Annotated in this window: 109 protein-coding genes, 2 pseudogenes and 1 riboswitch (2 of these 112 running past the window's edge); of the genes and pseudogenes, 63 read left to right on the top strand and 48 right to left on the bottom strand. The window is 71.5% G+C overall.

From position 1 onward, the window contains the following. Positions 1-505: the end of a bifunctional ADP-dependent NAD(P)H-hydrate dehydratase/NAD(P)H-hydrate epimerase gene (locus PVE36_RS11870; RefSeq protein ID WP_277452604.1), read on the top strand. Its footprint begins 962 nt before the window's first position; the window shows 505 of its 1,467 coding nt (coding positions 963-1,467); its start codon lies off the left edge, out of view; the stop codon is at positions 503-505. A gap of 5 nt (positions 506-510) precedes the next feature. Here PVE36_RS11870 and PVE36_RS11865 read toward each other — a convergent pair whose 3' ends face one another. The 4 genes from PVE36_RS11865 to mgrA are packed head-to-tail and all read right to left on the bottom strand — an operon-like array spanning position 511 to position 3,368. Continuing rightward, positions 511-1,071 carry an ACT domain-containing protein gene (locus tag PVE36_RS11865; RefSeq protein ID WP_277452603.1) on the bottom strand — a complete coding sequence of 187 codons (561 nt, stop codon included), beginning with the start codon at positions 1,069-1,071 and terminating at the stop codon, positions 511-513. A 24-nt stretch (positions 1,072-1,095) separates the two neighbouring features. Then, positions 1,096-1,644 (bottom strand): OmpA family protein, encoded by a 549-nt coding sequence (locus PVE36_RS11860; RefSeq protein WP_277452602.1) that lies wholly within the window; start codon positions 1,642-1,644, stop codon positions 1,096-1,098. Continuing rightward, positions 1,641-2,264 (bottom strand): hypothetical protein, encoded by a 624-nt coding sequence (locus PVE36_RS11855; RefSeq protein WP_277452601.1) that lies wholly within the window; start codon positions 2,262-2,264, stop codon positions 1,641-1,643. Before PVE36_RS11855 ends, PVE36_RS11860 begins: the two co-directional genes overlap by 4 nt. 60 nt (positions 2,265-2,324) lie before the next feature. Further along, a complete protein-coding gene (gene mgrA, locus PVE36_RS11850; RefSeq protein ID WP_277452600.1) occupies positions 2,325-3,368 on the bottom strand; it encodes an L-glyceraldehyde 3-phosphate reductase in 1,044 nt (347 codons plus the stop codon). A gap of 48 nt (positions 3,369-3,416) precedes the next feature. Between mgrA and alr the strand changes: the two genes are divergently transcribed. The 9 genes from alr to PVE36_RS11805 all read left to right on the top strand — a co-directional run bounded on the left by alr (position 3,417) and on the right by PVE36_RS11805 (position 11,836). Next, entirely contained in the window at positions 3,417-4,625 is a 1,209-nt protein-coding gene (gene alr / locus PVE36_RS11845; RefSeq protein ID WP_277452598.1) for an alanine racemase, read from the top strand. Continuing rightward, positions 4,625-5,794 (top strand): alpha/beta hydrolase, encoded by a 1,170-nt coding sequence (locus tag PVE36_RS11840; RefSeq protein WP_277452597.1) that lies wholly within the window; start codon positions 4,625-4,627, stop codon positions 5,792-5,794. Before alr ends, PVE36_RS11840 begins: the two co-directional genes overlap by 1 nt. Continuing rightward, positions 5,791-6,276, top strand: coding sequence for a tRNA (adenosine(37)-N6)-threonylcarbamoyltransferase complex ATPase subunit type 1 TsaE (gene tsaE / locus PVE36_RS11835; protein WP_277452596.1), 486 nt, complete (start codon positions 5,791-5,793; stop codon positions 6,274-6,276). The genes PVE36_RS11840 and tsaE overlap by 4 nt, the downstream gene beginning before the upstream one ends. Further along, complete coding sequence (tsaB, locus tag PVE36_RS11830; protein WP_277452595.1) at positions 6,273-6,995, top strand: tRNA (adenosine(37)-N6)-threonylcarbamoyltransferase complex dimerization subunit type 1 TsaB; 723 nt, start codon at positions 6,273-6,275, stop codon at positions 6,993-6,995. The genes tsaE and tsaB overlap by 4 nt, the downstream gene beginning before the upstream one ends. Then, positions 6,992-7,459 (top strand): ribosomal protein S18-alanine N-acetyltransferase, encoded by a 468-nt coding sequence (gene rimI / locus PVE36_RS11825; RefSeq protein ID WP_277452593.1) that lies wholly within the window; start codon positions 6,992-6,994, stop codon positions 7,457-7,459. Before tsaB ends, rimI begins: the two co-directional genes overlap by 4 nt. A 9-nt stretch (positions 7,460-7,468) precedes the next feature. Further along, on the top strand, positions 7,469-8,554 hold the full coding sequence (tsaD, locus tag PVE36_RS11820; protein ID WP_277452592.1) for a tRNA (adenosine(37)-N6)-threonylcarbamoyltransferase complex transferase subunit TsaD: 1,086 nt from the start codon (positions 7,469-7,471) through the stop codon (positions 8,552-8,554). 138 nt (positions 8,555-8,692) lie between these two features. Further along, positions 8,693-9,952, top strand: coding sequence for a betaine/proline/choline family ABC transporter ATP-binding protein (locus tag PVE36_RS11815; protein ID WP_277452591.1), 1,260 nt, complete (start codon positions 8,693-8,695; stop codon positions 9,950-9,952). Next, complete coding sequence (locus PVE36_RS11810; RefSeq protein ID WP_277452589.1) at positions 9,952-10,842, top strand: proline/glycine betaine ABC transporter permease; 891 nt, start codon at positions 9,952-9,954, stop codon at positions 10,840-10,842. The genes PVE36_RS11815 and PVE36_RS11810 overlap by 1 nt, the downstream gene beginning before the upstream one ends. 70 nt (positions 10,843-10,912) lie before the next feature. Beyond that, positions 10,913-11,836, top strand: coding sequence for a glycine betaine ABC transporter substrate-binding protein (locus tag PVE36_RS11805; RefSeq protein ID WP_277452585.1), 924 nt, complete (start codon positions 10,913-10,915; stop codon positions 11,834-11,836). Positions 11,837-12,047: 211 nt separating this feature from the next. Here the strand turns inward: PVE36_RS11805 and PVE36_RS11800 are convergent, their stop codons facing one another. Continuing rightward, positions 12,048-13,271: a glycoside hydrolase family 3 N-terminal domain-containing protein gene (locus PVE36_RS11800; RefSeq protein ID WP_277452584.1), complete on the bottom strand. Its 1,224-nt coding sequence runs from the start codon at positions 13,269-13,271 to the stop codon at positions 12,048-12,050. 33 nt (positions 13,272-13,304) lie between these two features. Next, the gene (locus PVE36_RS11795; protein ID WP_277452582.1) at positions 13,305-14,546 is read right to left on the bottom strand and encodes a class I SAM-dependent methyltransferase; all 1,242 of its coding nucleotides are present in this window, start codon (positions 14,544-14,546) and stop codon (positions 13,305-13,307) included. A gap of 243 nt (positions 14,547-14,789) precedes the next feature. Between PVE36_RS11795 and groES the strand changes: the two genes are divergently transcribed. Both groES and groL read left to right on the top strand, forming a co-directional pair. Further along, a complete protein-coding gene (gene groES, locus PVE36_RS11790; protein ID WP_277236958.1) occupies positions 14,790-15,086 on the top strand; it encodes a co-chaperone GroES in 297 nt (98 codons plus the stop codon). Between the two features lie 125 nt (positions 15,087-15,211). Beyond that, entirely contained in the window at positions 15,212-16,819 is a 1,608-nt protein-coding gene (gene groL / locus PVE36_RS11785) for a chaperonin GroEL (RefSeq protein ID WP_277452574.1), read from the top strand. A gap of 139 nt (positions 16,820-16,958) precedes the next feature. Here the strand turns inward: groL and serA are convergent, their stop codons facing one another. Further along, positions 16,959-18,161, bottom strand: coding sequence for a phosphoglycerate dehydrogenase (gene serA / locus PVE36_RS11780; protein WP_277452572.1), 1,203 nt, complete (start codon positions 18,159-18,161; stop codon positions 16,959-16,961). A gap of 207 nt (positions 18,162-18,368) precedes the next feature. Between serA and PVE36_RS11775 the strand changes: the two genes are divergently transcribed. Then, positions 18,369-18,953: an amino acid racemase gene (locus tag PVE36_RS11775; protein WP_277452570.1), complete on the top strand. Its 585-nt coding sequence runs from the start codon at positions 18,369-18,371 to the stop codon at positions 18,951-18,953. A gap of 63 nt (positions 18,954-19,016) precedes the next feature. On the opposite strand, the gene PVE36_RS11770 is transcribed toward PVE36_RS11775, so the two are convergent. The 3 genes from PVE36_RS11770 to PVE36_RS11760 form a co-directional block, all read right to left on the bottom strand. Further along, positions 19,017-21,485, bottom strand: a complete 2,469-nt coding sequence (locus tag PVE36_RS11770; RefSeq protein WP_277452568.1) for an ExeM/NucH family extracellular endonuclease — start codon at positions 21,483-21,485, stop codon at positions 19,017-19,019. A gap of 171 nt (positions 21,486-21,656) precedes the next feature. Continuing rightward, entirely contained in the window at positions 21,657-21,902 is a 246-nt protein-coding gene (locus tag PVE36_RS11765; protein WP_277452565.1) for an RNA-binding S4 domain-containing protein, read from the bottom strand. Between the two features lie 120 nt (positions 21,903-22,022). Beyond that, positions 22,023-22,325 (bottom strand): WhiB family transcriptional regulator, encoded by a 303-nt coding sequence (locus PVE36_RS11760; RefSeq protein ID WP_277452563.1) that lies wholly within the window; start codon positions 22,323-22,325, stop codon positions 22,023-22,025. Between the two features lie 197 nt (positions 22,326-22,522). Here PVE36_RS11760 and guaB point away from each other — a divergent pair, with 197 nt between their 5' ends. Next, a complete protein-coding gene (gene guaB, locus PVE36_RS11755) occupies positions 22,523-24,061 on the top strand; it encodes an IMP dehydrogenase (protein ID WP_277452562.1) in 1,539 nt (512 codons plus the stop codon). Positions 24,062-24,103: 42 nt separating this feature from the next. On the opposite strand, the gene PVE36_RS11750 is transcribed toward guaB, so the two are convergent. Both PVE36_RS11750 and PVE36_RS11745 read right to left on the bottom strand, forming a co-directional pair. Continuing rightward, positions 24,104-25,129 carry a P1 family peptidase gene (locus PVE36_RS11750; RefSeq protein ID WP_277452559.1) on the bottom strand — a complete coding sequence of 342 codons (1,026 nt, stop codon included), beginning with the start codon at positions 25,127-25,129 and terminating at the stop codon, positions 24,104-24,106. A gap of 48 nt (positions 25,130-25,177) precedes the next feature. Next, entirely contained in the window at positions 25,178-26,254 is a 1,077-nt protein-coding gene (locus PVE36_RS11745) for a YihY/virulence factor BrkB family protein (RefSeq protein ID WP_277452556.1), read from the bottom strand. 101 nt (positions 26,255-26,355) lie between these two features. Between PVE36_RS11745 and PVE36_RS11740 the strand changes: the two genes are divergently transcribed. After that, entirely contained in the window at positions 26,356-27,378 is a 1,023-nt protein-coding gene (locus tag PVE36_RS11740) for a dipeptidase (RefSeq protein ID WP_277452554.1), read from the top strand. Here PVE36_RS11740 and PVE36_RS11735 read toward each other — a convergent pair whose 3' ends face one another. Then, positions 27,379-27,651, bottom strand: coding sequence for an antitoxin (locus PVE36_RS11735; protein WP_277452552.1), 273 nt, complete (start codon positions 27,649-27,651; stop codon positions 27,379-27,381). A gap of 111 nt (positions 27,652-27,762) precedes the next feature. Here PVE36_RS11735 and PVE36_RS11730 point away from each other — a divergent pair, with 111 nt between their 5' ends. The 9 genes from PVE36_RS11730 to PVE36_RS11690 all read left to right on the top strand — a co-directional run bounded on the left by PVE36_RS11730 (position 27,763) and on the right by PVE36_RS11690 (position 38,120). After that, positions 27,763-28,884, top strand: coding sequence for a GuaB3 family IMP dehydrogenase-related protein (locus PVE36_RS11730; RefSeq protein WP_277452550.1), 1,122 nt, complete (start codon positions 27,763-27,765; stop codon positions 28,882-28,884). Between the two features lie 132 nt (positions 28,885-29,016). Then, positions 29,017-30,609, top strand: a complete 1,593-nt coding sequence (locus PVE36_RS11725) for a succinic semialdehyde dehydrogenase (protein ID WP_277452549.1) — start codon at positions 29,017-29,019, stop codon at positions 30,607-30,609. Beyond that, on the top strand, positions 30,606-32,414 hold the full coding sequence (locus PVE36_RS11720; RefSeq protein WP_277452547.1) for a GMC family oxidoreductase: 1,809 nt from the start codon (positions 30,606-30,608) through the stop codon (positions 32,412-32,414). Before PVE36_RS11725 ends, PVE36_RS11720 begins: the two co-directional genes overlap by 4 nt. 66 nt (positions 32,415-32,480) lie before the next feature. Continuing rightward, a complete protein-coding gene (locus tag PVE36_RS11715) occupies positions 32,481-33,233 on the top strand; it encodes an SURF1 family protein (protein WP_277452545.1) in 753 nt (250 codons plus the stop codon). Continuing rightward, positions 33,230-33,571 carry a DUF3817 domain-containing protein gene (locus tag PVE36_RS11710; protein ID WP_277452542.1) on the top strand — a complete coding sequence of 114 codons (342 nt, stop codon included), beginning with the start codon at positions 33,230-33,232 and terminating at the stop codon, positions 33,569-33,571. The genes PVE36_RS11715 and PVE36_RS11710 overlap by 4 nt, the downstream gene beginning before the upstream one ends. 42 nt (positions 33,572-33,613) lie before the next feature. Next, positions 33,614-35,188, top strand: a complete 1,575-nt coding sequence (guaA, locus tag PVE36_RS11705) for a glutamine-hydrolyzing GMP synthase (RefSeq protein WP_277452541.1) — start codon at positions 33,614-33,616, stop codon at positions 35,186-35,188. 82 nt (positions 35,189-35,270) lie between these two features. Then, entirely contained in the window at positions 35,271-35,963 is a 693-nt protein-coding gene (locus tag PVE36_RS11700; protein WP_277452540.1) for a lysophospholipid acyltransferase family protein, read from the top strand. A gap of 4 nt (positions 35,964-35,967) precedes the next feature. After that, the gene (locus PVE36_RS11695) at positions 35,968-37,311 is read left to right on the top strand and encodes a Mur ligase family protein (RefSeq protein ID WP_277452535.1); all 1,344 of its coding nucleotides are present in this window, start codon (positions 35,968-35,970) and stop codon (positions 37,309-37,311) included. Further along, positions 37,308-38,120 carry a cobalamin biosynthesis protein CobB gene (locus tag PVE36_RS11690; RefSeq protein WP_277452534.1) on the top strand — a complete coding sequence of 271 codons (813 nt, stop codon included), beginning with the start codon at positions 37,308-37,310 and terminating at the stop codon, positions 38,118-38,120. Before PVE36_RS11695 ends, PVE36_RS11690 begins: the two co-directional genes overlap by 4 nt. A gap of 3 nt (positions 38,121-38,123) precedes the next feature. On the opposite strand, the gene PVE36_RS11685 is transcribed toward PVE36_RS11690, so the two are convergent. Together PVE36_RS11685 and PVE36_RS11680 are read right to left on the bottom strand one after the other, a co-directional pair. After that, complete coding sequence (locus PVE36_RS11685; RefSeq protein WP_277452533.1) at positions 38,124-39,173, bottom strand: lysylphosphatidylglycerol synthase transmembrane domain-containing protein; 1,050 nt, start codon at positions 39,171-39,173, stop codon at positions 38,124-38,126. After that, a pseudogene (locus PVE36_RS11680) lies at positions 39,170-39,939 on the bottom strand (PIG-L family deacetylase). Before PVE36_RS11680 ends, PVE36_RS11685 begins: the two are co-directional and overlap by 4 nt. Before the next feature lie 55 nt (positions 39,940-39,994). Here PVE36_RS11680 and PVE36_RS11675 point away from each other — a divergent pair. The 4 genes from PVE36_RS11675 (at position 39,995) to PVE36_RS11660 (ending at position 42,183) form a co-directional block, all read left to right on the top strand. Continuing rightward, positions 39,995-40,423, top strand: coding sequence for a glycosyltransferase family 4 protein (locus tag PVE36_RS11675; RefSeq protein WP_277452531.1), 429 nt, complete (start codon positions 39,995-39,997; stop codon positions 40,421-40,423). A 189-nt stretch (positions 40,424-40,612) separates the two neighbouring features. Then, positions 40,613-41,167: a glycosyltransferase gene (locus PVE36_RS11670; protein WP_277452530.1), complete on the top strand. Its 555-nt coding sequence runs from the start codon at positions 40,613-40,615 to the stop codon at positions 41,165-41,167. Then, a complete protein-coding gene (locus tag PVE36_RS11665; protein ID WP_277452529.1) occupies positions 41,164-41,805 on the top strand; it encodes an NUDIX domain-containing protein in 642 nt (213 codons plus the stop codon). The genes PVE36_RS11670 and PVE36_RS11665 overlap by 4 nt, the downstream gene beginning before the upstream one ends. Positions 41,806-41,847: 42 nt before the next feature. Continuing rightward, entirely contained in the window at positions 41,848-42,183 is a 336-nt protein-coding gene (locus PVE36_RS11660; protein ID WP_277452527.1) for a hypothetical protein, read from the top strand. A gap of 118 nt (positions 42,184-42,301) precedes the next feature. On the opposite strand, the gene PVE36_RS11655 is transcribed toward PVE36_RS11660, so the two are convergent. The 3 genes from PVE36_RS11655 to PVE36_RS11645 all read right to left on the bottom strand — a co-directional run bounded on the left by PVE36_RS11655 (position 42,302) and on the right by PVE36_RS11645 (position 45,172). Continuing rightward, the gene (locus tag PVE36_RS11655; RefSeq protein ID WP_277452525.1) at positions 42,302-43,186 is read right to left on the bottom strand and encodes a hypothetical protein; all 885 of its coding nucleotides are present in this window, start codon (positions 43,184-43,186) and stop codon (positions 42,302-42,304) included. Positions 43,187-43,328: 142 nt separating this feature from the next. Continuing rightward, complete coding sequence (locus tag PVE36_RS11650) at positions 43,329-44,318, bottom strand: quinone oxidoreductase (RefSeq protein WP_277452523.1); 990 nt, start codon at positions 44,316-44,318, stop codon at positions 43,329-43,331. A 23-nt stretch (positions 44,319-44,341) separates the two neighbouring features. Further along, positions 44,342-45,172 carry a uracil-DNA glycosylase gene (locus tag PVE36_RS11645; RefSeq protein WP_277452521.1) on the bottom strand — a complete coding sequence of 277 codons (831 nt, stop codon included), beginning with the start codon at positions 45,170-45,172 and terminating at the stop codon, positions 44,342-44,344. Between the two features lie 127 nt (positions 45,173-45,299). Here PVE36_RS11645 and PVE36_RS11640 point away from each other — a divergent pair, with 127 nt between their 5' ends. Further along, the gene (locus PVE36_RS11640; RefSeq protein WP_277452518.1) at positions 45,300-45,761 is read left to right on the top strand and encodes an SRPBCC domain-containing protein; all 462 of its coding nucleotides are present in this window, start codon (positions 45,300-45,302) and stop codon (positions 45,759-45,761) included. Positions 45,762-45,869: 108 nt separating this feature from the next. Beyond that, positions 45,870-46,196 carry a TfoX/Sxy family protein gene (locus PVE36_RS11635; protein ID WP_277452517.1) on the top strand — a complete coding sequence of 109 codons (327 nt, stop codon included), beginning with the start codon at positions 45,870-45,872 and terminating at the stop codon, positions 46,194-46,196. A gap of 2 nt (positions 46,197-46,198) precedes the next feature. Here PVE36_RS11635 and PVE36_RS11630 read toward each other — a convergent pair whose 3' ends face one another. Genes PVE36_RS11630 through PVE36_RS11620 form a run of 3 tightly spaced genes read right to left on the bottom strand, consistent with a single transcriptional unit; the run spans position 46,199 to position 48,249 of the window. Continuing rightward, complete coding sequence (locus PVE36_RS11630) at positions 46,199-46,675, bottom strand: YbaK/EbsC family protein (protein ID WP_277452515.1); 477 nt, start codon at positions 46,673-46,675, stop codon at positions 46,199-46,201. Between the two features lie 9 nt (positions 46,676-46,684). Continuing rightward, on the bottom strand, positions 46,685-47,635 hold the full coding sequence (gene ligD, locus PVE36_RS11625) for a non-homologous end-joining DNA ligase (RefSeq protein ID WP_277452513.1): 951 nt from the start codon (positions 47,633-47,635) through the stop codon (positions 46,685-46,687). Positions 47,636-47,655: 20 nt separating this feature from the next. Further along, complete coding sequence (locus tag PVE36_RS11620) at positions 47,656-48,249, bottom strand: GNAT family N-acetyltransferase (protein WP_277452512.1); 594 nt, start codon at positions 48,247-48,249, stop codon at positions 47,656-47,658. 66 nt (positions 48,250-48,315) lie between these two features. Here PVE36_RS11620 and PVE36_RS11615 point away from each other — a divergent pair, with 66 nt between their 5' ends. Both PVE36_RS11615 and pcrA read left to right on the top strand, forming a co-directional pair. Then, on the top strand, positions 48,316-48,930 hold the full coding sequence (locus PVE36_RS11615) for a class I SAM-dependent methyltransferase (protein WP_277452511.1): 615 nt from the start codon (positions 48,316-48,318) through the stop codon (positions 48,928-48,930). Between the two features lie 146 nt (positions 48,931-49,076). After that, positions 49,077-51,545, top strand: a complete 2,469-nt coding sequence (gene pcrA / locus PVE36_RS11610; RefSeq protein ID WP_277452509.1) for a DNA helicase PcrA — start codon at positions 49,077-49,079, stop codon at positions 51,543-51,545. 4 nt (positions 51,546-51,549) lie between these two features. Here the strand turns inward: pcrA and PVE36_RS11605 are convergent, their stop codons facing one another. After that, positions 51,550-52,389 carry a M23 family metallopeptidase gene (locus PVE36_RS11605; RefSeq protein WP_277452506.1) on the bottom strand — a complete coding sequence of 280 codons (840 nt, stop codon included), beginning with the start codon at positions 52,387-52,389 and terminating at the stop codon, positions 51,550-51,552. A gap of 124 nt (positions 52,390-52,513) precedes the next feature. Next, positions 52,514-53,440 (bottom strand): alpha/beta fold hydrolase, encoded by a 927-nt coding sequence (locus PVE36_RS11600; protein WP_277452505.1) that lies wholly within the window; start codon positions 53,438-53,440, stop codon positions 52,514-52,516. Between the two features lie 165 nt (positions 53,441-53,605). Here PVE36_RS11600 and sucC point away from each other — a divergent pair, with 165 nt between their 5' ends. The 6 genes from sucC to ribH all read left to right on the top strand — a co-directional run bounded on the left by sucC (position 53,606) and on the right by ribH (position 59,649). Next, entirely contained in the window at positions 53,606-54,787 is a 1,182-nt protein-coding gene (gene sucC, locus PVE36_RS11595; RefSeq protein WP_277452502.1) for an ADP-forming succinate--CoA ligase subunit beta, read from the top strand. A gap of 18 nt (positions 54,788-54,805) precedes the next feature. Beyond that, positions 54,806-55,696 (top strand): succinate--CoA ligase subunit alpha, encoded by an 891-nt coding sequence (sucD, locus tag PVE36_RS11590; RefSeq protein WP_277452499.1) that lies wholly within the window; start codon positions 54,806-54,808, stop codon positions 55,694-55,696. Positions 55,697-55,902: 206 nt separating this feature from the next. After that, positions 55,903-56,036: riboswitch (FMN riboswitch) on the top strand. Between the two features lie 133 nt (positions 56,037-56,169). Continuing rightward, positions 56,170-57,333, top strand: coding sequence for a bifunctional diaminohydroxyphosphoribosylaminopyrimidine deaminase/5-amino-6-(5-phosphoribosylamino)uracil reductase RibD (ribD, locus tag PVE36_RS11585; RefSeq protein ID WP_277452497.1), 1,164 nt, complete (start codon positions 56,170-56,172; stop codon positions 57,331-57,333). Then, positions 57,333-57,944, top strand: coding sequence for a riboflavin synthase (locus PVE36_RS11580; protein ID WP_277452496.1), 612 nt, complete (start codon positions 57,333-57,335; stop codon positions 57,942-57,944). Before ribD ends, PVE36_RS11580 begins: the two co-directional genes overlap by 1 nt. Then, on the top strand, positions 57,941-59,188 hold the full coding sequence (locus PVE36_RS11575; protein ID WP_277452495.1) for a bifunctional 3,4-dihydroxy-2-butanone-4-phosphate synthase/GTP cyclohydrolase II: 1,248 nt from the start codon (positions 57,941-57,943) through the stop codon (positions 59,186-59,188). The genes PVE36_RS11580 and PVE36_RS11575 overlap by 4 nt, the downstream gene beginning before the upstream one ends. Continuing rightward, entirely contained in the window at positions 59,185-59,649 is a 465-nt protein-coding gene (gene ribH, locus PVE36_RS11570) for a 6,7-dimethyl-8-ribityllumazine synthase (RefSeq protein ID WP_277452493.1), read from the top strand. The genes PVE36_RS11575 and ribH overlap by 4 nt, the downstream gene beginning before the upstream one ends. Before the next feature lie 158 nt (positions 59,650-59,807). Here ribH and PVE36_RS11565 read toward each other — a convergent pair whose 3' ends face one another. Further along, positions 59,808-61,310 (bottom strand): hypothetical protein, encoded by a 1,503-nt coding sequence (locus PVE36_RS11565; RefSeq protein ID WP_277452492.1) that lies wholly within the window; start codon positions 61,308-61,310, stop codon positions 59,808-59,810. Next, the gene (locus PVE36_RS11560) at positions 61,297-61,818 is read right to left on the bottom strand and encodes a SigE family RNA polymerase sigma factor (protein WP_277452491.1); all 522 of its coding nucleotides are present in this window, start codon (positions 61,816-61,818) and stop codon (positions 61,297-61,299) included. The genes PVE36_RS11565 and PVE36_RS11560 overlap by 14 nt, the downstream gene beginning before the upstream one ends. 114 nt (positions 61,819-61,932) lie before the next feature. Here PVE36_RS11560 and PVE36_RS11555 point away from each other — a divergent pair, with 114 nt between their 5' ends. From PVE36_RS11555 to PVE36_RS11530, 6 genes are all read left to right on the top strand, one after another. Continuing rightward, positions 61,933-62,874 carry a DUF6350 family protein gene (locus tag PVE36_RS11555; protein WP_277452490.1) on the top strand — a complete coding sequence of 314 codons (942 nt, stop codon included), beginning with the start codon at positions 61,933-61,935 and terminating at the stop codon, positions 62,872-62,874. Continuing rightward, a complete protein-coding gene (locus PVE36_RS11550; protein WP_277452488.1) occupies positions 62,808-63,092 on the top strand; it encodes a DUF6350 family protein in 285 nt (94 codons plus the stop codon). The genes PVE36_RS11555 and PVE36_RS11550 overlap by 67 nt, the downstream gene beginning before the upstream one ends. A 22-nt stretch (positions 63,093-63,114) precedes the next feature. Further along, positions 63,115-63,720: a phosphoribosylglycinamide formyltransferase gene (gene purN, locus PVE36_RS11545; RefSeq protein ID WP_277452486.1), complete on the top strand. Its 606-nt coding sequence runs from the start codon at positions 63,115-63,117 to the stop codon at positions 63,718-63,720. A 136-nt stretch (positions 63,721-63,856) separates the two neighbouring features. Then, positions 63,857-65,455 (top strand): bifunctional phosphoribosylaminoimidazolecarboxamide formyltransferase/IMP cyclohydrolase, encoded by a 1,599-nt coding sequence (purH, locus tag PVE36_RS11540; protein ID WP_277452484.1) that lies wholly within the window; start codon positions 63,857-63,859, stop codon positions 65,453-65,455. Positions 65,456-65,484: 29 nt separating this feature from the next. Continuing rightward, the gene (locus PVE36_RS11535; protein ID WP_277452483.1) at positions 65,485-66,342 is read left to right on the top strand and encodes a bifunctional methylenetetrahydrofolate dehydrogenase/methenyltetrahydrofolate cyclohydrolase; all 858 of its coding nucleotides are present in this window, start codon (positions 65,485-65,487) and stop codon (positions 66,340-66,342) included. Next, positions 66,342-66,674, top strand: a complete 333-nt coding sequence (locus tag PVE36_RS11530; RefSeq protein WP_277452482.1) for a DUF3017 domain-containing protein — start codon at positions 66,342-66,344, stop codon at positions 66,672-66,674. Before PVE36_RS11535 ends, PVE36_RS11530 begins: the two co-directional genes overlap by 1 nt. A 180-nt stretch (positions 66,675-66,854) precedes the next feature. Here the strand turns inward: PVE36_RS11530 and PVE36_RS11525 are convergent, their stop codons facing one another. The 6 genes from PVE36_RS11525 to PVE36_RS11500 form a co-directional block, all read right to left on the bottom strand. Next, positions 66,855-67,850: a malate dehydrogenase gene (locus PVE36_RS11525; protein ID WP_277452480.1), complete on the bottom strand. Its 996-nt coding sequence runs from the start codon at positions 67,848-67,850 to the stop codon at positions 66,855-66,857. An 88-nt stretch (positions 67,851-67,938) separates the two neighbouring features. Continuing rightward, entirely contained in the window at positions 67,939-68,676 is a 738-nt protein-coding gene (locus PVE36_RS11520) for an anti-sigma factor (protein WP_277452479.1), read from the bottom strand. Beyond that, positions 68,673-69,302: an ECF RNA polymerase sigma factor SigK gene (sigK, locus tag PVE36_RS11515; protein ID WP_346780582.1), complete on the bottom strand. Its 630-nt coding sequence runs from the start codon at positions 69,300-69,302 to the stop codon at positions 68,673-68,675. The genes PVE36_RS11520 and sigK overlap by 4 nt, the downstream gene beginning before the upstream one ends. Positions 69,303-69,451: 149 nt before the next feature. Next, positions 69,452-70,285, bottom strand: coding sequence for a molybdopterin-dependent oxidoreductase (locus tag PVE36_RS11510; protein WP_277452477.1), 834 nt, complete (start codon positions 70,283-70,285; stop codon positions 69,452-69,454). Further along, positions 70,252-70,971 carry a hypothetical protein gene (locus PVE36_RS11505; protein WP_277452475.1) on the bottom strand — a complete coding sequence of 240 codons (720 nt, stop codon included), beginning with the start codon at positions 70,969-70,971 and terminating at the stop codon, positions 70,252-70,254. Before PVE36_RS11505 ends, PVE36_RS11510 begins: the two co-directional genes overlap by 34 nt. Before the next feature lie 334 nt (positions 70,972-71,305). After that, positions 71,306-73,525: an NADP-dependent isocitrate dehydrogenase gene (locus tag PVE36_RS11500; protein ID WP_277452474.1), complete on the bottom strand. Its 2,220-nt coding sequence runs from the start codon at positions 73,523-73,525 to the stop codon at positions 71,306-71,308. Between the two features lie 159 nt (positions 73,526-73,684). Here PVE36_RS11500 and PVE36_RS11495 point away from each other — a divergent pair, with 159 nt between their 5' ends. The 3 genes from PVE36_RS11495 to PVE36_RS11485 all read left to right on the top strand — a co-directional run bounded on the left by PVE36_RS11495 (position 73,685) and on the right by PVE36_RS11485 (position 76,156). Continuing rightward, positions 73,685-73,930, top strand: coding sequence for a hypothetical protein (locus PVE36_RS11495; protein ID WP_277452473.1), 246 nt, complete (start codon positions 73,685-73,687; stop codon positions 73,928-73,930). Positions 73,931-73,991: 61 nt separating this feature from the next. Continuing rightward, entirely contained in the window at positions 73,992-75,494 is a 1,503-nt protein-coding gene (locus PVE36_RS11490; protein ID WP_277452472.1) for a sugar transferase, read from the top strand. Then, positions 75,494-76,156, top strand: a complete 663-nt coding sequence (locus tag PVE36_RS11485) for a hypothetical protein (RefSeq protein ID WP_277452471.1) — start codon at positions 75,494-75,496, stop codon at positions 76,154-76,156. The genes PVE36_RS11490 and PVE36_RS11485 overlap by 1 nt, the downstream gene beginning before the upstream one ends. Positions 76,157-76,172: 16 nt before the next feature. On the opposite strand, the gene PVE36_RS11480 is transcribed toward PVE36_RS11485, so the two are convergent. From PVE36_RS11480 to PVE36_RS11465, 4 genes are read right to left on the bottom strand one after another with little or no spacing between them, the layout of a single operon-like run. After that, a complete protein-coding gene (locus PVE36_RS11480) occupies positions 76,173-76,457 on the bottom strand; it encodes a PqqD family protein (protein ID WP_277452470.1) in 285 nt (94 codons plus the stop codon). Continuing rightward, positions 76,454-79,516, bottom strand: coding sequence for a glycosyltransferase (locus PVE36_RS11475; protein WP_277452469.1), 3,063 nt, complete (start codon positions 79,514-79,516; stop codon positions 76,454-76,456). Before PVE36_RS11475 ends, PVE36_RS11480 begins: the two co-directional genes overlap by 4 nt. Continuing rightward, positions 79,513-80,841 (bottom strand): O-antigen ligase family protein, encoded by a 1,329-nt coding sequence (locus PVE36_RS11470; protein ID WP_277452468.1) that lies wholly within the window; start codon positions 80,839-80,841, stop codon positions 79,513-79,515. Before PVE36_RS11470 ends, PVE36_RS11475 begins: the two co-directional genes overlap by 4 nt. Next, a complete protein-coding gene (locus PVE36_RS11465; protein ID WP_277452467.1) occupies positions 80,838-82,799 on the bottom strand; it encodes a glycosyltransferase in 1,962 nt (653 codons plus the stop codon). The genes PVE36_RS11470 and PVE36_RS11465 overlap by 4 nt, the downstream gene beginning before the upstream one ends. Positions 82,800-82,893: 94 nt before the next feature. Here PVE36_RS11465 and PVE36_RS11460 point away from each other — a divergent pair, with 94 nt between their 5' ends. Then, on the top strand, positions 82,894-84,300 hold the full coding sequence (locus PVE36_RS11460) for a polysaccharide biosynthesis tyrosine autokinase (RefSeq protein WP_277452466.1): 1,407 nt from the start codon (positions 82,894-82,896) through the stop codon (positions 84,298-84,300). 78 nt (positions 84,301-84,378) lie between these two features. On the opposite strand, the gene PVE36_RS11455 is transcribed toward PVE36_RS11460, so the two are convergent. Next, positions 84,379-84,873 (bottom strand): hypothetical protein, encoded by a 495-nt coding sequence (locus PVE36_RS11455; protein ID WP_277452464.1) that lies wholly within the window; start codon positions 84,871-84,873, stop codon positions 84,379-84,381. A gap of 155 nt (positions 84,874-85,028) precedes the next feature. On the opposite strand from PVE36_RS11455, the gene PVE36_RS11450 reads away from it, so the two are divergent. Both PVE36_RS11450 and PVE36_RS11445 read left to right on the top strand, forming a co-directional pair. Then, a complete protein-coding gene (locus PVE36_RS11450; RefSeq protein ID WP_277452463.1) occupies positions 85,029-85,652 on the top strand; it encodes a phosphatase PAP2 family protein in 624 nt (207 codons plus the stop codon). A gap of 63 nt (positions 85,653-85,715) precedes the next feature. Then, positions 85,716-86,690 (top strand): UDP-glucuronic acid decarboxylase family protein, encoded by a 975-nt coding sequence (locus PVE36_RS11445; RefSeq protein WP_277452462.1) that lies wholly within the window; start codon positions 85,716-85,718, stop codon positions 86,688-86,690. Between the two features lie 7 nt (positions 86,691-86,697). On the opposite strand, the gene PVE36_RS11440 is transcribed toward PVE36_RS11445, so the two are convergent. Genes PVE36_RS11440 through PVE36_RS11415 form a run of 6 tightly spaced genes read right to left on the bottom strand, consistent with a single transcriptional unit; the run spans position 86,698 to position 93,912 of the window. Further along, complete coding sequence (locus PVE36_RS11440) at positions 86,698-87,744, bottom strand: glycosyltransferase (RefSeq protein ID WP_277452461.1); 1,047 nt, start codon at positions 87,742-87,744, stop codon at positions 86,698-86,700. Then, positions 87,741-89,525, bottom strand: coding sequence for an ABC transporter ATP-binding protein (locus PVE36_RS11435; protein WP_277452460.1), 1,785 nt, complete (start codon positions 89,523-89,525; stop codon positions 87,741-87,743). The genes PVE36_RS11440 and PVE36_RS11435 overlap by 4 nt, the downstream gene beginning before the upstream one ends. Then, positions 89,518-90,531 carry a glycosyltransferase family 4 protein gene (locus PVE36_RS11430; protein WP_277452457.1) on the bottom strand — a complete coding sequence of 338 codons (1,014 nt, stop codon included), beginning with the start codon at positions 90,529-90,531 and terminating at the stop codon, positions 89,518-89,520. The genes PVE36_RS11435 and PVE36_RS11430 overlap by 8 nt, the downstream gene beginning before the upstream one ends. A 56-nt stretch (positions 90,532-90,587) precedes the next feature. Further along, positions 90,588-91,724, bottom strand: coding sequence for a glycosyltransferase family 4 protein (locus PVE36_RS11425; protein ID WP_277452456.1), 1,137 nt, complete (start codon positions 91,722-91,724; stop codon positions 90,588-90,590). After that, a complete protein-coding gene (locus PVE36_RS11420) occupies positions 91,721-92,800 on the bottom strand; it encodes a glycosyltransferase family 1 protein (RefSeq protein ID WP_277452455.1) in 1,080 nt (359 codons plus the stop codon). The genes PVE36_RS11425 and PVE36_RS11420 overlap by 4 nt, the downstream gene beginning before the upstream one ends. 26 nt (positions 92,801-92,826) lie before the next feature. Continuing rightward, entirely contained in the window at positions 92,827-93,912 is a 1,086-nt protein-coding gene (locus PVE36_RS11415) for an acyltransferase (RefSeq protein WP_277452454.1), read from the bottom strand. Positions 93,913-93,997: 85 nt separating this feature from the next. Here PVE36_RS11415 and PVE36_RS11410 point away from each other — a divergent pair, with 85 nt between their 5' ends. The 3 genes from PVE36_RS11410 to PVE36_RS11400 all read left to right on the top strand — a co-directional run bounded on the left by PVE36_RS11410 (position 93,998) and on the right by PVE36_RS11400 (position 97,930). Then, positions 93,998-96,271, top strand: a complete 2,274-nt coding sequence (locus tag PVE36_RS11410; RefSeq protein WP_277452452.1) for a glycosyltransferase — start codon at positions 93,998-94,000, stop codon at positions 96,269-96,271. A gap of 85 nt (positions 96,272-96,356) precedes the next feature. Beyond that, positions 96,357-97,394 (top strand): tryptophan--tRNA ligase, encoded by a 1,038-nt coding sequence (trpS, locus tag PVE36_RS11405; RefSeq protein ID WP_277452451.1) that lies wholly within the window; start codon positions 96,357-96,359, stop codon positions 97,392-97,394. A 17-nt stretch (positions 97,395-97,411) separates the two neighbouring features. After that, complete coding sequence (locus PVE36_RS11400) at positions 97,412-97,930, top strand: 2'-5' RNA ligase family protein (protein ID WP_277452450.1); 519 nt, start codon at positions 97,412-97,414, stop codon at positions 97,928-97,930. Here PVE36_RS11400 and PVE36_RS11395 read toward each other — a convergent pair. Both PVE36_RS11395 and PVE36_RS11390 read right to left on the bottom strand, forming a co-directional pair. Next, positions 97,899-98,390, bottom strand: a complete 492-nt coding sequence (locus PVE36_RS11395; RefSeq protein ID WP_277452447.1) for a MarR family transcriptional regulator — start codon at positions 98,388-98,390, stop codon at positions 97,899-97,901. The genes PVE36_RS11400 and PVE36_RS11395 overlap by 32 nt on opposite strands. A 63-nt stretch (positions 98,391-98,453) precedes the next feature. Further along, a complete protein-coding gene (locus PVE36_RS11390; RefSeq protein WP_277452446.1) occupies positions 98,454-99,611 on the bottom strand; it encodes a glycosyltransferase family 1 protein in 1,158 nt (385 codons plus the stop codon). Positions 99,612-99,725: 114 nt separating this feature from the next. Between PVE36_RS11390 and PVE36_RS11385 the strand changes: the two genes are divergently transcribed. From PVE36_RS11385 to PVE36_RS11340, 10 genes are all read left to right on the top strand, one after another. Then, positions 99,726-100,817, top strand: a complete 1,092-nt coding sequence (locus tag PVE36_RS11385; protein ID WP_277452445.1) for a mannose-1-phosphate guanylyltransferase — start codon at positions 99,726-99,728, stop codon at positions 100,815-100,817. A 21-nt stretch (positions 100,818-100,838) separates the two neighbouring features. Continuing rightward, the gene (locus tag PVE36_RS11380; RefSeq protein WP_277452444.1) at positions 100,839-102,038 is read left to right on the top strand and encodes an amidohydrolase; all 1,200 of its coding nucleotides are present in this window, start codon (positions 100,839-100,841) and stop codon (positions 102,036-102,038) included. Positions 102,039-102,197: 159 nt separating this feature from the next. Further along, positions 102,198-103,220: a BMP family ABC transporter substrate-binding protein gene (locus PVE36_RS11375; RefSeq protein WP_277452443.1), complete on the top strand. Its 1,023-nt coding sequence runs from the start codon at positions 102,198-102,200 to the stop codon at positions 103,218-103,220. A 116-nt stretch (positions 103,221-103,336) separates the two neighbouring features. Then, a complete protein-coding gene (locus PVE36_RS11370; RefSeq protein ID WP_277452442.1) occupies positions 103,337-104,890 on the top strand; it encodes an ABC transporter ATP-binding protein in 1,554 nt (517 codons plus the stop codon). Further along, positions 104,887-105,990: an ABC transporter permease gene (locus PVE36_RS11365; RefSeq protein ID WP_277452441.1), complete on the top strand. Its 1,104-nt coding sequence runs from the start codon at positions 104,887-104,889 to the stop codon at positions 105,988-105,990. Before PVE36_RS11370 ends, PVE36_RS11365 begins: the two co-directional genes overlap by 4 nt. Next, positions 105,987-107,252, top strand: coding sequence for an ABC transporter permease (locus PVE36_RS11360; protein ID WP_277452440.1), 1,266 nt, complete (start codon positions 105,987-105,989; stop codon positions 107,250-107,252). Before PVE36_RS11365 ends, PVE36_RS11360 begins: the two co-directional genes overlap by 4 nt. A gap of 1 nt (position 107,253) precedes the next feature. Next, positions 107,254-107,667, top strand: a complete 414-nt coding sequence (locus PVE36_RS11355) for a cytidine deaminase (protein ID WP_277452439.1) — start codon at positions 107,254-107,256, stop codon at positions 107,665-107,667. Further along, the gene (locus PVE36_RS11350; protein ID WP_277452437.1) at positions 107,664-108,974 is read left to right on the top strand and encodes a thymidine phosphorylase; all 1,311 of its coding nucleotides are present in this window, start codon (positions 107,664-107,666) and stop codon (positions 108,972-108,974) included. Before PVE36_RS11355 ends, PVE36_RS11350 begins: the two co-directional genes overlap by 4 nt. A gap of 6 nt (positions 108,975-108,980) precedes the next feature. Continuing rightward, positions 108,981-109,340 carry a cupin domain-containing protein gene (locus PVE36_RS11345; protein ID WP_277452436.1) on the top strand — a complete coding sequence of 120 codons (360 nt, stop codon included), beginning with the start codon at positions 108,981-108,983 and terminating at the stop codon, positions 109,338-109,340. Next, positions 109,337-110,485, top strand: coding sequence for an adenosine deaminase (locus PVE36_RS11340; protein WP_277452435.1), 1,149 nt, complete (start codon positions 109,337-109,339; stop codon positions 110,483-110,485). Before PVE36_RS11345 ends, PVE36_RS11340 begins: the two co-directional genes overlap by 4 nt. Before the next feature lie 144 nt (positions 110,486-110,629). Here PVE36_RS11340 and deoC read toward each other — a convergent pair whose 3' ends face one another. From deoC to PVE36_RS11320, 4 genes and pseudogenes are all read right to left on the bottom strand, one after another. Beyond that, a complete protein-coding gene (deoC, locus tag PVE36_RS11335) occupies positions 110,630-111,403 on the bottom strand; it encodes a deoxyribose-phosphate aldolase (RefSeq protein ID WP_277452434.1) in 774 nt (257 codons plus the stop codon). Between the two features lie 18 nt (positions 111,404-111,421). Next, positions 111,422-112,057 (bottom strand): YigZ family protein, encoded by a 636-nt coding sequence (locus tag PVE36_RS11330; RefSeq protein WP_277452433.1) that lies wholly within the window; start codon positions 112,055-112,057, stop codon positions 111,422-111,424. A gap of 9 nt (positions 112,058-112,066) precedes the next feature. Next, a complete protein-coding gene (locus tag PVE36_RS11325) occupies positions 112,067-112,684 on the bottom strand; it encodes an AAA family ATPase (protein WP_277452431.1) in 618 nt (205 codons plus the stop codon). A gap of 76 nt (positions 112,685-112,760) precedes the next feature. Next, positions 112,761-113,442, bottom strand: a pseudogene (locus PVE36_RS11320) (phospho-sugar mutase) (it continues 1,062 nt past the right edge of the window).

Raw genomic sequence — 113,442 nt, 5'->3', positions numbered from 1 at the left:
CGCGCGTGCGGCCCTCGCCTCCGACCTGCCGGTCGTCCTCGACGCGGGCGGCCTCGACCTCCTCGACGGGCCCCGCGGGGCGCCGACCCTCCTGACGCCGCACGCGGGGGAATGCGCCCGCGCGCTGACCCGACTGCGCGGCCGCACGACCGCCCTGACCCGGGCCGAGGTCGAGGCCGACCCGCTCGAGCACGCCAGGCTGCTCGCCCGGCTCACCGGCGCGACCGTCCTGCTCAAGGGTGCGGTCACCCACGTCGTCGACGCCGAGGGGCCGGTGCACGTGCACGACGACGCGCCCGCGTGGCTCGCCACGGCCGGGTCGGGGGACGTCCTCGCGGGGCTCGTGGGGACGCTGCTCGCCGCCGGCCTCGACCCGACGAGGGCCGCGTCACTCGGTGTGCTCGTGCACGGACGGGCCGCGGAGCACGCCAACCCCGGGGGCCCGGTGCGGGCGCTGGCCGTCGCGCACGCGATCGGGCCGACGGTCGCGGCCCTGCTGCGGTAGGCCGACTAGCCCAGCTCGGGGACCTCGCCCCAGGCCGGGTTGTCCTCCTCGCCGTCGTCGATCTGGATGTCCAGCCGCAGCTGCTCCGAGACCTCGTCCAGCGCGGTGCGCAGATCGGTGAGGTCGGCGTCCTCGGCCGCCCCCACGACCGCCGTCGCCTCGAAGAGCCGCTCGCCGCTCATCGGGGCATCGCTCGTGGAGGAGTGGAACTCCCGGATGCCCAGCCCCCGGTCGGCGAGCGCCCGGGTCACCTCGCGCACGATGCCGGGCTGGTCCTGGCCGATGGCGACCACGCGGACCGGGGCGTCACCCGGGTCCGCGGTCGCGGCGGTGGTCGCCGCCGTCACCTCGACGACGTCGACATCGCGCAGGTCGCGCACGGCGGCCGACAGGTCCTCGACCCGCTCGTCCTCGAGCTCGACCAGGACAGCCCCGGCGAAGGTGCCGCCCAGCCGGCCCATCTGGCTCTCCAGCCAGTTGCCGCCCTGCTCGGCGACGACGGCCGCGAGCTCGGTGACCAGTCCGGGGCGATCGGCGGCGATGAGGCTGACGACGACGGTGCGCATGCCTGTCAGGCTAGCGCCGTCGGGTCACCCGTACCTGATCTCGACGCGTCTGTTCTTGGCGCGGCCGCGGGGGTTGTCCTCCCCGCCCGTGCTGTTGGGCTCGACGGGATCGGCGCTGCCTCGTCCTCGTGCGGTGGTGTCCAGGTCGGGGCGGGCCCTGGTCACGGCCTCCTCCACGGCCCGGGCCCGCTCGGTCGACAGCCGTTGGTTGTAGTCCTCCTCGCCGACGTCATCGGTGTAGCCGGTGATCGTCACCGACGCGCCCTGCGGGATCTCCTCGACCACGTCACCGATGGCCCGCTGCGCACGGGAGCTGATCCTCGCCTCGTCGAAGGCGAAGAGGACGTCGCTGTTGAGGGCGATCGCCTCCGAGGAGACCTTCCGCTCGAGCGGGGTGATCTGCGACCGGATGTCGCTGGTGTTCGGCTGGAGGTCGTGCACCGAGGCCGCCAGCTGGGCGGGCGTGATCTCCGGCAGGTCGTCGACCCCGTCGCCGTGCGCCGGGACGGCGGCCAGGGGCAGGACGAGCAGGGCGGCGAGGGTCCCGGTGGTCGCCCGCGACCGCCGGCTCACTGGATGGTCACCCCGGTGAAGGCCGGGGCCCCGTCCGCCGGCTTGACCGTCACGGTCTCCACGTCCTGCGGGGGCGCTGCGAAGACGGCGTAGAGGTGGAGGGTCTGGCCGCCGCCGACCTTGGTGCCCAGTGGTCCGGTCCCGGTCGAGACGGAACCGGACTCGGAGTCGACGACGTCGTGGACCGTGAGGTTCGTCGTATCGATGATCTGGGGTGCCCATCGGGTGGTGGTCCACCCGTAGTAGCTCGTGGGCTCGCCCTTCTTCGGCGTGAAGCCGAGGTTGAGCACGAGCAGGTCGCCGTCGCGTCGCAACGAGAGCAGATCCAGGGTGATCTCGGTGGGCGCGTTGTTCGCGCCGCCGCCCGCCCCCGGCATCGTGACGCTGGCGATCGGCTCCGGTGGGTCGGTCGGGTCGACACCGGCCTGCTTGGCGGCCGCATCGAGCTCGGTACTCGTCTCGGAGTCGCCCGGCGAGGAGTCGGCCGGCGAGGCCTCGGCCGACGTGCTCGACGTCGACGACGCTGACTCCCCGCCCCCTTCGTCCTCGTTGCCGGCGCAGGCGGTGAGCATCGTGGCAACGGTGAGCGCGGCCAGCATCATGCGAGTGGTCTTCCCCATGCCCTGTGTCCTCCCGGTGGTGTCGGGAGAAGAGTAGCGAGGTGGGACCACTCCTCGCCCTCAGCCCTGCGCCGACTCCGCCCACCAGTTGATGCCGCCCTCGACGGCGTGCTCGTCGATCCGGGCCAGCTCCTCGTCGGTGAAGCCGGCCGAGTCCAGCGCGCCGAGGCTGTTCTCCAGCTGGGCGACGGTGCGTGCCCCGACCAGCACGGAGGTGATGCGCCGGTCGCGCAGCGCCCACGCCAGTGCCATCTGGGCGAGGGTCTGCCCGCGCTCGCCGGCGATGTCGTTGAGCGCGCGGATGTGCGCGAGGTTGTCCTCGGTCAGCTGTCCCGCGATACCGGTGCCCTCGCGACCGGCGCGGGAGTCCTCGGGGATCCCGCCGAGGTACTTGTCGGTCAGCAGCCCCTGGGCCAGGGGGGAGAAGGCGATCGCGCCCACGCCGAGATCCTCGATCGTGTCGAGCAGCTCGTCCTCGACCCAGCGGTTGAGCATCGAGTAGGAGGGCTGGTGGATCAGCAGCGGGGTGCCCATCTCGCGCAGGATCGCGTAGGCCTCCCGCGTGCGCTCCGGCCCGTAGGAGGAGATGCCCACGTAGAGCGCCTTGCCCTGACGCACCGCGGAGTCCAGCGCCCCCATCGTCTCCTCGAGCGGGGTGTCCGGGTCGAAACGGTGGCTGTAGAAGATGTCCACGTAGTCCAGACCCATCCGCTGCAGGGACTGGTCGAGCGAGGCGAGCAGGTACTTGCGTGATCCGCCGATCTGGCCGTACGGCCCCGGCCACATGTCCCAGCCGGCCTTGGTGGAGATGACCAGCTCGTCCCGGTACCGGCGCAGGTCCTCGGAGAGCACGGTGCCGAAGTTGCGCTCGGCGCTGCCGTAGGGAGGTCCGTAGTTGTTCGCCAGGTCGAAGTGGGTCACGCCCAGGTCGAAGGCCCGGCGCAGCACCGCCCGCTGGGTCGCCAGCGGCTCGTGGTCGCCGAAGTTGTGCCACAGGCCCAGCGAGATCGGCGGCAGCTGCAGCCCGGAGCGGCCGCAGCGCCGGTACTCGACGTCGTCGTAGCGGGCCGGGTCGGCCTGGTAGTCGTCCACGTGGTAGGTCATACCCCCATGGTGCACTGTCGCGGCAGGCATACACTCGTGCGGATACCCATGGACACCACAGCACCCCGCCCCGAGTCACCGACCACCGCCTCCTCCGCGACGCTGCCGCCCACGGCGTCGACGCACGGCCTGACCGCCTGGGCCGACATCGACCTCGGCGCCATCAGCGACAACGTCGCCCAGCTGGGTCGCCTCGCCGGTGACGCGGACGTCATGGCCGTGATCAAGGGCGACGCCTACGGCCACGGCCTCGTGCCCGTCGCCCACGCGGCGCTCGCCGGCGGCGCGACCTACCTCGCGATCGCCCAGCTGTCCGAGGCGATGGCTGCCCGGGCAGCAGGAGTGACCGCACCCGTGCTCACCTGGCTCTTCCCGCCCGGGGCCGACCTGGCCGCAGCGATCCGGGCCGACCTGACCCTCTCCGCGGGCGCACCCTGGGCGCTGGCCGAGATCGCCGCAGCCGCGCGCGGGCTGGGCACCACCGCCCGCGTCCACATCAAGGCCGACACCGGCCTGGGTCGCGGGGGCGCCTGGGCGGACGACCTCGCCTGGATGCTCGTCGAGGCCGCGCGCCTCGAGGCCGAGGGCGTCGTCGACGTCGAGGGGATCTTCTCCCACTTCGCGTACGCGGACGCGCCGGACCACCCCACCGTGCGGGCCCAGCAGGACACCTTCGTGGCGATCCTCGCCGACGCGGAGCGTGCCGGGCTGCGTCCGCGCATCCGCCACCTGGCCAACTCCGCGGCGACGCTGACCAACCCGTCCGCGCAGTTCGACATGGTGCGACCCGGGGTCTCGATCTACGGGCTCTCGCCGGTTCCCGACCTCGGCGGCCCGACCCACTTCGGGCTGCGCGAGGCGATGCGGGTGACCGCCCGCCTGATCAACGTCAAGACCGCAGGGGCCGGGCAGGGCATCTCCTACGGCCACCAGTACACGACGAAGGGGGAGACCCGGCTGGGTCTCGTCCCGCTCGGCTACGCGGACGGCATCCCGCGCCACGCGGGCAACGTGGGGCCGGTGCAGGCCGACGGGCGGCAGTTCACGGTGGCCGGCCGGGTCTGCATGGACCAGTTCGTCCTCGACCTCGGGCCGGGCAGCACCGCTGCCGCGGGGGACGAGGTGGTCGTCTTCGGCCGGGAGGCCGACGGTGAGCCGACGGCCCAGGACTGGGCCGCCGCCATCGACACGATCAACTACGAGATCGTCACCCGCCTCGGGGCCCGCGTCCCGCGCCGATACCTGGGAGGACGCTGATGGCCGGCACCGCGAAGGACCCGGGCGGCACGGACCCGACGACGAGGCGTGCCGGCCACGCCGCCGCCACCGGCGTCGGGCTCGCCGCCGCGCTCGTGGGAGGGGCCGCGATCGCCGGGGCCGGTCTCGCGGGTCGCACGGCGGCGCGCCGCTCGCGAGCGAACGCCGTCACCGCCCCCGACAAGGTGCACGTCTTCCCCTTCGAGGCCGACAAGATCCTCGCGGTGCCCGCCAGCGACGGTGTCGTGCTGCACGTCGAGGTCGACGAGCCGGAGGGGTGGGCCGACAGCGGCCGTCCGACCGTCGTCCTCGTGCACGGCTTCGTGCTCAATCTCAGCTCCTGGATCCACCAGCGCCGCGAGCTCGTCGACGCCGGGTACCGCGTGGTCAGCTACGACCAGCGCAACCACGGCCGCTCCGAGCACGGCGACCTCGCCTCCTGCGTCATCGACCAGCTCGGCCGGGACCTGCGGGCCGTCATCGACGCGACGAGCCCGGAGGGGGACCTCGTCCTCGTCGGCCACTCCATGGGTGGCATGACGATCATGAGCTTCGCCGGGCGGTACCCGCAGCTCACCCGCGACCGGGTCGTCGGCGCGGCGCTCATCGCGACGAGTGCCGGTGGGGACAGCCTCGTCCAGCTCGGCCTCGGGCAGCGCTTCGACCGCATCATCGCTGCGATCGGTCCGGGCGTCCTGGCCAACCTCTCCAACCGCGACGGCCTGTGGGGCGGCGCCCGGGCAGCCGGTCGCGGCATCGAGTCCTGGGCGGTGCAGAAGTACGCCTTCGGTACCGAGATGCCCAGAGACCTGCTGCGGCAGGTCGCGACGATGGTCTTCGGCACCCGGCTGGACGCCATCGGCGCCTTCCTGCCCGAGCTGGACACCCTCGACATCCGCGACGCGCTGCCGGCCCTGGTGGAGACACCCGTGCTCATCGTCGCCGGGTCCCGCGACGTCCTGACCCCGCCGGCGCACAGTGACCGGCTCGCGGAGGCGCTGCCGGCCGCGGAGCTCGTCGTCGTCCCCGGGGTCGGCCACGTCCTCCAGCTGGAGCGACCCGGGGCCGTCACCGATGCGATCTTCGGCCTGCTCGAGCGGCCCCACGGCGAGGACGCCGCGCGGGACGCGAAGCGGGCGAAGGGAGCCGTCCGGGAGGACACGGCATGACGCTGGTGCTGCCCGACGCCGACGCGACCGTCGACGTCGGCCGCCGACTCGCCGGTCTGCTGCGCGCGGGCGACCTCGTGGTGCTCACCGGGGGCCTCGGCGCCGGCAAGACCACCCTCACCCGGGGCCTGGGGGAGGGCCTGGGCGTGCGCGGGCCGGTCACCTCACCGACCTTCGTCATCGCCCGGATCCACCCCTCGCTCGGCGAGGGGCCCGAGCTGGTCCACGCGGACGCCTACCGACTCGGCGGCATCGCGGAGCTGGACGACCTCGACCTCGACGCGGACCTCGATGACGCCGTGACGGTCGTCGAGTGGGGTGCGGGCCTGGCGGAGGGACTGGCCGAGGACCGCCTCGAGATCACCCTCGTCGCCGACCCCGCGACCGAGGAGCGCACCATGGGCGTGCACGCCGTCGGCCCCCGGTGGGACGGCGTCGCGATCGAGGCGCTGCTGGCGCCCGGCGAAGGGAGCAGGCGATGAGGATCCTCGCGATGGACACGGCCACCTCGGCCATCACCGTGGCGGTGCACGACGGCGGGCAGGTCCTCGCCTCCCGGAGCACGGTCGATGCGCGCCGGCACACCGAGCTCCTCGCGCCGCTGCTCATCGGGGTCATGAGGGCCGCCGGTACCGCCGCCGAGGAGGTCACCCACGTGGCCGTCGGAACCGGCCCCGGCCCCTTCACCGGACTTCGCGTCGGCCTCGTCACCGCGCGGACCTTCGCCCACGCCAGGGGGATCAGCGTGCACGGTGTGTGCTCACTCGACGCCCTGGCGGGTGCGGCAGCGACCGGCGGCCACGAGGGCGAGCTGCTCGTCGCCACGGACGCCCGTCGCAAGGAGGTCTACTGGGCCCGCTACCGCTGCACCGACGGCGCCATCGAGCGGCTGGGCGACCCCGCCGTGGACAAGCCCGCCGACCTGCCGGACGCCGTCCGCGCCCTGCCGACCGCCGGCCGCGGCCCCCTTCTCTACCCGGAGCTGCTGCCGCACGGCACCGGCCTCCTCGACGTCGACGCCGGTGCCCTGGCCACGCTCGCGGCACAGCGCATCACGGCGGGCGAGGCCATGCCGGTCGAGCCGCTCTACCTGCGCCGTCCCGACGCGATGGTCCCGTCCGCGCCGAAGCCGGCCACCGCCCCGCGCCAGCAGCAGCAGCGACGCCGTCCCGACCGGCGGGCCGAGCAGGCCCAGCAGTGAGCGCCGCGGCAGCCCCGGGGACGACGACCGTGCGCGAGGTGCGCTGGCAGGACCTCGAGCAGCTCGCGGACCTGGAGACCGAGCTCTTCGGCGCCGAGGCCTGGAGCCTCGCCTCGTGGTGGGGCGAGCTCGCCGGGCGTCCCCGCCGCGAGTACCTCCTCGCGGAGGACGAAGGGGGCGTGGCCGGCTACGCCGGCCTCGACCACGGCGGGGAGGTCAGCGACGTCATGACCATCGCCGTCCTGCCCCGGGCCCGCCGCACCGGCCTCGGTCGTCGCCTCCTCGAGGAGCTCGTCGACCGCTCCGTCCGCGCCGGCGCCCAGCGGCTCCTGCTCGAGGTCCGCGAGGACAACACGGCCGCCCGGGCGCTGTACGCGGCCCGCGGCTTCGAGCTGCTGCAGACCAGAGCCCGGTACTACCCGGGTGGGGTGGACGCCCTCGTCCTCGCCCTCGACCTGACCTAGGGAAATGCCATGAGTGACGCCGTGACCGAGCAGCCCCTCGTCCTGGGCATCGAGACCTCGTGCGACGAGACCGGTGTCGGCATCGTCCGCGGCACCGAGCTGCTCGTCGACGCCATCGCCTCGAGCGTCGACGAGCACGCGCGATTCGGCGGGGTCGTGCCGGAGGTCGCCTCCCGTGCACACCTCGAGGCCATGGTCCCGATGATCGAGAAGGCCTGCCGCGAGTCGGGCGTGGCGCTCGCGGACCTCGACGGCGTCGCCGTGACCGCCGGTCCGGGTCTGGCCGGGGCGCTCATGGTCGGGGTCGCCTCCGCCAAGGCGCTGTCGGTCGCCCTGGGCATCCCGCTCTACGGGGTCAACCACCTCGCCAGCCACGTGGCCGTGGACATCGTCGAGCACGGCCCGCTGCCGGAGCCGACGATGGCCATGCTCGTCAGCGGCGGGCACTCCTCCCTCCTACTCGTCCCGGACGTCACCCACGACATCCGCAGTCTCGGCGCGACGATCGACGACGCGGCGGGGGAGGCCTTCGACAAGGTCGCCAGGGTGCTCGGGCTGCCCTTCCCGGGCGGCCCGCACATCGACCGCGCCGCGAGCGACGGGCAGATCACCATCGACTTCCCACGGGGGCTCTCCAGCCGCAGGGACATGGAGCGTCACCGCTTCGACTTCTCCTTCTCCGGGCTGAAGACCGCCGTGACCCGTTGGGTGGAGGCCGAGCGGGCAGCCGGGCGTGACGTGCCCGTCGGCGACGTCGCGGCGTCCTTCCAGGAGGCGGTCACCGACGTGCTGACCCGCAAGGCCGTGCTCGCCTGCCGCGAGCACGACGTGGCCGCCCTGCAGATCGGCGGCGGCGTCGCCGCCAACAGCAGGTTGCGCGAGATGGCGCGGCAACGGTGCGAGGAGGCGGGGGTCGCACTGCGCGTCCCACGCCGTAGCCTGTGCACCGACAACGGCGCCATGGTCGCCAGCCTCGGGGCCCAGCTGATGCTCAAGGGCCGCCCGGCGAGCGACCCGTCGTTGCCCGCGGACAGCTCGCTACCCGTCACCGACGTGCGCACCGGTCTGCCCGTGGAGGTCGACCACGACCACTGACGTCGCGTTCCATTCGTGTCACGAAGGGCGCGTCGATGTGGTTCCGGTCGCGCAAGGATGATTCCGTAAGGAATGAGTCATCCCGCGGTCAGGGAACGCCAACCCTGCCCGGGATGAAGACGAGCACTGAGGAGACGTGTGGCTGCGATCACCGCAAGCAATCTGTACAAGGTCTTCGGGCGGCGCCCCGAGAGAGGGGTCCAGGCCCTCCAGCAGGGCGCCGACCGCGACGAGTTGCGCGCCCTGGGCCTGACCCCCGCCGTCATCGATGCCTCCTTCTCGGTGGACCCGGGAGAGATCTTCGTCGTCATGGGCCTGTCCGGCTCGGGCAAGTCGACCCTCATCCGGATGGTCAACGGACTGCTGCAGCCGACCTCGGGCGAGGTCCACATCGGTGACACCAACGTCACCCGGGCGAAGGGGGAGAGCCTGCGCCGGGTGCGACGCGAGCACGTGAGCATGGTCTTCCAGCACTTCGCGCTGCTGCCGCACCGCACCGTCGGGGAGAACGCCGCCTACGCGTTGGAGGTCCAGGGCGTCAACCGCGCCGACCGCGAGCGGCGGGCCGAGGAGGCCCTGAAGATGGTCGACCTCGGCGGCTGGGGCGCCTACCGGCCGGACGAGATGTCCGGCGGCATGCGCCAGCGCGTCGGCCTCGCCCGCGCCCTCGCCGCGGAGACCGACATCATGCTCATGGACGAGGCCTTCAGCGCCCTCGACCCGCTGATCCGCCGGGAGATGCAGGACAAGCTCGTCGAGCTGCAGAACCAGCTCGACAAGACGGTCCTCTTCATCACCCACGACCTCAACGAGGCGATGCGCCTGGGCGATCGGATCGCGATGATGCGCGCCGGGCGGATCGAGCAGATCGGCACGGCCGAGCAGATCCTCAACGACCCGGCCAACAACTACGTCGCGCAGTTCGTCCAGGACGTCGACCGCAGCCGGGTCATCACGGCCGACGGGATCATGGAGACCCCGCCGGTGGTCGTCGGGCCGGAGCAGGGGCCCCTCGCCGCACAGAAGCTCATGCGCGAGACCCAGACCTCCTGGCTCGTCGTCGTCGGCCGCGACCGCACCCTCGTCGGTCTGGTCCACGAGGGCGATGTGGCCAGGGCGGTGCGCGAGCGCAGCGACCTGCTGCCGGTCATCCCGCGTGATCGGGTGCCCACGGCCTCCACCGACACCCTGCTCGCGGACATGTTCCGCGACGCCTCCGACGCCAACAGCCCCGTCGTCGTCGTCGACGACGAGGACCGGGTCCTCGGCACAGTCCCGCACGTGACCCTGCTGGCGGCGGCGTCGAGCGGGCAGGACGTCCCCCCACCGCCCGACCACGTCGTCCCCCCACCCGGTGAGCACGACGGGGAGCCGGCGATGACGGGGGAGGTGCAGTGATGGAGGAGGACTCGATCTTCCCCAGGGTTCCGGTCGGCCAGTGGGCCGAGTCGATCATCGACTGGCTGACCACCAACGTCGCCGCGCTCTTCGACTTCATCGATCTCACGGTGGGGTGGCTCGTGGACACGCTGAACGCAGCGCTGCTGTCGCCGCCGTCCATCGTGATCATCCTCGTGCTCACCCTCATCGCCTGGCTGGTGCGCTCCTGGCAGTTCGCCGTCGCCACCCCGGTCGGCTTCGCGCTGGTGGCCGGTATGGGGCAGTGGGAGAACGCGATGCTCACCCTGTCGCTGGTCATCATCGCCACCATGGTCGCCGTCGTCATCGCGGTGCCCATCGGCATCGCGGCCGCTCGCAGCGCGTGGGTGAGCGGTGCGGTGCGTCCGTTGCTGGACTTCATGCAGACGATGCCCGCCTTCGTCTACCTCATCCCGGCGATCATCTTCTTCAGCGTCGGCGCAGTCCCCGGTGTCGTCGCCACGGTGATCTTCTCGCTGCCGCCGGGCGTGCGCCTGACCGAGCTGGGGATCCGACAGGTCGACTCGGAGACCGTCGAGGCCGGCGCGGCCTTCGGTGCCACACCGCGCCAGATCCTACGGGGGATCCAGCTGCCGCTGGCCACGCCGACGATCATGGCCGGCATCAACCAGGTGATCATGCTCGCGCTGTCGATGGTCGTCATCGCCGGCATGGTCGGTGCCGACGGGCTCGGCAAGGAGGTCGTCTCCGCCATCTCCACCCTGAACATCCCCCTCGGCGTGGAGGCCGGTCTGGGTGTGGTGATCCTCGCCATCTTCCTCGACCGCACGACCGCCGCCCTCGGCAACCCCGGGGACTACCCCGGTTCCCTCCGACGCATCGTGCAGCGGGCCACCAACCGTTCGTAACCAGACCGGCTCGCGCCGGTGACCATCGACACCACCGCCACGGCGGTGACGTCACACGAAAGGACAAGAGATGAACAAGCGACTCAGCCGCAAGGCGCTCGCGGCGACAGCCGCCTCGACCCTGGCCCTCACGCTCGCCGCGTGCGGGGACAGCGGCGACGGGGACTCCGGCTCCGGGGGAGGCGGGGAGAGCAAGGGCACCATCACCATGGGCTTCATCCCGTCGTGGACCGACGGCCTGTCGACCGCGTACCTCCTCGAGGACCAGCTGACCAAGGCCGGTTACGAGGTGGAGATGCAGACCCTGACCGAGGCCGGGCCGCTGTACACCGCCCTGGCCAAGGGCGACGTCGACATGTACCCCTCCGCGTGGCCGGAGGTGACCCACGCGGCGTACATGGAGGAGTACGGCGAGGACATCGAGGACATCGGCGCGTACTACGACAACGCGAAGCTGACCCTGGCGGTGCCGGAGTACAGCGAGATGCAGTCCATCGCCGACCTGCCGGACCACGCCCAGCAGCTCGACGGGAAGATCATCGGCATCGAGCCGGGTGCGGGCCTGACGAAGGCGACGAAGGAGAGCGTCATCCCGGAGTACGGCCTCGGGCAGGACTTCGAGCTCGTCACCTCGTCGACGACCGGCATGCTCGCCGAGCTGAAGAAGGCGACGGACGCCAAGGAGGAGATCGTCGTCACCCTGTGGCGTCCCTTCTGGGCCAACAGCGCCTTCCCGGTGCGTGACCTGAAGGACCCCAAGGGTGCGCTCGGTGAGTCCGAGGCCCTGCACTTCCTGGGCACCAAGGGCTTCTCCGACGAGTACTCCGAGGCGGCCGACCTCATCGAGGGCATCAAGCTCGATGACGAGGAGTACGGCTCGCTCGAGGACATGGTCGTCAACGAGTACGGCGAGGGCAAGGAAGCCGAGGCCATCGACGCCTGGATCGAGGAGAATCCCGAGGCGTTCGAGACCGAGCTGACCGAGGAGCAGTAAGCGTCCTCCGGCAACGAACGAGCCCCTGGCGTCTTGGCGCCAGGGGCTCGTCGTGGTCCGCGGGAAGCGGTGAGCGGGTTGAGAGGGGTGGTGGCCCGACTCAGGCCGGAGACCGGACCTGCAGACCACGCAGGGCACGTGACCAAGGCGTCCGGTCTCCGCGCCAAGGGCCGCCGCGCCTCTCGACCCGAGAACCACCACCAGCCCGGAGTCAGCCGCAGTCGAGCAGGCCCATCTCCTCCTTGAGGGTGAGCACCCGGGTCACGGACTCCTCGACTTTCTCGGCGAAGGCCTCGTCCCCCTTCGCCCGCTCGATGATCGCGGAGGTCATCGTCGGCACCTGCTCCGGCTCGACGGTGAGCACGATGTCGCCGCCGGCGGCGATGAACTTCGTCGCTCGCTCCGCGACCGGCGTGGCCTGCACGGCTGCCGCGGTACCGACGTCGTCGGTGATCACCACCCCGTCGAACCCGAGGTCCTGGCGCAGCATCCCCTCGATGATCCGGTCGGAGAAGACGGCCGGGGTGCCCGGGTCGATCTTCGCGTAGCGGGCCGACCCGATCATGACGATCTTGGTGCCGCCGTCGATGACGGTCTCGAAGGCCTGCAGGTGGGAGTCGTCCGTGGTCATCTCGGTGTCGGTGATGCCCTCGGTCGTCAGGTCGGTGTTGCCGGTGATCCGACCGATCCCGGGGAAGTGCTTGACGGTCGGCTCCACGCCGGCGTCCTGCATGCCGCGGGCGAAGGCGAGCGCGCCGGCGCCGGCGGCCTCGGGGGTCGAGCCGTACTGGCGGCCCCACTGGCCGATCGGGTCGTTGGCCTGCCCGATGGCGGTGGGGACCGTGTCGGCCACGGGGGCGAGGTTGACGTTGACGCCGGCCGCGGCCAGCTCGCCTCCCCACCCCTTCGCCGCCGATCGCAGGTCGGGCAGCTGCGCCTGCTGCAGACCGGAGGGCATGGAGGAGAAGCCGGCCCCGGTCAGCTGCTGGACCTCGCCCCCCTCCTGGTCGGCGGAGACGATCATGCCGACCTTCGTGCCGTCGACGGTCGGCGCCATCTGCTGGAGGTGCTCGCTCGCCGCCGCGACGGTCTGCGAGCCCTGCCACCCACCGAGGTAGAGCATCGAGCCCAGGCCCTGGTCGCTGACGGGCCCGTCGAGGCCCGTCACGGGCCCGGGGTTCATGGCGGCCATGAGGAGCTGGCCGGCCTGCTGCGTCGGCGTCATCGCCTCGCGGACGTCGGTGACGCAGGAGTCGGCCTGTGCCTCGGTGGTCGCGCCCCCGTCCGAGGACCCGGACGGGCTGGACGAGGTCGAGGACGTCGAGGAGCCGCCCGTGCTGCTCGGCTCGGGGCTGCCGGAGCCGCCGCATCCGACGAGGGCGAGCGCGGCTGCGCCGGCGGCGATCCGGGGCAGGGCGTGGGGGCGTCGCGACATGGGTGGAGAGTACCCGCGCGGACTGGACGCGGCTCAGTCGCAGGGGGAGACGACGAGCACGCTCTGGGCGCCGCCGACCCGGGTCAGCACGATGGTGGCGCTCGCGCCGTCCCCGGCGCCGCGACCGATCTTCAGCTGACGGCGCAGCTGGTCCTCGTCGAGGCGGATGCCGCGCTTCTTGATCGTCAGCCCGGTGATGCCGTGCTCGCGCAGCCACGCACGCAGCGCCTTGACCGAGAAGGGCATGGCCTCCAGCACCTCGAAGCGGCGGGCGTGCCCGAGGTCGATCTCCAGATCGCTCGTCACGTACCCGAGGCCCGGCTCCAGCTCGGCGCCGGAGACGGCGCCGGTGACGGTCCCGATGAGGCCGGCGCGCACGACGGCCCGGTCGGCCTCGTAGAGCCACCGGCCGGTGTCGGCCAGCGCGGCGGCCCGGCGGGGGTCGTCCTCGCAGCTGCGCTCGTCGACCTCGACCGGAGGGTGGCCGCGGCGCAGCACCCGGGCGCTGCGGCCGGTCTCCTTGACCAGGGGGCCCCACCAGACGGTGCACTCGAGCACGGTGCCCTGCCAGGAGAGCCACTGCGCCTCGGTCCCGAGCGGCGGGATGTCATGGGGAAGGGAGGGGCTCAGCTTCGCGCCGGTCGCGGGCACGTCCCGGGCGACGGAGAGGACGAAGTCCCACGACGGGGAGATCTCGTCCAGTCGGAAGACGCGGCGGGTGCGGCCGGAGCGGTCGGCGACGCCGGGCGTGCGGCGGGCCGGGTCCAGCCAGACGCCGGCGCGGGCGTGCAGGGGGTCGAGTGGGGGCTCGAAGTCCTCGGCGACTCCCGTGCGGGCCCGGCTGTCCGGCCACGGCCGCAGGTTGATGTCGGCCAAGGCCGCCGTCAGCGGGTCGGCGTCGATGCCTTGGACGGTCACGCCCAGGGCGCTCATGGCCATCGCGTCGGAGCCGATGCCGCAGCCCAGGTCGTGGACGGTGGCCAGACTGGCGGCGGCGTACCGACCGGCGTGGGTCGCGGCGACCTCGAGACGACTGGCCTGCTCGAGCCCGTCGGGGGTGAAGAGCATGCCCTGCGCGAACTCGCCGAACTTGTCCTGCGCGCGTGCCCGCAGGCGCTTCTGGGTCATCAGGGCAGCGGCCTGCTCGGCGCTGCGACCCTCGGCCCGCAGCGCGCTCACCTGTGCCACGGCGTCGGCCTCCCGGTACTCGGGGAGGTCGTGCAGGGCGGCATGGCCCTCGGGGGAGGCCAGCCAGCGCACGGTCGTCAGATCCACACGGGGCATTGTCCCTTCTCCGCGGGCGCAGCGAAGAAGACGGGCCGGAGGTGATCACTTCGAGACCACCGGGACGGGCGGTTGGCACTCGGGTTGACCGAGTGCCAACCGCCGCATAGATTTGGACTTGGCACTCACCACTGGCGAGTGCCAACGCCATGGCTGGTCGATCCCCGCGACGGCGTCCGGCCCGGCACTTACGACAACTCATCATCATTCACGACCCTCACAGAAGGAGTCAGCGTGTCGGTTTCCATCAAGCCGCTCGAGGACCGCATCGTCGTCCAGTCCGTCGAGGCCGAGCAGACCACCGCGTCCGGACTCGTCATCCCGGACACCGCCAAGGAGAAGCCGCAGGAGGGTCAGGTCGTCGCCGTCGGCCCGGGCCGCTTCAACGACGACGGTGACGAGCGCGTCCCGATGGACATCTCCGTCGGCGACCGTGTCATCTACTCCAAGTACGGGGGCACCGAGGTCAAGCACGCCGGCGAGGAGTACCTCATCCTCTCCGCGCGTGACGTCCTCGCGATCGTCGGCTGACGATCCCCGAGACCCTGCGGCCGGGCACCGGCCGCAACTGCTGACGCCCCGGGTGCGGGCCCTCCCGGGTCCCACCGGGGCGTCGCCGTTTCCCCCCTCTTCTCACCTGAGACCAAAGGACACCCATGGCCAAGGAACTGGAGTTCAACGACTCCGCCCGTGACGCCCTCCTGCGTGGCGTCGACCAGCTCGCCAACGCCGTCAAGGTGACGCTCGGCCCCAAGGGCCGCAACGTCGTCATCGACAAGGCGTGGGGCGCCCCGACCATCACCAACGACGGCGTGACCATCGCCCGCGAGATCGAGCTCGAGGACTCCTACGAGAACCTCGGCGCGCAGCTGGCGAAGGAGGTCGCGACCAAGACCAACGACGTCGCCGGCGACGGCACGACCACCGCCACGGTCCTCGCCCAGGCGATGGTCCGCGAGGGCCTGCGCAACGTCGCGGCGGGCGCAGCCCCGTCGGGCCTCAAGCGCGGCATCGACAAGGCCGTCCAGGCCGTGTCCGACCGCCTGCTGGAGAACGCCCGCGAGCTCGAGGGCAAGGAGGAGATCGCCCAGGTCGCTGCCCTCTCCGCGCAGGACCACGTCATCGGCTCCACGATCGCCGACGCCTTCGACAAGGTCGGCAAGGACGGTGTCATCACGGTCGAGGAGTCCTCGACCGCCGAGACCGCTCTCGACTTCACCGAGGGCATGCAGTTCGACAAGGGCTACATCAGCCCGTACTTCGTCACCGACCCGGAGCGCATGGAGGCCGTCCTCGAGGACGCCTACGTGCTGATCAACCAGGGCAAGATCTCCAACATCCAGGAGATCCTCCCGGTGCTGGAGAAGGTCGTCCAGTCCGGCAAGCCGCTGATGATCATCGCCGAGGACGTCGACGGCGAGGCGCTGTCCACCCTCGTGGTCAACAAGCTCAAGGGCGTCTTCAACGTCGTGGCCGTCAAGGCTCCCGGCTTCGGTGACCGCCGCAAGGCGATGCTGCAGGACATGGCCATCCTCACCGGTGGCCAGGTCGTCGCCGAGGAGGTCGGCCTCAAGCTCGACCAGGTCGGCCTCGAGGACCTCGGCCAGGCCCGTCGCGTCGTCGTCACCAAGGACAACACGACGATCATCGACGGCCAGGGCAATGCCGACGACGTCAACGGTCGCGTGGCCCAGATCAAGGCCGAGATCGAGCGCACCGACTCCGACTGGGACCGCGAGAAGCTCCAGGAGCGCCTCGCGAAGCTCGCCGGCGGCGTCTGCGTCATCTCCGTCGGTGCCCACACCGAGGTGGAGCTGAAGGAGAAGAAGCACCGCATCGAGGACGCGATCTCCGCGACGCGTGCCGCGATCGAGGAAGGCATCATCGCCGGTGGCGGCTCCGCGCTCGCCCACGCCGTGGCCGTCCTCGACGGGCTCACCCTCGAGGGTGACGAGGCCGTCGGCGCGAACATCGTGCGCAAGGCCGCGGTCGAGCCGCTGCGCTGGATCGCCGAGAACGCCGGCCTCGAGGGCTACGTCTGCGTGGCGAAGGTCCAGGAGCTCACCCCGGGTAACGGCCTCAACGCCGCCTCGGGCGAGTACGGCGACCTGGTGGCCGCCGGTGTCATCGACCCGGTCAAGGTGACCCGCTCCGCGCTGGTCAACGCCGCGTCGATCGCCTCGATGGTCCTGACCACCGACACCCTCGTGGTGGACAAGAAGGAGGAGGAGCCCGAGGCAGCCGGCCACGGTCACTCCCACTGATCTCCTGACACACCTCGAAGGGGGGTCGCTCACCGCGAGGTGGGCGACCCCCCTTCGTCGTGCCCGCTGGTGTCGGGCCGAGGTGGTCAGGTGAGCCCGACGGCGCGGGTCACCTCGACCGACGCGGGGGAGGCCGCGATCAGTCGGCGACGATGACGCGGACCTCGACGGTCTCCTCGAGCTCGCGCAGGCGCTGCTCGGTGTCCGCCGGCAGGGAGCCGGCGAGGTCGGTGACGGCGTAGCCGAACTCGCCCTTGGTGCTCAGCTGCTGGCTGTCGATGTTGGCGCCGCCCTCGGCGAGGATCGCGTTGACGCGGGCCAGGACGCCGGGGACGTTCTTGTGCAGGTGCAGGATCCGGGTGTCACCGGCGGTCTGCGGGGCGGCGACACCGGGCAGGTTGACCGACATGGTCGTCGCACCGGAGACGGCCCAGTCGCGCAGCTTGCCGGAGACGTAGCGGCCGATGTCCAGCTGCGCCTCCTCCGTGGAGCCGCCGACGTGCGGGGTGAGGATGACGTTGGGCAGGCCCTGCAGCACGGACTCGAAGGTGTCGCCCGCCTTCTTCGGCTCCGTCGGGAAGACGTCGATCGCCGCGCCGGCGATGTGGCCGGAGACGATGTTGTCGCGCAGGGACTCCACGTCGACGACGAAGCCGCGCGAGAGGTTGAGGAAGAGGCTGCGCGGACGCATCCGGGCGAACTCCTGCGCGCCGAAGTTGCCCGCGTTGCCGGAGCGGCCGTCGACGTGGAGCGTGATCGTCTCGCACGTGGTGAGCAGCTCCTCCAGCGACCCGCAGCGCTTGGCGTTGCCGAGCGGCAGCTTGTCCTCGAGGTCGTAGTAGTACACGTGCATGCCGAAGGCCTCGGCGACGACCGACAGCTGGCTGCCGATGTTGCCGTAGCCGATGATGCCCAGGGTCCGGCCGCGCACCTCGTGGGCGCCCTTGGCGGACTTGTCCCAGACGCCGGCGTGGAGTGCGGCGTTCTTGTCGGTGAGGTGGCGGGCCATCGAGATGATCTCGGCCATCGCCAGCTCGACGACGCTGCGGGTGTTGGAGAAGGGCGCGTTGAAGACGACGGTGCCGGCCTGGGACGCGGCGTCGAGGTCGATCTGGTTGGTCCCGATGCAGAACGCGCCGATGACCTTCAGCTCCGGTCGGGCCTCGAGGACGGCGCGCGTCACGTGCGTCTTGGAGCGGATCCCCAGCATGTCCACGCCCTCGAGAGCGGCGACCAGCTCGGGCTCGTCGAGCGCACCCGAGCGCGTCTCGACGTCGAAACCGGCGTCGGTCAGGGCCTCGCGGGCGACGTCATGGATGTTTTCCAGCAGCAGCACCTTCACGTGTGCAGGGTATGACGGACACGGCTGCGGCCCGGCACCGGTTCGGCATGCGGAACCGAGCACGCCGTTGCGTGCCCGGCTGACCTACTCTTGGGTCATGCGTCTTCTGGGAGTTCTCGGTGGGATGGGTTGGTCGGCGACGGCGGAGTACTACCGCCGCCTCAACGAGGGGTCGAGGCCCGGCTCGGTGGCCTGCACAGCGCCCGGGTGCTCATCAACAGCGTCGACTTCCAGCCGGTGGACGACGCGGAGAACGCCGGCGACTGGGATGGCATGGCCCGCCTCCTCATCGAGGGCGCCCAGAGCCTGCAGGAGGGCGGGGCCGAGGCCGTCCTCATCGCCGCCAACACCATGCACGCCGTCGCCGACCAGGTCAGTGCCAGCGTCGACGTCCCCTTCCTGCACATCGCCGAGGCCACCGCCACCGCGGTGCAGGGTGCCCGCCAGCGCAAGGTCGGGCTCGTGGCGACGGCGACGACGATGGCGGGCGACTTCTACACCAAGCCCTTCGAGGAGCGCGGCATCGAGGTGATCCTTCCGTCGGAGGAGGAGCGCCCCGAGGTCGACCGGATGATCTACGAGGAGCTCGTCCACGGCATCATCAAGGACACCTCCCGCAAGACCCTCCGGCAGATCCTGCACGGCATGGCCGACCGCGGCGCCGAGGGCATCGTCCTCGCCGGGACCGAGATCGGCCTGCTCGTCGACGAGGACGACTCACAGGTCCCGATGCACGACACCACCGAGATCCACGTCGACCAGGCCCTGGACTGGATGCTCAGCGGGTCCTGAGCACGCAGCGGCGAAGGGGGGAGGCGGCTCGGTCACCGAGCTCGCCTCCCCCCTTCACCCGTCTCACTCGCCGGTGCGCCGGGTGCCCGGTGCGAGGTCGACGCCCCAGCCCTCGTTGCCGTCGTCGAGGGCGAGGCCGACCAGCACCGGGTCGTGGTCGGAGCTGCGGTACGGGGTGGACCCGTCGAAGAGCCCGGCCTGCGTGGCGCTCTTGTGGGTCCGGTCGTAGTCGATGACGTCGGGCTCGGGGGAGTTGATGTGCCACTCGGTGACCCCGGTGATCTGCTCGCCGAGGGTCGACGAGGACATCGCGTAGTCGAGGTAGCCCCACTGGCCGTCGAAGACGTAGCTGAAGCCGAACTCGCCCACGTGCTCGCGCACGAGGTCGGCGTACCCGGCCGATCGGAGCGCGTCGATGGGGTCCTCGTGGTCGTAGGAGTTGAGGTCACCGAGGATCATCCAGTCCTCGTCCACGATGCCGGTCGGGTCGGTCTCGATCCAGGCGGCCAGCTCCTGCGCGGCCAGGGTGCGGGTGCGGTTGCAGCTGCCGGCCCACTCGTCGTCGTCACCGGCCCCGCAGGAGGACCCCTTGGACTTCAGGTGGTTGGTCGCGACGGAGAAGACCTCGTCGGTGCCGTTGCGCCAGAAGGAGGCCGCCAGGGCAGCGCGGTTCTTGTCCTGGCCGGTGCCCGCCGGGTCGAGGAACTGCGGCGTGTCCAGGACGGCACTCTCGCCGATCGGCGTCACCTCGTCGGCGCGGTAGAGGATGCCGACCTTGATCGCGTCCGTGCCGACCACGGTCCCGTCGGTGCGCACGTGCGCCCAGTCCTCGCCGGTGCGCTCGCGCAGTCCCTCCGCGAGGTCAGCGAGGACCTCGACGCCAGGGGTGTTCTCCACCTCGTTGAGCGCGATGACCTCGGCGTCGAGGCCGTCGAGCGCGCTGAGCAGCTTGGCCCGCTGGCGGTCGAGCTCGGCCTGCGTGTCGGCCCCGCGGCAGTCCATGTCCTGCTGGGGCCCGCAGCGCGCCGAGCCGTCGTCGAGCGTGCGGAAGTAGTTGAGCGCGTTCATCGCGGCGACCTGCACGTCACCACCGACGTCCTGCGGCCGTGCCGGGCGCTCGGTGCGCTCGTAGGCGTCGTGCCCGGTCGGCAGGATGCGGTACTTCTCGTAGGAGAAGTAGACCGCGCCGGTCAGCCCGGTCACCGTGTCCCCGCCCCGGAAGGCGTTGTCCAGGGTGAACTCGTCCCGGGTGATCGGGTGGATCACCTCCTCCGGGTTCTGCGAGGAGAGGCCGTCGTCGATGGTGATCCGGCTCAGCTCGTTCCACGCGCGGCGCGCCACGGCCTCCTCGGAGCCGGGGTCGGCGACCGCGGTCGGGGTGAAGGGGCGCTCCTCGCCCTCGTAGGGCAGCGCGACCACCGTCTCGCCGTACCGGTCGTAGTCGAAGTACTCGGTGACCACGAGCTCCTGCTCGAAGGAGGCCGTCATGCCCTCGACCGCTTCGAGGTCGGCCCGGTCGGCCAGCGGGAAGGACAGCGACGTCGGGGACGGGGCCGGGGCGGTGCCCAGCACGTCGACCTCGGTGTCGCCGAGCTGGGTGTTGCCGTAGCGCTCCTCGACGGTGCCTGTCACCCGCACCTCGTCGCCGACGGAGGCGGTGTCGGACCCACCGGTGTGCACGAAGACCCCCTCGGAGGTCGCGGGGTCACCGTCGGTGTCCGCGTCCTCCTCCTGCACGAAGAGACCGCCCAGCATCGGGCCGGGCCCCTCCTGGTCGTCGACGACGACACCGTGGACCACGACCTGTTCGCCCACGAGGGGCGAGGTGTCTCCTGCTCCCTGCACCTCGTGGATCAGCCGCTCCTGGGCGGTGTCACCGCCACCGGAGCCCCCTCCGGAGCCGGCGGTGGGCGTGTTGATCGACGGGTCGTTGTCGAAGGAGAGGATCTGCCAGTCCGCGGCCGTGTCGGTGTCCACGCCGTCCTCGACCCGGCCGACGCCGGCAGGCAGGTAGGACCCGTCCGGCCCGATGAGCGGGGCGTCGAAGGCGAAGTGCGAGGCGTCCTCACCGTCCGTGGAGGCCACCGCGTCGCGCACGACGATGTCGGCGTCGACGGCCGACCCGGTCAGCGACGCGGTCTCGACCAGGGCGAAGGTCGTCGAGGAGTTCTCCAGGCTGTCCTCGAGCGCGCGGTCGGCGTCGATCGAGTAGACCGTCTCCGCGACCTGGTTGGCAGCGAGGAAGAAGCCGTTCTCGCCGAGCGCGTCGCCGGGGCCGAGGTCCACCCGGGTGTCGATCGTGCCGTTGGAGCTCTGGTCGTCGCTCTCGACTGCGATCAGGCTCAGGCCGTCCAGGCTCGTGTCGGGCGTGCCGTGGAGCTCGATGTACTCCGCGTCACTGCTCGTGGTCGAGGCCAGGACCTCGTTCAACAGCACCGGGTCACCGGTCGCTGCACTGCTCGGCGGCGTCACGACGGTGACGGAACCCGCGACCACCACCCCGGTCACCATGGTCAGGATCCTGCTGCGCACATGCCCCTCCTCGACGGTCGGGACCGGCCCCCGTGGCGCGCTCCCCGGGCGACTTCACCACGTCCGCGGTGATCTCGCCACCGCAGGGGCAGGAGTTCGAGGCGCCGTCGCCGGACGTTCACCCCCGCCAGCCGCACGCCGGGGCGAAGGGGGGACCCCTTCGCCGTCGACTCACCAGGGAACGTCGACCTCCGGCTCGCCGGTGACGACCTCGATCTCCTGACCGCCGTGGGCGACGACGCTGCCCGCGCCGACCTGTGCGCCCCGGCGGGTCTCGACCTGACCGTCCACGGTCACCTCACCGTTGGCGATGACCGCACGGGCCATGGCACCGTCCTCGACCAGCCCGGCGAGCTTGAGCAGCTGGCCCAGGCGGATCGACTCGTCGCGGATGTGGACGGGCTCTGCGGAAGTCACCTCACCAGCCTAGGTCCCGTGACGACCGGGGCGCCCACCGCTCGGGAGCGGAACGCCCGGGCATGACGCGCCCCCGGGAGGATGCGGTGTCTCCCGGGGGCGCGCGATCAGGGGTACGGGTCAGCCGGCGAGCCCGGCCCGCTGCACGTCCCGCTCGGCGAGGAGGGCGGCGCGCTCGTCCTCGGACATGCCGCCCCAGACCCCGAAGGGCTCGCGGATGGCCAGGGCGTGCTCGCGGCAGGCGTCGATGACGGGGCAGGTGCTGCAGATCTCCTTGGCCGCCGCGTCGCGCAGGCGACGAGCCGCTCCGCGCTCGCCGTCGGGGTGGTAGAAGGACTCGCTGCCGGTCTCTCGGCACACGCCCTCGTACTGCCACTCCCACAGGTCGGCGACCGGACCTCGTGGATTCGTGTGAACTGCCATGGCTCGTGGTTCCCCTTGACGACGGTGCGAGGACGCACGCCCATCGCGCGTCCTGGACGACTAACTGTTGTCAAATCTAAGGAGATTTCGGCCAACGGGGGGCGACGGCAAGGTAAGGGTTCCCCCCGGATCAACGGGGTGATGGTCAGGGAATGGTCACGTCAGGAGGCGCACCTGCGGTGCCATACGATAGGGCGATGGACGTGCGCGACTCGACCGACCGTGACCACTCCGGAGCCTCGGGCCACGACCCCTTCGCCAAGGTCGGACTCACCTACGACGACGTGCTGCTCCTCCCGGGATACAGCGAGCTGGCCCCGGGCGACCTCGACACCACGAGCCGACTGACGCGCGGGATCAGCCTGCGCACGCCGCTGGTCTCGGCGGCGATGGACACGGTGACCGAGTCCCGGATGGCGATCGCGATGGCGCGGCAGGGCGGCATCGGCGTGCTGCACCGCAACCTCTCGATCGATGACCAGGCCTACCAGGTCGACCTCGTCAAGCGGACCCAGACCGGCATGATCACCAACCCGATCACGATCGGGCCGGGCGCCACCCTCGAGGAGCTCGACACGATCTGCGGTGAGTACCGCGTCTCCGGCCTGCCGGTGATCGACGAGGACGGCGTCCTCATCGGCATCTGCACCAACCGCGACCTGCGCTTCACCCCCGTGGCGGAGTGGGCGACCACCAAGGTCCACGAGGTCATGACCCCGATGCCGCTGATCACCGCCCCGGTCGGCATCTCCCACGAGGACGCGACGCTCCTGCTGCGTCAGCACAAGCGCGAGCGGTTGCCCATCGTCGACGATGCCGGTCGTCTGGCCGGCCTGATCACCGTCAAGGACTTCGTCAAGAGCGAGCAGTTCCCCGATGCGAGCAAGGACGCACAGGGGCGCCTGCTCGTCGGCGCCGCGATCGGGTACTTCGGGGACGCCTGGGAGCGGGCCACCACCCTCATCGACGCCGGTGTCGACGTCCTCGTCGCCGACACCGCGCACGGGCACGTCAAGCTCCTCCTCGAGATGTGCGCCCGCCTGAAGAAGGACCCCGCGACCAAGCACGTGCAGGTGATCGGCGGCAACGTCGCGACCCGCCAGGGCGCGCAGGCCTTCGTCGACACGGGCGTCGACGCGATCAAGGTCGGCGTCGGGCCGGGCTCGATCTGTACCACCCGCATCGTCACCGGGGTCGGCGCCCCGCAGATCACGGCGGTCCACGATGCCTCGCTCGCCGCGCGTCCGGCCGGCGTCCCGGTCATCGCCGACGGTGGCCTCCAGCACTCCGGTGACATCGCCAAGGCGATGGTCGCCGGAGCCGAGTGCGTCATGGTCGGCTCGCTGCTGGCCGGGTGCGAGGAGAGCCCCGGAGAGCTGATCTTCGTCAACGGCAAGCAGTTCAAGGCCTACCGCGGCATGGGCAGCCTCGGCGCGATGAGCTCCCGCGGCAAGAAGTCCTTCTCCAAGGACCGCTACTTCCAGGCCGAGGTCACCAGCGACGACCAGCTCGTGCCCGAGGGCGTCGAGGGCCGGGTCGCCTACCGCGGCACGCTCTCCCAGGTCGCCCACCAGATGGTCGGCGGGCTGCGGCAGTCGATGTTCTACGTGGGGGCCGGGACGATCCCCGAGCTGCAGTCGAAGGGGCAGTTCGTCCGGATCACCTCCGCCTCCCTCAAGGAGAGCCACCCGCACCACCTGCAGGGCATGGTCGAGGCGCCGAACTACTCCGTCTGAGCCATCTCTCGACTTCGATCGGGGCGGGCCACCGCAGGGTGGTCACGCCCCGATCGCGTCCCGGTAGCCGGGCAGGGAGCTCCCGCCGTCGGTGGTGCGGTCGATCGTCCCGGACGCCAGGACCGCGCGGACGATCGCCCGGCTGACGCAGTCGGCTGCGGCGGTCTGCAGCGCCACGAGGTCGAGGGGGGCCGGGGCCGGCTGCTCCCGCGTCGACAGCGCGAAGACCGTGTCCCCGTCGAAGGCCGTGTGGACGGGGGCCAGTGCCCGGGCGAAGCCGTCGTGGCTGACGCGGGCGAGACCGGTGCACCCCGCCTTGTCGAGTGTGGCGTCGGTGGCGACGACCGCCAGGGTCGTCGCCATCCCGGCCCGCAGGGCCTTCATCTCCGCCTGTCGTGCGGCCCAGTGGCGTTGCACCGCAGCAGGATCGGGGTCCGGGAGGTCCACCTCGCCGGGCACGAGCAGGTGCTCGGCGAGCAGTCGGCCGTCGGGGCGAAGGGGGGACCCCACGGCGTTGACCGCGACGAGTGCGCCGACGGTCGCCCCGGAGTCGAGGAGCAGGCTCGCGGTGCCGATGCCGCCGTGCAGGCCGCCGGCGCGGGCTCCCGTGCCGGCGCCCACGCCCCCTTCGTCCACGGGGCCGGAGGCGGCAGCGAGGTACGCCGCGCGACCATCCGCCGAGTCGGGGTGGTGGCGCCAGGCGCCGGCCCGCCCGAGGTCGAACAGGATCGCGGCCGGCACGATCGGCACGACCTGCTCCGGGCCGCCCGCGGCCCAGCCCCGTCCCTCGTCGGCGAGGGCCTGCACGACACCGTCCGCGGTGGACAGGCCGAAGGCGCTGCCGCCGGAGAGGACGATCGCGTCGACCGCGTCGACGAGGTTGCTCGGGGCGAGGGCGTCGGTCTCACGGGTCCCGGGGCCGCCCCCGCGCACGTCCACGCCGGCGCACGTACCGAGCGGGGGTGCGACGACCGTCGCGCCGGTCAGCCAGCCGGGCTCGTCACGGGTGGCGTGGCCGACCCGCACTCCCGGGACGTCGGTGATCGCGTTGTGGGGTCCAAGGCGCATGCTCCCAGCATGCCCGCGCGGGTGTGGGGATGCAGCAGCGGTCGTGACTCACCCGTCACCGAGGCGTCGGTCGTCAGGGCGGGGTGCGGGCGAATCGTGCGGTGGGGTCCGCTCACGGCCCGGGGCGACATCGTCGAGCTGCTGCCTGTCCTTCGCGCTGACGGTGTCGCGCAGCCGTTCGGACGTGGCGTCGCTGCGCAGGCGGCGGACCAGCTCCACGCGCGCTCGGGCGGTCTCGGAATCCGGCCAGACGCGATCACATGCCGCATTCAGTGCCGCGCCGACGAGGATCGCCACGGCGGTGAGGTACAGCCACAGGAGAACCGCGATGGGCGCGGCCAGCGGGCCGTAGATCGAGGGGCCCCCGATGACTCCCTGCAGTGCCCATCGCAGCAGGAAGCTGCCCAGGATCCACACCAGCAGGGCCAGGCTCGCTCCCGGAATGTCGTGTCGCCACGAGGTCCGCACGGGGACGGACAGGTGGTACAGCGAGGTGAGGAACGCGACGCTGAGCACGATCACGGTGGGCCAGTAGAGGGTCGTCATCACCTGCAGCTGCTCCGGAAGCACCGAGTCGATGATCCGTGGGCCGACGAGCACCAGCGGGAGCACGACCACGCCGACCACGAGGCCGACGACGTACAACCCGAACGAGAGCGCGCGGGTGCGGATGACGCCACGTCGTCCGGCGAGTCCGTAGAGGATCGTGATCGTGTCCACGAAGACGTTGAGGGCCCGCGAGCCGGACCACAGGGCGAGCACGAAACCGATGGAGACGACGTCGAAGCGCCCACCCTCGAGCACCTCGTCCATGGTCGGTCGGATCACGGTCTCGATGCTCTCGTCGGTCAGGACACGCCCGGCCAGGCTCAGGGTGGTGTCGCGCAGCGTCTCGACCTGGGCCACGTCGAGCGCGCTGACGAAGAACCCGATGCTGCCGGCGAGTGCGAAGATCAGCGGTGGAAGGGACAGGATGGCGAAGAAGGCTGCCTCGGCCGCGAGTCCCATGAGCCGGTGGCGGAACGAGGCGGTCACGGTCGAGGTGATCAGCTGCCACGCGATGCGCCGGGACCGGGCCCACGGAGCGGCGCGGCCCTGCACGTCCCCTGCGCCCTCCGCCCTCATGACGCCACGGTACGCGCGCACCGGACGGCAGGCGCGCCTGCGAGGCGCCCTCGTCGCACCTGCGGACACCGCCTTCGTCCGGCCGGTGATTGACTGGGCCGATGAGCACCAGCAGCGCCCCCCTCCGCGTCCTGGACGGCCACAACGACCTGCCCTGGCACCACCGGGAGCTCGCCGGGTACGACCTCGACGCCTGCGACATCGCGCACGCCCAGCCGCAGCTGCACACGGACCTGCCGCGGATGCGCGACGGGGGTCTGGCCGCCCAGCTGTGGTCGGTGTGGGTGCCGTGCTCGTTCACGGGGGAGGCGGCCGTGGCCGCCACCCACGAGCAGATCGACTTCGTGGAGGCCCTGTGCGCCCGCTACGAGCAGATGGTCCCGGCGCGCACGGCCGCTGACGTCCGCTCGGCGTGGGGCGAGGGTCGGCACGCCGCGCTGATCGGCATGGAGGGCGGGCACTCGATCGCGGGCTCGCTGGAGACGCTGGCCGCGTTCGCGGACAGGGGCGCCCGCTACATGACGCTGACGCACAACGACAACACCGAGTGGGCGGACTCGGCGACGGACGAGAGGGTCCACGGAGGCCTGACCGACTTCGGCCGGGAGGTCGTGCGGTCGATGAACGACCTCGGCATGGTCGTCGACCTCTCCCACGTCAGCGCCGAGACGATGCACGACGCCCTCGACACCTCGCGGCTGCCGGTGATGTTCAGCCACTCCGGCGCCCGGGCGGTCTGCGACCACCCGCGCAACGTCCCCGACGACGTGCTCGAGCGGGTCCCGGCGAACGGCGGGATCGTCATGGCCAATGTCGTGCCGAAGTTCGTCAACCAGGCGCGTGCCGACCTGGACCTGGGTCGTACCGACGCCGTCCCGGAGCCGGTGGCCACGATCGAGCACGTCGTCGCCCACTTCGAGCACCTGCGCGAGGTGGTCGGCATCGAGCACGTGGGCATCGGCGCCGACTACGACGGGGTGGACGAGACGCCCGTCGGCCTCGAGGACGTCTCGACCTACCCGGCGCTCCTCGCCGCGCTCGGCGAGCGTGGTTGGTCCCGCGGCGACCTCACCGCCCTCGCGCACGGCAACGCGCTGCGCGTCCTCGAGGCGACCGAGGTCTGATCAGGCGCGCATGTCCGGGTACGGGCGGTCCGTACGACTCGTGGTCTCGCCGGGGACGGTCGGCCCGGAGACACCCTGCCGGCCGGTGAGCGCCTTCTTCGCCTGGCTCGAGATGCCACCGATCTGGCGGTGGTACTTGCCGTGGGTGCGCTTGTCGATGAAGCCGGTGGCCTTGTCGATGTAGCCGGTGGCCTTGTCGGGGTTCTGGTGCGCCCACTTGCGCGCCGACTCGACGGCGGTCAGTACGACGGCCGCCCGCTTGAACTTCGGCATGCCTTGTCCTTCCGTGGTGGTGATCGTCCTCCATCATCCCAACGAGCGGGCGTGGCCGACGATTCCGGGTGTGGCGTCCGCGCCGCCACCGGCCCCATCTAGGGTGGCAGGGTGAACGAGATCGAGATCGGCCGAGCCAAGCGGGGCCGCAGGGCCTACTCCTTCGACGACATCGCGGTGCTGCCGAGCCGGCGCACGCGCGATCCGCAGGAGGTCTCCCTCGAGTGGCAGATCGACGCCTACCACTTCGAGATGCCCGTCATCGCCGCCCCGATGGACTCCGTGATGTCCCCGACCACGGCGATCGCCTTCGGTGAGGCCGGAGGCCTGCCGGTCCTCGACCTCGAGGGCCTGTGGACGCGCTACGCGGACCCCGAGCCGCTGCTGGCGGAGATCGCCTCGCTCGATCCCGCCCGGGCGACGGCCCGCATGCAGGAGATCTACTCCGCGCCGATCGTGCCGGAGCTGATCACCGAGCGGCTGCACGAGATCCGGCAGGCGGGGATCACCGTCGCCGGTGCGCTCAGCCCGCAGAACACCCAGCAGTACTGGAAGACCGTCGTCGACGCCGGCGTCGACCTCTTCGTCATCCGCGGGACCACGGTCTCCGCCGAGCACGTGAGCAGCCGGAGCGAGCCGCTGAACCTCAAGCGCTTCATCTACGAGCTCGACGTCCCGGTCATCGTCGGGGGAGCGGCGACCTACACGGCCGCGCTGCACCTGATGCGCACCGGCGCCGCGGGGGTGCTCGTCGGCTTCGGTGGCGGGGCCGCCTCGACCACGCGGCAGGCGCTGGGCATCCAGGCCCCGATGGCGACCTCGATCGCCGACGTCGCCGCCGCCCGGCGCGACTACCTCGACGAGTCGGGGGGCCGCTACGTCCACGTCATCGCCGACGGCGGCCTCGGCACGAGCGGCGACATCGTCAAGGCCATCGCCTGCGGTGCCGACGCCGTGATGCTCGGCGCGACGCTCGCGCGCTCGGCCGAGGCCCCCGGTCGGGGCTTCCACTGGGGGGCGGAGGCGCACCACCCCGAGCTGCCGCGAGGGGCGCGGGTCGAGGTCGGCTCCGTCGCCCCCATGGAGGAGGTCCTCTTCGGGCCCAGCCGCTCCGCCGACGGCACCACCAACCTCGTCGGCGCCCTGCGCCGCGCCATGGCCACGACCGGGTACACCGAGGTCAAGGAGCTGCAGCGCATCGAGGTCGTCGTCGCGCCGCACCAGCCGAGCTGACCCCCTTCCGGGGCTCGTCCTCGTGGCCGGGGGCACCCCCTTCGCTGCTCGACGAAGGGCGCTCTGGTGGGCCATCTCACAAGTGGACATCGACCTGTGGTCTTCCTCGACGCGGGGATCTACCCTCGGGTAATGACCTCGGAGACCATCGCTGACCCAGAGCTGGACCCCACCGCGACCTACGCGGTCGACCCGAGCCGGGCCCGCCGCCTCGCGAGCCGGGTCGTGGCCTCACCGACGGCGCAGACCTTCACCAGGACCTCGCCGATGACCGGTGGTCCCATCGCGACGCTGCCGTTGTCGACGGCACAGGACGTCGCCCGGGCCGTGACCGCCGCCCGGGCCGCGCAGAGCCGGTGGGCCACCACGTCCTTCGACGACCGGGCGCGTATCCTGCTGCGGTTCCACGACCTCGTCCTCGACAAGCAGGTCGAGCTGCTCGACCTCGTCCAGCTCGAGTCGGGCAAGACGCGGCACCAGGCCTTCGAGGAGGTCGCCGACACCGCCATGGCGGCGCGGTACTACGCGCGCACCGCGCAGGCCCACCTGCGGCCACAGCGGGTCCAGGGCGCCCTCCCGCTCCTGACCCGCACCCACGTGCTGCACCACCCCAAGGGCGTCGTCGGCGTCGTCTCGCCGTGGAACTACCCGCTGAGCCTGGCGATCACCGACGCCCTGCCCGCCCTCATGGCCGGCAACGCGGTCGTGCTGCGCCCGGACCAGCAGGGCTCGGTCACCGCGCTGGCGGCCGTCGAGATGCTCGTGCGGGCCGGTCTGCCCGAGGGCCTCTTCCAGGTCGTCCTCGGTCGCGGCTCCGAGGCCGGTCAGGCGATCGTCGACTCCGCCGACTACGTCTGCTACACCGGCTCCACGCCGACCGGGCGCAGGGTCGCGCAGTCCGCGGCGGCGCGGCTCGTCTCCTTCAGCATGGAGCTCGGCGGAAAGAACTCCGTCTACGTCGCTGACGACGCCGACCTGGACAAGGCCGTCGAGGGTGCCGTGCGCGGCTGCTTCTCCAGCGCCGGCCAGCTGTGCATCTCCACCGAGCGGGTCCTCGTCCACGAGGACGTCGCCGATGAGTTCGTGCCGCGCTTCGTCGCCGCCGTCCGGGAGATGACGCTGAGCACAGCGCTCGAGTACGGCCACGACATGGGCTCGCTGGTCAACCAGAGCCAGCTCGACACCGTCACCGAGCACCTCGAGGACGCGGTGACGAAGGGAGCGACCGTCCTCACCGGCGGCAAGCACCGTCCCGACGTCGGCCCCTACGTCTTCGAGCCCACCGTCCTCGACGGGGTGACGTCGGCCATGACCTGCCGCGACGAGGAGACCTTCGGTCCGCTCGTCTCGATCTACCGCGTGGCCGACGACGAGGCCGCGATCGCCCTGGCCAACGACACCGAGTACGGCCTCAACTCCTCCGTGTGGACCACGGACGTGCGCCGGGGTCGCCGCATCGCCGAGCGGATCCGCACGGGCACGGTCAACATCAACGAGGCCTACGCCGCGGCATGGGCCTCCATGGGCGCGCCCATGGGCGGCATGAAGGACTCGGGCACGGGCCGGCGGCACGGGGCCGAGGGGATCCTGAAGTACACCGAGGCGCAGACCGTCAGCTCCCAGCACGTCATGCCGATCGCGCCCGCCTTCGGCATCAGCCACCAGACCTACGCCAAGGCGCTGACCGCCGGCCTGCGCGCCATGAAGATGACGGGGATGAAGTGAGCAGCACCAGCACGACACGCAAGGCCCTCGCGGGCACGGTGGACACGGACGTCCTCGTCATCGGCTCCGGCTTCGGAGGCTCCGTCGCCGCCCTTCGCCTCTCCGAGAAGGGATACCGGGTCACGGTCCTCGAGGCCGGCCGCCGGTTCGAGGACGAGGACTTCGCCGAGACCAGCTGGGACCTGAAGAACTTCCTCTGGGCCCCCAAGGCCGGCTGCTACGGGATCCAGCGCATCCACATGCTCAAGGACGTGATGATCCTCGCCGGCGCGGGTGTCGGTGGCGGGTCGCTCAACTACGCCAACACCCTGTACGTGCCACCGACCGTCTTCTTCGAGGACCGCCAGTGGGGCCACATCACGGACTGGCAGTCCGAGCTGAAGCCGCACTACGACACGGCCAGCTCGATGCTCGGCGTCGTGACCAACCCCTGCGAGGGACCGGTCGAGGACGTCATGCGCGCGGCCGCCGCGGACATGGGTGTCCCGGAGACCTTCGTCAAGACCCCGGTCGGGGTCTTCTTCGACACCGAGGAGGGCGCCCACGAGCAGGGGAGCACGGTGCCCGACCCGTACTTCGGCGGTGCCGGACCGTCGCGGACCACGTGCACCGAGTGCGGCAACTGCATGGTCGGCTGCCGCGTCGGGGCCAAGAACACCCTGATGAAGAACTACCTCGCGCTCGCGGAGCGGCTCGGGACGCAGATCGTGCCGATGCGCACGGTCACCCGGGTCGGGGTCGTGCCGGGCACCGACGCCGCGGGCGAGGAGATCTACCGGGTGCGCCACGAGGCCACCGACAAGCCCGGCGACAAGGGCGCCCGGGTCACCACCGCCCGCCACGTCGTCGTCGCCGCCGGGACCTGGGGCACCCAGAATCTCCTCCACCGGATGAAGGACGACGGTGAGCTGCCGCGCATCAGCGACACCCTCGGCGCCCTGACCCGCACCAACTCCGAGGCCCTCCTCGGCGCCCTGACCGAGCGTCCCCCGACCGGTGCGGACGACCTCACGAAGGGGGTGGCGATCACCTCCTCCTTCCACCCGGACGAGGACACCCACATCGAGAACGTGCGCTACGGCAGGGGCTCGGACGCGATGGGCCTGCTCACCACGCTCCTCACCCCGCCGCGGACCGGCCGCACCCCGCGCCTGGTCAAGCTGCTCGCGGCGCTGCCGACGCAGCTCCCGGCGCTGAAGGCGTGGTTCCCGCCGGGGACCCACTTCGCCGACAGCACCGTCATCGGGCTGGTCATGCAGAGCCTCGACAACTCGCTGACGACCTCCCTCCGCCGGGGGGTGCTCGGGAACCGTCGCCTGACCTCGCAGCAGGGCCACGGGGAGAAGAACCCGACCTACATCGAGTCGGGGCACAAGGGGATCAGGGTCATCACCGAGCGGCTCGGCGAGCGGCTCGGCATGCGCACCTTCGCGGGCGGCACGTGGAGCGAGGCCTTCGACATCCCGCTGACCGCGCACTTCCTCGGCGGCGCCGCGATCAGCGACTCGCCCGACCACGGCGTCATCGACCCGTACCACCGGGTGTGGGGCCACCCCGGTATCACGATCAGCGACGGGTCGGCCGTCTCGGCCAACCTCGGCGTCAACCCCTCGCTGACGATCACCGCGCAGGCCGAGCGGGCCTTCTCGCTGTGGCCGAACGCCGGTGAGACCGACCCACGCCCGGCGCAGGGCGAGCCGTACCAACGCCTGCAGCCGGTCGCCCCGAGCGTCCGGGCGGTGGAGAGGTTCACGCACGCCAGCGCCAAGGTGAACCTCGGTATGCCCCAGGTCGTGGCCGGCTGAGGGTGCGCGCGGGGGAGCGGCCGGCGTGATCCGGGACACCCAGATCGCCCACGTAGCCTTGGGCACGTGCTCCGGACCGCCCTTCGCCCCCGTTACCTGGGGCTGCTCGCGCTCGCGCTGGTCATCGGCGTCCTCTGCGTCATCGCCGGCCGGTGGCAGTGGTCGGTGGCGCACGACGAGGCGCGGGCGGACACGGTCCGGGAGATCCAGGACCGCCCGGTCGTCCCGCTGGACGACTTCGTGCAGCCGCTCGAGGACTTCCCCGACGGCGGGTCCGGCCAACGGGTGACCACGACCGGCGAGTACACCGGTGACCAGGTGCTCGTGGTCGACCGTCTGCTGAACGACGAGCTGGGGGCGTGGGTCGTCGACCGCTTCGTCGTCGCCGGGACCGGGGCCAACCTCGCCGTGGTGCGCGGGTGGATCCCGAAGGGGGAGACCCCGCCACCGGCGCCGTCGGGCACCATCGAGCTGCTCGGGTCGTTGGCCCCGAAGGAGGCCCCCGACGAGGGCGTCGGTCTCGCCGACGGTGAGATGACGTCGGTGGACGTCGCCAAGCTGGTCAACGTCTGGCCGGGCGAGATCTACAACGGGTTCGCGTTCGCCATGAGTGAGGACGGCCGGGAGCAGGCGCCGGGCCTGGAGCGGGTGCCACCGCCGCTTCCGGACACCTCGTTGCAGTGGCGCAACGTCATGTACGCCGTCCAGTGGTGGGTGTTCGCTGCGTTCCCGCTGTGGATGTGGACGAAGATGGTGCGTCAGACGGCGCGCCGGGACGAGGCCGTGGAGGCCGAGGAGATCAAGGAGCACGTGACATGAGCACCGACGAGCAGGTTGTGGCCACCGCCGACCCGAGGGCGATCGCGAGCGCGTTGACCCTCTTCCGGGTGAGCGCGATCGTCGCCGGCCTGGCGATGTTCGTCCTCATCGTCGAGATGGTCCTCAAGTACGGCTTCGACAACGACGTGCTCACGTGGTGGTCGCCCGTGCACGGCCTGATCTTCATGGTCTTCGCCGTCGCCACCGCCAACCTCGGCTTCAAGGTCGGGTGGTCGGTCGGGCGGATGATCGCGGTCCTGCTGCTGGCGTGCATCCCCTTCATCGCCTTCGTCGAGGAGCGTCGCGTCGTCCGCGAAGTCACCCCGCTCACGCAGTGACCGGGACCGGGAGCGGCCGGATCACCCCGGTAACCTGTCCGCGTGACGGATTCGCTCAAGACCTCCCCGGTCCTCGTCGTCGACTACGGCGCCCAGTACGCCCAGCTCATCGCCCGGCGGGTGCGTGAGGCCAAGATCTACAGCGAGGTCGTGCCCCACACGACGCCGGTCGCCGAGATCCTCGCGAAGGAGCCGGCCGCAGTCGTCCTCTCCGGCGGACCCTCGTCGGTCTACGCCGACGACGCCCCGGGCCTGGACGCGGCCCTCCTCGAGGCCGGCGTCCCCGTCTTCGGCATGTGCTACGGCTTCCAGGCCATGGTCAAGGCCCTCGGTGGGACGGTCGAGCGGACCGGCCTGAGTGAGTACGGCTCGACCCGGGCGGAGATCGCGGAGCAGGACTCGACCCTCTTCACCGGTCAGCCGGCCGAGCAGTCGGTGTGGATGAGCCACGGTGACTCCGTGACCGAGGCTCCCGAGGGGATGCGGGTCACGGCGAGCACGTCCGGGGCGCCCGTGGCCGCCTTCGAGGACGACGAGCGCCGCCTCTACGGCGTGCAGTGGCACCCCGAGGTCATGCACTCCACCTTCGGCCAGAGCACCCTGGAGAACTTCCTGCGCCGCGGCGCCGGCCTCGAGGCCGAGTGGACCTCGGACAACGTCATCGACGAGCAGGTCGAGATCATCCGCGAGACCGTCGGGGAGGACCGCGTGCTCTGCGGCCTGTCCGGCGGAGTCGACTCGTCCGTGGCCGCGGCACTCGTGCAGCGCGCCGTGGGGGAGCAGCTCACCTGCGTCTTCGTCGACCACGGGCTGCTGCGCCAGGGCGAGGCGGAGCAGGTCGAGCAGGACTTCGTCGCGGCGACCGGCGTCAAGCTCGTCGTCGTCGACGCCAGGACACAGTTCCTCGAGGCTCTCGCGGGCGTGAGCGACCCCGAGGAGAAGCGCAAGATCATCGGTCGCGAGTTCATCCGCGTCTTCGAGCAGGCCGCTCGTGACGTCGTCGGCAGCGGCGACGACGAGCACCCGGTCAAGTGGCTCGTGCAGGGCACGCTCTACCCGGACGTCGTCGAGTCCGGAGGCGGCTCGGGCGCGGCCAACATCAAGTCCCACCACAACGTCGGTGGGCTGCCCGACGACCTGCAGTTCAAGCTCATCGAGCCGCTGCGCGCCCTCTTCAAGGACGAGGTGCGCCAGGTCGGCCGCGAGCTCGGTGTGCCCGACGAGATCGTCGACCGCCAGCCCTTCCCCGGCCCCGGGCTGGGCATCCGGATCATCGGCGAGGTCAGTGAGCACAACCTCGACATCCTGCGCCGCGCGGACGCGATCGCCCGCGAGGAGCTGTCCGCGGCCGGGCTCGACCGGGAGATCTGGCAGTGTCCCGTCGTCCTCCTCGCAGACGTCCGCTCGGTCGGTGTCCAGGGGGACGGGCGCACCTACGGTCACCCGATCGTCCTGCGCCCCGTCTCCTCCGAGGACGCGATGACGGCCGACTGGACCCGCGTCCCCGGCGACGTGCTGGCCCAGATCTCCACCCGGATCACCAATGAGGTGCCCGAGGTCAACCGCGTCGTGCTCGACGTCACGAGCAAGCCGCCGGGCACCATCGAGTGGGAGTGAGCGCGCCCCGATGTCGCAAGAGCCTAAGCAGTTGCGAAGTCAGAGGGGCGGAGGAGAGCGCGACGTGGACGGGAGTGGTGCGATGCAGGTCAGCGAGTGGATCCTGCGCCGGGTGATCGTCGGTCCGCCCCTGCGGGCGTACCTGCGGCTGCGCGTCGAGGGCGCGGAGCACGTCCCCGCGACCGGTCCGGTGATCATCGCCAGCAACCACCTCAGCTTCGTCGACTCGATGGTCATCCCGCTGGCCGCCGGCCGCAAGGTCGGCTTCCTCGGCAAGGCCGAGTACCTGCAGGGCACCGGCCTCATGGGCTGGATCAAGCGCCTGTGGTTCGGCGAGTTCGGCGGCATGATCCCGGTCGACCGTTCCGACGCGCGGGCCGCGGCCCGCTCGCTCGAGCTCGCGGAGGAGCACCTGTCGAAGGGGGGCGCCTTCGGCATCTATCCCGAGGGCACCCGCAGCCGCGACGGCATGCTCCACAAGGGGCGCACCGGGGTCGGTCGGCTGGCCGCGGCCACCGGGGCGGTGGTCGTCCCGTGTGCGCTCACCGGGACCGACAAGGTCCAGCCGGTCGGGGCCACGGGGTTCCGCCCGCACCGGGTGACCGTCCGCTTCGGGCCGCCGGTCGACGTCGACTCCCTGCGGGAGCAGCACGTCAAGAGCAAGCTCTTCCGGGCGATCACCGACGAGGTGATGGACGGCATCGCCGAGCGCTGTGACCAACCCCGCAGCGCCGACTACGCGGACCGCCCGGGGCCCGGTGCCCCGTTAGGGTGATCCGGTGCTGAGAACGACGATCGCAACCCTCGCCGGCAAGGCCGCCCGCCACGCAGCCCGTCTGAGGGGCGGGGGCTCGGGAGGATCTGCCCTGCCCGGCCTCGTCGCGGAGAAGGTCGACCCCGCCTTCCTCGCCCACACCCTCGCCGACGTGCCGGGCGGCATCGTCGTGGTCTCCGGGACCAACGGCAAGACGACGACCACGAAGATGCTGGTCGCGATCCTGCGCGCCCACGGCATGCGGGTCTTCACCAACCCCACGGGCAGCAACTTCACCCGCGGAGTCATCTCCGCGATGCTCGCGGAGATGCCCGTGCGCGGTGGGCTCGAGGCGGACATCGCCGTCCTCGAGCTGGACGAGGCGCACGCACTCCACTTCGGCCGGGCCGTCGCCCCCACCCATGCCCTCCTGCTCAACGTCGCCCGCGACCAGCTCGACCGCTTCGCCGAGATCGACCACACGGCGGGGTTGCTCACCCGGCTGGCCGCGATGACGACGCACGGGGTTGTGCTCAACCGGGACGACCCCTTCGTCAACCGCATCGCGACCACGCTCGCGCCGGGCGTCGACCTCACCTGGTTCGGCCTGGACGCGTCGGTCGCCGACCGCGCCGGCGAGCTGTCCGAGCACGATGCCCGGGCGCAGGAGGACTTCACGCCGCCGGTCGCCGGTGAGCGCGACGGCCTGCTGACGCCGGTCGACGAGGAGTCGCTGCGCATCACCTTCGGTGCCCACGGCGAAGGGGGTTCCCTCGGCCCCGTGACCCTGCGCCAGCGTGGTCTGGCCGCGATGATCAACGCCACCGCGGCGACGTCGACGGCCAAGCACCTGCTCGGCGCCGCGTTCCGCCACGAGGCCACCGAGCGGGCGCTGCGGACGGTGGCGCCCCCCTTCGGCCGCGGTGAGGTCATCGACGTCGACGGCAGCCCGCTCGAGCTCGTCCTGGTCAAGAACCCCGCCGGCTTCACCGTCGCGCTGAGCACCTACGCGAGCACACCGGCCGCGACGATGGTCGCCATCAACGACGACTACGCGGACGGCCGGGACGTCTCGTGGCTCTACGACGTCAGCTTCGAGTCCCTGCGGGCGAAGGGAGTGGCCCTCACCTCCGGTGTGCGCGGCTGGGACATGGCGCTGCGCCTGCAGTACGACGACGTGGCCGTCGCCGCCACCGAGACGGACCTGGCGAAGGCCCTGACCACCTTCCTCGCCGACCACGAGGGGGAGCCGAAGCGCATCTTCACCTCCTACACGGCGATGCTCGCGCTGCGCCGGATGCTCGGTGAGCGCTACGACCTGCCCGAGATGGGCGTCGACGCGCCCGAGACCGATGGAGGAGCGGCATGAGCGGCACCGGACCCGACAGCCCCCGCGACGTCACGATCCTCGGCGAGCCCGCGGGCTCCGACCGTCCCGCCGACCCCGGGCACGAGGGCAAGGGCGAGATCCACCTCGTGCACATGTACCCCCGCGAGATGAGCATCTACGGGGACCTGGGCAACACCCGCTGCCTCGCCGCGCGCATCCGGCGGCACGGGTACGTCCCGGTCGTGCACCAGCACCACCCCGGGCAGTCGCTGCCGGAGACCGTCCACCTCATGGTCGGTGGCGGCGGTCAGGACTCCGGGCAGGTCACCGTCGAGGCGGACCTCGAGCGCCACGCCGACCGGCTCCGGGACCTGGTCACCGAGGGCGTGCCCATGCTCATGATCTGCGGGATGTACCAGCTCTTCGGCCAGTCCTTCGTCACCGTCGACGGCAGGCGCGTGCCCGGTCTGGGGATCCTGGACGCGACCACGCAGGGCAACGAGGTGCGGATGATCGGGCCGGTCGTGCTGTCCACGGAGTTCGGTGACGTCGTCGGCTACGAGAACCACTCGGGCTCGACCGTGCTCGGGGCGGGCCAGGACCCCTTCGGCCGGGTCCGCCACGGGCAGGGCAACAACGGCTCCGACGGCACCGAGGGTGCCGTCACCGGGCACGTCGTCGGCTCCTACCTCCACGGACCGATCCTGCCGGCCAACCCGCGCCTCGCGGACGCCCTCATCGGGTGGGCCGCGGAGGTGGCGACCGGTCGGCCCTTCGAGCCCGAGGAGCTCGACGACGCGGTGGCCGACCAGGCGCACGCCCGTCAGGTGGCCCGCCTGCTGGGCTGAGGGTCAGCTCCCGGCGGCGGCCTGGGCGATCTCCTCCCGGCTGGCCCGGGGCATGACGCTCCACGCGACCCACCCGATCGCCCCGAGCGGGACCTCGAGCAGGTGGGTGAAGATCGAGAAGATCACCACCCCGGCCATGGACGCGGCCGGGTCGGCGCCCCAGGCGACGAGGGCCGCCACGGTGCCGGCCTCGGTGACCCCGAGCCCGCCCGGCGTGACCCCGACCGCGGTGAGCAGCCGCCCGATGGCGTACGCCGCGAAGAGCTGTCCGAAGGGCAGCTCGACCCCCGTGGCGGACATGCACAGCAGGAAGAGCACGTAGTACAGACCGAAGAAACCGACCATGCCCAGGGTCATCGACAACCACCCGGTGCGCACCGTCTCCGCGACCTGCGCCCGCAGCCCGGTCAGGCCGCGCTCGGCCGCGTCGGTGTGCCCGCGCCGGACGAGGCGCACCAGTCGGTCCAGTCCCCGCCCGACGCTCCGGGCACCCGCATCGGTGACGACCGCGATGACGAAGAGCGCCAGCACGACGGCGCCGGTGACGATCGCGGCCCAGGCCGCCTCCCGCATCGAGGGCGGCAGGTCCACCGCGCCCCAGGACAGGCCGATGATCGCGATCACCGGCAGCGCGGCGCGGGCGAGGACGTTCCACACCCCGGTGACGACCGCCATCGTCGTCACGCTCGTGACGGTGAACCCCCACGACTTGGCGATGTAGTAGGTGGCGGCCAGCCCCACGGCGCCACCGCCGGGAAGCAGGTTCGAGACGGAGGAGCCGCAGACGTTGAGGATCAGGGCCCGCGGGTGGCTCAGCCCGGGCATGGCCCCGGTCATCACGAATGTGTAGCAGTACAGGCCGGCGACGATGAAGCCGGTGTAGAGCACCGCCTTCCACGGTGAGACCCCCGCGAGCACGTCGCCGACCTCGCCCCAGGTGGTCTGCGCGAAGAAGGGCAGGCCCCACCACAGCAGGACCACCGCGAGGCCGAGGCCGAGGACGACCTGGACGACGCGGCGGACCGTGCGCCGACGGTCGGTGGTCGTGCTCATGCCAGCCCCTCGAAGACATCGGTGCGCGTCGTGCCCGCCGGTGCCGCCGGGTCGACGAACCACTCCCGGCGGAAGACGAGGTCGTAGAGGGGGCGGGGGATGCGCCCGAGCATCCCGAGGGTGCGGTCGCCGCCGCCGGTGTCGGCGGCCTGGCTGGCGTGGGCGCGCATCGCGGCTCGCTTGGCCCCCGCGAAGCGGCGCACGGGGATGCGGTGGGTGATCTCGGCCGTGGCGCAGAAGGCCCGGTCGAAGCCCGCGCGATCGAACTCGGGCGGGAAGCGGTAGATCCTGGCGACGAGGTCGATGGCACGACAGAGCAGGTCGCGCGGGACGGTCGCCCACAGCACCGTCACCGGCAGGCCGCGCTCGCGGGCCAGCTCGGCGGCCCGGGACCCGACCTCGTGCACGCGCACGTGGTCACGGTGGCCGTACCCGCCGTTGGGGTCGTAGGTCGTCAGGACATCGGCCCCCTCCTCCAGCAGGACCGTGGCGACTGCTTCCGCAGCCTCGTCCAGGGGCACCCGGACGAACCGGCGGCCACCCGGGGGGTCGGGAGGGACCTCCACGCCGCTGCCGCTGTCGGCGTGACCGAGTGCCACGGTGCGGGCGACCCCGAGCGCGGCGGCGCTCGCCACCAGCTCGCGGCCACGGGTCGAGGCGAGGGCTTCCCCTTCGCCCCGTAGGTGGCCTCGTCGGTCAGGCCGAGCGCTCCGTCCGTGGCGACCACGAGGACGACCCGGTGACCCTCGGCCGCGGCCCGGGCCATCGTGCCGGCGGTCAGCAGGGCCTCGTCGTCGGGGTGCGCGTGGAGGACCACGAGGGTGCGGCGCGAGACTGATGGGTCCATCGAGAAGAACTGTCCCACACGCCCCGCGTGGCACTCTGGGGAGCGTGAAGGTCGCCCTGCTCTCGGATTGCTACCCCCGCGCACCGGCGGGATCGAGTCGCAGGTGAGCGACCTTGCCGTGCGGCTGCGGGCCGCCGGGCACGAGGTCGAGGTCTTCACCGCGACCCGTGGGGCGAAGGGGGAGCGCGGCGGGGTCGTCGAGGAGGTCGACGGAGTGCCGGTGCACCGGATGGCGCTCCACCTGCCGGGTGACCTGCCGGTCAACCCGATGGCGCCACCGGTGGTGCGGGGCCGGCTGCAGGACGACGGATTCGACGTGGCGCACGTGCACCTGGGGGTGGTCTCCCCTTCGGGTGGGACATGGCCCGGGTGGCCACGGGGCTGGGGATGCCCACGGCACTGACCTTCCACTGCGTGCTCGACAAGGGAGCAGCCGTGCTGCGCCCGGCACTGCGGACGTGGACGGGGCAGGGCGCCGTGCTGTCCGCGGTCTCGGAGCTCGCGGCCAAGGGGTGCACCAGGCGATCCCGGGCGTGCCCGTGGGCGTCGTGCCCAACGGCATCGACCCCCGGGCCTGGCCGGTCGGACCGGTGTGGCCGACGACGCGGCCGCTCCGGGTCGTCACCGCGACCCGGCTGGCCCCCGCAAGCGGGTGGGGGCGTTGCTGCGCGTGGTGGCCGACGCGCACGCCCGGCTCGGGCCGGGCGGCGTGGTGCTCGACGTCTTCGGTGAGGGCCCGATGGGCACGCTGCTGGAGTCGCGCAGCGCCGCGCTCGGACTCGACGATGTCGTCCGGTGGCGGGGGACGGTCCCACGCAGCGAGCTCGCGCGCCACTACCGCGATGCGGACGTCTACCTCTCGCCGACGCGTCTCGAGGCCTTCGGCATCGCGGCCCTGGAGGCACGGACCACCGGGCTGCCCGTCGTCGCGCGCGCCGACTCCGGGGTGGGTGAGGTCGTCACCGACGGGGTCAGCGGTCTGCTCGCCGCCGACGACGCCGGGCTCACCGACGCGCTCGTGCGCCTCGGCGCGGACGCGACCCTGCGCACCCGCATCGCGGGGCACAACGTCAGCACGCCGCCGAGCCAGACGTGGGAGCACGTCGTGGACCTCGTCCTGGATGAGTACCGACGGGCGGGAGCATGAGCGTCGTCGTCGTGGCCGGGGACGGGCGCTGGCCGCTGCGCCACGGCCAGGACCCGGTGGACCTGCTCGCCGAGAACGGCTGGGCCGGGGACCCCGTGCACGCGGCACTCGGCGCCGACGGACGGATCGAGGTGCACTACGACGGCGTGGCGCTCGACGAGCCGAGCGCCCCGGTGCCGATCGGTCAGGGGCAGCACGCGACACGCGTCCACCAGCGTGTCGCGGCCTACGCGGTCGTCGTCGACGAGGACCGGTTGCTCATGTCCCGCCTCGCCGACTGGATCCGTGGCGCAGCCGGGCTGTGGACCCTGCCCGGCGGAGGTGTCGAGCCGGGGGAGGAGCCGCTGGACGCAGTCGTGCGCGAGTGCCACGAGGAGACCGGGCAGCGCGTGGTCGTCGACGAGCTCGTGCAGGTCCAGTCCCAGCACTGGTACGCAGCCGGCGCGGACGAGGACTTCCACGCCGTGCGGCTGATCTACCGGGCCCACTGCCGGCAGCCGACGCGGCCCCGGGTCGTGGAGGTCGACGGCTCGACGGAGGACGCGGCGTGGGTGCCGATCGACGGGCTCGAGGCCCTGCCGCAGACGTGGATGATCGGGATGGCACTGCCGCACGTGCGGGTGGATGCGGGGCGCTGAGCGGGATTCGGGGAACCTCCTCGGCCCACTTAGGGTGTGGGCATGGAAGCCCTGCGTCTCGTCCTCTACATCCTCCACATGCTCGCGATGCTGGCCATCGTGGTCGCCCCCTTCGTCGCCGGCCGCGTGCACGTCATCCAGACCTGGGGCGCCCGCATCCAGCTGCTCCTCGGGCTCGGGCTCACCGGGATCGCGGAGGCGGGTGACGACCCGGTCAACCACGCCAAGATCGGTACCAAGCTCGTCATCATGCTCGCCGTCCTCGCCTGCGCCGAGATCGGCAACGGCCGGAGCAAGCGCGGTGAGAACGGCCGCACCCTCGCGCTCGTCGCAGCCGCGCTCGCGGTGGTCAACGCGCTCATCGCCTTCCTGTGGTGAGCTGAGGCAGTCACGCCCGACGGGCCGGTCCCACTCGGGGCCGGCCCGTCGGGCGTCTGACCACCGCGTGTCACGCGGCAGTTCACCGCGAACACAACCACCATGTGGCCCGACCACGTCACGCGGACAACGAACTGCCGCGCGACACGCCCACCCGTTGGCGCACCACCCACGCGATGACCTCCCGCACCCACTCGGGATGGAACATCACGTGCTCCCAGGCGAAGCGCAGCACCACCCACCCGGCGACGGTCATCTCGTTGTAGCGGTGGCAGTCGCGCACGATGTCCCCGCGTGACGCGTGGAACTCGTGACTGTCGGCCTCCAGCGCGACGCGGGGCCCGTCCGCGCCCACGTCGGCGTGCAGCACGCGACCGTCGCGCAGCGTGATCGGCGCCTGAGGAGTCCAGAGCTCGTCGGTCGCGTCGATCGCCAGAGCGCGGAGCCCCGACTCGAAGGGGTTGGCCGCGTCGCCGGAGGCCAGCTGCAGCACCCGGGTCGCACGGGCTCGTCCGGTACGGGGGAGCACGGTGGCCGCACGGTCCAGGTCCGCGCGGGTGAGCGCCTGCGAGCGCAGGGCGGAGTCGGCGACGCTGAGGCTCTCCGGCAGCGACAGGTCTCGGGCGCAGTCGATGACCGTCTGCAGGACGGTCGTCGCCGGACCGTCGAGGAGGTCGGGGTCCAGGGACCGGAAGCGAAGGTCTACGTCCTCGGGTACCGGCAGGCTCCGACGACGGGAGATGACCGCCTCCGGAGGGTCGGGCGCGTGCAGCACCTTGAGTCCGTGGTGCAGCGCAGCGCTGCGGTGGCTGAGCACCGCCCCGATCGAGGCCACCCGTTCGGCCGGCTCCGCCAGTGGCATGCCGTACACACCGCGCCGGTGCCTGACGACCTCGCCCCTCCCCAGCGCGGCCTTCAGCGTCCCGGCGGTGACGACGTCGAGCAGCTCGGTGCGCGTGGCCGTGCCCCCGGACTGGGCCAGATGGAGGGAGATGACGCTCATGGCTGCAGCCTTGCAACTCGCGGCCCATTCACTTCGGCGTTCTCCACAGGGTGTGTCACGCGGCAGTTCGCCGCCCGCGAGGTGCCGAACCCGCATGTGCTCGTCGCTCGCCCACCGAACTGCCGCGCGACACGCACGGGGCCTAGGGGATGAGCAGCAGCTTCCCGGTGGTCGCCCGGCCCTCCAGCGCGCGGTAGGCCTCGGCCGCCTCGGCGAAGGGGTAGCGCCCACCGATGGCGATGTCGAGCCTGCCGGAGTCGACCTCCTCGAAGAGCTCACGCCCGCGCACCATCAGCTCCTCCCGGTCGGCGATGAAGTGCGCCAGGCTCGGACGGGTGACGTAGAGCGACCCGCCGGCGTTGAGTCGTTGCAGGTCGAAGGGGGGCACCTGCCCGGACGCGCCACCGAAGAGGACCATGGTCCCGCGGGGACGCAGCGACGCCAGCGACTCGTCGAAGGTCGCCTTGCCGACCCCGTCGTAGGCGACGTGGACCCCCTTCGCCGCACCGAGGCGGTCGGCCGCCTCCCGGACCGCTCCCGACAGGTCCTCGACCTCGGAGTAGTCGATCGTCTCGAGCGCGCCGCGCGAGCGGGCGATCTCCAGCTTGGCCGCCGACCCGGCGGTGGCGATGACGTGGCCGCCCCGGTTGACGATCATCTGGGTCAGCAGCTGACCGACCCCGCCGGCGGCGGCGTGCACGAGGGCGACCGTGCCCTCCTCGACGCGGTGTACGTCGGTCACGAGCGCGTGCGCCGTCATGCCCTGCAGCGTCGCGGCGGCGGCCGTCTCCAGCTCGACGCCGTCGGGGACGGGCAGCAGCTTCTCCGAGTCGGCGAGCACCGTGCCGGCGTGCAGGCCGATGGTCATCGACCACGCGACCCGGTCCCCGACGGCGACGGCGGCCCCCTCGCCGACGGCCCGCACGGTCCCGGCGGCCTCGAAGCCCTGCACGTACGGCGGATCGGTCGGGTAGATGCCCTCACGCTGGTACGCGTCGATGAAGTTCACCCCGCCCGCGGCGACCTCGACGAGCGCCTCACCGGGGCCCGGTGCCGGCACCTCACGCTCCTGGACCTCGAGGACCTCCGGTCCTCCGTGGCGGGTGACGACGAGCGCAGTGGTGGTGGTCATGCCCTCACGATAGGAGACGCGGGTCACAGGGAGGCGATGACCTCGTCGAGCATCGCCTGCGTGAGCTTGCCGGTGAAGGTGTTCTGCTGGCTGACGTGGTAGCTGCCGACGAGCGCGACCTCGCGACCCTCGGGGGTGCGCAGGGTGGCGCGGGCGCCGTGCCCGAACCTCGGCTTCGGCCGCGGGACCTCCCACCCGGCGTGGCGCACCCCGGCGATCGTCGTGTCCCACCCGATCGAGCCGAGGCACAGGATCGAGCGCACGTGCGGTGCGCTGAGCGCGAGGTCGGCGTCGAGCCACGGCGCGCAGGTGCGCTTCTCCTGCGTGGTCGGCTTGTTCTGCGGCGGGGCGCAGCGCACAGGGGCGATGATGCGCACGCCGTCCAGCGTCAGCCCGTCGCCCGCGGCCCAGGACCGGGGCTGGCTCGCGTAGCCGGCGCGGTGCAGAGCCGCGTACAGCCAGTCCCCGGATCGGTCGCCGGTGAAGTTGCGGCCGGTGCGGTTGGCGCCGTGCGCGGCGGGGGCCAGGCCGACGATGACCACGGGGGCGTCGACGGGCCCGGCTGCGGGCACCGGACGACCCCAGTACGGCTCGTCGGTGAAGGCGGCTCGCTTGGTCAGGGCGACCTCCTCCCGCCAGGTCACCAGGCGCGGGCACGCGCGGCACACCGAGATGCGGGCGCCGAGCTCGGTGTCGCCGAGCGCTCCCTTCGCCAACCGGCGCACCTGCGCGGCGGTGCGGGCCACGGGGGTCCCCTCGGTGGCGGGGTCGTCCGGCCACCCGGTCCCCGGCTCCACCGGCGAGGCGAAGGGGGCACCCGTCACCGGGTGGGGGAGGCGGACTGGTTCAGGCACCCGCCCACGATAGCCAGCGGTTGCAGGGCAGTCGGATGCTCCTCGGGGAAGCCGTGGCACAAAACCGGCACGACGCACCCTCGCAGGAGCATGATCAGCACACGAGCAGATCGACCGGAGGACCGACATGGCGCACCACCTGCACACGGAGATCGAGATCGATGCCCCACCAGCGAGGGTGTGGGGCATCCTCACCGATCTCGGCGGCTACTCCGACTGGAATCCCTTCATCACCTCCGCCACGGGCACCGTCGCCACGGGTGAGCGGCTCGTCAACCGGCTCGAGCCGCCCGGCGGCAAGGCGATGACCTTCAGGCCCACGGTCACCGAGGTCGACGAGGACCGCGCCTTCGAGTGGCTCGGGAGGCTCGGCCTGCCCGGCCTGTTCGACGGGCGCCACCGCTTCGTGCTCGTCCCCCAGGGCGACGGCACTCGACTGATCCAGTCGGAGAGCTTCACCGGCATCCTGGTGCCGCTCCTGAGGAAGAGCCTCGACGGGGGCACCCGCGCGGGGTTCCGGGCGATGAACGTCGCCCTCAAGGCCCGCGCCGAGGCGGTGACGCGCGGAGGTGCCGGGTCAGCACCGTGAGCGGCCGACGGCCGCCCGCGTCGGCAGGGGCCATGGAGTCGGGCGTCCAGACACCACCACGGGGGCGCTGCGCATCCCGGCGCCGTGGGGCAGTGGCACGCTGGGCCCATGGCCATCGACGAGGAGCTGGCGGAGCGGGTGCGCACCGCGCTCCACGACCGTGGCATCGGTTGGGAGGAGCAGCGGATGTTCGGTTCGCTGATCTTCCTCGTCGGCGGGGCCATCGTCCTCGGTGCCCGTGACGGCGGTGGGCTGCTCGTGCGGTGCGACCCCGCCGAGACCGAGGCGCTGCTGACCGGGGCGGGGCACTGGTACGCCCAGCCGGCGCGGATGGGCAGGCGGGAGATGAGCGACAGCTGGATCGACGTCTCACCGGACGCGGTGACCGACGACGCCGGCCTGGCGCACTGGGTCGACGCGGCGCTGCGTCGCTGACCTCAGGGGGCGACCGGGCTCGGCTGCCCTCCGGTGACCCTGACCAGCTGGTCGAAGCTCGTGGGGTAGACCGTCCGGGCGTGCCCCGCTGCCGCCCACACCTCGTCGAAGCGGTCGAGCTCGGTGTCGACGACGGTCCGCACGGGGGCGGGGTGACCGAGGGGAGCGACGCCACCGATGACCTGGCCCGTCGCCGCCCGGACGGTCTCCTTGGACGCTCGCGCGATGGTGCCGCCCAGGCGTTCGCCGAGCCACTCGGTGTCGACGCGGTGCGCCCCGGACGTGAGGACGAGGAGCGGCTCGGCGTCGAGGGTGAAGACGAGGGAGTTCGCGATCTGCCCGACCTCCACGCCGAGGGCGGCGGCTGCGAGCGGCGCGGTGGTGACGGCGTCGTCGAGCCAGACGATCCCGGGGCGCAGGTCGTGCTCGGCGAGCGCGGCGACGACCCGGTCCACCGCGGGGTGCGACGAAGTGACCATGGGCCGATCCTAGGAGCCCCCGTCCTCGACGATCTCGTCCCGGTCGGCCCACTCGAGCAGCGGGGTCAGGTCGTGGGCCGCGTCGTCGATCGACGCGTGCAGGTCACCCAGGCGCGCGACGCGCTCCGGCACCGTCGCGATCGTGCAGTCCGCCGGCTCGACGTCCTCGACCTCGTCCCACGTGATCGGCGTCGAGACCGTCCCCTCCGGGTTGCCGCGCACCGAGTACGCCGCCGCGATCGTGTGGTCGCGGGCGTTCTGGTTGTAGTCGACGAAGACCGCCGAGGGGTCGCGGTCCTTGCGCCACCACTCCGTGGTCACGTCCTCCGGCGCCCGCCGCTGCACCTCGTGGGCGAAGGCGAGCGCCGCCCTTCGCACCTCCGCGAACTCCCACCGCGGCTCGACCCGCACGTACACGTGCAGCCCGCCACCACCAGAGGTCTTGGGGTAGCCCACCATCCCGAGCTCGTCGAGCACCTCGCGGCACACCCCGGCCACCCGCCGCACCCGGGCGAAGGGGGCGTCCGGCATGGGGTCGAGGTCGATCCGCCACTCGTCGGGTCGGTCGACGTCGTCGCGCCGGACGTTCCAGGGGTGCAGCTCGACCGTGCTCATCTGCACGGCCCAGATGATCTCGGCCAGCTCGGTGGGGCACAGCTCGTCGGCGTGCAGGTCGTAGCGGGGGAAGTGCAGGCGCACCGTCGAGACCCAGTCCGGGGCGCCCTTCGGCAGTCGCTTCTGGTGCACCTTGGTGCCGGCGACGCCCTTGGGGTAGCGGTGCAGCATCGTCGGCCGGTCGCGCAGCGCCCGCAGGATCCCCTCGCCGACGGCGATGTAGTAGTGCGCCAGGTCGAGCTTGGTCTCGCCGCGGGCCGGGAAGTACACGCGGTCCGGGCTGGAGATGCGCACCTCGCGCTCGCCCACGGTCAGGTGGACGTCCTCGCCGTGCTCCTTGGCCATGGACCGAGCGTATGCCCGACTCACCCGATGACGGCGCCTGCGGGACGGTCGGTCGCGATCGTCGGCACCCAGTAGCGGCGTCTGCCGGCGCGCGAGTCCTCGTACTCGCCCCCGGCGCGCTCGATCGTCGTGCGGGAGGCGGCGTTGTCCTCCTCGCAGGTGATGAGCACGCGGTCCATCCCCATCTCGCCGGCCAGCTCGAGCGTCTGGCGCAGGGCCGTGGTGGCGTGGCCCTGTCGACGGGCCGAGGGGCGGATCGAGTAGCCGACGTGGCCACCCTGCTCGAGCAGGACGTCGGTCAGCTCGTGCCGCAGCGCGATCGAGCCGAGGTACTCGTCGTCGTCGCCGACGATCCACAGGAAGGTGCACGGGACGTGGCCGCTCGGCCGCGGTGTCTCCGGCAGCTCGGCGGCGCGCCGGTCGCGCACGAAGCGCCGGAACTCGTCCGGGTCCTCCAGCCCCTCCCGCGTGAAGGCGAACCCCGCGAACCCCGTGGCCGGGTCGGCGGCCTGCTCCCAGTCGCCGTCACCGTCGCGGTGCGCGCCGTCGAACTCGTCGTGGGCGGCGAGGTAGGAGCGCTGGTAGCGGGCGTCGGGGCGAACGATCTGGGCCATCCGTCGATCGTATGTCGCGCCGGCGCGGTGCCACACTGGGGGTTTTGAGCGAAGGGAGTGTGGCCCGTGGGCCTCTATCGTGATCACGTCCTGCCGCGGCTGGTCGACCGGTCGTGCGGCATCGCGGCGACGGAGCCGCACCGGCGCCGGGTGTGCGCCGATCTGCACGGCGAGGTGCTCGAGATCGGCTTCGGGTCGGGACTGAACGTGCCGTTCTACCCACCGGCCGTCACCCGGGTGCACGCGGTCGAGCCGAGCGACCTGGCCTGGCGCCTGGCCGCCGACCGGGTGACGGCCAGCGGACTCCCGGTGGAGCGGACCGGGCAGGACGGGCAGCACCTGCCGCTCGCCGACGACACCGTCGACTCGGCATTGGTGACGTGGTCCCTGTGCACGATCCCGGACCCGGTCGCGGCCCTGGAGGAGGTGCGGCGCGTGCTCCGGCCCGGGGGCACGCTGCACGTCGTCGAGCACGGCCTCGCCCCCGACGCGGGCGTGCGCCGGTGGCAGCGCCGGCTGGAGCCGATCCAGAAGCGAGTGGCCGGCGGGTGCCACCTCACGCGGCAGCCGGCGGTGATGCTCGAGGCGGCCGGGTTCACCAGTGCCGAGCTCGACCACTTCTACATGCCGGACGCGCCGCGACCCCTCGGTGCGCTCTCGCTCGGGACCGCGCACGCCTGAGGCCGACGACGGGGGGCTCACCGCGCCCGGTGCCCGCTGCGCGCGCACCGGGGGTCCGCGGACAGCGAGCGGGGGTCGGCGAGGGAGCCGGGGCCCGGGAGGGAGCGAAGGGGGTGTCACCCCCGCGACGTAGGCTGGAGGGCGACATGAGCAGCCTTTTCGACGACCTCCCCGATGCCCTGCCCGGCGACTGGACCCGGGAGGTGACCGACTCCGGAGTGCCCACCTGGGCGATGTCCGACGAGGGTCCCACCCGCGCCGCCCATGCCCACCACCGCGCGCCCCACGAGGTGGACCACGAGGAGCTCCTGGCCGGCCTCAACGACGCCCAGCGCGAGGCCGTCGTCCACGACGGCGGACCGCTGCTGATCATCGCCGGTGCCGGCTCCGGCAAGACCCGGGTGCTCACCCACCGCATCGCGCACCTGCTGGCGACCCGTGGTGCCCAGCCCGGTCAGGTGCTGGCGATCACCTTCACCAACAAGGCCGCCGCCGAGATGCGTGAGCGGGTCGAGGAGCTCGTGGGCCCGCGGGCGCGGGCGATGTGGGTGATGACCTTCCACTCCGCCTGCGTGCGCATCCTGCGCCGCGAGGCGACCAAGGTGGGGATGAGGAGCAACTTCTCCATCTACGACGCCGCCGACAGCCAGCGACTCGTCGCGCTCGTCATGCGCGACCTCGACCTGGACCCCAAGCGATTCCCGCCGCGGTCCTTCGGCCACCGCATCAGCAACCTGAAGAACGAGCTGGTCGACGAGGAGGAGTTCGCCCGCAGCGTCTCGATCGACGAGGACGCCCAGACCGGCGGGACCCCGCAGGACCGCACCCTCGCGCAGGTCTACAGCGAGTACCAGCGCCGGCTGCGCCAGGCCAACGCCCTGGACTTCGACGACATCATCATGACGACGGTCAACATCCTGCAGGCCTTCCCCGACGTCGCGGAGCACTACCGCCGGCGCTTCCGCTACGTGCTCGTCGACGAGTACCAGGACACCAACCACGCGCAGTACCAGCTGGTGCGCGAGCTCGTGGGGGGCCACGACGACCCGGCGGGACGCGATCCCAAGGCGGTCGAGCCGAGCGACCTCGTCGTCGTCGGTGACGCGGACCAGTCGATCTACGCCTTCCGCGGCGCCTCGATCCGCAACATCATCGAGTTCGAGCAGGACTACCCGGACGCCCGCACGATCATGCTCGAGCAGAACTACCGCTCGACCCAGACGATCCTCACCGCCGCCAACGCCGTCATCGAGCGCAACGAGTCCCGCCGCAAGAAGGACCTGTGGACGCAGGCGGGCCCGGGCGAGCAGATCGTGGGCTACGTCGGCGACAACGAGCACGACGAGGCCTCCTTCGTCGCCAAGACCATCGACGAGCTGCACGACGAGCACGGCGTCCGTCCGGGGGACGTCGCCGTCTTCTACCGGACCAACGCGCAGTCGCGGGCCATCGAGGAGGTCTTCGTCCGCGTCGGCCTGCCCTACAAGGTCGTCGGCGGCACCCGCTTCTACGAGCGGCGCGAGGTCAAGGACGCGCTGGCCTACCTCCACGTCCTCGCCAACCCCGCCGACACGGTCAACCTGCGCCGGATCGTCAACGTCCCCAAGCGAGGCATCGGCGACCGCGCGCTGCTCGCGGTCGGACAGCTCGCCGAGCGCGAGCGCATCCCCTTCGTCGCCGCCCTCGGCCGCGCCGAGGACGCGCCGGGCATCGCCACCCGGTCGGTGAAGTCGATCGCGGGCTTCACCTCGCTCCTCGAGGGCCTGCGGGAGCAGCACGAGAGCGAAGGGGGGATCGGTGACCTCCTCGAGTCGGTCCTCGAGCGCACCGGTTACGTCGCCGAGCTGCAGGCCAGCCGGGACCCGCAGGACGAGACGCGGCTGGAGAACCTCGCCGAGCTCATCGGGGTCGCGCGCGAGTTCGACGCGACCCGGGAGGCGACCGGCGAGGTGGTCAGCCTGGACGACTTCCTCGAGCAGGTGAGCCTCGTCGCCGATGCCGACGAGATCCCTGACGAGCCCGCCGACGGGGACGGTGCCGAGGCCGGGACCGACCAGGGGGTGGTCACCCTGATGACGCTCCACACGGCCAAGGGCCTGGAGTTCCCCGTCGTCTTCCTCACCGGCATGGAGGACGGCACCTTCCCCCACAGCCGCAGCCTCGGCGACACCAAGGAGCTGGAGGAGGAGCGCCGGCTCGCCTACGTCGGCATCACCCGGGCCCGCGAGCGCCTGCACCTGTCGCGGGCCGCGGTGCGCAGCGCCTTCGGCACGCCCCAGTACAACCCGCCCTCGCGCTTCCTCGACGAGATCCCGGAGCAGCTGGTGCGGTGGGAGCGCACCGGTCCGCCACTCGGGGGCCTGGGTGGCTCGCGCGGTCCCGGGCGCGAGCCCGCCGTGGCCCGGCTGGCGGCCCGGCCCGGTGTGCGCTCACCGGGCAACCGGCCGATCATCGCGCTGGCCGACGGCGACAAGGTCACCCACGACAGCTTCGGTCTCGGGACGGTCGTGCGCGTCGAGGGTGCCGGCGACAAGGCGATGGCACACGTCGACTTCGGGGGAGAGGACGGGGTCAAGCGCCTGCTGCTGCGCTACGCCCCGCTGGAGAAGATCTGAGGCGTCAGAGGATCCCGCGCTCGGTCAGCCAGCCGGTCGGGTCGACCGGCTCGCCGCCGCCGGGACGGATCTCGAGGTGGAGGTGCGGACCGGTCGAGCGACCGGTGTTGCCGGAGTAGGCGACGGTCTCGCCCGGCGCGACCTGCTGGCCGACCGAGGTGGCGACCGAGGAGAGGTGCCCGTAGCGGGAGACGGTCCCGTCGGCGTACTCGACGTCGATGTAGATGCCGTAGCCGCTCATCGGACCGGCACCGATGACCGTGCCCTTGCCCATCGCGCGCAACGGGGTGCCCACGGCCGCGCCGTAGTCGAGACCGCTGTGCATCCGTCCCCACCGGAAGCCGTAGCCGGAGCTGAGCGATCCGCTGGCCAGGGGGCGTGCCCAGGCGTTAGCGGCCTCCCTGGCCTCCTTCTCCGCCTTCTCCTTCTCGGCCTTCTTCTCGGCGAGCTCCTTGCGCTCCTTGTCCCGGTCGGCGCGCTCCTGGGCCCTTTCGGCCCTGACCTGGCTGGCGACGACGTCGTCGGAGACCGCGCGGCGGCGCTCGGACAGGCCGGAGGAGTCACGGGAGGCGGCGGCGACCTCGGTCCGCACGGCCTTGGTCAGCTGTGGGTCCTCGAGCATCGTGCTCGCGCCGAGGGTGTCGCCGGCCTGCTGCGTGACCTCGGCCGAGAACGGGGAGGACTGGGCAGCGGTGGCTCCGACGGCGGTGAGCGCCAGGGTCACGGCGGCAGCGGTCGGCAGCGCGTAGGCGGGGGAGAAGCTCTTGGGCAGGCGGGAGCGGCGCTCGATCGCACGCCGCTCGGCGCGTGTGGGAGGACGGTGTCGACCCGTGTACTCAGTCATGGAAAGGCGTCGTCCTCGGCAGGGAAATCGCGGACAAATCTCCGAAAACCCTAGCGTGACCATTTCGTTACGCGAAATTGGGGTCCCGCTCTCGGCCGGGATCCGCCGGAGGATCGCCGCCGGATCAGGCCGAGTGCGGTGAGATGTGCGTCACCGACGCGGTGGGGTCCCCGTCGCTGTCCAGCTGGGTCAGGCTGCGGGCGATGCGGTGGACGACGCTCGGCAGGATCGGCAGCGAGACGTGGCCCACGCCGCGCAGCCGGACGTTCGTCGTCGTGACGCCCTCCTGCTCCAAGGAGGCGTTGACTGCGGGGATGACCGCCTCGTCGGTGTCGGACCAGAAGGCGACCACGCGGGTCCGGCACCCCGGGGCCGGCTGGTTCAGCTCCCTCATCAGCGGGCTGGCCGGCCGCAGCTGGCGGCCCAGCGGGGTCGGGGCGATGTGCGCCAGGAGGGTCCCGGAGTGCGGGGACCCCAACGTGACGAGGGTGTGCACGCGCTCGTCGCCACCGAGGCGGGTGACGTAGTAGCGGGCGATCACTCCGCCGAGGCTGTGTGCCACGACGTGGATGCGCTCGTACCCGGTCTCCTCGACGATCGCCTCGATCTCCTCGGCCAGCTGGATGGCGAGGGTGCGCACGTCCTTGGTGCGGAACGAGTAGTTCATCGCGAAGACCTGGGAGAAGCCGCGGCGCAGGAGTCCGCGCCGCAGCAGCGTGAAGATCGAGTGGTTGTCGGCCAGGCCGTGCAGCAGCAGGATCGGTGTCCCGAGCTCGGTGACGCCGGAGACGTACATCCCGCGCTGCATGGGTGAGAGGTGCTCGATGCGGTAGCCCTGACCGACCGGGCCGTGGCGCGGGCGCCGGGCGCCGAAGGGATAGAGCGAGAGGTGCGTCGAGGCCCAGACGAGCTCGACGGCGGCGAAGACCGCCGCCTGCACGGTGGCCATCTGCCGCACCTGCTGGCACACGCCGGTGCGCAGCGAGTGCGGCGCCGGTGCCGCTTCGCTGCTCTCCTCGGCGTTCTTCGTCGATGCCTGCTGCAGAGCCATGGTGACCGCAAGGTAACCCTGTGTTCACCACCGCGCGCAACAGCTGAGACCGGTCCGTGATGGACGCTTCAACCGCCCGGGATGGACCGGACGTGCCGTGGTCTCTCCCCGGGCGCTAGTCTCGACCCGCACCCCGTTACCACAGCAGAGGACGGAATCACCCTCGTGGATCTCTTCGAGTACCAAGCACGCGACGTGTTCGAGAAGCACGGCGTCCCGGTTCTTGCCGGCGCCGTCGCCACCACCCCGCAGGAGGCGCGAGCCGCCGCCGAGACCATCGGCCAGAAGAGTGGCGGCGTCACCGTCGTCAAGGCCCAGGTCAAGACCGGAGGCCGTGGCAAGGCCGGCGGCGTCAAGGTCGCCAAGACCGTGGACGAGGCCGAGGCGCACGCCGAGGCCATCCTGGGCATGGACATCAAGGGCCACACGGTCCACAAGGTCATGATCGCCCAGGGCGCGCAGATCGCCGAGGAGTACTACTTCTCGATCCTGCTCGACCGGGCCAACCGCACCTACCTCGCCATGTGCTCCGTCGAGGGCGGCATGGAGATCGAGCAGCTCGCCGTGGAGCGTCCCGAGGCGCTCGCCCGCATCGCCGTCGACCCGAACGTCGGCATCGACGACGCCAAGGCGAAGGAGATCGTCGAGGCCGCGGGCTTCGAGGCCGCCGACCAGGCCAAGATCGCCGACGCGATCAAGAAGCTGTGGGTCGTCTACCGGGACGAGGACGCCACCCTCGTCGAGGTCAACCCGCTGGTGAAGACCGAGCAGGGCGAGATCATCGCGCTCGACGGCAAGGTCACCCTCGACGGCAACGCCGACTTCCGCCAGCCCGACCACGCCGAGCTCGAGGACACCGCCTCGACCGACCCGCTCGAGGCCAAGGCCAAGGAGCTGGGGCTGAACTACGTCAAGCTCGACGGCAACGTCGGCATCATCGGCAACGGCGCCGGCCTGGTCATGAGCACCCTCGACGTCGTCGCCTACGCGGGCGAGGACCACACCGGCGGCGCGGCCAAGCCGGCCAACTTCCTCGACATCGGTGGCGGTGCCTCGGCCGAGGTCATGGCCAACGGCCTGGACGTCATCCTGGGCGACGAGCAGGTCAAGTCCGTCTTCGTCAACGTCTTCGGTGGCATCACCGCGTGCGACGCGGTGGCCAACGGCATCGTCGGTGCCCTGAAGACCCTCGGCGACAGCGCCAGCAAGCCCCTCGTCGTCCGTCTCGACGGCAACAACGTCGAAGAGGGCCGGCGCATCCTCGCCGAGTTCAACCACCCGCTGGTGTCCATCGCCGACACCATGGACGGCGCTGCCCGCAAGGCCGCCGAGCTGGCCGCGAAGTAAAGGACGTAGAGAACAGACATGGCAATCTTCCTCACCGCTGACTCCAAGGTCATCGTCCAGGGCATGACCGGCTCCGAGGGCATGAAGCACACCACGCTCATGCTCGCCGCCGGCACCAACGTCGTGGGCGGCGTCAACCCCAAGAAGGCCGGCCAGAGCGTCGACTTCCCCGACGGCCAGTCCGTCCCCGTCTTCGGCTCCGTCGCCGACGCGATGAAGGAGACCGGCGCGGACGTGTCGGTCATCTTCGTGCCGCCGGCCTTCGCCAAGTCCGCCGTCGTCGAGGCCATCGATGCCGAGATCGGCCTCGCGGTCGTCATCACCGAGGGCATCGCGGTCAAGGACTCCGCGGAGTTCTACAACTACAGCAAGGGCAAGGCCACCCGGATCATCGGACCGAACTGCCCCGGCCTGATCAGCCCCGGCCAGTCCAACGCCGGCATCATCCCGGCGAGCATCGCCGGCGCCGGCCGCATCGGCCTGGTGTCGAAGTCGGGCACGCTCACGTACCAGATGATGTACGAGCTGCGTGAGTTCGGCTTCTCCACGGGCGTCGGCATCGGCGGCGACCCGGTCATCGGGACCACGCACATCGACTGCCTCGAGGCCTTCGAGAACGACCCCGAGACCGACGCGATCGTCATGATCGGCGAGATCGGCGGCGACGCCGAGGAGCGCGCAGCCGACTACATCAAGGAGCACGTGACCAAGCCCGTCGTCGGCTACGTCGCGGGCTTCACCGCTCCCGAGGGCAAGACGATGGGCCACGCCGGCGCCATCGTCTCCGGCTCGTCGGGCACGGCCGCCGCCAAGAAGGAGGCCCTCGAGGCCGCCGGCGTCAAGGTCGGCAAGACGCCGTCCGCGACCGCCGACCTCATGCGCGAGATCATGCAGGGCCTGAGCAAGTAGGACCTGGCCCGAGCCTCGAAGGGGGCCGACGACCACGCGGTCGTCGGCCCCCTTCGTCGTCCGCGGGTACCGGCGCGGATGCTGACGGGATCCCGGTTGCGGGCCCTCGCGGCCGGCTGGGCCCCCACGGAGCGCCTGTGAGCGGACCCACGTGCCGCGATCGCGGGCGGGCGGGGTATCCTCGGAAGCGTACGAACGAACGTCGTACGCGTGCTCCGGGGTCGGTGAAAGTCCGAGCCGGCGGTGACAGTCCGCGAACTCCTCGTCCTCACGGAGGGGGAGCCGAGCTGGTGGAACTCCAGCACCGACGGTGAAAGTCCGGATGGGAGGCAGCACGCGGTGGCGCCGCCGTGCTGCGTGGACCTCCACCGGTGCGGTCGAGGTCGACGAGTCGATCTCCCGGTGCACACCGTCACGTCGCAGGACGTGTCTCCCTCGCCCTCGTGGCTCGCGTCAGAGCACGAGAGGGCCCCATGAGCCAGCCGCTCGGCCACGCAGCCGAGGTCGACGCCGCCATGTCGCGTGCCGTCGACCTGGCCGCCCGTGCCCTCGGCCGCACCAGCCCCAACCCCGTCGTCGGGTGCGTCGTCCTCGACGCGGACGGCCGGGTCGCGGGCGAGGGCCTCCACGAGCGCGCCGGGGGGCCGCACGCGGAGGTCAACGCCCTGCGTGAGGCGGGGGAGCGGGCCCGCGGCGGCACCGCCGTCGTCACCCTCGAGCCGTGCCGGCACACCGGCCGCACCGGCCCCTGCACTCAGGCGCTGCTCGCCGCAGGGGTGGCCCGTGTCGTCATCGCCGTGCCCGACCCGACGGCCACCGCGGGCGGTGGAGCGCAGGAGCTGCGCGACGCCGGCGTCGAGGTGCTGGTCGGCGCCGGCCGTGAGGCGGCGGAGCACGTCAACCGGGCCTGGCTGCACGCGATGGCACACGCCCGCCCCCACGTCACGTGGAAGCTCGCCGCCACCCTCGACGGGCGCACTGCCGCCTCCGACGGCACGAGCCGGTGGATCACCGGCCCCGAGGCCCGCGCCGAGGTCCACCGGCTGAGAGCCCGCAGCGACGCGGTCCTCGTCGGTGGCGGGACGCTGCGCGCGGACGACCCGCACCTGGCCGTCCGGGACGTCGCCGACGCCGTCCAGCCGCTCCGGGTGGTGCTCGACTCCACGGCCGGCATCCCCCTGACCGCCCGGGTCCTCGACGACGCGGCGCCGACCCTCGTCGTCGTGGCCGAGGGCGCGGACACCGACCACCTCCTCGCCGCCGGCGTCGACGTGCTCGCCGTGCGCCGGGCCCCGCTCCCCGCGCACGACTCCCCCTCCGCGCGCACCGGGGCTCCCGGACTCCCCGCGGGGGACGGCGGCCTCGACCTCCCCGCGGTGCTGGCCGCCCTGCACGAGCGCGGCGTCCGGTCCGTCCTGCTCGAGGGCGGAGCCCACCTCGCGGGCTCCTTCGTCGCGGCCGACCTCGTCGACGAGGTCGTCGCGCACGTCGCCCCGGTGCTGCTCGGCAGCGGGAGCGCCGTCCTGCAGGACGCGGGCATCACGACCATCACCGAGGCGTTGCGCCTCACCACCACCGACGTCACCCGCCTCGGCGACGACGTCGCCATCACCGCCACCGTGAGAAGGGACCACTGATGTTCACCGGGATCATCGAGGAGCTCGGGGAGGTGGTCGCCATCGAGCAGGGCGCCGACTCCAGCCGGATCACCGTCCGCGGCGACCTCACCACGAGCGACCCGGCCCACGGGGCCTCGATCGCCGTCAACGGCGCCTGCCTCACCGTCACCGACACGGAGGCGAAGGGGGGCGAGGTCACCTTCGACGTCATGGCCGAGAGCCTGCGCCGCACCGGCCTCGGCGACCTCGCCGTCGGTGACGCCGTCAACCTCGAGCGGGCGATGGTCCTCGGCGCCCGCCTGGACGGCCACCTCGTCCAGGGGCACGTCGACGGGACCGCGACCATCCTCGGGCGCCGTCCCGGCGACCGCTGGGAGGAGGTGCGCCTCTCCCTCGACCCGCAGCTCGCCCCCTTCGTCGTGGAGAAGGGGTCGATCTGCCTCGACGGTGTCAGCCTGACCCTCTCGGCGGTCGGGGAGGACTACGTCGAGGTCGCCCTGATCCCCACCACCCTCGAGCTGACCACGCTGGGCCGCAAGGGGATCGGCGACCGGGTCAACGTCGAGGTCGACGTCCTCGGCAAGTACGTCAACCGCATGCTCGCACTCGACACGGGAGAGAACCGATGAACTGGCGTGAGGACCTGCTCGACGACGTCGAGACCGCGATCGCGGCGATCGCCGCGGGCGGGCCGGTGCTCGTCGTCGACGACGCCGACCGGGAGAACGAGGGCGACATCATCTTCGCCGCCGACGCCGCGACCCCCGAGCTGATGGGGCTGACCGTGCGCCTCGGCAGCGGCGTGATCTGCGTGGCGATGACCGGCGAGGAGCTCGACCGGCTCGCGCTGCCCCCGATGACCGCGATCAACGAGGACTCCAAGGGCACCGCCTACTCCGTCTCCGTCGACGCCGCCCGGGGCGTGACGACCGGCATCAGTGCCGCCGACCGGGCCCGCACCGCGCAGCTGCTCGCCGACTCGACCACGGTGCGCAGCGACCTCGCCCGACCGGGCCACGTCTTCCCCCTTCGCGCCCGCAACGGTGGCGTGCTCGTGCGACGCGGCCACACCGAGGCAGCGGTCGACCTGTGCCGCCTCGGCGGACGCGCCCCGGCCGGCGTCATCTGCGAGGTGGTCGAGGAGGACGGGTCGATGGCCCGTCTGCCCTCCCTGCGCAGCCTCGCCGACGAGCGCGGCTGGCCGCTGGTCAGCATCGCCGACCTCGTCGAGCACCGCCGTCGCACCGAGGCCCTCATCGAGCCGGTCGTGACGACCCGTCTGCCCACGGCCAACGGTGAGTTCACCGCGCACGGGTTCCGCTCGGGGATCGACGGCAGCGAGCACATCGCGCTCGTCCACGGCGACATCACGACCGGGACCCCGCTGGTACGCGTGCACAGCGAGTGCCTCACCGGGGACGTCTTCGGCTCCCTGCGCTGCGACTGCGGCCCCCAGCTCGAGGCGTCCCAGCGCGTCATCGTCGAGGCGGGCGCCGGCGTCATCGTCTACGTCCGCGGTCACGAGGGGCGGGGCATCGGTCTCGTCGACAAGCTGCGTGCGTACGCCGCGCAGGACGCGGGTGCCGACACCGTCGACGCCAACTCCGACCTGGGGCTGCCCGTGGACGCCCGGGACTACACCCACGCGGCGCAGGTGCTGCGCGAGCTCGGGGTCACCCGGCTGCAGCTGCTGAGCAACAACCCGGCCAAGGTCGAGGCGCTCGGCGCCCTCGGCATCGAGGTCGCCGGCCGCATCTCGCTGCCGGCCGGGATCACCGACGACAACCTGCGCTACCTGCGCACCAAGAGGGACCGGATGGGCCACGACCTGCCGTGGCTGCCGGCCGACAACCAGGACAGGAGCACGACATGAGCGGGCACGGCGCACCGAGCATCGACATCGCCGACGCGGGGGACCTGAAGGTCGCCGTCGTCGCCTCGAGCTGGCACACCGTCGTCATGGACGGTCTCGTCGCGGGGGCGCAGTCGGCCCTCGGCGACGCCGGCATCACGGCCGAGGTCGTGCGCGTCCCGGGCAGCTTCGAGCTGCCCGTCGTCGCCTCGGCACTGGCCGCGACCCACGACGCCGTCGTCGCCCTCGGGGTCGTGATCCGCGGGGGCACCCCGCACTTCGACTACGTGTGCGCTGCGGCCACCGACGGCCTCTCCCGCGTGGCGGTGGACACCGGCACGCCCATCGGCTTCGGCCTGCTCACCTGCGACGACGAGGCCCAGGCGCTCGACCGTGCGGGCCTGCCCGACTCGAGGGAGGACAAGGGACGCGAGGCCGCCGAGGCGGCCGTGGCGACGGCACTGCTGCTGCGCCGCTCCTGAGGGGCCCCACGGGGCCGCCCGACGCGTGACCCGCGCCTCAGAGGGTGGTCTCCGCGTGGGCGTGGGGCATAGCCTGTGACAGCAGCGCCGACCCGGTCGATCCCCCCTGCTCCCGGGTCGGCGCTGTCCTGCAGCCGTCCGGCGGACCGCACTCGGCCTCAGCGCGCGGCGGCCAGGTCCGAGATCCTCGTCAGCTCCGAGACGGCGACCGAGTCGGTCAGCGGCTGCGGCGCCGTCTTCGCCTCGGTCAGGTGCAGCACGGAGACGCCCTGGCCCTGCATCCGCACCACCGCGATGTAGGTGGTCAGCTCGACCTGCTGCAGCCTGAAGATGCCCGGGGCGAGCTGGGTGGTCGAGCCGCCGATCGCCGGGCCGGGGCAGGTGCCGCTGCTGTACCCGGCGAGCAGCTCCGAGCGCACCGCGTCCGCGTCGGAGGAGACGGCGATGTACTGCCGGCCGAAGTAGTTGGCCTCGCCCGGGCCGGAGCGGATGCCCGTGGCCGCCACCGGGGCGTCGAGCTCGCTCGTGATGCACGACTCGATGTACGGCGGCGCCCCCTCGAGGTGGAGCGGTCCGGCCGTCGTCGCCGCACCTCCGGTGAGGGCCGGGGAGCCCCACCGGTCGGCGGGGAGGAAGCGTGAGCTGTCGATGGTCCCGTCGGGTGTGGTCGACGACGGCGCGCTCGACGAGGGTGTGCCGGTCGTGCCGGTGCCGGTCCCGGCGGTGCTGGGGTCGTCACCGGTGCCGGTGTCCTCCGGGAGCGGCGGGATGAGCGTCGTCTCCGGTGAGGGGGCGGTCGTCGTGCCGGTTGCCGTGGCGGTGTCGGTGGCCGTCGTCTCCGACGTCGAGTTCTCCCGCGTGAGGTCGGCCTCTCCGATGACGGCCAGGGCCAGCTGCCGGATGTCCTCGGGAGCGAGCCCCTCCTCCCCACGGACGGGGACCCGGAGGAAGGACAGCCCGTCGCCGTCGGTGACCTCGACCCGCCAGGTGCGGGCGCCGTCCGCCTCCTGCATCAACCACGCGCGGTAGGACGCACCGCCGGCGAGGGTGCCGCGTGTCCGGTCGGTGGTCCTGAGGTCGCTGCAGCGGTCGAGGGCGGTCTCGACGGCCCGCGCCAGCGGCTCCGAGCCGGCGCGGGGCATGCCGATCCACTGGCCGGCGGGAACGCTGCCGTCGGCGAGCCGGGGTGCGCCCCGGGACCACGACGCGTCGTCGGTGGGCTCGAAGCAGCTGGGCCCGTCGGGCGCGGCCGTGATCGTCGACTCGACGGGGCGGTCGAGGACCGCGGCCCAGCTGCCGGCACCGAGCATGGTCAGGCGCGAGCCGGCCGAGCTGGAGCTGCTCGTGGTCCCCTGCTGCGTGGTCGACGTCGCGAGCGGGCGGTCGGGCGACTGGTTGGCCACGTAGAGGCCGGCGGTGGTGGCGACGACGGCTGCGGCGGCCGCCCCCGCGAGGAAGGCGAAGGAGCGTCGACGGCTGCGGCGCACGGCCAGGTCGGCGACCGAGGACCCGTCGCCCGTACCCCTGCCTTCCGCACGGGCCCGGATGAACTCCGGCTCGGGGAGGGGCTGCGCCGACACGTCGTCCATGAGCGACATCAGCGCCGCCCGGACGAGCTCGTCGTCCTCGGGGCCCCAGGACGGGTCGTCATGCCTGGTCATCGGGGCCTCCTTCGGTGTCGGGTGCGGTGAGGGTCCGGGCGAGCTGGGCACGGCCGCGGTGCAGCCTGGCCTTGATGGTGCCCGGCGGGGAACCGGTCTGCCGGGAGATCTCGTCGACCGACATGTCGGCCAGGTAGTGCAGGGCCACGGTCTCGCGCAGCTCCGGCCCGAGGGTCCGCAGGGCCGCCACCACCGCCACGCGGTCCTCGCTCGGGCCCGCGGGTCCGCTCTGCTCTCCGTGTCGTTCCATCGCCTTGGTCCGGTTCGTGTCCTTGCGCCATGTGGAGATGGCGATGCGCCGCGCGACGGTGCGCACCCAGGCGAGCGGCTCATCGGCTGCGCTCACCTGGTCCCAGCGCTGCCACGCCCGGGAGAACGCCTCCTGCGTGGCGTCCCTCGCCAGCTCGAGGTCACCCGTGGACGCGTAGACGACATGCACGACTCGTTGCGCGGAGGCTCGGTAGAACTCGTCGAACTCGGCCGCCGCCGGCACCTTCCCTCCCTTCATTCACCCCTCCAGACGCGCGAGTCGGGCACGTGGTTGCATCGGCCTCGACAATTCACCTCCGACGCTACGGCTTGTCTGCGCCACGCGTGTGGGTTCGTGGGCGACCATGGGGGCGTGACCGTGCTGGAGCTCATCAGGTCCGCGACCACCGTCGACCAGGACCGCCGCCGGCGTCCCGAGCTGCGGGCCGCCGGGACGGGGGCGTTGACGGCCCTCGCGGGGCTGTGTGCACCCGTGGTGCTCGTCCTCCTGGCAGCGCTCGCCGTCCCTCGTGCCGCTGCCGGCGTGGGGGAGTCGATCGGCTCCGGGGCGCTCCTGTGGCTCGTGCTCGGCGGTGCCCGGCTCGACCTCGAGGGCGGCACCCTGGCGCTCACCCCGCTGGTGTGGACCCTCGCCCTGCTCGGGCTCGCACGGTACGGCGCACGCCGGGGCCTGCCGCAGGCGCCCGACCTACGCCTGCAGGGCTCCTGGCTCGGCGGGTACGCCGGGGTCGGTGGGATCGTGGCCCTGCTGGGCCTGCTGTCACCCGTGGGCGCGGACCCGCTCTCCCTCCTCCTGCCGCTCGTGGTCCTGCCCGTCGTCGCGCTGGCATGGGCGCACGGGTTGCCGGACCGCGTCCTCGGCGTGTGGGAGCGCGCGCCCGTGGCCGTGCACCGCGGCCTCGTCCCCGGGGCGAAGGGGGCCGTCGTCACCGTCGCGGTCGGTTCCGTGCTCGTGCTCGTGGCCACCGGGGTCAACATCGCGCGCGTGCTGCAGGTCCACGCCGACCTCGGGGCGGGCTTCTTCGGTGGACTGCTGCTGGTGCTGCTGCAGGTCGGCGCGCTGCCCAACCTGGGCATCTGGGGGGCCAGCTTCGCCGCCGGGCCGGGCTTCGCCACCGGGGGAGCCGCCACCACGTGGGCCACGGCCGACTCCGGGCTGCTGCCGATGGTCCCGGTGCTCGCGGCGCAGCCGCAGCCGGGGACCTGCCGTGGGCCACGGGCCTGCTCGTGCTGTTGCCGGTGCTCGTCGGCGCGTGGCTGGGCCGCGAGACGCTCGTCTGGGTGCCCCGGCTAGCCGCGACCCAGACCAAGCTCGCGGTCATCGCCGTCTCCGTCGCCGTCGCGGCGCTCGGGGTCGTCGCGCTCGACGCGCTCGGCGGTGGGTCGCTCGGCGCCGAGCACCTCGCCCACGTCGGCGCACCCGGCGGGCTGCTCGGCCTCGCGCTCGCGCTCGAGCTCGGGTCGGGGGCCCTGGTGGTCTTCGCCCGCGAGTGGTGGGTCCTGCGCCGCTGACCGGCGCGGATAGACTCCCCTGGTGAGCGGCCCCCTTCGTCTCCTCGTCCTCGTCTCCGGATCCGGCTCCCTGCTGCAGGCCCTGCTCGACGCGCAGGCGGCCGGCGTGCTCCCGGCACAGGTCGTCGCGGTCGGTGCCGACCGGGAGAGCTGCACCGGACTCGAGCGGGCCGAGCGGGCCGGTGTCCCGACATTCGTCGAAGCCGTCTCGGCCCACCCCGACCGGGCTGCCTGGGACGTGGCCCTGGCCAAGCAGGTGCGCGAGTACGCCCCCGACCTCGTCGTCACCGCGGGGTTCATGAAGATCCTGGGCCCGACCACGCTCGGGTGCGCCACGTTCATCAACACCCACCCGGCGCTGCTTCCCTCCTTCCCCGGTGCGCACGGGGTGCGTGACGCCCTCGCGCACGGCGTGCGCGTCACCGGATCGACCGCCCACCTCGTCGACGCGGGGGTCGACACCGGCCCGATCATCGAGCAGCGCGTCGTCGAGATCACCGACGACGACACGGAGGAGACGCTCCACGAGCGGATCAAGGCGGTCGAGCGCATCATGCTCGTCGACGTCGTCACGCGGATGGCCACGGGTGGCTGGCGGGTCGAGGGGCGTCGCTGCCTCGTCGGCTGATTGGCTGGCCCCGTCCGCGCCGCCATAGACTGGCCCCACACGACTGGCGAAGGTGGATCACCACCGGGGAGTGGAAGTCGGGGTGCATCGCCCGCCTGGGTGCGCCCACCACGAAGCCGACCCACCAGGAGCATCCGTGTCCGATCCCCGTCCCGTCCGCCGCGCCCTCGTCTCCGTCTTCGACAAGACCGGTCTGGAGGATCTCGTCCGGGGTCTCGCCGAGGCGGGCGTCGAGCTGGTCTCCACCGGTGGTTCGGCCGCCGCGATCGAGGATCTCGGCCTGCCCGTGACCAAGGTGGAGGACCTCACCGGCTTCCCCGAGTGCCTCGACGGCCGGGTGAAGACGCTGCACCCGCGCGTCCACGCCGGCATCCTCGCCGACACCCGCCTGCCCGACCACGTGCGCCAGCTCGAGGAGCTGGAGGTCGCCCCCTTCGACCTCGTCGTGGTCAACCTCTACCCCTTCGCCGACACCGTCGCCTCCGGTGCGGGCGTGCAGGACTGCATCGAGAAGATCGACATCGGCGGTCCGACGATGGTGCGTGCGGCGGCGAAGAACCACGCGTCCGTCGCGATCGTCACCGACCCGACCAGCTACGGCGAGGTCCTCGAGTCGGTGCGCGGCGGCGGCTTCACCCTGGCCCAGCGCGAGCGGCTCGCCACCGAGGCCTTCGTGCACACCGCGACCTACGACGTGGCGGTCGCCTCCTGGCTCGGCTCGGTCGTCAGCCCGAGCGACGAGACCCGGTTCCCGGGATGGCTCGGCGGGACCTGGACGAAGAAGTCCGGCCTGCGTTACGGCGAGAACCCGCACCAGGGTGCGGCCCTGTACGTCGCCGACGGTGTCGAGGGGCTGGCACAGGCCGAGCAGCTGCACGGCAAGGAGATGTCCTACAACAACTACGTCGACGCGGACGCCGCCCTGCGCGCCGCGCACGACCACGGCGACCAGCCGACCGTCGCGATCATCAAGCACGCCAACCCGTGCGGCATCGCCGTCGGCGACAGCATCGAGGCCGCGTACGAGCGCGCCCACGCCTGCGACCCCGTCTCCGCCTACGGCGGCATCGTCGCCAGCAACCGCCCGGTCACCGCGGCGATGGCCACCGCGCTCAACGACACCTTCTCGGAGGTCGTGCTCGCACCGGACTTCGACCCCGACGCGCTCGAGATCCTCAAGGAGAAGAAGAACCGCCGCCTGCTCACGGTCGCCACGCCGACCACCGGCGGTGTCGAGATGCGGCCGGTCTCGGGCGGACTCCTCGTCCAGGACCGGGACGCGATCGATGCGGTCGTCGAGGCGACGGACGGCGAGAAGCCGACCCAGGGGCACGGTGACGCTCCTGAGGCGTGGACCCGTGTCGCGGGTGAGGCCGCGGACGAGGCGACCCTCGCGGACCTCGCGTTCGCGTGGCGCGCGGTGCGTGCGACGAAGTCCAACGCGATCCTGCTGGCCAGGGACGGCGGCTCCGTCGGCATCGGGATGGGTCAGGTCAACCGGGTCGACTCCTGCCACCTCGCGGTCGGCCGTGCGGGCGAGGAGCGGGCGAAGGGGGCCGTGGCGGCCTCCGACGCGTTCTTCCCCTTCGCGGACGGTCTGCAGGTCCTCCTGGACGCCGGGGTCTCCGCGGTCGTCGCGCCCGGAGGGTCGGTGCGTGACGACGAGGTCGTCGCCGCGGCGGAGGCGGCCGGGATCACGATGTACTTCACCGGCACCCGGCACTTCGCCCACTGATCAGCGCCCCGCACTGGAAGGATGACCACGTGACTGCACAGATCCTCGACGGCAAGGCGGCGCTCGCATCGATCAAGGACGAGCTCAGGGGCCGGGTGGCCACGCTCAAGGAGCGCGGCATCACCCCCGGCCTGGGCACCGTCCTCGTCGGTGACGACCCCGGCAGCCGCTGGTACGTCGGCGCCAAGCACAAGGACTGCGCCGAGATCGGGATCACGAGCATCCGCCGTGACCTGCCGGCCGACTCCACGCTCGAGGAGGTCCTGGCCGTCGTCCGGGAGCTCAACGAGGACCCGGAGTGCACCGGCTTCCTCGTGCAGCAGCCGACGGGGCTCGACGAGACCGCGATCCTCTCGGCCGTCGACCCCGGCAAGGACGTCGACGGGCTCCACCCGGTCAACCTCGGCCGACTGGTGCTGGGGGAGCCGGGCCCGCTGCCGTGCACCCCGATGGGGTGCATCGAGCTGCTCCGTCGGCACGACGTGCCGATCAGGGGCGCCAAGGTCGCGGTCGTCGGGCGCGGGATCACCGTGGGTCGGCCGCTCGGCCTGATCCTCACCCGACGCAGCGAGAACGCCACGCCGGTCCTGTGCCACACGGGGACGAGGGACCTTGCGGCAGAGGTGCGTTCGGCTGACATCGTCGTCGCGGCCGCCGGCGTGCCCGGGATCATCACCGCGGACATGGTCAAACCGGGCGCCGCGGTGCTCGACGTCGGAGTCAGCCGGGTCGAGGGCGAGGACGGCAGGAGCCGGATCGCCGGCGACGTGGCAGACGACGTCGCCGAGGTGGCCGGCTGGATCAGCCCCAACCCCGGCGGGGTCGGGCCGATGACCCGCGCGATGCTGCTGGCCAACGTCGTCGAGGCGGCCGAGCGCGCCCTGTGATGACCGGCGAGCACGAAGTTGCTGACGACGACAGCGAGGAGGACGGCGTCTCGCCCCGCCCCGCGCTCGACGTGCCACCCCTGGCGGCGTGGTGGGTCATCGCCGCGGGCATCGTCGTGGGTCTGCTCTTCGTCCTCACCGACCACGTGCTGCGGGCGACCGCGGTCATCGGGGCCACGCTCGTGCTGGCCGCGGTCCTGCGGCTCGCGCTCTCGCCGGAGCGCGCCGGGGGCCTCATCGTGCGCAGCCGGGTCCTCGACGCACTCACCCTCGTCGTCCTCGCGACGCTGGTCGTCGTCTCCGGCTTCACCCTCGACATGACCCCCCGCTGACGGGTTTCGCCGCCCTGCGGGCTGACGTGGCACGGCTTACCCCCGGTTCGCACGAGCAAGGAACTCCAGCGAACCAGGGGGTTGTCGGGTCACCCGATGTCGTGGGGGAGAGGGTGACCACACGGCGAAGGGGGGTCCGCACCGGTGCGGACCCCCCTTCGTCGTGCTCGTGACCGGTGCTCAGCCGTTGATGAGGCCGAGCTTGGTGACGGCGTCGCGCTCCTCGGCGAGCTCGGCGACCGAGGCGTCGATCCGGCCGCGGCTGAAGTCGTCGATCTCCAGGCCCTGGACGATCTCCCACGCGCCGTTCCTCACGGTGACGGGGAAGGAGGAGATCAGGCCCTCCGGCACTCCGTAGGAGCCGTCGGAGCAGACCGACATCGACACCCAGTTGCCCTCGGGGGTGCCCAGGGCCCAGTCGCGGGCGTGGTCGACGGTCGCGGAGGCGGCGGACGCGGCCGAGGACGCGCCACGGGCCTCGATGATCGCCGCGCCGCGCTTGGCGACGGTCGGGATGAAGGTGTTCTCCAGCCAGTCCTGGTCACCGACTGCCTCGGCGGCGTTCTTCCCACCGGCCTCGGCGTGGAAGAGGTCCGGGTACTGGGTCGCGGAGTGGTTGCCCCAGATCGTCATCTTCGTGATCTCGGTGACCGGCACGTCCAGCTTGCTCGAGAGCTGGCTGATGGCGCGGTTGTGGTCGAGGCGCGTCAGCGCGGAGAACTGCTCGTTGGGGATGTCCGGAGCGTTGTTCATCGCGATGAGCGCGTTGGTGTTGGCCGGGTTGCCGGTGATCGTCACGTGGACGTCGTCCGCGGCGACCTTGTTCAGCGCGGCGCCCTGCGGGGCGAAGATGCCGCCGTTGGCCTCGAGGAGGTCACCCCGCTCCATGCCGGGTCCCCGGGGGCGGGCCCCGACGAGCAGCGCGTGGTTGACACCGTCGAAGACCTTCTCCGGGTCGTCGCCGATCTCGACGCCGGCGAGGGTCGGGAAGGCGCAGTCGTCGAGCTCCATGACGACGCCCTCCAGGGCCTTCAGGGCCGGGGTGATCTCCAGCAGTCGGAGCTCGACGGGGGTGTCGGGACCGAAGAGGGATCCGCTGGCGATGCGGAAGAGGAGGCTGTAGCCGATCTGGCCTGCGGCGCCGGTGACGGCGACCTTGACGGGAGTGGTGCTCACGAGTACTCGTACCCCTTCGTGCGGGTGTTGGGGAGCAATTGACGTTCCGACCCTACTCCGCAGCGGGGTCGGAGCGTCATCCCGTCCGTCAGGACAGCTCCACGAGGGCGATCGGGTCGGTCGTCGGCTGCTCCGAGCCGCTGGCCGGCTCCACGGTGACGCCGACCCCCTTCGCCTGCCGGACGTCACCGTCGAGGACCATCTCGCCGTCGGTCTCCTTCATCACGCCGGCGGGGGCCAAGCCGCCCTCCTCGTCCTGCAGCCAGGCCTGGTAGGCGCGTCCCTCGCCGGGGTCCGGCAGACCCTCGACGCGCATCACCGCCTCGCCCATCTGCTCGCTGCGGGTGACGACGATCGTGGCGCCGCCCGTGGTCTCCGCCTGCCAGCTGCGGGCGTCCGGCGCCGAGGCGACCTGCTCGGTGACGCTCGCGGTCGTCTGCTCGACCACCTGCCAGGTGATGCCGCCGCCGACGACGAGGGCCGCTGCCGCGGCGAGCCCGGCCATCCACCGGCGACGACGAAGGGGGATGACCCGGCCGTGCGCAGGGCGATCGCGGTCGCGCTCCGGCGGCACCTCCGCCTGCTGGACGGAGTCCGGCGGGTCCTGCCGCGTCCGGGCCGCCTCGGCGAGGATGCTCTCCCGCAACGCGGGCGGTGGCTCGCTCGCGACCGTCTCGGCCAGCAGGGGTGCCACCTCGCGCAGCGACGCGACCTCGTCGCGGCAGGTGGGGCAGCGACGCAGGTGCATCTCGAAGTCCATGCGTTCCTGCTCGGTGAGGGCATCGAGCACGTAGGCGCCGGAGAGGCTGTGCAGGTCTTCGCTCATGAGGTCACTCCCAACTGGTCTCGTAGGCGGATCAATCCGTCGCGGATGCGGGTCTTGGCGGTGCCCAGGGGCAGGTCGAGCAGACCGGCGACCTCGCGGTGGGTGTACCCGCCGAGATAGGCCAGGCCCACCGCCTCCCGTTGGGCGTCGGTCAGCCCGTTGAGGGCGCTGCGCACGCGGTGGGCCTCCATCCTCTCGGTCGCCTTCTCGGCCGTGGCGTCGTACTGGGTGTCGCGGGTGCGAGCCTCCCAGGTCTCGTCGCGCGCGGTGGCCGCCTGGCTGCTGCGGACGCGGTCGACGGCTCGCCGGTGGGCCAGGGTCATCAGCCACGCGTAGGGCGACCCCTTGGCCGCGTCGAAGGAGCTGGCCCGGCGCCAGACCTCGAGGTAGACCTCCTGGGTGACCTCCTCCGCCTGGGCCGGGTTGCGCAGCACCCGCAGCACGAGGCCGTGGACCCGCGCGGACGTTGCGTCGTAGACGCGGGCGAAGGCGGCGTCGTCCCCCTTCGCGACGTCGCGGAGGGTGGTGGCGAGTCGGTCGGACTCCGTGGGCTCGGGCAGCGTCGTCTCGCCGGAGGTGACGTCGGAGGCTCCTCCGGCGTCGTCGTCGCTGGGAAATGGCGTCACGGAGCCCATCATGCGTGATCGATCACCCGGCAGCCGGCAGGAGCAGGCCGTCGATGATGCGGACGGTGGTCGAGTGGCTCATGGTCTGCCTCCGAAGGGCTTGGGGGAGAGTGCATCCGGGGTTCGTGGCCGGGCGCCGAGCGGATTGGTCAACCCACGGTCACGGTGATCGAGTGCAGTCCCGTGGCACCCGAGGGGAAGGGGTCGGCCGTCTCGCTCGTCTGCACCTCGCCCGTGCCGTCCGTCGCGCGGACGGTGAGGTCGTGCCGACCGTCGCGGGCGTCCCAGGGCAGGAACCACTGCCGCCAGCAGTCGACGTCCGCCTCCGCGCCCAGGGTGGCCCGCTGCCACGGCCCGTCGTCGATGCGCACCTCGACCTTCGTGATCCCGCGCCCCTGTGCCCAGGCGACCCCACCGATGGTCGTGCGTCCGGGGTCGAGACCGGCCGATGGGGCCGGGGTGTCGATCCGCGACTGGGTGCGGACGGTGCCGTCAGTGGCCCAACCCCGCTCCGTCCAGTACGCGGGGTGCCCGTCGTAGCGGGTCACGGTCATCCGGCTCAGCCACTTGGTGGCACCGACGAAGCCGTACAGCCGGGGCGTGAGCAGCCGGGCCGGGAACCCCCGCTCTGCCGCCAGCGGTTCGCCGTTCATGCCGACGGCGACGAGGGCGTCGCGGTCGTCGAGCAGGGCGCTCAGGGGCGTGGAGATCGTCATCCCGTCCGTCGAGGTGGACAGCACCTGCAGGTCCGGGTTGCGCGGGTCCTCCTCGAGGCCGGCGCGGGCGAAGAGCTCGCGCGTGAGGACCCCGAGCCAGCGGGCATTGCCGATGTAGGGACCGCCGACCGGGTTGGAGACGCAGTTGAGCGTGACGTCCCGCTCGACGGTGGGCATCGCGAGCAGCTCGTCGAGGTCGATCGTGAAGGGGGAGGGCACGTCCCCGTCGATCGTCAGCGACCAGTCCCGGGGGTCGACCTTCGGCACGAGCAGGGCGGTGTCGATCCGGTAGAACTCCTCGTTCGGCGTGACGAAGGGGGCGATGCCCGCCTTGCCGAGGTCGACCCCCTTCGCCAGTGGCGGCAGCGGGTCGACGACCGGGGGAGGGTGATGGTGGTCGGTGCGCGACGCCGGACGAGCGCCTGGCCGCCGCCGCCGAGGGCGACCGCCCCGAGACCGGCGCCACCGAGCACGAGGAGCCCACGTCGGGTCGGCTCGCCGGGCACGGACCGGCCCTGGTGGATGAGCCCGGTGCGGTGGGCGAGCAGCTCCAGGGCGGCCACCCCGACGACGGCGGCCGTGAGCGCCGGCACCCAGGCGAAGGAGCCGGTCTGCGGACGCAGCACCGCGGCGGCGCCGGCGAGGGCGGTGAGGACGAGCAGGACCGTGACCGCGGCGGCACGCGAGCGGAGGCGAAGCAGTCCGGCCAGGGCGGCCAGAAGGAGCGTGACGAGGACGACCGACCCGACGAGGATCGGTTTGTCCGCGGTGCCGAAGGTGCCCACCGCCCACTCCTTGACCGGTGTGGGGGCGAGGTCGATGACCTGGCCGCCGACGGCCAGCACCGGGGAGGCTGAGGGGGAGACGAGAGCCGCGACGAGGTGGCCGGCGGCACCCCCGAGCGCGGTCGCGAGGATGCCGCAGACGGCTGCGGTGACACGGCGCCCATTCATACCGGGAGTTCGGAGCGGACCGTCGGAGCGGATGGGACGGGCGATGACGAAGGGCGCCGTCCGCACCCACGGGTGCGGGCCGACGCCGTCGTGGCCGGGTGCATCAGACCCTGTCGATGATCGCGCCGATGCTCGGCGCCGGCCAGGAGGCCCAGGGGCGGTGGGAGAGTGATGGAGCCACGGCGGCCCCTTTCGTGGGGGTGCCGGACTGGCCCGTCCGGCCCGGCAGATCCAGCATGCGGCAAGACCCGGGACTCGCGCCAGTACGCGACCGGCCGGAGGACGACGAAGAGGGGCCCCGCCGGTCGGCGGGACCCCTCCGGGGCAGGCGAACTCACATGGAGTCGAGCACTGCGTTGAGGGTGGCGCTCGGACGCATCGCGGCCGAGGCCTTCTCGGTGTCCGGCTTGTAGTACCCACCGAGGTCGACGGGTGAGCCCTGGACGTCGACGAGCTCGCCGACGATCCTCTCCTCGTCCGCCGCGAGGCGGTCCGCGACGGACGTGAACCGCTCCTTCAGCTCGGCGTCCTCGTCCTGGGCGGCCAGTGCCTGCGCCCAGTAGAGGGCGAGGTAGAAGTGGCTGCCGCGGTTGTCGATCTGGCCGATCTTGCGAGCAGGCGACTTGTTCTCCTCGAGGAAGGTCGCGATCGCGGTGTCGAGGGTGTCCGCCAGGACCTGGGCCTTCGGGTTGTCGAAGTTCTGCGCGAGGTGCTCCAGCGAGGCGCCCAGTGCGGAGAACTCGCCGAGGGAGTCCCACCGCAGGTAGTTCTCCTTGACGAACTGCTGGACGTGCTTCGGGGCGGATCCGCCGGCACCCGTCTCGAAGAGGCCACCACCGTTGAGCAGCGGAACGATCGAGAGCATCTTCGCGCTGGTGCCGAGCTCGAGGATCGGGAAGAGGTCGGTGAGGTAGTCGCGCAGCACGTTGCCGGTGACGGAGATGGCGTCCTTGCCGGCGCGGATCTGCTCCAGGCAGAAGACGACCGCCTCCTGCGGCGGCATGATGCGGATGTCCAGTCCGTCGGTGTCGTGGTCGCCGAGGTACTGGTTGACCTTGGCGATGACCCGGGCGTCGTGCGCGCGCTGCTCGTCGAGGAAGAAGACGGCCGGCGCGCCGGTGGCGCGGGCGCGGGTGACGGCGAGCTTGACCCAGTCCTGGACGGGGATGTCCTTGACGCGGCTCATGCGCCAGATGTCGTCCTTCTCCACCGAGTGCTCCATGAGGGTCTCGCCCGCGGCGTTGGTCACCGTGACGGTGCCTGCCTCGGGGATCTCGAAGGTCGTGGGGTGCGAGCCGTACTCCTCGGCCTTCTGCGCCATGAGTCCGACATTGGGCACGGTGCCGATCGTGGCGGGGTCGAGGGCGCCGTTCTGCTTGTGCTCCTCGATGACGGCGGCGTACATCGGGCCGTAGGACCGGTCGGGGATCATGGCGAGCGTCTCGGACTGGCCGTCGTCGGCGTTCCACATCTGACCGGAGTCGCGGATGACGACCGGCATGGAGGCGTCGATGATGACGTCACTGGGCACGTGCAGGTTGGTGATTCCCTTGCTGGAGTCGACCATGGCCAGGGCCGGGCGCTCCGTCGACAGTGCGTCGATGTCGGCGCGGATCGCGGTCCGGGTCTCCTCGGGGAGGTTCTCGAGCTGGGTGTAGAGCGAGGCGAGGCCGTAGCGCAGGTCGACGCCGGCCTCGGCGAGGGCCTGGGCGTGGGTGTCGACGACCGAGCCGAGCCAGGCCGCGACGGCGTGGCCGAAGAGGATCGGGTCGGAGACCTTCATCATCGTGGCCTTGAGGTGCAGCGAGAGGAGGAGACCCTCCTCGCGCGCAGCCTCGATCTGCTCGCGGTAGAACGCGCGGAGCGCGGAGGCCGACATGAAGGTCCCGTCGACGATCTCCCCCTTCGTCACGGCGAGGGAGTCCTTGAGCACGACCTCGTCGCCCCCGCTCGTGGTGAGCGTGATGCGCAGGGTGTCCTCGGCGGGCATGAGGACGGACTTCTCGTTGCCGTAGAAGTCCCCACCGGTCATCGAGACGACGCGGGCCTTGTTGTCGGCGGTCCACTCACCGAGGCGGTGCGGGTGCTTCTTCGTGAAGTTCTTCACCGCCTGGGGGGCGCGCCGGTCGGAGTTGCCCTCACGCAGGACGGGGTTCACCGCGGACCCGAGCACGTTGGCGTAGGCGGCGGCGATCTCCTTCTCCTCGTCGGTGCTGGGGGAGTCCGGGTAGTCGGGCAGGTCGTACCCCTGGCCCTGCAGCTCGGTGATGGCCGCCTTGAGCTGCGGCACGGAGGCGGAGATGTTGGGCAGCTTGATGATGTTCGCCTCGGGCGACTGCGTCAGCTCGCCGAGCGCGGCGAGGTTGTTCGGGACGCGCTGCTCCTCGGTGAGGCGGTCGGGGAACTGGGCGAGGATGCGCCCGGCGAGCGAGATGTCGCTCGTCTCGAGCTCCACACCGGTGCCCGAGGTGAAGGCCTGGACGATCGGCAGGAGCGAGTGGGTGGCGAGCGCCGGCGCTTCGTCGATCTTGGTCCAGATGATCTTCGCGGTCATGGGTGTCCCTCCGTGGGTGTGGGGTTCGTCGCACCGATCTTCCCACGCGCCCGCGTGACCGACGATGCGGCCGCCTTATCGTCAAGGTCTAGTCAAGAACAGTAAAGAGTTGGTAAGGTCCGATTCAGCGAGTGATTGATCCTGGGGAGGGGAGTTCTCGTGCAGGTGGAGGACATGATGCTACTGGGGTGGGCGGCACTGCCGCTGATCGCGTTCACCGGGGGGAGTCTGGCACTGTCCAGGACGGTGCGCCGGCGCGAACGACGCGCACCCGATGCTCAACAGCGCCTGACGCAGTTGCGGCGTCTGCGGGACGACGGTCGCGTGGTTCCGCGTGGCCGGATGGCGGATGCGGTGATGTTGGCGGAGGACGCCGGCTCGACCACATCGCTCAGGGTTCGGTAGCCCTGAGATGGCCGCCGCTGCCTCGAGCGGCTCCACGGAGACTGCGTATCACGGTGGCCCGATGGGTCTGCGCCAGGTGCGGATCGGTATCGCCCTGACCGACTTCGTGGTGATCGTGTGGGCGGTCTTCGGTGCACTGGTGGCGCGCTTCGGGTTCGACTCCGGTTCCGACATCGCGGCCAGCACCGACCGCTTCTCGCTCGGGTACCCGGCCTTCTCCGCGGTGCTCGCGGTGGCGTGGTGGGTCTCCCTGCGGTTGCACGGAAGCTACGAGACCCACATCCTCGGTCGCGGTGTCACCGAGTACCGCCTGCTGATGAACGCCACGCTGAGGGTCTTCGCTGCGGTCGCCCTGCTCGCCTACGCCTTCAAGATCGAGGTGGCACGCGGCTACGTCCTGCTCGCGCTGCCGGCAGGACTGGTGGCACTCTTCATCGCCCGGCGGATGTGGCGGCGGTGGCTGGGCGCGAAGCGGACGACGGGTGAGTTGAACCACGACGTCCTCGTCGTCGGGGAGGCGGGGCACGCCCGCGGCATCATCGAGGCCTTCGCCGGGATGCCGGAGGCCGGCTACGGGGTCGTCGGGGTCTGTACGTCCACGACCGATGCCAAGGAGGTCGGTGGGGTCCCCGTCGTGGGCAGTGAGCACCAGGCCGCGCAGCTGGCCATCGAGCTGGGGGTCGACGTGGTCGCCTGCGGCGCGGTGCACCGGCTCGGGACATCCGGGTTGCGACGACTGGGCTGGGCGCTGGAGGGCAGCGGGACCGAGCTGCTGGTCTCCCCGGGCCTGACCGAGATCGCCGGACCGCGGGTGGTCGCCCGACCGGTGGCGGGCCTGCCACTGCTGCACATCGAGGCCCCGACGTTCTCCGGGTCACCGCTGGTCATGAAGTCCACGTTGGACTGGCTCGCGGCGCTCGTCCTCCTGATCGCCCTGTCACCGCTGATGCTGGTCGTGGCCGCGATCATCAAGCTCCAGGACCGGGGGCCGGTCTTCTTCCGGCAGGAGCGGGTCGGGTTGCACGGAGAGCGCTTCCAGATGACGAAGTTCCGCTCGATGAGGGTCGGCGCGGAGGCCCAGCTCGAGGAGCTGAAGCGCCAACAGCTGCAGGAGCGGGCCTCGGCGGCGCTGGAGACTCCCTCGCACCACGCCTTCCTGCCCGGCCCCCACCACGAGGTCGGCGACGAGCAGCAGGTGGATCGGGGTCTGCTCTTCAAGCTGGAGAGGGACCCGCGGATCACTGCCTTCGGGCGTTTCATCCGGCGGTACTCGATCGACGAGCTGCCCCAGCTCCTCGACGTCCTCAGCGGGAGGATGAGTCTCGTCGGGCCCCGGCCACCGCTGCCCGACGAGGTGTCGCAGTACGCGCACGACGTGCGCCGCCGGCTTCTGGTCAAGCCGGGCATGACCGGCCTGTGGCAGGTCAACGGGCGCAGCAACCTCTCGTGGGACGAGTCGGTGCGATTCGACCTCTACTACGTCGAGAACTGGTCGGTCGCGCTCGACATGCTCATCCTGTGGCGGACCTTCGCCGCTGTCGTCGGCAAGGACGGTGCGTACTGATGGGTCGCCGCTGGGGGAGACCGCTTCGAGTACGCACCTTCCGCGCCCTCGGAAGCACGCTCGTCCGCAGCTCTCACCCGTTCGACTCCTTCGAGCACCTCGTCGGAGGTCGCGGTGCCTACCCGTGGGAGACGGTGCTGCGCACTCCCGTCGGGCAGATCCCGCTGTGGGTGCCGACGGCTCGGGACGCCGACGAGGTCCTCCGGGCCTTCCACCGCCACGACTACGGATCGGGGAAGCCCCAGGTGGTCGTGGACGTCGGGAGCCCGGCGGGCATCAGCACTGCGTTCTTCCTCAGCCGCTCGGACACGACCAGGGTGCACGTCTGGGAGTCGGGCCCGACCCACCTCGATGCGGTGCGGCGCAACGTCGCCCAGTTCGCCGGTCGGTGCACGGTCCATCCGGTGATGCTCGCGACCAGCTCGGTCCGAGGGATGGCGACCGAGGGGATCGGCGATGCCCTCCGGGGCGTGCTGCGTCTCGAGGACCACATCGACCTGCTGAAGTTCGACGTGGCCGGGATCGACGACCACCTCATCACGGCCATCCCCCTCGACGTGCTGCCGGACATCTGCGAGATCGTGCACCGCGTCTCCGGCGGGGTCCGACGCCATCACCCCCACGGGCCCGAGCCCGAGTACACCTGGCACCTCGCCGACTGAGGAGCCCCGCGCGAGGTCACCCCGGTCGGGCCAGGAAACCGCGTGCGAGGAGCTCGCCCACGAAGGCCTCCACGTCCTCACGGATCACCTCGGGTGGGTGCCCGGTGGTGCGGGCGACCTCGTCGACCACGGGGCCGGTGCCCTCGACCGCGGCCAGCCAGATGATCGCCGACTCATCGGGGAGCACGTCCACCGGACCGCTCGGGAGCGGCGCGACGAAGACGCGGGGGGCACCCCCTTCGTCCACGGTGCACGTCCACCCCACGTCCGGCGGGACGACGAACGGCGCCAGCGCGCTCATCGTCGACCTCCTCGTCGGGCGATCTCCCGAACCGCCCGCCGGGCCCGGTCGAGGAAGGCCACGGCCATCTCGCGGCGCGAGGGCCGGTGGCCGAGCTCCTGGGCGAGGTGGTCGATGTTGACCAGCGGTGCCCGGGCCATGAGGAGAACGCGTGAGCGCAGGTTCGGGGCAGCGGCGATCCGGGCACGCCACTCCTGCAGTCGTCCCTCCCGGGTGACCGCCAGCCACAGCTCCTTCTCGGCCGAAGGGGGGAGGGAACCCAGCTCCCCGGTGCCTGCGGCGAAGGCGACCTCCGCGAGGAACTCCCGCACCCAGTGACGCACGGCCTCGCGTCGGGCCGCGTCCGCCCCGTGCCACGCGTGCTGCACGTCGGCGCTGGCCTGGCCTCCCGGCGTGGTGCGACCCGCGTGCAGGACGAGCATGCCCACCTGGGCCGGCAGCGACGGCGTCGGGACGTCGACCCCGGCCACCGTCCGTGAGGTGCGGGTGGACCAGAGGCGGTCGAAGGCAGTCGCCGGGGGGAGCCCGATGCCGGGGTAGTGGCGGTGAACGTCGAGGTACCCCCACGCGTCGTGCCACAACGTCGTCGAGTGCTCGAAGGGCGATCCGGTGGCGAATCGGCTCACCGTGCGGTACCCGACCTCCGCGCACGCGGCGAGGAACCGGTCGAGGTGGGCGGGACGCACGAGGACGTCGGCGTCGCTGGCCCGTCGACCCGCGTGCACGAGCCGCTCGTCGAGGGCGTCGCCCTTGATGTGCAGCAGGTCCAGGCCGTGCCGTCGGGCGAGGACCTGGGCGGCTGCGTGCCCGAGGCGTACCCGCACCTCGACCGGGATGTCCGCACCGGCGGGGTCGGCGTCAGGGGTCTCACGGTGGGAGTCGACGCGGTCGATGACGGCCCGCATCTCGTGGACCCGGTCGCTCCAGTCGGGCACCTCGGGCTCCGCCCCGGTCGGATACCGGTCCGTGGCTGGGAGAGCAGCAGCGACGGCATCGGGGAAGTCGACAGGCGCCACGACCCGGAGGCGGTCGTCGGCAGCCTCGCGGAAGCCGGCGACCGGGGTGGTGATGACCGGTCGGCCCACTGCCCGGTACTCGTAGAGCTTGATCGGGTCGAGGCTGTCGGTGAAGTCGTCGACGACGTGCGGCACGAGCAGCGCGTCGGCGTGCTGGAGATAGGCCGGGACGACCCGGTGGTCCTTCGCGCCCAGTCGCACGACCCCTGCGCCGTCGAGCCGGTCCTGCTCGGCACGGGTCAGTGCATCGGGACCGACGAGGACGAGCGTCCCCCGGCCCGACAGCGCACGTGCCGTCGCCTCGCACAGCCCGACGTCCAGTCGGTCCGAGTGGAGCGTGCCGACGTAGGTCGCGACCGGCCCCGGGGGCAGGTCGCCGGGACGAGTCGTCGGCCGTACCACCGCGCCGAGGTCGACGGCGTTGTGGACCAACGTCACCGGGCGGCGGGACGACTTGGTCGCCACGAGGGTCCGCGAGCAGACGACGACCTCGACGGCACGGCGCATCAGGGCGGCCTCGTGGGCCGTCAACCTGGCCAGGGCACCCGGATCGCGGTCGGCCTCCAGCCAGTCGTCGGTGATGTCGTACAGCGTCGGCCACCCGGCGCGCTCCATGACGAGGGCGCCGCGGGGGTCGTTGACCCAGAGCACAGGTCGGGTGAGGCCGAGCCGGCTCGCGGCCGCGAGGACGCCGTCGGCCCAGCGCTCGTCCTGGTGCGCATCGACGCGGCGGGGCAGCGCCTTGGTCGGTTCGAGGAGCCACAGGGCGTCCGGGCCGACGCCGGGGAGGTGGGGTCCACGGCGCAGATCACGGCCAGTCCTCGGTGGGTGCCCGGTCCGCAGGCTGTGCAGCGGATCACGGGCGGGCTCGACGACGAGGACCCGGAGGGAGGCGTCCTCGCGCAGCAGCCCCGCCAGCAGGTGCTGGTTGCGGCGCCAGACCCGGTCCCACGGCTCGAGGGAGATGACGACGAGGTCCCGCCCCGGCTGAGTGCGCGCGGTGGGCAGGTCGCTCCCGGCCAGGAGGTGTCGGAAGAGGGAGTCCGTGGCCTCCGCCTGCGCCGCGACGGAGAACACCTGCCGCTGGCGCTCCCGGAGCGCTCGTCCGTAGCGGTCACGACGCTCGGGATCGCTCGCCAGGTCGGCGAGCAGTCGGCCCGCGTCCACGGCATCCCCGGGGGTGAAGAGTGCCGCGTCGGTGACACCGCCGACGCTCTCGAGGTGCCCGCCGGCCGCCGCAGCCACGACGGGGGTTCCCGAGGCCATCGCCTCGATGACGGTCAGGCCCATCCCCTCGGTCGCGCACGGGGCCAGGAGGACGCCGGCGCCGGCCATGAGCCGGTCGACGTCACGGCGGTGCCCCGCGAAGTCCGTGGCGTCCCGGATGCCGAGCCGGGCCGCGAGCGCCTCCAGCTCGGCCCGTTGGGACCCGTCCCCCGCGATGACCAACCGCCACCCGTGCTCGGCCAGGCGGGACTCGGCGAAGGCGGAGATGGCCGAGTCGGTCGACTTCTCCGCCTCGAGACGTTGGGCGACGAGCACGGTCCGGTCCCGCCGGGACGGCGCCGGCCCGTCGGGCCGGTCCGGGATCCCCGGGAGGATGACGGTCGCGTCGACGTCCAGGGCGCCGGCGATGTACTCGCTCACCGCGATCTCGGCAGCCAGTCGGGGCTGCACCCGCTCGGCCACGGCGCGGACGGCCCGGGTCGAGCCGCGCCGTGCGGCGAAGTGACGGGTGCTCACGATGGGGGTCTGCGCGAGGGCCGGGCTGGCCAGCGCCGTCAGGTCGGCGGAGGTCATGTGCGTCGCCACGACGTCGGCGCCACGTCCCGCGGGGCCCGCGAGATGGCGCAGGGTCGTCGTCAGGTCGGTCGCCGGCAGCAGCCGGACGCCTGCACGGTCGATGGCCGCGCGCATGTGTCTCTGGTCGCCACCGAGCACGGTCACCTCGTGCCCGCGATCGTGCTGCGCAGCGGCCAGGACCGCGATGTGCCGCTCCACGCCGGCGAAGCTGGGGGTGCGGACGAGATGGGTGATCCTCACGGGCGGCCGACCCCCACGGCCGTCTGGGCGTCCTCGCGGGCGGTCGCCGGCTCGCCAGGACCGTCATCCCCCTGCTCGTGACGGGCGCACGCGCCGAGGCACACCCCCGCGATGACGAACGGGACGGAGGTCTGGGCGGCCACCCAGAACAGGTCCATCTGCCCCTGGACGAATCGTCCGAGGACGACCATGACCGCGAGCATCCCGTACGTCGGGGGCATCCGCCACAGGACCGCCACGCTGCCGACCATGAGGGCGAGGAAGCCGATGAGGCCGATGAGGCCCGCTGCGGTGAGGACCTCCATCTCGGCGTTGGGTGGCTGGATGCCGGCGGAGAAGCGGTCCGTGTACCACCACCGCAGCCCGACACCGACGAGCGGCTGGGTCTGCCAGATCGACAGGGCATCCGCGAAGGACTCGACGCGCGTGAAGAACGAGTTGTGCACGTTGCCGCTGGCGATCTGGTCACGCACGAGGGTGAGGACGACCAGGAGCGCGGGCACGATGGCCAGGAGGACCACCCGGGAGCGACGGCGGTCGGTGTGCGTGCGCAGGACCAGGATGACGAGGACGACACCGAGGGCGACGATGGCCTGGCGGGACTGGGTGAACCCCATCCCGACCACCAGCCACCAGAAGACGGTCATCCCTGCCCGTCGACCCAGATTCAGCCAGATCGGTCGGATGTAGGCGATGAGGGCCGTGGTGCCCAGCATCGTCCCGAGGAAGTTCTTGTGCATCCCGTGAGGGAGGTACACCGGCTCGAGGTTCCCCTCCAGTGCCTGGAGCACACCGATCCCGGTGACCCACGTGGCCAGGACGACGGCTGCGGCCAGCATGAGCTTCAGACCGAGAGGACCCGCGCCCTCGCGCCCGACGCTCCAGCCGACGAGCAGCCCGCCGGCGACGAGGACCCAGGAGTGGAGCCAGTCCAGGGCGTTGGCGGGGTAGGGGTTGGCCACGACCGTGAAGAGAGTGGCCACCTGGTAGACGACCGTGAGCCACAGCAGGTTGCGCAGGGGGCGGCTGAACGGCCGTCGGCCGAAGAGGAGTGCCGCGAGCGTGCCGACCGCCAGGGCGATGTCCGAGACGGAGACATCGGTCCCGCCGTAGACCGTCCTGGCTGCGACGTAGAGCAGGGGCAGGACGACCAGCGGGACGGTGACGGGGCGCACCGCCGAGATCCCGAGCAGGAGGACCGTGATCGCCAGTGCGAGGGCCGCTGCCGGCTGCTGCGGGGCGATCCAGCCGAGGGCGGCGGCGCCGGCCCCTGCTGCGACGAGGCCGGTGACGGTGACGACCCCTGCCCCTCCGGACGATCTCACGGTGCGGCCCCGACGCCGGGGAGCTCGGCCTCGACGGCGAGCGGTCCGCGCAGGTACCGGCGGGCCCGCTCCCGGGCGGCGGCCGCACGCTCGCCGTCGAGGAGCACCGCCCGTGCTGCGGAACCGATGACGACGGCCGCCCGGGTGGCCTGCCAGCCGACGGTCCCGAAGTGCTTGCGGTGGTACCGCTCCTGGGAGGCGTGGAAGTGGGCATCCCGGCGGCGGGTGTCCGAGCTCGTCGCCGCGCCGAGGTGGAGGGCCGTCACCTCCGGCACGAGACGGTGGCGCCAGCCGAGGTCGACGGCCCGCTTGGCCCAGTCGGTCTCCTCGGCGTAGAGGAAGAAGGACTCGTCAAGGCCACCCACCTGCTCCAGGGCCCGGGCGCGCAGCAGCAGCACGGATCCGATGACGTAGTCATCCCGTCGACGTCGACCGAGTCCCACCGCCTCGAGGGCCGCACCCCAAGGTGTCGGCAACGGCCAGGCCACCCGTGCGGGTCGCCCGGCCCCGTCGACCTGTGCCGGGGCGACGCTGGCCAGGTCCGGGGCCTCGTGGAGGGCAGCGTGCAGCGCACGGACGCCGATCTCGTCCACGACCGCGTCGGGGTTGAGCAGCAGCACGTCGGCGCCGGGTCGCAGCCGGCGGGCGAGTCCGTGGTTGACGCCGAAGGCGAAGCCCCCGTTGCGGCCGGGGTCCAGGTACCGCACGCCCAGCTCGTCGCAGACCTGCAGCACTGCGGGGTCGCTGGAGTTGTCGACCACGGTGACCGGCAGGTGCGCGATGGGGGCGAGGGTGTCGTGCAGCAGCCGCGCCGAGTGGAAGGCGACGACGATGATCTCGAGGCCGTCGCCGACGACCCGGTCACCGCCCTTCGCCATGTCCTCGTACAGCGTCACGTACTGCCCCCCGATGAACTCCCAGTCGTACGCACTCGCGCGCACGATCCCCTCGCGGCGCATTCTCCCCGAGAGATCGGGGTCGGCGCCAGCACGGCGCAGTGCCGCAGCCAACGAGGTGGCGTCGTCGGGTGGAACCAGCAGGCCGGCTCCGTGCACGACGTCGGGCAGGGCACCGCTGTCACTGGCCACCACGGGGGTGCCGCAGGCCATCGCCTCGACCGCGACCCGACCGAACTGCTCCTGCCACCCGGGTGTCGTGCGGGAGGGAACCGCGAGGACGTGCACGCTCCGGTAGACATCGGGCAGGTCGTCCGTGGCCACCGACCCGAGGAACTCCACGCGTCCGGCGAGGTCGGGAGCTGCCGCCCGTGCCCGCAGCTGCTCCTCCTCCGGGCCGGCGCCCGCGATCGTCAGGTGCAGGTGCGGGTCCGCTGCCACCGCCTCGAGGAGGACGTCGACGCCCTTGTGCGACGCCAGCCGGCCGACGTACCCGACCTGCACGGCCGGCCCGCGGTCGGGCCGCGCCGGTCCGTGGGTGAACCGCGTCCTGTCGATGCCCAGCCCGATGAGGACCGCCCGCCCCGTCAGGCCCTTGCGGGTGACGATCTGCCCCGCCTGCGCGTTGCACACGCTGACGGCCACGGCGTGCCGCAGCGCCCACCGCTCGACCCAGCGGAAGGGGGGTGGGTAGCGCTTGTCGATGTTCTGGGCCGAGTAGAGGCAGAAGGGGGTGCGGGAGCGGCGCAGGGCTCGCAGGAGCAGGATCTCGGCCGTGGCGAGGGCGAAGGGCTCCTCGTGCAGGTCGAGAGCGTCCCACTGCTGACCCAGGAGTGACCAGAGCGGACGGGGGTCGTAGACAAAGAGGGCGGGATGCCTCCCCAGGGTGCGCACGCCGATGACGTCCTCACCGGGCCGGGCCTGGAGGAGGACGTCGCGGCCCCCTTCGTCCCACACCCGGGCGGTCACCGAGGTGACCTCGTGGCCGTGGCGGCGGACGACCCGCTCACGCTCCCGCCAGGCATCCACCACACCGCTGTGCGAGATCCGCAGTATCCGCACCTTATACACTCCTCGTAGCGGTGAGAAACGTCATACTGACCTTACCGTCGGGGCACCGAGCGCGGTGTCGTCCGGATCGGGGGAGGGGTCGACAGTGCAGCTGAGCGAGTTCTTTGGTGTCCTGCGGGCGCGATGGACGTTGGTCGCGACGTGCGTCGTGCTGGCCGTGCTGGCGGCCCTGGCAGTGACGCTGCTGACGACTCCGGTCTACGAAGCGCGTGCTCGGATCTATCTCAGCACCGAGCGCGTCCAGGACACCCCGCAGGGCGGTGTTTTTGCGCTGACCAGCGACGACCTGGAGACCTACGTGTCGATCCTCAACACGCCGGCGGTGCTCGAGCCGCTGCGCGAGGAGCTGGGGATGGAGCCGGGGCACCCGGTCCACGTCTCCGCCGACGTCACCGGGTCCACGTCGATCCTCAACATCACCGCCACGGCGGCCGACCCGCAAGAGGCGGCCCGGGTGGCCAACGAGGTCGGCCCCCAGCTGGGGGCGGTTGCCGGTGAGTTCTCCACCCTGCTGGCCTCCTCCGGGCAGAAGGTCATCTCCACGCCCATCGAGCCGGCGTCGCCGCCGTCGAGCCCCACGTCACCGGACCCGGTCCGCAACATCGGGCTCGGTCTGCTTGCCGGCCTCGTGCTCGGGATCGGTCTCGCCTTCCTCCGGCACGCGCTGGACACCAAGGTCCGAGGGGAGGAGGACATCCGCGCCCACTCGGATGCACCCATGCTCGCGGGTCTCCCGCTGGAGTCCACCTCGTCCAAGGGGTTGGTGAGTGTCGAGGAGCAGCCCCACGGTCGACATGCCGAAGCCATCCGACGGCTGCGCACCAACCTGATGTTCGTCGACGTGACCACCGGGCGACACTCCTTCGTCGTGACCTCGGCCATGCCCGGGGAGGGCAAGACGACCACTGCGGTCAACCTCGCGCTCGCGATGGCCGACTCCGGTCGCCGCACGCTCCTGGTGGACGCGGACCTGCGCAAGCCGTCCGTGGCCCGCACGCTCGGGATGGAGGGCAGCGTCGGCCTGACCACGGTGCTGCTCGGCGACGCCGAGGTGCACGACGTCATCCAGCCGTGGGGGAGCGTCGGGATGGACGTGCTGCCCGCCGGCCAGATCCCGCCGAACCCGAGTGAGCTGCTCGGATCGGCACCGATGGAGGCACTGCTGACGACCTTGGTGCAGGAGTACGACTTCGTGCTCATCGACTCGCCGCCGGTGGTCCCGGTCATCGACGCAGTCGTCATCGAGCGGCTGACGGGCGGTTTGGTCATGGTCGTCGGCGTGGACCGGACGCGGAAGAAGGATCTGGTCGCGGCCCTGAAGCAGCTCGACACGGTCGGTGCCCGCGTCTCGGGCTTCGCCCGCAACTTCGTCTCCGGCAAGAGCAGCGGTGAGTACCGGTACGGCTACCACACCTACGAGCAGGAGGCGGCCAGCGAGACCCGGAGGGGCCGCAGGCGTGCCGAAGCCACGAGCGGCGGCCGCGGGCAGTGATGCCACGCCACTGAGTCGAGCAAGACGAAGGGCGCCGCACGAGAGGTCTCGTGTGGCGCCCTTCGTCACTGGCGACGGTCAGTGGGGGTAGTCGCTAATGCGTAGTTGCTGGCACGGGGGCAGAGATGCAGCCGAGAGGCTCGCGGTCTCGGTAACCACGGTGCCGCTGCAGTCGGTGTACGTGTACTGCACCGTCACCGTTCCGTTGGAGCTGGCCTCCGTCAGGTTCGAGTCGTACACCTGGGTCGTCGTGGAGTTGGCGCTGACCGAAAAGGTGGTGGAGCCGGGAAAGGTGACGGGGGGTTCCCCCGAAGCATTGGGTGTGAGCTGGATGGCTGTGATCGTGACCGTGGTTTCGCACGGCAGGGTGTTCTGCCAGATCACGCCCACGTGATAGCGCTTGGGCTCACCGGGGTGCTTGCAGAACGCCTGAGGATCGAGTTCAGGCGCCACAGGCGGCGGACTGGAGGCGTACGCGGGTGCCGCGGCGCTGCCGAGGATGACCGGTGCCGCCCAGGCAGCACCCTTGGCCACCGTCCGGCGGGAGACTGGTGTGGTGGTTCCTTCGCTCATGACTTCCCCTCGATGTGCGGTGCAGGCCCCATTTCCCCCCGCACGATTACCCAGACCTTACTGACACCGGACCCTCCATGGCAATATCTTGACCTTCTGCTGAATGCGGCACGGCGATCGGCCACAGCGGACAACCACGGCAGGGGGCTGCCCGGATGACCCTCTCCTCGTCATCGCGGGGTGCGGCGGACGCGGTCCGTGCGGCCGTGGCGCTGGCCCTGGTGTACACGATCGCCGTGCTCACAGCCCCCGGGCAGTGGCTGGACGACGAGGTCTTCGGGCTCGTGCAGAAGGTCGGGGTCGGACCGGTGGGGGAGTGGCTGCCCTTTCTGGCGCGCACAGTGCTGCCCGGGGTCCTCGTGGTCGCACTGCTCGTGGTCGCAGGGCTGGCCGTGCTCCGACGGCAGTGGGCCGCCGTGGGAGCAGCAGCAGCCCTTGTCCTGGTGTCGGTACCCGTGTCCCGGCTGCTGAGGGAGTGGCTGCCCCGGCCCGAGCACGGTTACTCCTACGTCGAGAACACCCTGCCGTCCACGCACGTGACACTTGTCGTCGCTGCGGCGGTGGCCATCGTGGTGGTGTGGCCGACCCGTCGACCGGGGTGGTTGGCGCCGCTCCTGTGGGCGGTCGTCGGACTGGCGTGCGCAGGGAATGTCGTCGGATACGCCCACCGGCCCAGTGACGTCGTCGCCTCGGTGCTGCTGGTCGCCATGGTGGCCGCGGCGGCGACGGCGGCCTGTGCGCGAGTCCGGGTCCGCGGCGGGCGTGACCCGCTACCCTGACGTCTCCACGTGCAGTGGTGTGCTGCAGGTGGTCCGACAGTCGTGGGGGAAGGTGGTTGCATCGTGGGCACAGGGCAGGGACCGGGCGAGGCCGTGACGCCGCGCCGGGTCATGGTGACCGGCGGGGCCGGCTTCATCGGGTCGCACATCACGGAGCGGCTGCTGGAGCAGGGCCACGAGGTGCTGGTGGTCGACAACTTCTACTCGAGCACCCGCCGCAACCTCACCCACCTGCTGGACCATCCCAACTTCGAGCTCATGCGGCACGACGTGACCTTCCCGCTCTATGTCGAGGTCGACGAGATCTACCACCTCGCGTGCCCGGCGAGCCCGATCTTCTACCAGCGGGATCCGGTGCAGACGACCAAGACCAGCGTGCACGGGTCGATCAACATGCTGGGGCTGGCGAAGCGGACGAAGGCGAAGATCCTGCTCTCCTCGACGTCGGAGGTGTACGGCGACCCCCAGGTGCACCCACAGACGGAGGACTACTGGGGCAACGTCAACCCGATCGGTATCCGCTCGTGCTACGACGAGGGCAAGCGGTGTGCGGAGACCCTCTTCTTCGACTACCGCCGGCAGCACGACCTCGACATCAAGGTCGCTCGGATCTTCAACACCTACGGTCCGCGGATGCAGCCCGACGACGGGCGGGTCGTGTCCAACTTCATCGTGCAGGCACTGGCGGGTGAGCCGTTGACGATCTACGGCGACGGGAGCCAGACCCGCTCGTTCTGCTTCGTCGACGACATGGTCGAGGGCCTGATGGCGCTCATGGCCACGCCGCACGAGGTGACCGGCCCGATCAACATCGGGAACCCGGTCGAGTTCACGATGCTCGAGCTGGCCGAGCTCGTGCGGGAGCTGACCGGCAGCACGTCGCGGATCGAGCACCGCTCGCTGCCCCAGGACGATCCGACCCGCCGCCGGCCCGACATCACCCGGGCTGTCAACGTGCTCGGGTGGGGGCCGCAGGCCCAACTGCGCGACGGGTTGCAGCGCACGATCGAGTACTTCGCCGCGCTGCCTACGTCGTGAGTAGCGCCTATCGGGTCGGCTTGTTCAGTCCGCGCCGGACTCTTCCTCTCATGTATCGGAAAATATCAACCAGCAGGGTCTTCCACCCGTCGGCGTAGGCGTCGTAGTGATGTCGCAACGTCAACAGTCGCAGTGGGTTCTGGTGCCCGGTGACCACGGAGGCTCTGGTTGACGTGTACTCGATCCGGTCCAGCAGCACCGCTGGCACAGCGCCTCCGAGGAAGGACATGGAGTGGGGCCGCCGGAGGTGCTGCTCGATGGCGCTCAGCCGCAGCTCTTCCTCGAGCACAACGGTGGCGTTCAGGGATCGGTGGCGTTCCGCGACTTCGACGGCGGAACGCAACAGGGACATTCCCGTGAACTGCTGGTCGTGCTGTCGGTACTGGGTCATGGCCTGAGGTTCTAGGAGTACGCCGCCGCGCAGGTGCGCGAGAAGGCCGAGCCATCCGTCGTGGAGGAAGTGGTGTGTGCTGTCCAGCTCAGCCGTTCGTGGGAACGGGACACCCGCACGCACCAAGGAGCTTCGCGCCGCCATCGCCGTACCAATGATGGTCTGTCCAGTGATGAACCGTAGAAGATGTTGCGGCGCATTCAGGTCCATCCCGGCACTGAGGCTGAGGGCCTGCCAGAGGCTCACGCCGTACGGGCGGCCGCCGGCGTCGATGAACTCGGCATCACTGAACCACATGAGGACACAAGGATCGGCGAACGCCTGCTCGATTCTCGCGAGCTTCGCTGGGTGCCACAGATCGTCCTGATCCGCGAAGGCGATCACGTCGGCTGTGGTCAGCGCCGTCGCCAACGCCGTCTCCAAGTTGCTGAGCAGGCCCACATTGTGGGGCTGACGAAGCACGGTCACCGGGAAGGGGGCGGACCTCGCGAAGGCCTCGAGGATGCTGACTGAATCGTCACTCGATCCGTCGTCGCTGGCGACGAGACCGTCAGGTGGGCGTTCCTGTCGAGCGATTGACTGCAGCTGCTCGCGGAGGTGGACCCCGCCGTTGTACGTGGGCAGAACGACCCAGATGGAGGTCGCCTCGCGCGGCTCGGTCATGTGAGGTCTCCCAATCGAACCAGGTCGGCGAACGAGGAGCTGGAGGCCCGCAATTCTTCGAAGGTGCCGATGGCACTGACGTGCCCCTCCTCGAGAAGCACGATGGCATCGGCCTCCCTGACCGTCGAGAGACGGTGTGCGACGACGATCGTCGTGACGTCCTCTCCGAGACCGTGGATCACCCCTGAGACCCGCTGCTCCGTCGCGTTGTCGAGCGCGGAGGTGGCCTCGTCGAGGATGAGGAGACGTGGTCTCCTGTACAGAGCACGCGCCATGCCGATCCGCTGCTTCTGCCCACCCGAGAGCCGGGACCCGCGTTCTCCAACTTGCGTTCGGACGCCGTCCGGCAAGCCCGCGATGAGACCCTCCAGATCGGCCTGCATGATTGCCTGCGATAGTAAAGCGGCGTGTGCAGACTCGTCAGCGCGGTCAGCCTCGAAAGCGATGTTGTCCTCGATCGTCCCCTCGATGAGGAAGACGTCCTGTGGGACATATGCGATGTTCGCCCGCCACGCGCTGATGTCGGAGAAGACATCGATTCCGTCGGCCGTGATCAACCCGGATGTCGGTTCGTAAAAGCCGAGAACGAGGTCGACGAGGGTCGTCTTGCCCGAGCCGCTGGGACCAACGAGCGCCACGGATGACCCCTTCGGGACGCGCAGGCTCACGTGGTCGAGTACGGGGTCGGCTGCGTCCTGGTACTGGAAGCAGACCTCGCTCAGGACAAGTTCGCGCTCCATGGGTAGCGGCATGGCCGACGCCTCGCGGGTCGCGTCGTCGAAAGTCTTCCAGTCACGGGCAACGTACCGAGCCGACTCCTCGGACACTGTCAATGTCGAGATGTTGCCGAGCAGCCCAGTCACGGCTGGCAGTAGCCGGAATCCCGCAGCCACGAAGACGCCCAGCAACCCAAGAGTTGCGCCGCCCTCAGTGTCTGAGCTGAGGACAATGGCAAGTCCGACGGCCAGGATAAAGAGCACTTCGAGGATGTATCTGGGGAGACCTGCGATGAAGCCGGAAACACGGTGAGCTTGGGCTGCGCGTTGCACGGCGTTGTCGTACTGATGGACGAAAGGCAGTTCCGCAGAGCGCAGTTGGATCTCCTTCACCGCGCCGAGGGCTGTCATCGCAGAACGCCAAGTGAGCCCGGCTGACGAAATCGTTTCGCGACCGGCGCGCTCGGTGGCTGGCCTGACGACGCGCAGGTATAGAACTGCGGTGAGCAGGAAGTACCCGACCAACACCGTCGTCTGAAGGGGTGCTGTGTAGAAGAGCACGGCACCGAGGCCGACGATGGTCGCCATGTTGGCCACTCCGTTCACCAATGCGTAGACCCCGGCGAGCATGAACTGATTCACAGCGTCCTGCTGCACCTTGAGCAGATCCGCCGTTGTCCGTTGGGAAATCTGACCATACGGAGTCGTGAGGTAGACCCGGAGGAGGTGGGTCGAGACCGCGGCGCGACTTCGGTTCGTCAGACCAGCTAGCCACCAATTGAAGGCGATGGAGGCTGCGGACTTCGCGATGAACAGCGCTACGACCATGACCGCCGTCGTGACGAGCAGGCTGTGCGTGTCGTTGCCCGTAGACAACTGGCGGATGGGGTCCAGGATGCGGGAATCAGGGGTGACTCCTGAGGCGAGGGACACCATGGGGTAGACCAGCGCGACAGCCACCATATCGAGGAGCGCGAGGGTGATCAGGCCCAAGGAGCCCAGCATCAGCTTGGTCTTCGTCCTCCGGTCCAAGACGCGCCGGACATGACCAATGAATTCACGCATGTCGGCGGTCCAACGCACTCACGTAGGCGTCGAGGGTCCTCCGCGCGGTATCGGCCCACGTGTACCGCGTCGTGATCCTGTCCAGCAGTCGCCGGGACGGCTCGTCAGCGAGGGCGGACGTGACGGCGGCACGGATGGAGGCGGGTGCAGCCGGGTCGCAGTAGTGGGCGTCGTCACCGAAGTACTCACGGGCGTGACCGCGGTCGGTGGTGACGACGGTGCACCCGGACGCTGCCGCCTCGAGGGAGACCAGTCCGGTCGTCTCGTACCAGCTGGCGAGCACGTGCGTGCGATGCCGCGCGTACAGGGCGGGCAGGTCCGCGTGGTCCACGCCTGGCAGCAGGGTCACATTGCCAGTGGCAGCCCGTCGGCACTGCTCGTAGTAGGCCGCGTGGTGCGGGTGTGGTGGACCCACGACGATCAGGGACGTGCCCGGCAGACCGCGCAGGGCCGTGATCGTGCCCAGCTGGTTCTTGTGCGGCTCGATCCTCCCGACGCACAGGACGGTTCCGGCGTCGCGCGGTCGGTCGAAGCCCGGGGTGAAGAGGTCGGCGTCGATGGCGTTGGGCACCACGACGGTCTCGGTCAGCACGCCCAGGTCCTCCCGGATGTGCTGCGCCTCCCCGTCGGCATTGGGCAGCAGGAGGTCTGCCGTGGACCAGGCCCTGACCTGGTCCAGCTCGGCGGCCATCTCCCGCAACGCCAAACGGCTGAGGTGCTCCCGGCCCTTCAGGCTTGCGGTGAGGTACCGGATCCCGCGACGGCCACGCCCCAACGCGTCCCGAGCGGTGGAACCTCGTCCCGCGCCGCCGGAGGTGGTGTACGCCAGTCCCCAGTAGATGGTCGACATCACCACGGGCACGCCCCGTCGTCGGGCCCCGGCCACCTCCTGCGCGCCGAGCTGGAAGCCGTGCACCACGTCCCAGGACCCCTCGGGAAGCCGGGGCCCGAGGTGCTCCTCGACCTCCACCCCGAGCCCGCGTAGCGCCCGCGCGGTGTGCTCCATCTGCACACGGTGACCTCCGGGGATCTCCGCGCCGCGACTGAGCCACATCAACACCCTCATGAGGACGCGCCCGCCGACCGCGACCCCAGTGCCGTCTCGTAGAGGTCGAGGTACCGGCCGCCGATCCGGTCCCACCCGAGCGACTCGGCGTGCGCCCGGGCGTCGGAGGGGGCGAGCGGATCGCGGTGGGCGCGGACCATGGCCTCGGACAGGGCCGCGGTGTCGGTGGGGTCCACACCCCACCCCGCGTCCCCGGTCGCATCGGCCAGCCCACCGTTCGTGCTCCACACGACTCCGCGACCGGCAGCCATCGCCTCGACCGCGACGATCCCGAACGGCTCCAGACGACTGGGGACGACGGCGACGCGGCAGCCCTCCAGCAGGGACCGTACCCCCGAGCGGTCCAGCGGGCCGAGGAACTCCACACCGTCTCCAGCGAGCGCGCGCAGGTGCTCGCGCTCAGGTCCGTCGCCACCGATGCGCAGCACCGCGTCCGGTTCCTGCTCCCTGACCGTGGCAAAGGCCCGGATGAGCAGGTCGAAACCCTTCTGCGGGACATGCCGCCCCCACGCAGCGAAGACCGGTGCGCTCGGCAGGGGAGTGACCTGCCACTGCGTCGGATCAACGCCGTTGGGCACCACCTCAGCGTGCTCGAAACGCGACGCGACGGTGGCGGCGTCGTCACCGGCACGTCGCGAGCACGCCGTGAGGGCAGCAGCGCGGCGGCTCCCCAGACGCAGCACTGCTCGCATCTGCGCGCTCTTCTGGTAGATCCGTCCCGCGTCCATCGTCACTTCGCCCTGGGTGGTCAGGACCATGGGAACCCGTCGGCGCGCCGCCCAGAGCGTCAGGGGCAGGACCTGGTTGGCGGCGCACTGGACGTGGACGATGTCGGGTCGGGGACCGACGTCGTCGAGTGCGCCGACCTGTCGTCGCAACGCGAGCGGGTACCGGAGCAGCCGCCTCGGGTCACCCCCGGGAAGGTCGAGGTCGATGCGTCGGACCGGCACGCCCTCGACGGTGTCCTCAGTGGGGAGGTGACGTGGATGCCGGTGCACGATCACGGTGACGTCGTGGCCCCTTCGCCGGTACTCGTGAGCGAGCTGCAGGGTGAGCTCCTCCACCCCGCCGCGCGAGGGGTGGAATGCGCTCGGAGCGAGCCAGATGCGCCGTGGCCCGGACCTCCCGCTCACCCCAGGACCTTCCGGTACACATCGAGATGGGCGTGGGCAGCCTTCTCCCACGAGAAGGTCGTGGCGCGGTCGAGGCCGCGGCGCACGAGGTCCTCGCGGTCGATCTCCTCGCGGCCCACGGCGCGTATCGCCTCGGCGATGGAGGCGCCGTCGGGCTGGGTCATGAGCGCACTGCCCTCGCACACCTCCGGGAGCGCACCGCGGTCGACGGCGATGACCGGTGTCCCCACCGCCATGCCCTCCAGCGACGGCAATCCGAAGCCCTCGTAGATGCTGGGGACGACCACGGCCTCTGCTGCTGCCATCACCCGGCCGACGACGTCGAGGTCCACCTTGCCGGGGAGCACTACGCGCGGGAGATGGCCGAAGAGCTCCTCCCGACGGTCGGAGGGGGGACCGAGCAGCACGAGCTCGTGATCGGGCAGCTCAGGGGCCACCCGACCCCAGGCGTCGGCCAGACCCTCGAGGTTCTTGCGTCGGGTCACTCCCGCGGCATGGACGAAGAAGGGGCGGGTGACGCCCAGTGCCCCGAGCGCAGCAGTATCCAGAGGCTGGGGTTGCTGGAAGCTTGGGCGTACTCCGTAGGGGATGACGGTCACGTGCTGCGCGCCGAGGAGGTCGGTCGCTTCGGCCGCGGCGAACTCCGAGGGGCAGATGACTTGGACGTCGGGGATCGGGTCGCTGCACCACGCGGGAAGGCGCCCCTCGTCCGGGAAGCGCATCGGCGGCAGGTCGTGCAGGGTCAGCACGTGCGGCCCGGGGGGGCGAGGAACCCGCAGGTCGAACCGGTGCACGAGGTCGAACCGGAGGCCGGTCAGCGCACCCACCACCCGAGCCCCACGACGATGGTTCAGGATCCGCTGGGGGACACGGAAGGTAGCGGCACTGTGGCCACTGCCGACGCTCGAGACGCGGAAGTCCCACCTGGGCTCGGCGAGGGCGGCGATTGCCTCCTGGATGCTGGCCTCATAGGTCTGTTGACCCATGGGCACGGTGGTGTACAGGCTGAGCCAGTGCACTCGCCGTGACACGTCCCCGATGGCGTCGCCGGCACGTCCCCGGCTCTCCCCCTCCATGCGCGTCACCCTAGCCGAGCGCAGCATCACACCGGTGCTTCACCGGCCGGAGCCGGCTGGGCGATCTCAGTCCGTGCGGCAGCGCGGTCGTCCAGACGGTCCTTGAGTCGGAGGAACGGCGTCTCGATCCATCTGAACGAGGCCTCGGTGACGAGCAATGTGACGACGATGCCCAAGAGCATCCGGACCCATACAGGTCCGACGTCGACCTGGTGACGGAGCAGCTGCAGTAACGGAAAGTGGTAGAGGTACATCCCGTACGAGCGGGTTCCTGCCCAGCGCAGGGGTCCCTTGGCGAGGGCAGCCCCCGTCCATGAGGACGGAGCCAGCACGACCCCCGCGAGGACGATGACGGTCAGCACCGCCGTGATGCTGTCGGGGCCGGTCAACCACCGCTCTGGGAGGGGTCGACCCGCGAGCAGCACCACCAGGAGCGCGGCGAGTGCGATGTTCGCGGCAACGCCGAGTTGTCGTTGATGCGCGAACGGTCCCCGTTGTGCGAGCCATGCCAGCAGCGATCCCCAGACGATGGGGAATCCTCGAAGGTAGGTGCCGCGGACCGGCTCGATCGACTCGGGCCACGGGCTGAACAGCACTGCTATGAGGACGAGACAGGCACTCACCCCGAGAGCTCGCACCCATCGGCGGGATGAGAAGAGGACGACAAGGAGCAGCGGCCACACGGCATAGAAGTGCTCTTCGATCGCCAGCGTCCACGTGTGCTCGAGGAAGACTGCGGGGTGCCCGGTGTACATCCACCAGTTCCCGAGATAGACCAAGGCCGCCGCAGCCCCTGGTCCGACTTCTGTGAGGTTCCCGGTGATCAGTCCGGCGACGACCACGAGGACACAGGTGACGAGGAGTGCCGGGTACAGGCGCAGCACGCGGCGGCCGTAGAAACGGATGAGTCGGAGGCGGCCGTGACGGTGCAGCTCGCCGAGGAGGATGGAGGTGATGAGGAAACCAGAGAGGGCGAAGAAAACATCCACCCCGACGTAGCCGTTGACGGCGAGTCCGAGCTGGGCATGGAAGAGCAGGACCGCGAGTGCCGCGATCCCCCTCAGGCCGTCCAGGCCGGGCCAGTGGCTCCGTGCCGTCACCCCCGCCGTCACGACGCGAAGCATACCGACGTGGACAGTTCACCTACCTGATAGTCACTCCCGTCTAGGCTGCGCACTAGTCGACCATGGGAGTGACATGCGCGGACCGGTACGGGTGGCCATCCTCGACCACACGGCGCAGCTCGGTGGGGTCGAGCTCGCTCTGGTCCGGTTCATGGATGCACTCGCGACCCGGGATGACGTGGATGCACGGGTCGTCCTCTTCGCACACGGACCGCTCGTGCAGCGGCTGCGCGGGCGCGGTCATGCGGTCGAGGTCCTGCCGCTGGACGAGGGCGTGGGCGGGACCACCCGGCACGAAGCAGCCCTCCCGCGCACGGCCGCGAGGAACGCGGCGGCGGCGGCCCCCTTCGTCCTGCGGTTGGCGCGGCGTCTGCGGGAGCTCGATGTCGACGTGGTGCACAGCACCACCCTCAAGGCGCACCTGCTCGGTGTGCCGGCAGCTCGTCTCGCGCGACGGCCACTCGTCTGGCACGTCCGGGACCGCATCGCTCCTGACTACCTGCCACCGCGCGTGGTGCGCCTGGTGCGTGGGGTCTCGACGTGGGGTCCGGAGCGGGTCATCACGAACTCCCGCGCCACCGCCGACACCCTCCCCGGAGCCCGCGGCCTCGTCGTGGCCCACCCCGGTCTGTCCCCCGAGCAGATCGCGCCGGCGCCTCGTCCGCTACCGCGGACGCCGGTCGTCGGCATGGTCGGGCGGATCTCTCCGACCAAGGGTCAGCTGGAGTTCGTGCGTGCTGCCGGCCGTATCGCGGACCGGTTCCCGACGGCGGCCTTCCGCATCATCGGTTCGCCGATGTTCGGTCAGGAGCAGCACGAAGGGGAGGTCCGTCGCGAGATCACGCGGTTGGGTCTGACCGATCGGGTCGAGCTGCCCGGCTTCAGTGACGACCCGGCGGCCGAGTTCGACTCGATGAGTGTGGCCGTGCACGCGTCGCCGACGCCCGAGCCCTACGGCCAGGCCGTCGCCGAGGCGATGGCCCGGGGGGTTCCGGTCATCGCCACGAACGCCGGAGGCGTCCCGGAGATCACCGAAGGAGGACCCGAGTCGGTCGGCTGGCTCGTCGAGCCCGGTGATGTCGATGAGCTCGCTGCTGCCATGGACGCTGCGTTGTCGGACCCCGAGGAGTCGGAACGCCGCGGTGACGCGGGGTGGGAGCGTGCGCGCGACCACTTGGGCATCGGTCCCAGTACCGACCGGATCGTCGGCGTCTGGGGCGAGGTGACCGGGCGCGAGCGACCACGGGTGGCCATCGCCCACGACTACCTGACGCAACGTGGGGGAGCGGAACGGGTGGTGCTGGCCATGCACCGCGCCTTCCCGGACGCGACGATCCACACGACCCTCTACGACCCGGATGGGACCTTCCCGGAGTTCCGGGACGCCGACATCCGCGTGAGCCCGCTCAACAGGGTCGGGGTGTTGCGGCGGAACCACCGGATGGCATTGCCCTTCCTCCCGCTCGCCTCGAGCCGACTGAGCATCGACGCGGACGTCGTCGTGGCGAGCAGCAGTGGTTGGGCACACGGTTTCCCCACCACCGGACGCAAGCTGGTCTACTGCCACGCGCCCGCACGCTGGCTGTACCAGACGGCGAGGTACCTGGGCCGGGACCCGGAGCGGTCACCGATCGGCCTCGCGCTCCTGGCGCTGCGTGCCCCTCTCAAGGCGTGGGACCGACGGGCCGCGGCCACCGGAGAGGTGTATCTCGCCAACTCCCACGTCGTGAGGGAACGCATCCACGAGGCCTACGGCATCGATGCGGAGGTGCTGGCGCCCCCCTTCGCGGTGGACGCGGAGGGAGACCGCGACCCGGTGCCGGAGGTGAGCGGCTGGGAGGACTTCCACCTCGTCGTCTCCCGGTTGCTGCCGTACAAGAACGTGCACCGCATCATCGAGGCCTTCGCGGACCTGCCGGAGCGACTCGTCGTCGTCGGTGCCGGCCCCATGCTGGCGGAGCTGCGTGCCTCGGCTCCGCCCAACGTCGCGGTGGTCACCCGGCTCACCGACGCCGAGATGCGCTGGGTGTACGCCAACAGCTGCGCGCTCGTGGCCGCCAGCCACGAGGACTTCGGCCTGACCCCGCTCGAGGCGGGCGCCTTCGGCAAGCCGACACTCGCCCTTCGTGCCGGTGGTTTCCTCGACACCATCGCGGAGGGGGTCAACGGTGCCTTCTTCGACGAGCCGGACGCCGCTGCGATCCGCGAGGCGGTCCGCGACAACCGCGGACGGGAATGGGACGAGGCGGCGATCCTCGCCCACGTGGACGCCTTCTCCCCGGAGCGCTTCGTCGAGCACCTGCACGCGGCCGTGGGGCAGCTCGCCGGGCAGCCGCGGTGCAGGTGAGCGCGGCCTGACGACGGGTTGCGGCCGGGCCGGTGGGTGACAGTGACCCCGAGCGGCTGCGTGCGCGAACGGCCCGGCTGACAGAATGCCGCACATGTCCACGTCGAACACCGCGGCCGGCCAGCGGCCCCGCATCCTCTCCGGGATGCAGCCCACCAGCGACTCCCTCCACCTCGGCAACTACCTGGGGGCCCTGGTCAACTGGGTGGGACTGCAGGAGGAGTTCGACGCGTACTACTTCGTCGCCGACCTGCACGCGCTCACGGTGCCGACGGACCCGGCCGACATCACCCGTCGCAGCCGCGTCACGGCCGCGCAGTACATCGCGGCCGGGGTCGATCCCGAGCGCTCGGCGATCTTCTGCCAGAGCCACGTGCGCGAGCACACCGAGCTGATGTGGGTCCTCGCCTGCCAGACCGCCTTCGGCGAGGCCAACCGGATGACCCAGTTCAAGGACAAGACGGCCAAGGGCGGCAACGCCAACGTCGGCCTCTTCACCTACCCGATCCTCATGGCCGCGGACATCCTGATCTACGACGCAGCGCGCGTGCCGGTCGGCGACGACCAGCGCCAGCACCTCGAGATCACCCGTGACCTGGCGCTGCGCTTCAACGCCCGGTTCGGCGACACACTCGTCGTCCCCGAGCCGCACATCATCAAGGAGTCGGCGCGGATCATGGACCTGCAGGACCCCACCGGCAAGATGAGCAAGTCGGCCTCCTCGGACCGGGGCCTGATCTCGCTGCTCGACGAGCCCAAGCGGATCGCCAAGAAGATCCGCTCGGCCGTCACCGACGTCGACGGCGAGATCCGCTACGACCCGGAGGGCAAGGCCGGCGTCTCCAACCTGCTGTCGATCCACTCGGCCCTGTCCGGCACCACGATCGCCGACCTCGAGTCGCAGTTCGCGGGACGAGGCTACGGGGACCTGAAGAAGGAGGTCGCCGACGTCGTCGTCACCGCGGTGGAGCCGTACCAGACGCGGATGGCCGAGCTGATGGACGACCCGGCCGAGCTCGACCGGATCCTGGCGAAGGGGGCCGCCCGCGCCGGAGAGGTCGCCTCCGCGACCCGTGACCGGGTCTACGACAGCGTCGGTCTCCTCCCCGCCGCGCGAGGCTGACCGTGGCGGTGCACGGAGTGTCGATCGCGGTCCCGGAGCCATGGGGCGGGCAGCTGCAGAGGCAGCGTGAGGACGTCGGTGACCCGATGGCCCAGGCGATCCCGCCGCACATCACGCTGATGCCGCCGACGGAGATCGTCCCGCAGGAGATGGACCGGTTCGTGCACCATCTCGAGATGGTTGCCGCTCAGCACGGACCCTTCACGATCCACCTGCGCGGCACCGGGAGCTTCCGGCCGGTCAGCCGCGTGGTCTTCGTCCAGGTCTCCGAGGGCATCCCGATGTGCGAGCGGCTGGAGCAGGCCGTGCGCCGTGGCCCCGTCTCACGGGACCTGGAGTTCCCCTACCACCCGCACGTGACGATCGCCCACGACATCGACGAGTCGGGGCTCGACCGGGCCTTCGACGACCTTGCCGGCTTCGAGGCGACCTTCGAGGTCAGTCGCTTCCACCTCTACGACCACGGCTCGGACGGCGTCTGGCGGCCGATGGTCGACTTCGACCTCACGGGCGAGCGTCTTCAGCCCGCATCGTGATGTCGCCCTCGGGGTCCAGGCTGCTGAGCAGCGAGCCGGCGATCTCGCCGAGCTGATCGACCTGCTCCGGCGTGAGCTGGTCGAGGATCCGCTCCCGGACGAAGGCCACGTGGCCCGGGGCAGCCGACCGGATCGTGGTCCACCCGTCATCGGTGAGCACGGCATCCGTGGCCCGGGCGTCCGTGGCGCTGCGCGTCCTGGCGACGAGGCCCCGGTCCTCGAGTCGCTTGACCACGTGGGACAGCCGCGGCAGCGTCGCGTTGGTGCGACGCGCCAACCACGACATGCGCAGGGTGCGTTCGGGCGCCTCGGAGAGCATCGCGAGCACCTGGTACTCGAAGTGGGTGAGCCCGGCATCCCGCCGTGACTGCGCGTCCAGTCGTGCCGGTAGGACCTCGGCGAGCCCGATGAGGCGCAGCCAGGTCACCATCTCCGCGTCGTCGAGCCACCGGGGTTCCATGAGGCGGAGTCTCCCAGAGTGGCGGCCGTGGGTGCGAGATCCGCGGGCAGCCCCCCTTCGTCCTCAGGCGGCGGTGGCGATCGCGCGCTCGTAGTGACCGACGAGCTGGGTCGTCAGGGAGTCCCACGAGCGATGGGCGACCTGGTGCGGCCCGGCCGCGCCCATCTCCTCGCGCAGGCCGGGTGACTCGACGAGCTCGCCGACCCACCGGGCCAGGTCACCGTGGGCGTCCGGGTCGAAGAGGTACCCGCTGCGGCCGTGGTCGACGAGGTCGAGGGGACCACCGGCCGCCGGTGCGACGACCGGCAGGCCGATCGCAGCGCTCTCCTGGAGGGTCTGGCCGAAGGTCTCCTTCGTCCCGGTGTGGACGAAGACGTCGAAGGCGGCATAGGCACGGGCGAGGTCGTCCCCGGTGAGGGGCCCGAGGAAGGCCGGTGGAGGATTCGGGCGCCCGGGAGCCCGCGCGACCGCCTCGGTCAGGCGGGCACCGAGCTCGTTGCGGCTCGGACCCTCGCCGACGAGGACCAGGCGTGTCCCCGGCAGCGTGGCGACCTCGACGAGCCGGTGGAGCTCCTTCTCCGGGGCGAGCCGGCCGACGTAGCCCAGGACGACCTCGCCGTTCGGTGCCAGCGCGCGCTTGAGGGCCATCGCCCCCGGTTCCTCCTTCCACTCGGGGCGGAAGAGGCGGGTGTCGACACCGCGGCCCCACAGGTCCACCCTGGGGACCCGGTGTGCCCGCAGCTCCTCGAGCGCGGGTCGACTGGGCGCGAGGGTGAGGTCGGCCCGGGAGTGCAGGCGTCGTATCCACTCCCAGGTCACCGACGAGGCACCGCGGCCGAGGGCGCCGGGGCCGCCGTGCTGCTGGACGTAGTTCGGCATGTCCGTCTGGTAGATCGCCACGCTCGGCACGGCGAGCCGCTCGGCGTCGTGCAGTCCGCGCGCACCCACGAGGAAGGGGGAGGCCACGTGCACCACGTCGGGGCGGAAGTCCCGCAGTGCTCGCCGCACGCCCGCGGTCGGGAGCCCGGCCCGGAAGCCGCGGACGGGCACCCCGGGCAGTGCGGTGACCGCGTGCCCGGCGAAGGTGCTCGGCGCCGGCCCGGGAGCGATGATCCGGGCGGTGTGCCCCTGCTCCCGGAGGGACTCGGCCACCCGGCAGACGCTCGTCGTGACGCCGTTGAGGCTCGGCAGGAAGGACTCGGTCGTGATGGCCACTCTCACGCCTCCACCGTGACGGGCCCAGGAGTTCTGGGGATGACGCCCGGGTGGGCCCCGGGTGAGCGGCGGGTGACGACTTCGCACGGCGCCTCGCCGACCTGCGGGTAGCGTGCGGCCATGACGTCGAGCGAGGAGCTGGAGCGGTTCTGGGCCGTGGTCCCGGCGGGAGGAGCCGGGACCCGACTGTGGCCGATGTCCCGTGCGAGCTCGCCGAAGTTCCTGCACGACCTCACGGGCACCGGACGCACCCTGATCCAGCAGACCGTCGACCGCCTGCGGGGGCTGGCCGGTGACCGGGTGCTCGTCGTCACCGGTGGCGCCCACGTCGACGCGGTGCGTGAGCAGGTGCCCGACCTGGCCGAGGACCAGCTCCTCGCCGAGCCCTCACCCCGTGACTCCATGGCCGCGATCGGTCTCGCGGCCGCCGTGCTCGAGCGTCGCGACCCGGAGGCGATCATCGGGTCCTTCGCCGCAGACCACGCGATCACCGACCTGACCGCCTTCGCCGACGCGGTCGCCGAGGCGGTCGCGGTCGCCGCGCGGGGTGAGCGGCTGGTCACCATCGGCATCGAGCCGACCCGTCCCTCGACGGGCTTCGGCTACATCCAGCAGGGTCCGCCCCTGGAGGGCTTCCCGACCGCCTCCCGGGTGCGCCAGTTCGTCGAGAAGCCCGATGCCCGCCGCGCCGCCTCCTACCTGGCCACGGGAGAGTTCCGCTGGAACGCCGGCATGTTCGTGGTCCGGGCCGCGGTCCTGCTCGACCTGCTGGATCGCTGGCACCCGGAGCTCGCCGCCGGGCTGCGGCAGATCGCGGCCGAGCCCGAGCGGCTCGAGGAGCTCTGGGGGGGACTGGAGAAGATGGCCATCGACCACGCCGTCGCCGAGCCCGCTGCCGACGAGGGGCTCGTGGTCATGGTGCCGGGCACCTTCGACTGGGACGACATCGGCGATTTCAAGGCGCTGTCCGGGTTGCTGGCGCACGAGGACGAGTCCATGACGGTCGTCGGGGACGCCGACAACGTCCGCGCCATCGACTCCGGGGGGCTGGTCGTCACCGAGTCCGGTCGGATGGTTGCCGTCGTGGGTCTCGAGGACGTCGTCGTCGTCGAGACCGACGACGCACTGCTCGTCACGAGCCGGGCACGCGCGCAGGACGTCCGGCTGGTCGTCCAGGCACTCAGGGAGGAGGGCCGGGCCGATCTGGTGTGACGCAGTAGAGTCCTTCTCGCCATGACTGCACCCCTCGCCCCGACGCTCCTCGGCGCCATCGACAGGCTCCTGCCCGAGCTGATCGACTTCCGGCGGGACCTGCACGCCCACCCCGAGCTGTCCTGGCAGGAGCACCGCACGACGGCGCGCTTGCGCGAGCGACTCGAGCAGGCCGGTCTGGAGCCACGCGGGATCGGGGAGACCGGTCTGGTCGTGGACATGGGCGCCAGGGATCCACGTCGGCGGGTGGCGCTGCGCGGTGACATCGACGCTCTCCCGGTGCGTGAGCGCACCGGACTGGACTGGAGCTCCACCCGTGACGGCGTCTGCCACGCCTGCGGCCACGACGTCCACACGACTGCCCTGCTCGGCGCCGGCCTGGCGCTCGCGGAGGTCGCCGACGAGCTGGCCGCCCGGCGCGTCGCGGTCCGCCTGGTCTTCCAGCCGGCGGAGGAGGTCATGCCGGGCGGTGCCCTGGCATACGTGCGGGCAGGGGTGATGTCCGGCGTCGACACGGTCTACGCGGTGCACTGCGATCCCGCACTGGACGTCGGGGAGATCGGGCTGCGCGAAGGTGCCCTCACGGCGGCCGCCGACCAGCTGACCGTCACACTCCGAGGCCGGGGCGGGCACACCTCCCGCCCCTTCCTCACCGAGGACCTCACCTACGCGCTGGCCAAGGTCATCACCGATGTCCCCGCCGTGCTCAGCCGGCGGGTCGACCCCCGTGCCGGACTGGTCGTCGTCTGGGGGCGGGTCACCTCCGGTGAGGCGATCAACGTCATCCCCTCCACCGGCGTCGTCCAGGGCACCGTGCGCATGCTCGACGTCGGTCTGTGGGAGGAGATCGGTCCGCTGCTGCACGAGGTCATCGACGGGGTCGTCGCGCCCTACGGGGTCGACGCCACCGTGGAGCACGTGCGGGGGGTCCCGCCGGTCGTCAACGACACCTCGGCCGTGGCGGCCCTGGGACGCGCCACGATGGCTGCGGGCCTGCGTCCGGTGCCCACGCCCCACAGCCTCGGTGGTGAGGACTTCGCATGGATGCTTCACGACTCGGAGGGGGCACTGGCGCGACTGGGCACGCGGGCCCCGGGTGGACGGGTCTTCGACCTGCACCAGGGCGACCTCGTCGTCGACGAGCGAGCGGTCCGCAACGGGACCGCCCTGCTCACCCTCGCCGCCGCGGGGGAGTGGACGCGCGTCGAGCGGGACGACTGAGCACCCAGGAGCCTCCTGGTCGCATCGCGGTCTCATAACAGTTGGGTGGATGAGGGCCATCTGGTGCGGGCCCGCGGTCCACGTGGACGTAGCATCCCCGGGTGGCACGTGCGTGCCCGAGTACCCCTGTGAAGAATGGAGAGCGCCTTGCGTCACACCGTGAAGGCTGCATCGATCATGTCCGTGGCCGCCGTGGCCCTCACTGCCTGCGGTGGCAGCAGCTCCCAGGAGGAGACGTCGGCGTCGGAGTCCGGCTCGGACGTCAAGGCCTGCCTGGCCTACGACGTCGGCGGGCGCGGCGACCAGTCGTTCAACGACTCTGCCGCCAAGGGCCTGGACCAGGCCAAGGACGAGCTGGGCATCGAGACCGAGGAGGTCGAGGCGAGCCAGGGTGAGAACGACGCCGCTCGTGAGGACCGCCTCAACCAGCTGGTCGACGTCGGCTGCACCAACATCATCGGTGTCGGCTACATCTACGCCACGGCCATCGGCAATGCGGCCAAGGACAACCCGGACGTCAACTTCGCGATCATCGACGACGCCTCCGATGCCTCCAAGGGCGACAACATCGCGCAGCTGGTCTTCGCCGAGCACGAGGGGTCCTTCCTCGTCGGTGCCGCCGCTGCGCTGAAGTCCAAGAGCGGAAAGGTCGGCTTCATCGGTGGCACCGACGTGCCGCTGATCAACAAGTTCGAGGCGGGCTTCAAGGCGGGCGCCAAGGAGGTCGACGAGGACATCGACATCCAGACGACGTACCTCGCCGAGGACGGCTCCGGCTTCGCCGACCCCGCCGCGGGCAAGACGGCCGCGGAGGGCATGTACGACAAGGGCGCCGACGTGATCTACCACGCGGCGGGTGGCTCCGGGGCCGGTCTCTTCGAGGCCGCCAAGGAGAACAAGAAGATGGCCATCGGCGTCGACTCCGACCAGGCCATGACGGCCGAGGAGGACGTCCAGGACGTCATCATCACCTCCATGGTCAAGAACGTGAACGTCGCGGTCTTCGACTACCTGAAGGCGGCCACCGAGGGCGAGGACACCTCCGGCCTGGTCGAGTTCAACCTGAAGGACGGTGGCGTCTCGTACTCCACCACCGGTGGCAAGATCGACGACATCACCGACCAGCTGGACAAGTACAAGCAGCAGATCATCGACGGGGAGATCACCGTCCCGTCCAAGTGACGCAGATCGACTGACCCCGGGTCCGGTCACGTGCACGGCGCGTGACCGGACCCGCGGCATGTCGGCAGCTACCCTTCGCCTGCGACAGGACGTCGCAGACGCACCACGGAGGCACCATGAGCACGACCGTCCCGGACCCCCCTTCGTCCACCGACGTACCCGGCGGGGAGCCGGCCGTCGAGGTCGACGGCATCACCAAGCGGTTCCCCGGCGTGGTCGCCAACCACGACGTCTCCTTCGCCGTGGCACGGGGGACGGTGCACGCGATCGTCGGCGAGAACGGGGCGGGCAAGTCGACCCTGATGAAGATCCTCTACGGGGTGCAGCGCCCCGACGAGGGCACCATCCGGATCAGCGGCGAGAAGGTCTCGCTGCACAGCCCGGCCGATGCGATCAAGCACGGCGTCGGCATGGTCTTCCAGCACTTCATGCTCGCGGACAACCTCACCGTCACCGAGAACGTCGTCCTGGGGGCGGAGAAGCTGCACGGGATCGGTGCGGCGGCCCGTGCCGAGATCGAACGCATCTCCCGTGAGTACGGCCTCGGCATCGACTCCACCGCCCTCGTCGCGGACCTGGGGGTCGGCGCGCGCCAGCGCGTGGAGATCCTCAAGGTCCTCTACCGCGGCGCCCGCACCATCATCCTCGACGAGCCGACCGCGGTGCTCGTCCCGCAGGAGGTCGATGAGCTCTTCGGCAACCTGCGTGAGCTGAAGCGCGAGGGCATCACGGTGCTGTTCATCTCGCACAAGCTGGACGAGGTGCTCTCCGTCGCCGACCGGATCACCGTGGTCCGTCGCGGGACCACGGTCGACACCGTGCTTCCCGGCGACGTGACCGCCCGCCGGCTGGCCGAGCTGATGGTCGGTAGCGAGCTGCCGACGCCCGAGAGCGAGGCCTCGACGGTCACCGACCGGGTCGTCCTCGAGGCCGAGGGGGTCACCCTTCCCGGTCAGGGGCGCACCCTCCTGGAGGACGTGACCCTGCGCATCCGGGCCGGCGAGGTCCTCGGTATCGCCGGGGTGGAGGGCAACGGGCAGGCGGAGCTGGTCGAGGTGCTCATGGGCATGCGTGACCCCTCCGCCGGCCGGATCACCCTGGAGGGCACCGACATCTCCGACTGGGACGTCCGCCGCATCCGCGAGGCCGGCGTCGGCTACATCCCCGAGGACCGGCACCGCCAGGGCCTCCTCCTGGACGCCCCGCTGTGGGAGAACCGGATGCTGGGTCACCAGACCGAGGCACCCTCCTCCGCACGCGGGATCCTCACGCCCAAGGCCGCGCGGACGGACACCGAGCGCATCGTGTCGGAGTACGACGTGCGCACCCCGAGCATCCACGTCACGGCCGGGTCGCTCTCCGGGGGCAACCAGCAGAAGCTCATCATCGGTCGCGAGATGAGCCACCGCCCAAAGGTCCTCATCGCCAGCCACCCGACCCGTGGCGTCGACGTCGGCGCCCAGGCGGCGATCTGGGACCTCATCCGCGAGGCGCGCAGGGAGGGACTCGCCGTGCTGCTCATCAGCGCCGACCTGGAGGAGCTCATCGGGCTCTCGGACACGATCCGGGTCATCCTGCGCGGACGGCTCACCGCTGACTTCGACCCGGACGCCGTCACCAGCCAGCAGCTGGGCAGCGCGATGACCGGAGCCGGGAAGGACGCATCGTGAAGCTCTCCGCGCGCCGTCTGGCGCTCAACCTCTCGGCACCACTGCTCGCGGTGGTCGTGGCCTTCGTCGTCACGTCGATCGTGCTCGTCGCCGTCGGTGACCCCGTCGGGCTCGTGTGGCAGACGCTGCTGTCCGAGCCGAGGCCGCGCACCCTCGTCAACACCTTCAACAGCGCCATCACGTACTACATCGCGGCCGTCGCAGTCGCCATCGGCTTCAAGATGAAGCTGTTCAACATCGGTGTCGACGGCCAGTACCGCCTCGCCACCTTCGCGGCGGCGATCTTCGCCGGCCAGGCCTTCCTGCCGGGCCCGCTGAACATCGTCATGGCGATGCTCGTCGCGATGGCCGTGGGCGGCCTCTGGGCCGGGATCGCCGGATGGCTGAAGGTCACGCGCGGTGTCTCCGAGGTGATCTCGACGATCATGCTCAACATGATCTCGGCGGGCCTCGTCGGCTGGGGCCTGCGCACCTGGGGTCTTCGCGCCGAGGGCAGCAACACCCGCAACACGAGGACGATCCCGGAGTCGAGCCAGCTCGAGGGGCTACCGCTCGTCCCGGATGCACCCAACCTCGTGTACACCCTGTTGGTCCTCGCCGTGATCGTCGGCATCGTCTACTGGTTCGTCGTCAACCGCACCCGCCTCGGTTTCGACGTGCGCGCCACCGGTGAGTCCGAGACGGCAGCGGTCGCGAGCGGTGTGAAGGTCCCGCGCATGGTGCTCTTCGCGATGATCGGCTCGGGTGCCGTGGCCGGGCTCATCGGGATGCCGGCGTTCTTCGGTGCTGACCACAGCTACGGGATGAACTTCCAGGAGGGGGTCGGCTTCATCGGCATCGGTGTCGCACTGCTCGGGCGCAACCACGCGGTGGGCATGGCCTTCGCGGCCCTGCTCTGGGCATGGTTGGAGAAGGCATCCGACGGTCTGCAGCTCATGGCGGGGGTCTCGCCGGCGCTCGTCTACATCATCCAGGGCGTGATCCTGCTGGCGGTCGTCATCGCCTACGAGGTCGTCCACCGGTTCGAGCAGCGGCTGGAGCAGAAGCAGGTCACCCGCCAGCTCGATGCGGTCGTCACGGCGGAAGGAGCCTCGTCATGAGCACGATCGTGCGCGCACCGAAGCCGGGGACGGCCCCCGTCGCGCGGGGACGACGCGTCCCCTTCTGGGCCTGGCCGCTGGCCCTGTCAGCGGCGATCGTGGTCATCGCGATGGTGCGCGAGATCACCGGCAAGGACGACATCTTCTCCGCGGGGACGATCGGCGCAGCCCTGGCCTGGGCCATGCCGCTCGCTCTCGCCGGTCTGGGTGGCCTGTGGTCCGAGCGGGCGGGCGTCATCAACATCGGTCTCGAGGGCATGATGATCCTCGGGACGTGGGGCGCGGCCTTCGGCGCCATCCACGGCGGACCCTGGATGGGTGTCGTCGGTGCCATGGTGTGCGGAGCACTCGGTGGTCTCGTGCACGCGCTGGCCACCGTCACCTTCGGCGTGGACCACATCGTCTCCGGTGTCGCGCTGAACATCGTGGCGCTCGGGGCGGCCAGCTTCCTCGCGGCCCGCTTCTTCGGCGAGCTCGAGGGCGGCAGCGACGTGCAGTCCCCGCCGCTGCCGGAGCTGCCGGAGATGAGCATTCCCGGACTCTCGGGGACGCTCGGTGCGATCGAGGAGCACGGGTGGTTCTTCGTCTCCGACGTCGCCGCGCTGGTGCGCGGGCTGACCACCGATCTCTCCGTGCTCACCGTGATCGCGCTGCTGCTCTTCCTGGGCACCTGGTGGGTGCTGTGGCACACCCCCTTCGGCCTGCGGGTGCGCAGCTGCGGTGAGTCCCCGGCGTCCGCGGAGACCCTCGGTGTCAACGTCTACCTGTACAAGTACATCGCCGTCACCGCCTCCGGTGGCCTCGCCGGTCTCGGTGGTGGCTTCCTGGCGATGGTCGCCTCGAGCGCCTACCGCGAGGACCAGACCGGGGGCCGTGGCTACATCGGCCTCGCGGCCATGATCTTCGGCAACTGGCGCCCCGGAGGCGTCCTCATGGGCTCCGGGCTCTTCGGCTACATCGACGCCCTGCAGCTGCGCGGTGGCGGGGAGTCCATCCACGCCCTGCTGCTCCTCGTCGGCGTGCTGCTGCTCGCCATCGGCATCTGGCAGATCACGCGCCGTCAGCGACTCGTCCAGGGCAGCGTGGCCGTCCTGGTGGGCATCGGCGTGGTGCTCCTGTGGGTGGTCACCGACACCATCCCCGGAGACTTCACCCGGTTCGCCCCGCACCTGACGACCCTGCTCGTCCTGGCCTTCGCCAGCCAACGACTACGGATGCCTGCGGCCAACGGTCGCGTCTACCGGCGAGGCGAAGGACACTGACGTGGTGGCGTCCCCGACCGAGGACCGGTGGCAGCAGCTGCACGCGGCGGCAGTCGAGGCCATGGAGCGCGCGTACGCCCCGTACTCCGGCTTCCCGGTCGGGGTCGCCGGCCTGGCCGCGGACGGCCGGCTGCTCAGCGCCTGCAACGTCGAGAACGCGTCGTACGCCGTGGGCCTGTGTGCCGAGTGCGGCCTGGTCAGTGACCTGGTCCGTTCCGGCGGTGGCCGGCTCGTCGCCGTCTGGTGCGTCGATGCGCGGGGTGAGACGCTCATGCCGTGCGGGCGGTGTCGCCAGCTGCTGTGGGAGCACGGGGGAGCCGGGTGCCTCATCCGCACCCCGGAGGGGGACCTCTCCCTCGCCGAGATCCTGCCGCAGGCCTTCGGGCCCGACGATCTGACGAAGGGAGCGCCGTGAGCGATCCGGTGGAGCAGCACGACGTCGTCGACGTCATCCGTACCAAGCGTGACCGGGGTGAGCTGAGCGACGCGCAGATCGACTGGGTGGTCGATGCCTACACCCGCGGCGTGGTCGCCGACGAGCAGATGTCCTCGCTCGCCATGGCCATCCTGCTCAACGGCATGACGCGCGTGGAGATCGCGCGCTGGACCGCGGCGATGATCGACAGCGGCGAGCGGATGGACTTCACCTCGCTGAGCCGCCCGACCGCCGACAAGCACTCCACGGGTGGGGTGGGGGACAAGATCACCCTTCCGCTCGCGCCGCTGGTCGCCGTCTTCGATGTCGCGGTGCCCCAGCTCTCCGGGCGGGGGCTCGGTCACACGGGAGGCACCCTCGACAAGCTCGAGGCGATCCCCGGCTGGCGCGCGGACCTGTCCAACGAGGCGATGCTTGCCCAGCTCGAGGACGTCGGAGCCGTCATCTGCGCCGCCGGTGCGGGGCTCGCCCCGGCCGACAAGAAGCTCTACGCACTCCGGGACGTCACCGGGACGGTCGAAGCCATCCCGCTCATCGCGAGCTCCATCATGAGCAAGAAGATCGCCGAGGGCACCGGCTCGCTCGTCCTCGACGTCAAGGTCGGATCGGGTGCGTTCATGAAGACGCGCGAGGACGCCACCGAGCTGGCCAGCACCATGGTCGACCTCGGCACCGATGCAGGGGTGAACACCGTCGCCCTGATCACCGACATGTCCGTCCCGCTCGGGCTGACCGCGGGCAACGGCCTCGAGGTCCGCGAGGCCCTGGAGGTGCTCTCCGGAGGGGGACCGCAGGACGTGGTCGAGCTGACCGTGGCCATCGCCGACGAGATGACCCGGGCGGCCGGTCGCGAGGTGGGGGCCGACGAGCTGCGGGCCGCGCTCTCCGACGGTCGCGCGATGGACGTCTGGCGACGGATGATCTCGGCCCAGGGCGGGGACCCCGACGCACCCCTGCCGACCGCCGCGGAGACCGAGACGATCACCGCGGACGCCGACGGCCACCTCGATCACGTCGACGCCTTCGCCGTCGGGCTCGCTGCCTGGCGCCTCGGAGCCGGCCGCGCCCGCAAGGAGGACCCGGTGCAGGCCGCCGCCGGCGTCGAGCTCCATGCGCGACCCGGGGACCGAGTCCGTCGCGGTGACCCGCTGATGACCCTGCACACCGACACCCCGCAGCGCTTCGCCCGGGCCCGCGAGGCCGTGGAGGGGACGTGGCGGATCAGCGACGTGGCCCCGCCCCCACGGTCGGTCGTGCTCGACCGGATCACTGCGACGAAGGACTGATTACTCGTGCCCCAGCTCAATTCCACCCCCTCGATCATCGACGTACCGGGTGGCAAGGTCATCGCCGAGCACGTCGGCCGGGTGGCCACGGGTACCGATGCGATGTCGGTCGCCCACATGACCGCACCAGCGGGCTGGTCCGAGCCGGCCCAGCGTCCGGAGTTCGACGAGGTCACGCTCGTCGTCGCCGGGACGGTCCTCGTCGAGCACGACGGTGGCACGACCACCGTCGCGGCGGGACAGAGCATCGTCACCAGGGCGGGGGAGCGGGTGCGGTACTCCACCGGCGCCGACGGCGCCGAGTACGTCGCGATCTGCACGCCGGCCTTCGCCCCGGACACGGTCCACCGGGAGGAGGAGGGATGAGCCTCGACGAGCGGACGATCAGGGCCCTTCCCAAGGTCGTCCTCCACGACCACCTGGACGGGGGCGTCCGGCCCGCCACCGTCCTCGAGATCGCCGACGAGGTGGGGCACGAGCTGCCGGTGAGCGGCGCGGATCGCACCGCCGGGGGACTGGCCCGGTGGTTCCGCGAGTCCGCCGACTCCGGCTCCCTCGAGCGCTACCTGGAGACCTTCGCCCACACCGTGGGCGTCATGCAGACCGCGTCGGCCCTGCGCCGGGTGGCGCGGGAGTCCGTGCTCGACCTGGCGCGTGACGGGGTCGTCTACGCCGAGTCGCGCTACGCCCCGGAGCAGCACCTCGAAGAGGGTCTGAGCCTGGAGCAGGTCGTCGAGGAGGTGGCGGCCGGCTTCCGCGAGGGCGAGGAGCAGGCGGCCGCCGAAGGTCACCCGATCGTCGTGCGGAGCCTGCTGACGGCGATGCGGCACGCGGCCAAGTCCCGGGAGATCGCCGAGCTCGCGGTGCGGTACCGGGACCTCGGCGTCGCCGGCTTCGACATCGCCGGCGCCGAGGCAGGACACCCGCCGAGCCGGCACCTGGATGCCTTCGAGTACCTCCGACGGGAGAACGCCCACTTCACGATCCACGCCGGTGAGGCCTTCGGTCTGCCGAGCATCTGGGAGGCGCTGCAGTGGTGTGGAGCCGACCGGCTCGGGCACGGGGTGCGGATCGTCGACGACATCGGCTTCGGCGACGGCACGGTCACCGACGACCCGCTCGCGGCGAACCGGGCCGCCGGCGAGGACCCGTCCGTGCTGCGGCTGGGGCGGCTGGCGGCGTTCGTCCGGGACACGCGCGTGCCGCTCGAGATGTGCCCGCACAGCAACGTGCAGACGGGTGCCGCCCCGTCCATCGCCGCGCACCCGGTCACGCTCCTGACGAGGTTGCGCTACCGGGTGACGCTCAACACCGACAACCGACTGATGTCGGACACGTCGATGACGAAGGAGATGCTCGCGCTCGTCACCGAGGCCGGCTGGACGCTCGACGACCTGCGGTGGGTCACGACGAATGCGATGAAGTCGGCCTTCCTCCCCTTCGACGAGCGTCTCGAGCTGATCGAGGGGACGATCAAGCCCGCCTACGCGGCGGCTGGCGCCACCAGCTGACGGAGTGGAGGCGAACGCGCCGACGAATCATCCGCACGTTCACCTTCAACCGCGGTCTCGCGCCAGGGGTGACGTCGATGTCTGCACTTGGCCTACGGCATACCGTGGTCCAAGCGTGAAGATCGACGTGAGGTCGCGATGGCGTCAGTAGCCCTCAGCGGCTACGTCCCCCACCCATCCCGGCTCGGGGACGACCATGGCCGAGGACCCGAGATCGCCTGCCTCCGCGAGCAGCTTCACCGTGCTCGAGGTGCCGATCCGCGTGACGCCCTCCGCGAGCATCGCCAGCAGGGTCGGGATGTCCCGGACCCCGCCGGAGGCCTTGACCTCCATGCGCTCCGGTGTGTGTGACCGCATGAGGGCGACGTCGGCGAGGGTGGCACCACCACGGGCGAAGCCCGTGGACGTCTTGGTGAAGTCCGCGCCCGCCTCCGCGCTGGCCCGGCAGGCCTCGACCTTGGCCTCGTCGTCGAGCAGCGCCGTCTCGAGGATGACCTTGACGAGCGCGCCGGCCTCGTGCCCGACCTCGACGACCGCGGCGATGTCGTCGCGCACCGCCGTGACGTCCCCACCGCGCAGCCGCCCGATGTTCAGCACCATGTCCAGCTCGGTCGCGCCGTCGGCGAGGGCCTGACGCGACTCGGCGACCTTGGCGGCCGTGGAGGTGGTCCCGTGGGGGAATCCGATGACGGTGCACACCCGGGTGGGACTGCCGTCGACCTCCGCGATCGTGGCCCCGGCCAGGGCCACGTCGCTCGGCCGGACGCACACGCTCCAGATACGGTGGGCTGCCAGCTCGCGGACCGAGGCAGCCACCTCGTCCGGCGTCAGCTCGGGCTTGAGCAGGGCGTGGTCGATGAGGTCGGCGACGTCCTGGACGGTCAGGGTGCTGCCGGGGGCGAAGGGGGGACGCGTCATACGTCAACCCTACGGTCGTCAGGGACACTCATCGACCCAGCGTGAACCCACGTCGACCAGACGACCGGTGCCGGCGGTGAGCTCCGACACCGCGGGCGCGAGTCCGACTGCCTGCTCTGCAGGGACGCCGAGCCGGAGGGTCACGTCGGTGGCGTAGGTCGTCTCGAGGAGGAGGACCCCGCGGGAGCGCAGCTCGTTCTCGATGCGGCCGGCCTCGGCGTGGGAGACGACCAGCTCGTGCTCGAGGACCAACGATCGCGGCAGGGTACCCACGGAGTCCAGCCCGGCCCGAACGGCGTCACCATAGGCCCGCACGAGCCCGCCCGCGCCCAGGAGAACCCCGCCGAACCACCGGGTGACGACTGCGACGACGTCGCTGACGTCGTGCCCGCGCAGCACCTCGACCATCGGCGCGCCGGCGGTCCCTGCGGGCTCGCCGTCGTCGGACGACCGGTGGAGCCCGCCACCGGGGCCGATCACGAACGCCGAGCAGTGGTGACGTGCCTGCCAGTGCTCCTTGCGCAGCCGTTCGACGACCGCGCGTGCCGCCTCCTCGGTCTCCACCCGCACGAGCGTGCAGCGGAAGCGTGAGCGCTTCACCTCGATCTCCGCCTCGCCGTCGCGGGCGATCGTGAGGTACCTCGTCTGCGACACCGGACGACCTCAGGCCCCGGCGAGCATCTGCTCGGCCTGCGCGGGCGACGCCTCACGGGCGCCAAGGGCGAGGTGGCGCGCGACCACCCGGGGCTCGTCACGCGTGAGCACCAGGCCACGACGGAGCAGCGTCAACGGTGGCTTGCGCCGCTCGGCGAGGTCGCGGGCCAGGCGCAGGAAGAACGTGTGCCACCGACGGTGGCGGATGCACCAGGCGGAGTGCAGCAGCCCGGCCTCGCGGAGCGCCGGGACCGCCTCCGCGGCGAAGATGCCCTCCGCGACGACGAGGTCGTCCGGCCGGGCGGTCACGGTGTGCTCAGCCGTCACCCGGGAGGTGGCGATGTCGTAGAGGGGCATCGACTCCCGGCCGACCTCCAGGAGTCGTGCCAGCGAGGCGACTGCAGCCTCCTGGTTCCAGCTGTCGGGGTGGTCCCAGTCGACCATCCCCAGCTCTTCGCTGCGGGGGAGTCCCGGGTCGTCGTGGTCGCGGTAGAAGTCGTCGAGGCGAACCACCGGCCAGCCGTACCGCCGGTGCAGGCGGTCGGCGAGGCGCGACTTGCCGGAGCCGCTCGGCCCTGCCAGGACGACGACGCGTCCGGGGCCTGCGGTCTGGTCGGGCGCGGTCACGGGGGGTGAGTCTAACGACCCCTCGATGACGCGCTGGTCGAGGTGCGAGTCCGCACTGCGGTCGAGCCTCGAGACCTCAGCGCAGGGCGGTGATCTCCGCCATGGCCGCGCGCACCCGCCCCAGTCGCTCGGCAGCCCGCTCACGGGCGGGTGCCAGGTCGGCAGGCTCCGCGACGGGCTCGATCGCCTCGAGGTAGACCTTGAGCTTCGGCTCGGTGCCGGACGGGCGCACGATGATCCGCGTCGCGTCGGCGAGGAGGTAGCGCAACCCGTCCGTGGGTGGCAGCTGGCCGTCGCCGAGCGAGAGATCGTCCGCCCGGGTGACCGGTGAGCCGGCGAGCTGCGCAGGTGGGTCCTCCCGCAGGCGGGTCATGAGCACGCCCAGGTCGGCGAGGTCGGTGACCCGGACCGAGAAGGCATCGGTGGCGTGCACCCCGAGCTGGGTGTGCAGGTCGTCGAGGACCGACAGCAGGCTCCTCCCCTCGGCCTTGAGGATCGCGGCGAGCTCCGCGATGAGCAGAGCCGCGGAGATCCCGTCCTTGTCGCGGACGAGGTCCGGCGCGACGCAGTAGCCCAGCGCCTCCTCGTAGCCGTAGTAGAGGCCCGGGACGCGGGCGATCCACTTGAACCCGGTGAGCGTCTCCTCGTGCGCCACCCCGGACTGCGCGCACATGGCGGCGAGCAGGCGGGAGGAGACGATCGAGTTCGCCATCCGACGTCCGTCGGGGACGCCGCGCATGATCAGGTGCGAGGCGAGC

The organism is Janibacter sp. DB-40, from assembly GCF_029510815.1.
Lineage (GTDB): Bacteria > Actinomycetota > Actinomycetes > Actinomycetales > Dermatophilaceae > Janibacter.
This window is presented reverse-complemented; position numbering and strand designations above follow the sequence as displayed.

Bases quoted from the DNA above. Each gene is read 5' to 3' on its own strand.
- PVE36_RS11620 (WP_277452512.1), bottom strand. From the start codon at position 48,249: ATGGCCCAGATCGTTCGCCCCGACGCCCGCTACCAGCGCTCCTACCTC.
- PVE36_RS11450 (WP_277452463.1), top strand. From the start codon at position 85,029: ATGACCCTCTCCTCGTCATCGCGGGGTGCGGCGGACGCGGTCCGTGCG.
- guaB (WP_277452562.1), top strand. From the start codon at position 22,523: ATGGACGTGCGCGACTCGACCGACCGTGACCACTCCGGAGCCTCGGGC.
- PVE36_RS11740 (WP_277452554.1), top strand. From the start codon at position 26,356: ATGAGCACCAGCAGCGCCCCCCTCCGCGTCCTGGACGGCCACAACGAC.
- PVE36_RS11600 (WP_277452505.1), bottom strand. From the start codon at position 53,440: ATGGCTCTGCAGCAGGCATCGACGAAGAACGCCGAGGAGAGCAGCGAA.
- sucD (WP_277452499.1), top strand. From the start codon at position 54,806: ATGGCAATCTTCCTCACCGCTGACTCCAAGGTCATCGTCCAGGGCATG.
- PVE36_RS11640 (WP_277452518.1), top strand. From the start codon at position 45,300: ATGGCGCACCACCTGCACACGGAGATCGAGATCGATGCCCCACCAGCG.
- PVE36_RS11370 (WP_277452442.1), top strand. From the start codon at position 103,337: ATGAGCACGACCGTCCCGGACCCCCCTTCGTCCACCGACGTACCCGGC.
- PVE36_RS11735 (WP_277452552.1), bottom strand. From the start codon at position 27,651: ATGCCGAAGTTCAAGCGGGCGGCCGTCGTACTGACCGCCGTCGAGTCG.
- PVE36_RS11725 (WP_277452549.1), top strand. From the start codon at position 29,017: ATGACCTCGGAGACCATCGCTGACCCAGAGCTGGACCCCACCGCGACC.
- PVE36_RS11665 (WP_277452529.1), top strand. From the start codon at position 41,164: ATGAGCGTCGTCGTCGTGGCCGGGGACGGGCGCTGGCCGCTGCGCCAC.
- trpS (WP_277452451.1), top strand. From the start codon at position 96,357: ATGCCGCACATGTCCACGTCGAACACCGCGGCCGGCCAGCGGCCCCGC.
- PVE36_RS11385 (WP_277452445.1), top strand. From the start codon at position 99,726: ATGACGTCGAGCGAGGAGCTGGAGCGGTTCTGGGCCGTGGTCCCGGCG.
- PVE36_RS11700 (WP_277452540.1), top strand. From the start codon at position 35,271: ATGCAGGTCAGCGAGTGGATCCTGCGCCGGGTGATCGTCGGTCCGCCC.
- mgrA (WP_277452600.1), bottom strand. From the start codon at position 3,368: ATGACCTACCACGTGGACGACTACCAGGCCGACCCGGCCCGCTACGAC.
- tsaE (WP_277452596.1), top strand. From the start codon at position 5,791: ATGACGCTGGTGCTGCCCGACGCCGACGCGACCGTCGACGTCGGCCGC.
- PVE36_RS11630 (WP_277452515.1), bottom strand. From the start codon at position 46,675: ATGGTCACTTCGTCGCACCCCGCGGTGGACCGGGTCGTCGCCGCGCTC.
- groL (WP_277452574.1), top strand. From the start codon at position 15,212: ATGGCCAAGGAACTGGAGTTCAACGACTCCGCCCGTGACGCCCTCCTG.
- PVE36_RS11655 (WP_277452525.1), bottom strand. From the start codon at position 43,186: ATGAGCGTCATCTCCCTCCATCTGGCCCAGTCCGGGGGCACGGCCACG.
- PVE36_RS11440 (WP_277452461.1), bottom strand. From the start codon at position 87,744: ATGACCGAGCCGCGCGAGGCGACCTCCATCTGGGTCGTTCTGCCCACG.
- PVE36_RS11660 (WP_277452527.1), top strand. From the start codon at position 41,848: ATGGAAGCCCTGCGTCTCGTCCTCTACATCCTCCACATGCTCGCGATG.
- ribD (WP_277452497.1), top strand. From the start codon at position 56,170: ATGAGCCAGCCGCTCGGCCACGCAGCCGAGGTCGACGCCGCCATGTCG.
- PVE36_RS11605 (WP_277452506.1), bottom strand. From the start codon at position 52,389: ATGACTGAGTACACGGGTCGACACCGTCCTCCCACACGCGCCGAGCGG.
- ribH (WP_277452493.1), top strand. From the start codon at position 59,185: ATGAGCGGGCACGGCGCACCGAGCATCGACATCGCCGACGCGGGGGAC.
- PVE36_RS11505 (WP_277452475.1), bottom strand. From the start codon at position 70,971: ATGAATGGGCGCCGTGTCACCGCAGCCGTCTGCGGCATCCTCGCGACC.
- PVE36_RS11745 (WP_277452556.1), bottom strand. From the start codon at position 26,254: ATGAGGGCGGAGGGCGCAGGGGACGTGCAGGGCCGCGCCGCTCCGTGG.
- PVE36_RS11420 (WP_277452455.1), bottom strand. From the start codon at position 92,800: ATGGAGGGGGAGAGCCGGGGACGTGCCGGCGACGCCATCGGGGACGTG.
- PVE36_RS11580 (WP_277452496.1), top strand. From the start codon at position 57,333: ATGTTCACCGGGATCATCGAGGAGCTCGGGGAGGTGGTCGCCATCGAG.
- PVE36_RS11560 (WP_277452491.1), bottom strand. From the start codon at position 61,818: ATGAAGGGAGGGAAGGTGCCGGCGGCGGCCGAGTTCGACGAGTTCTAC.
- PVE36_RS11530 (WP_277452482.1), top strand. From the start codon at position 66,342: ATGACCGGCGAGCACGAAGTTGCTGACGACGACAGCGAGGAGGACGGC.
- tsaD (WP_277452592.1), top strand. From the start codon at position 7,469: ATGAGTGACGCCGTGACCGAGCAGCCCCTCGTCCTGGGCATCGAGACC.
- PVE36_RS11575 (WP_277452495.1), top strand. From the start codon at position 57,941: ATGAACTGGCGTGAGGACCTGCTCGACGACGTCGAGACCGCGATCGCG.
- ligD (WP_277452513.1), bottom strand. From the start codon at position 47,635: ATGGCCAAGGAGCACGGCGAGGACGTCCACCTGACCGTGGGCGAGCGC.
- PVE36_RS11685 (WP_277452533.1), bottom strand. From the start codon at position 39,173: ATGAGCACGACCACCGACCGTCGGCGCACGGTCCGCCGCGTCGTCCAG.
- PVE36_RS11480 (WP_277452470.1), bottom strand. From the start codon at position 76,457: ATGAGCGCGCTGGCGCCGTTCGTCGTCCCGCCGGACGTGGGGTGGACG.
- PVE36_RS11360 (WP_277452440.1), top strand. From the start codon at position 105,987: ATGAGCACGATCGTGCGCGCACCGAAGCCGGGGACGGCCCCCGTCGCG.
- PVE36_RS11455 (WP_277452464.1), bottom strand. From the start codon at position 84,873: ATGAGCGAAGGAACCACCACACCAGTCTCCCGCCGGACGGTGGCCAAG.
- PVE36_RS11395 (WP_277452447.1), bottom strand. From the start codon at position 98,390: ATGGAACCCCGGTGGCTCGACGACGCGGAGATGGTGACCTGGCTGCGC.
- PVE36_RS11805 (WP_277452585.1), top strand. From the start codon at position 10,913: ATGAACAAGCGACTCAGCCGCAAGGCGCTCGCGGCGACAGCCGCCTCG.
- PVE36_RS11340 (WP_277452435.1), top strand. From the start codon at position 109,337: ATGAGCCTCGACGAGCGGACGATCAGGGCCCTTCCCAAGGTCGTCCTC.
- PVE36_RS11520 (WP_277452479.1), bottom strand. From the start codon at position 68,676: ATGAGCGAAGACCTGCACAGCCTCTCCGGCGCCTACGTGCTCGATGCC.
- deoC (WP_277452434.1), bottom strand. From the start codon at position 111,403: ATGACGCGTCCCCCCTTCGCCCCCGGCAGCACCCTGACCGTCCAGGAC.
- PVE36_RS11410 (WP_277452452.1), top strand. From the start codon at position 93,998: ATGCGCGGACCGGTACGGGTGGCCATCCTCGACCACACGGCGCAGCTC.
- PVE36_RS11485 (WP_277452471.1), top strand. From the start codon at position 75,494: ATGGGTCGCCGCTGGGGGAGACCGCTTCGAGTACGCACCTTCCGCGCC.
- pcrA (WP_277452509.1), top strand. From the start codon at position 49,077: ATGAGCAGCCTTTTCGACGACCTCCCCGATGCCCTGCCCGGCGACTGG.
- PVE36_RS11380 (WP_277452444.1), top strand. From the start codon at position 100,839: ATGACTGCACCCCTCGCCCCGACGCTCCTCGGCGCCATCGACAGGCTC.
- PVE36_RS11710 (WP_277452542.1), top strand. From the start codon at position 33,230: ATGAGCACCGACGAGCAGGTTGTGGCCACCGCCGACCCGAGGGCGATC.
- PVE36_RS11635 (WP_277452517.1), top strand. From the start codon at position 45,870: ATGGCCATCGACGAGGAGCTGGCGGAGCGGGTGCGCACCGCGCTCCAC.
- PVE36_RS11690 (WP_277452534.1), top strand. From the start codon at position 37,308: ATGAGCGGCACCGGACCCGACAGCCCCCGCGACGTCACGATCCTCGGC.
- PVE36_RS11435 (WP_277452460.1), bottom strand. From the start codon at position 89,525: ATGCGTGAATTCATTGGTCATGTCCGGCGCGTCTTGGACCGGAGGACG.
- PVE36_RS11840 (WP_277452597.1), top strand. From the start codon at position 4,625: ATGGCCGGCACCGCGAAGGACCCGGGCGGCACGGACCCGACGACGAGG.
- PVE36_RS11500 (WP_277452474.1), bottom strand. From the start codon at position 73,525: ATGACCGCGAAGATCATCTGGACCAAGATCGACGAAGCGCCGGCGCTC.
- tsaB (WP_277452595.1), top strand. From the start codon at position 6,273: ATGAGGATCCTCGCGATGGACACGGCCACCTCGGCCATCACCGTGGCG.
- PVE36_RS11565 (WP_277452492.1), bottom strand. From the start codon at position 61,310: ATGACCAGGCATGACGACCCGTCCTGGGGCCCCGAGGACGACGAGCTC.
- PVE36_RS11800 (WP_277452584.1), bottom strand. From the start codon at position 13,271: ATGTCGCGACGCCCCCACGCCCTGCCCCGGATCGCCGCCGGCGCAGCC.
- PVE36_RS11430 (WP_277452457.1), bottom strand. From the start codon at position 90,531: ATGGAGCACACCGCGCGGGCGCTACGCGGGCTCGGGGTGGAGGTCGAG.
- alr (WP_277452598.1), top strand. From the start codon at position 3,417: ATGGACACCACAGCACCCCGCCCCGAGTCACCGACCACCGCCTCCTCC.
- PVE36_RS11855 (WP_277452601.1), bottom strand. From the start codon at position 2,264: ATGGGGAAGACCACTCGCATGATGCTGGCCGCGCTCACCGTTGCCACG.
- PVE36_RS11810 (WP_277452589.1), top strand. From the start codon at position 9,952: ATGGAGGAGGACTCGATCTTCCCCAGGGTTCCGGTCGGCCAGTGGGCC.
- PVE36_RS11865 (WP_277452603.1), bottom strand. From the start codon at position 1,071: ATGCGCACCGTCGTCGTCAGCCTCATCGCCGCCGATCGCCCCGGACTG.
- PVE36_RS11750 (WP_277452559.1), bottom strand. From the start codon at position 25,129: ATGCGCCTTGGACCCCACAACGCGATCACCGACGTCCCGGGAGTGCGG.
- PVE36_RS11650 (WP_277452523.1), bottom strand. From the start codon at position 44,318: ATGACCACCACCACTGCGCTCGTCGTCACCCGCCACGGAGGACCGGAG.
- PVE36_RS11490 (WP_277452472.1), top strand. From the start codon at position 73,992: ATGGGTCTGCGCCAGGTGCGGATCGGTATCGCCCTGACCGACTTCGTG.
- PVE36_RS11760 (WP_277452563.1), bottom strand. From the start codon at position 22,325: ATGGCAGTTCACACGAATCCACGAGGTCCGGTCGCCGACCTGTGGGAG.